Genomic DNA, 82989 nt, shown 5'->3' with positions numbered 1-82989 from the left:
GCCGACATTGCCGACATTGCCGACATTGCCGACATTGCCGACATTGCCGACATTGCCGATTTTACCGATTTTACCGATTTTGAACTAGCGAACTTCGGTAGCGCAAGGAGCATAATCGCCAAACACCGCGAAAGCGCAGGTCGGTCCCTAAGGCGGACGCGGTGCCCGTAGCCCTCAATGCAGTTAGGCCTGACGCCAATGCCGCTTCACTCCTGTTTACCGCGGAGTCCGACGCTGCGGAACATGGATTCGCATAGCTCCAAAAACGATTAAGTGGAGCGAGCTTCTTTCGGCTGTCGCCTCCCGCAGCCGGGCACCAACTGCATGAGGCCGTCGATGTATCGGGCAACCGCTTCGGGATCTGAGAGAGTTTCAGCAGCTCGATCATCCTTGGAATGTCGACGGGACCTTGGGCGTTCTGCCCTAGTGCATCTCCTACGACGTGGGCCTACATTCGCCGCCATAGTCTGGAACTTCAGGTGACGCATATGTTCGAAGCAGTCGACCCGGTCCTCCTGGCGAGAATTCAGTTCGGCTTCACCATCTCGTTCCACATCATCTTCCCGGCCTTCTCGATCGGGCTCGCGTCCTACCTCGCGGTTCTGGAGGGGCTGTGGCTGGCGACGGGGAAGTCGGTCTACCACGACATCTTCAACTACTGGCTCAAGATCTTCGCCATCGTCTTCGGGATGGGCGTCGTCTCCGGTGTGGTCATGAGCTACCAGTTCGGAACCAACTGGTCGGTCTTCTCCGACAAGACGGGTCCGGTGCTGGGTCCGCTGATGGCCTACGAGGTGCTGTCGGCGTTCTTCCTCGAGGCGGGCTTCCTCGGCGTGATGCTGTTCGGCCAGAAGCGCGTCGGCAAGGGACTGCACTTCATGGCGACGGCGATCGTCGCGCTCGGCACCTTCTTCTCGGCCTTCTGGATCCTGTCGGTGAACTCGTGGATGCAGACGCCCGCCGGCTACGGGATCAACGAGGTCGGCCAGTTCATCCCCCTCGACTGGTGGGCGATCGTCTTCAACCCGTCGTTCCCCTACCGTCTCGTCCACATGGTGCTGGCGGCCTACCTCACGACCGCGTTCATCGTCGGCGGCGTCGGCGCCTTCCACCTGTTGCGCGACAAGCGCAACGCGAGTGCGAGGGTCATGTTCTCGATGGCGCTCTGGATGGCGACGGTCGTCGCCCCGATCCAGATCGTCGCCGGCGACTTCCACGGTATCAACACGCTCGAGCACCAGCCCGCCAAGGTCGCCGCCATGGAGGGGCACTTCGAGACCAACACCGACGGTCCGATGCCCCTGACGCTGTTCGGCATACCCAACATGGAGGAGGGCCGCGTCGACTACGCTGTCCAGATCCCATACCTCTCGTCGTTGATTTTGACGCACTCTCTGGACGGCGAGGTTAAGGGACTCAACGCCTTCCCCCGCGCCGACTGGCCGAACGTCGACATCGTGTTCTGGACCTTCAGGATCATGGTGGGCATTGGGTTCGCCATGCTCGGCATCGGCCTCTGGTCGCTCTTCGTCCGCTGGCGGTCTTCCCTCACCGAGGCCCGGTGGCTGCAACGGGCGGCCGTCGCGATGGGGCCCGCCGGCTTCGTCGCCGTCCTCTGCGGCTGGATCACGACCGAGGTCGGGCGGCAGCCCTTCACCGTCTACGGACTCTTGCGAACCGCAGACAGCCATTCGCCGATCGCGGCCGCGGCGGTCGGCACGTCGCTCGTTGCCTTCGTCGTCGTCTACTTCCTGCTGTTCGGCGCGGGGACCTTCTACATCCTGCGCTTGATGAACAAGGATCCGCATCCCGGCGAGGAAGAGCCGTCGCGCGACGAGCCGACGCGGACCGCCGGCCTGACGCCCGCGGCGATGGCGATGGATCCGACGCACCGTCTTGCCGGACAGGCGGAATAGGAGAGCGGCATGGACCTCACCGTCGTCTGGGCCTTCATCATCGCCTTTGCCGTGCTCGCCTATGTCGTCCTCGACGGGTTCGACCTCGGCACGGGAATACTCTTCCCGTTCCTCGGCCGGCACGAGAACCGCGACACGGCGATGAACACCGTCGCGCCGATCTGGGACGGCAACGAGACCTGGCTCATCCTTGGTGGCGGCGGGCTGTTCGCCGTGTTCCCGCTGGCCTACGCCATCATCATGCCGGCCCTCTACGCGCCGATCATCGCCATGCTGCTCGGCCTTATCTTCCGGGGCGTCGCCTTCGAGTTCCGCTTCCGGGCGACCCGCGCGCGGTTCCTCTGGGACATCTCCTTCTTCGTCGGCTCGCTGGTCGCCGCATTATCGCAGGGCATCGCGCTCGGAACGCTGGTCCAGGGAATCGAGATCGAGGGCCGGGCCTATGCCGGCGGCTGGTTCGACTGGCTGACGCCGTTCTCGCTTGCGACAGGTGTCGCCGTCGTCGTGGGCTACTCGCTGCTCGGCGCGACCTGGCTGATGATGAAGACGGAGGGCGAGCTACACCGCATCGCCGCGCGTTACGCCTTCATCACCGCCATCGGCACCCTCGTCCTCATCGGCGGCGTCAGCCTTTGGATGCCGTTCCTCGACCCGAGCTTCTACAGCCGCTGGTTCGGCTTTCCCGAGATCCTCTTCGTGGCCCCGGTCCCGATCCTGCTGGTCTTTGCCGCTTACAGCCTGTTCAGGAGCCTAGCCGAAGAGCGGCACTATCGACCGTTCCTGTCGTCGCTTGCCCTGTTCCTTCTCGCCTTCGTGGGGCTCGGCATCAACTTCTACCCCAACATCATCCCGCCGGGCGTGACGATCTGGGAGGCAGCGGCACCTGAGTCGAGCCAGAAGTTCCTGCTGGTTGGGGCGTCTGTGCTGATCCCGTTGATCCTCGTCTACACCGCCTACGCCTACTGGGTTTTCCGCGGCAAGGTAGCTGAAGGCGAGGGCTACCATTGACCCGGACAGTTCCACCCCCGCCATCGAAGCAACACGTCGGCATTCCGATCTGGGTTCGTCAGATCGCTTGGTTCGTCGCGCTGTGGTGCCTCGGCATTTCGGCCTTGGGGTTCTGCGCGTTCGTCATCCGTGCCGCGCTGCCGTACTGATCTCTGCCCCATGTCTTGGCTGGCGTAGCTCCCGTTGCTACTCCTTGGGCTGCTCTCGCGCGAAACCATGGGGAAATGGCGGGACCGCATCATCGCAACCGTCTCAAGGGGTAAAGCGATGCTCGGGGGTATCTTCCTGGTAATCGGGCTTCTCACCGTGACTGCGTTCGACAAGGATGCTGAGGCCTTTTTCGGGGACAGCTCGCCGACTTGGCTGACCGAGCTCACCACCGCTTATTGACCGAGCGAACGGGTGCCACAGACAAGCTTCATGCAACGGTTGCGCGTCCCCGCAGTTCGACATCGACGAAACGACAGTCCGCGGATGAGCCGACGGCCTGCACGATGGAAGCAACGACTTCCCGGGAGAGAACATGCAAGACCGATCCAGGCTGACCGTTGTCGCAACGCTCGCCGTCACCATCCTCTGTCATGGACCGAGCGCGGGAATGGCCCAGATTGCCGGACTGGACATGAAGTCCGCAAAGATGACGCAGGCCACCATGACCCGGGCAGATGTCGAAGAAGTGCTAGCACGGGCAACCCCCTTAGCTCCCGCCGACTTCACCTTGAAATCCCTCAACGGGCTCGACCTGTCCGGTCTCGACTTCAGCGGCGCGACGTTGAGGTCCGCGTACTTGAACGGCACGAAGTTTGTCGGCGCGAAGCTCGATGGGGCCATCCTGGACCAAGCTTGGGCGCTCAAGGCGGACTTCACCAACGCGAGCTTGAAGAAGGCCAGCCTCTTCCAGGCACAGATGATGGATGCCGATTTCGACGATGCCGACCTGTCGGGCGGACGTTTGACGGCGGACTTCTCACGGGCATCGATGGTGAAGGCGAACATGGAGGGGGCCGACCTATCGGCCGACATGAAGAACCAGTCGATGGGCATGATGCGGGGAATCCTGAACTCCGCGAAGCTGCGGGGCGCGAACCTGAAGGCGGCGAACATGTCTCGCACACAGGCGAAGTTCGCCGACTTCACCGACGCCTCCTTCGAGGGAGCGGACATGAGCAGCGTGGAGGCGCAGGGGGCGAAGTTCACGGGAGCCAACGTGGCAGGGGCCGACTTCTCCGGCATGCGGATCCAGTCGGCCGACATGAGCGGGACGAAGGGTACGCCCGTCCACGCAGACAAGGTCCTGCGCAGGTGAAAGCTCAAGCTCTGGGTTTTCGACTACTGCGTCTGGCAGTAAGGCCTGTTTGGCTTTCGTTTCCTGCGAGCTGCCTGCTTCAAAAGTCGTTGGTCAGCCCCCGTCCAGGATGCCGGCGGTAAGTCCTATCGCCCCGCGAGGACGATCTGGACGGCGGTTCGCTCGATCGATGTCTCCATGAAACGAAACGGTTCTGGTAATGATGGCCCTCGTGGACGCGTCCGTGCGCTCCGTTCAGCGGGTTGTCGGCGCGCCAGCCTCCTTCAGCGCGGAAAATCCACCCTCGACCGAGACGACGTCGGTGAAGCCCATGGATTGAAGCGTGGCGGCGGCTAGGGCCGACCGTCCGCCCGAGGCGCAGAAGAGGACGAGGCGCTTGGCCGGATCGAGATCGGCCTTGTGACTGGGGCTGGAGGGATCGGCCTGGAACTCGAGAAGGCCGCGCGGCACATGGACGGCGCCCTCCAGGGTTCCGGTCTTGTCCAGTTCGTTCGCCTCGCGCACGTCGACGAAGACCGTACTGGGCATTCCGATGAGCTTGGCAGCGTCGCCGGGCGCGATCGTCTTGACGCCGGCGGTGGCCTGCAAGACGAGGTCCTTGGCGCTTCGAATGGTCATGGTAATCTCCTTCGGTTGTCGGTGTTCACCACGCCGCGCCTTCAAGGGCTTCGAGCGGGATCTCGAGATAGCGTCGGCCGTCGTCCCCGGGTTCCGGCAGGCGGCCGCCGCGGATGTTCACCTGGAGCGCGTGCAGGATAAGGTTCGCATGGCGAGGTCGTGGTCGCGTGCCTCCCGAAGCGCCACGAAGGCTTCCTTCGTCGGAGCCTTCACGAGATGGACGTTCATGCGCCGCTGTTCGTCCACCGTCGATTCCCATCGTGGCTCGCGTCCGCCCGGCTGGTAGTCATGCCCGGTAAAGACGCGTGTCTCTCCGGGTAGGGCAAGGATCCGCTGGATGCTGTTCCACAGCGCTTCGGCGCTGCCGCCGGGAAGTCCGCCCGTGACGAAGAAGGCGGCGAGGGTCCAGTCGACGAGCCCGGAGAGGGCGTAGCTCACCGCCGTCGCTGCGCCGAAGGAAGCGACGCCAACGAGCGAGACGAGAATCGCGCCGCCCATAACGAAGGCGAGCCTCGGGTCCCAGTTGCCGAAGACATCGAGAAATCCAAGGACCTTGGCGGGAACGGCCATCTGCGAGACGACGAGGCCGATTTCGAAGATGAGGCCGGCGAGAGTTCGGGCCATCGGTCAAGCTTCCAGGACATGGCGGACGACGAAGACGGTGGCGGTCGCCGTCGCCATGAAGGACAGCGTCGCCACGTTATCGCGGGCCCGCGTAGGTGGCCGCACGTTCTGACCGCCGACCTTGCTGTCCGACCGGAAAGGTCTGGCAAACCCAGGCGAAGAGACCGTCGACTGCTCTCTGTACGACGGCGTACCAACTGCCTCTTCAGCCCAGGAACGTTGGTTTCCTCCCTGTCTTTCTATCTCGGAAGACGAACGCCGACGCTGATAGCCCCGAGCGGGCTGCACGGATCCAAGCGTTCGTTTGTTTCGCAAACGAGGACAGGACAACACCATGCATTTTCGACGCTCGGCCATCTTGGCCGCCACCTCACTGGCAGCCCTCGCATCCGCGGCACCCCTGGCTCTGGCGGCGCAGACCGCGGTCCCCAGCGTAACGACGGTCGCCGTGGTCGCCCTGCCGGACTGGCATCCCGACATCACCCGCGACAACGCCATGAGCGCTGAGACGATGATCGGCATGGACGTCTACGGTGCCGGCGGTGAGGACCTCGGCGAGGTCGAGAACATCATCGTCGGATCAGACGGTCGCGTCCTCTCTCTCGTGGCCGAGGTCGGCGGCCTCTGGGACATCGGCGACACCCACACCAACATTCCCTGGAACCTGGTCAAGATCGACCCGGCCACCAAGCGCATCACGCTGCCCATCACCGAGGACACGATCGGCGACTACTCCTTCTTCAAGGACGACGTCGTGACCTCCCTGTCCGCCGCGGTCAATGTCGGCGAGGTGTCGGGTGATGGGGCAGGCGTCGTGCAGACAGGTCCGGCTGCTTGGCGGGTCACGGACCTCATCGGCGACACAGTGCGCCTGAAGGACGGCAACGGCTTTGCCAACTACGGCTCGGTCGACGACGTCGTCCTGAAGGACGGGAAGGTCTCGGCCGTCGTCGTGCGCCCGGGCTACGGCATGGGCACCAACGGCCTCTACGCCGTGCCGTTCACGGGATACAGCACGTCCTGGAACCCGACCCTGACGACCTACGACTTGCCCTACGCCAAGAACGACGTCGCCGTCCTGAAGCCGATGGACGACGACCTGTTCGATCTCGACGACTGACAAGGCCGCTGGGCGGCCGGGCGAGGATCGCCCGGCCGCCCAGCTTGGGCACAAGCCTGTTCCGTCAAGTGCCGTTTTCGCCGCACAGGACCCGTTGGTAGGCCGACAGGATGACCCGGTGGCATTTGCAGCTCTGCCGGACGAGGCCGTCCTGATCGAGGATCGTGACGGATCCCCTGTCCACGGCGACGAGCCCCATGCGCTCGAGCGTCCCGAGGGCGGTTGAGACGCTGGCGCGCCGGACACCCATGAGCCGCGACAACATCGCGTGCGTCAGCGGCAGGAGTGCCGTGCCCAGGCTGTGCCGCGCCGTCAGGAGCCATCTCGACAACCGCATCGGGATCGAATGCAGGCGCGAGCAGAGGCTTACCTGCGCGACCTCGGTCATGACCGCGTAGGCGTAGCGGTGGAGAAGCGCGGTCAGGGCCGGAGACTGCGCCATCGTCGCTCTCAGGGCGTCGACCCGGATGCGGTGCGCACTTCCACCAACGTGGACGACGCGCTTGAACGGGGACGTCGTCGTCCCGAGCACGGCGGGAACGCCGACCATGCCCTCGCGACCGATGAACCAGACCTCCACCGACTCGTTGCCCTCCAGTTCGGCGACGACGGAAACGAGGCCGGACTCGAGGAAGTACGCGTTCTCGAACGGAAGCGAGCGGAGATGCAGCACTTGACGAGGGCGAAGCTCAACAAACTCCAGTCGAGTTTCCAGAAGTTCGCGATCCGGCCGGGGCAGGGCGGATATGAGATGGTTCATGTAGGACAATAGAACGGGTGAGCCTTGTCGTGCTTGAGCGGCTTCACTACGAAAAGCATCGAAGGATGCACAGTTAATCTTGCGTAATACGATGCTGCCATGCAGCCGCCGACGTTTCCGTTCTGAAAGACACGCCGCATGACGCGATCGAAGCCATCCCTCTTCGCCCGGCTTGGGCGGTTCGTGATCGCAGGGCTTCTCGTGCTCCTGGTGATCGCAGCGTTCCTGCCGGAGATCCGGTCGGACCGTTGGTGGATACGCTACGCCGAGTTTCCCCGGCTTCAGTTCCTGATGGCAACGGTGGTCCTGCTCGCGCTGTGGGTATCCGTCGGCGGTTTACGCGGAAGATTTGGAAGGCTCGTCGCGCTCGGGGCATTGGCCGCAGCGGTGTTCCAGGGCCTCCAACTCCTGCCGTTCACATCGCTCATGGCGGTCGAAGCACGATCGGCGGTGACCTGTTCTCCGGAGCGGACCCTGCGCGTGCTGTCCGCCAACGTGCAGGCCGGCAACAGAAACAGTGAAGCGGTGCTGGAGGCCGTGCGCACGGCGGACGCCGACGTCGTCCTGCTTCTCGAGACCGATGCTTGGTGGGACGAGCAGATCGCCGGGCTCTACGACGGCTATCCCTACCATGCGTCGAGCCAGCCTCGTGCCGCGCACTATTACGGGATGCAGGTCCTGTCGCGGCTGCCGTTGCGGGACCCGGACATGCTCTACCTGTTCGGCGAGGCGACACCGACGTTGGAGACGCTCGTCACCCTTCGGGATGGCACGCCCGTCCGGTTCCTCGGCCTCCATCCCCGTCCGCCGCTGTCCGAGCCCCAGCCTACGACCTTGCGGGATGGCAGCATCGCCGCGATGGCGAAGAGGGCGGCCGCGTCCAACGAACCCGTGGTGATGGCCGGCGACTTCAACGCCGTGCCCTGGTCGCCAATCGTCCGCCTCGCCAAGCGGGTCGCCGGGGTCGAGGACCCGCGGGTCGGACGCGGTTTCATCGCCAGCTTCGACGCCGAGAGCATCTGGATGCGCTGGCCGCTGGACCACATCCTCGCGCAGGACGCCTTCTCCTTCCTGTCGTTCGATCGCCTCGGCTATACCGGATCGGACCACTATCCGATGGTCGCGACGCTGTGCCTGGAGGATGCGGCGAGAACGCCAGACGCATCGACGGTCTCCGCTGCCGACAACGCGGCGATCAAGGAGGCCATCGAAGCGGCACGATCCTCGAACTGAAGGCACATGACGGGCGGGATATGCCGGGAATGTCGGCAGCAAGTGCCTACGGCCGCACTAGCGTCGGAATGTCCGTTGACGGTCAGTGTTGGACTTTGCGCCTACGGCATCGTTGGGTCGGAGCCGGAAGGCGGTTCATCTGCGACAGCGTCCCGCACCAGGACAGTCCGTTTCCGGCCGAAATAATTAAAAAGCGTTTCCGACCTTATGGCGTCGCGCAGTGCGTCTCGAACGTGGACGCCAGGAGACACGTTGACCCGCAGGCAAAAAAGAGGTGGAGTGAAACTCCAATAATTCTTCAGCGGTGAAATAAAGTTTTGGAGGGCTGAATGCTGGAAGCTGCGGACATGCGGGACATGGATCAGCTTGGGGAGCTGCTTGCCCTGGCCTTCGGCTTCACCCGTGGTCGTGCATCAGAGTACCTGGCGAACGTCGGTTTGCCGTCAGTCTTCGTTGTTCGTGAGGGTTCGAAGCTGGCGGCATGCGCGGCGCTGCTCGAGACCCGGCAGCGTTTTGGTAGCGCCTGGATCCCTTCGGCCGCGATCGCACATGTCGCCGTCGCGCCCGAGGCCCGGGGGCGAGGCCTTGCGATCCCGCTCGTCGATAGCCTCTGCTCCAAGGCCGTGTCGCGGGGCGCCGCGATGGTCACCCTCTTCGCCTCGGCGCGCCCCGTTTATCGGAAGGCGGGATTTGAACTTGCGGGCAGCGAGATGGTGTATGAGGCGCAGACATCCGCTCTGCCGCTGAGGACCGACCTTCACTTCGGTCGGATCGCCTTGGACGATCACCGCATCCGTGAAGCCTATGATGCCAAAACCCTGGTCGAGGCCGGTCTCCTCGACCGTTCAGACGGATTGTGGCGGGAGCTCCTCCGCGGTCCACGGCATGGACTTGCGGCCTATGGCGTTGGTGACGGCAAACTCGCGGCCTACGTCGTCGTCGACACCTCGGACGAGACCTGCCTTGTCGTTCGTGACTGGTTTGCGCCGACCGCCATGGCGGCCCAAGGTGTCCTTGCGTTTCTGGGGCGCTTCCGGAGCGTCTTTCCGGTTGTCCGTTGGCATGGCGGGCCGCACGACGAACTCGTCTCTGCCATGCCAGACAAGGGCTGGCGGCTCTTCCACCAAGAGGAGTGGCTGGCGCGGATCGTCGCTCCGGCAAAGGCGCTCGCCGCGCGGGGCTATCCAAAAGCGGACGCGTCGCTTGGCCTGTCGATCGCCGATCCAGACGGGCAGGTGTCGGACTTCGTTCTCGATGTCGCCGCGGGTGTGCCAACGGTCCGGGCCGGGGTGGTGGGTGGCCTGCCGACGCTCCGCCTCGACCGATCGACGTTCGCGACCGCCTTCACAGGGTTCCGCAGTATCTCGCGCCTTTCCCGGCAGGGACTAGTTGAAGGCGATACCGAAGCCGTCCGTCGGGGCGATCTCCTCTTCTGCGGACCTCCCCCCTGGCTCGCGGAACACGTATGAGCACCGCGAAGATGGTGCAGGGAGACAGGACGGCCTTGAAACAGAACCTCATCGCGAACCTTCGTTCGCTTGCCAGCGACATGACGCCGGCTCTTGCCAAAGTCGCCGAGACAGTTCTCGCGCAGCCGGACGCGACGATCTATCAAAGCGTGACCGAGCTGGCGGAGGTTTCCGGCTCCTCCGAAGCGAGCGTCATGCGGTTTTGCAGGGATCTGGGTTTTACCGGTTTCCAGGACTTCAAGCTTTCGCTGGCGAAGGAATTGGCCACGGACGAGCGCGGTGCGGGGTCGGGGTTGCCGACCGACGAGATCCAGCGGCTCGTGGAGACGGCCGTCATCGCGCTTCGCGAAACCGAGCAACTGATCGTCCGGAAGGACGTCGAAACGGTGGCCCGACGCCTGCTGGCATCCGGTATGGTGGATTGCTTCGGCGTCGCTGCCTCCTTCGTCACAGCAGAGTACCTCGCCTACAAACTGACCCGGATCGGGCAGACGTCCCGCGCCTTTAGCGACGCCCATCTTGCAGCGATGGCGGCAGGGACCGCCCGTCCTGGCTCGGCCCTTGTCGTCATCTCAAGCTCGGGATCGACGATAGATGCCGTGCGCGTGGCGGCGCTTGCGAAATCGCGCGGCAGTTTCGTGATCGGCATCAGCAACCGCGCGAAGAGCCCGCTCGTGGCCGCCTGCGACATCACGCTGATTGCTTCCTGGCCCGAAACCCCGCTGACCGGAGGTGCCTTCCCCTCAAAGATCAGCCAGCTGTTGATCGTCGACGCGTTGGTCGGGGAGATGGGACGCCAGGACCCGGCTTGTCTCGAGATGGCCGCGCAAACGGCGGAGGTGGTGAGTGACCGAAGTTTCTGAGGGCTCTGTGCTCGCAGTCGACATCGGCGGCACGAAGGTTTCGCTCGGGATTGTCGAACGGGGTATCCTGAGAGATCGGCGCCAGTTTGCAACACCGCGAACGGGGAGGGGCGACGATCTCGTCCTGGCGATTGCCCAGGCGGCGAGTGGACTCCCGGGCACCCCGCGTGTCGCCGTGGCCACCACCGGCATCGTGCTCGACGGATGCCTGACGGCACTCAATCCGCAAACCCTGCCGATCGAAGACCGGTTTCCCCTTTCGCTCGCCATCGAGAACGCGATCGGCAGGCGGCCCCTCGTGATCAACGACGCGCAAGCCGCCGCCTGGGGCGAGTACCGTCTCGGCTCCGGTCGAGGATCCCGGAATTTCGCCTTCGTCACCATCTCCACCGGTGTCGGGGCGGGAATCGTCGCCGACGGCACGCTCCTGGTCGGCGGGCAGGGTCTTGCAGGCCATTTGGGTCATGCCGTCACCGATCCATCCGGTCCCTCCTGCGGCTGCGGTCGGCGTGGGTGCCTCGAGGCGGTCGCCTCGGGGAGCGCGATTGCCCGGATGGGCTCGGCCCTTTTTGGGCGGCCGGTGTCGTCCCAGGACGTTTTCGCGATGGCTGCCGCCGGTGTCCCGCAGGCCGAACGGCTCATCGGCGACAGTGCGCGACACCTCGCGCTTTCCCTCGGAAACCTGAAGGCCATCATGGACGTCGACACCGTGACGATTGGTGGTGGCGTCGGCTTGGCGGTCGGCTTCATCGAGCGGGTTCGCTTGGCGATGGAAGCGCTGCCGGCGAAGTTTCGATGCGGTCTGGTCACGGCGTCGGCGGGTCCGGACGCCGGACTGCTCGGGGTCGCGGACTTTGCCTCACTGCAGCGATGAAGGATTATTTCTTCGCCCAAAAATAATTGACAGATTATTTCTCCACGTCTAGTCTTGATTTGTGCGCGGCCCATGGCCGCTTTAAGATCGAAGGCCGACGTGACCTCCTCCATCATTTCTCTCCTCGCCGGCTCCGTGGTGGTGTCTTGTCAGGCCGAAAGCGGCCTGCCACTCGACCATCCCTTGCATATCGAGGCCTTGGCGAAGTCTGTTCTGCTTGGCGGCGCCGCCGGCCTTCGCATCGAAGGCGCGGCAAATCTTCAGGCAGTTCGTCCGATTACCGACCGTCCTGTGATCGGCCTCATCAAGAAGGCCGTGCCCGGAAGCGACGTCTACATCACCGCGACCTTGGCTGACGTCGAGGCGGTTATCGCTTCCGGCGCCGACATCGTGGCCTTCGACGGGACCGACCGGCCACGACCCGACGGGGTCGCGACACTGGCTGCGGCGGTGGGGCGGGCCGGACGGCTTTCCATGGCCGATGTCAGCACGGCGAGGGAGGGCGAGGCGGCCATCGGGGCTGGTGCCGACATCGTCAGCACGACCATGTCCGGCTACACCCCTTATTCCCGGCAGCTCGAAGGACCCGATTTCGAGATGATGTCCGAGCTGGCGAAGGCCGGCGTCCCCTTCGTCGCAGAGGGGCGTGTGTGGACAGCCGACGATGCACGCCGATGCCTGGATCTCGGCGCCACCTTCGTCGTGGTCGGCAGCGCCATTACGCGGCCCGATGCGATCACCCGGCGCTTCCTTCGGGCAATGGCCGAGACCGCATCCCCAGAAATCGACCAGAGGAGCTTCCGATGACCGCCAATCCCCGCATTGCCGTGATCGGCGCCGGCTTCATGGGCTCGATGCACGCTTCGATCTTCGCCAGGCTGAAAGGATGCGAGCTCGCAGCCATCGTTGATCCCAACACCGGTCTCGCCGAAAGGCTGGCAGCCGATCTCGGCGGCTGTGCGGTCTATGCCAGCCACGAGGAACTCCTGGCACGCGAGAAGCTCGACCTCGTCAGCATCTGCACGCCAGACAACCTTCACCGCGCGCCGGCGCTAGCTGCGGCACAGAAGGGGGTCAACCTGTTCATCGAGAAGCCGATCGCCTCCACCATCGAGGATGCCCGCGCCATCGTCGCAGCATGCGAGGCTGCAGGAACGAAGCTGGGTGTCGGCTATCTCCTGCGGTTCGACCCGCGCTACAGCCATGCCAAGGAAATGATCGAATCTGGGCAGACGGGTACGCCGACCTACCTCTACGCCCGCCGCAACAGCGCCCGCACCGAAGGGCCGAAACGCTACGGAGGCAAGCTGCCGCTGGCGCTTCACGTAACGGTCCACGATGTCGACCTCGTGCTCTGGATGCTCGAGGGACAGGTACCGGTCTCGGTCTATGCGCAGCAGTCCGATCTCCTGCTCGGTGCCTCGGGCACGCAGGACAGCATTGCCGCCATCGTGCGGTTCTCCGGGGGTACAGTCGTCAATTTCGAAAGCGCCTGGTCGCTGCCTTCGGGTGCCCGGCACATGATCGATGCACGGCTGGAGCTGATCGGCACGGAAGGATCCTTCGAGATCCAGTGCGGCGACAGCGGCCTTTATTTCGCCGACGCTAAATCCTCCCGCGAGATCGATACGCAGCATTGGCCGACCATTGGCGGCCGGGTCGAAGGCGACCTCAAGCGGGAGCTCGAGGGGGTGCTCGACTGGCTGGACGGGGGCTCGTCTCCGATCGCCAGCGGGCAGGAGGCGATATCCTCGCTCGAGTTGACCTTGGCGATGATCCGATCGGCCGAGACGGGAGACGTCGTCCGGCTCGCATGACCTTCAACCGCGGCGATGCCGCCTTATTCCGGAGCGTGACCATGATCAGCAGACGCAGCCTTCTCGCGGCCACGGCATTGGCCGGAATTGCAGCAACGTTCGCAACGCCGTCCGCGGCGCAGGAAAAGCCTTTTGACGGCGTTCAGCTCTCCGTGCTGATGGAGGGCCATCCGACCACGGACGCCATCCAGAAGATGCTCCCCGACTTCACCGCAGCGACCGGCATCGACGTCGCGCTGGAAGTTGTGCCGGAGCAGGACATTACCGCAAAGATTCTCTTGGAGTTTTCGTCCAAGTCCGGGCGCTACGACATCGTCGAGAACAACATCATCTACGTACCGGGCTTCGTCTCGTCCGGCTTTATCGTGCCGCTGGACGAGGGCCTCGCTAAACACGCGCAATACTACGACAAGGCCGACTTCGTCCCCGGATATTTCAACACGAACGTCCTCGACGGGAAGACATACGGTCTGCCAGTTTACGGTGAGAGCACGTTCCTGATGTACCGCAAGGATCTCTTCGAGCAGTACGGCCTGCCGGAGCCGAAGAGTTTCGACGACATCGAGACTGCAGCCAGAACGGTCTCGGAAAAATCCGACAAGCAGGTGGCGGGCATCACGATGCGGGGCCGGCAGGGGATCGAAGGCGTCTATGTCTGGGCCGCATACCTCTGGGGCTTCGGCGGCTCCTTCCTCGACGCCGCGGGCAAGTCCGCCCTGGCGACGCCCGAGGGCATCGCCTCGCTCGAATCCTTTGCCAAGATTTTGAAGGACTATGGTCCGGTTGGCGTCGCCAATTTCGGCTGGGAGGAGAATCGTCTTCTCTTCCAGCAGGGGAAGGCGGCGATGACGCTCGATGCCACGGTGAACGGCGCCTACAACGAGGATCCCGCGGTCTCGTCGGTCGTCGGCAAGGTTGGCTACGTCCCGGTGCCGATGAAATCCTCGTCGCCAAAGGGTGGCTCGTCATCGCTTGCCGTACACAGCCTGTATGTCTCGGCGGACTCGCAGAACCAGGAAGCGTCGGCCCTTTTCGTCGCCTGGGCGACGGCCAAGGAGCAGCAGTTGAAGTCGATGGACAGCGATCCGAATTCGGGCGTGACGTCGCTGGCCGCCCTCAACGGCAAAAGCTTCGTCTCCCGGTACGGCGCCTTCAAGGACGCCATGCTTGCGGCGATCGAGGCCGGAAACCCGCAGTACCTTCCCACCATCGAGAAGGCGAACGAGGTCATCAACAATACCGGTATTGCGGTCTCGAAGGCTCTCGCCGGCGCCGCGAGCGCGGAAGAGGCGCTGAAGGAGGCGGACACGGCCAACAACGCGGCCTTGGCACGCTAGGCTTCTTGTCACCCTGCGGCGAGCATCGCCCGCCGCAGGGCTCCACCCTCCCACCGGAGCCGAAACCGTGACATCGCTTGCCGACCCGACCCGCCTGTTCCACCGACCGATCGTCGCCGCCCTTGGCGCGACCTCGGTAATCCTGACGGCCTATGTCGTTTGGCTGTCGTTTCGCGACCTTTCGCTGATGCGCGCCGGTCGCGACGTCTTCGTCGGCACCGACAACTACATTCGTTTCTTTTCAGATCCCCGGGCGATGGCCGCGCTCTGGCGCACGATAGCCTTCACCTGTCTCGCCACCGCCATCGAAGTTGGCCTCGGCCTGGCGATCGTTCTCTTCCTCGACCGTAGTTTCGTGCTGAAGCGTCTGGTGCGCACGCTGCTGCTCGTGCCTATCATCATGACACCGGTGGTGGTGGGGCTGACATGGCGCTTCATCTTCGATCCGGCGTCCGGCATGGCGAACTACCTGATGACACTTCTCGGATTGCCGCAGGTCGACTGGCTCGGCAGTACGCAGGTTGCGTTCTTTTCGGTGCTGATCGCCGACGTCTGGCAGTGGACGCCCTTCGTCATCCTGCTCGTGATGGCGGCACTGGAATCGGCGCCGACCGATCCGATGGATGCCGCCCGCATCGACGGGGCCCGAGAGTGGCAGGTGACCTGGTACGTGCTGCTGCCGATGCTCCGGCGGGCACTCGCGGTGGTCGCGCTGATCCGCGCCATCGACAGCATCAAGGCCTTCGACCTCTTCTACATCATGACGCGCGGCGGTCCGGCCCTGTCGACCGAGACGTTGAATTTCTACGGCTATGTCGCGGCCTTTACCAACTTCGACATCTCCTACGCCCTCACGATCGCGATTCTCCTGACGGTCTTCACAAACGTCGCGCTACTGGCCATGTACGGCGTCCTGTTTCCCAAGTCGGGAGACCGGTGATGATACGGCGCATCCTGTTCTACACCGCGCTCATTGCCTTGATGCTCGCGGTGCTCTTTCCGCTCTATTGGGTGGTGGTGACGTCGTTCAAGACGACCCGCGACGCCTTTGCGATCCCGCCCGTCTGGTTCTTCGAGCCCACGCTCGACAACTACCGGAAGGTCCTGGCGAACCGCACCTTCCTCAGCGCGTTCGCCAACAGCTTCATCGTCTCCATCCTCTCCAGTGCGATCGCCGTCGCGATCGGTGCGGTCGCAGCCTACGGCTTGGCGGCCCAGGAGGCGCCTTATCGCCGCTCGCAGGAGAAGTTCATCCTCTCCCTTCGCATCGCGCCGGCGCTGCTCTTCGTCATTCCGGTCTATTTCTTGGCGACGCGGATCGGCGCTTTGAACCAGCACTGGCTGCTGATCGTCGTCTACGCCTTCATCAACATTCCCTTCGCGATCTCCCTGCTGATCACCTTCTTCGGCGATATCCCCCGCGAGCTGCGCGATGCGGCGCGTGTCGACGGGGCACGCGAGTTCCAGGTATTTGCCCGGATTTTCCTTCCGGCGGCCAAGGGCGGCATCGTTGCCACGATGATCCTCTGCGTCCTCTTCACCTGGAACGAGTTCTTTGTCGCCTTGGTGCTGACGGGCAGGAACACGCAGACGCTTCCGGTCAGCATCACGTCCTTCCTGACCTTTCAGGGCATTCAATGGGGGGCGCTGACGGCGGCGGCCAGTCTCATCATGCTTCCGATGATCGTGCTCGGCCTCATGGTCCAGGGTCAGATCGTCCGCGGCATGACACTCGGCAGCGTGAAGGGATAACGGACATGGCACAGCTCTCGATCAGGTCGGTATCAAAGTCCTATGGGGCGATCCGTGTCCTCGACGATATCTCCATCGAGGTAGAGGAGGGCGCGTTCGTCGTCCTCCTGGGACCGTCCGGCTGCGGAAAGTCGACCCTCCTGCATGCCGTGGCGGGCCTGCACCCGATCGATACGGGCAGCATCGTGATCGGCGGGCGCGACGTGTCGACGCTCCCGGCCCGCGAGCGCGACGTTTCCATGGTGTTCCAGTCCTACGCCCTCTACCCGACGATGACCGTCGCGGAGAACATCGCCTTCCCGCTGAAGATGCGGGGACTGGGCAAGGCCGAAGCGGGACGTCAGGTCGAGGACGTCGCCAAACTGCTGCAGATCGAGCCGCTGCTGGCGCGCCGTCCGCGCGAGCTATCTGGCGGGCAGCGGCAGCGGGTTGCGATCGGCAGAGCCCTTGTACGCGACCCGAAGCTGTTCCTCTTCGACGAACCGCTCTCCAATCTCGACGCCGCGCTTCGGACCGACCTGCGCACCGAGATCAAACGTCTGCACCAGACGATCCGCCGGACGATGCTCTATGTCACGCACGACCAGATCGAGGCCATGACGCTGGCGACGAAGATCGTCATCATGAGCCGGGGCGTCGTTCAGCAGGTCGGAACGCCCTCCGAAATCTATCACGATCCGATCAATCTCTTCGTCGCGAAATTCATAGGCTCGCCCGCGATGTCGCTGCTCCGCGGACGGATCGTCTTGAGCGGGTCGTCGCAGCGCTTCGTCATCGACGGCGGCGACGCCGGCCCGCCCGGCGAAATCGGGCTCTCGGGTAAGGGTAAAGCAGGGTCCGCCAACTCCGACGAACTCCTTCTCGCCGTTCGACCCGAAAATTGGCGGATCGTCCCCGTGTCGGAGGCGTCGGTCGTCGCCGAGGTCGATCTCGTCGAACCGACGGGACCTGAGGATATCGTCACGCTGAAGATCGGCGGCCAGCCGGTGATCGTCCGGCGCCCAGCCGGAGAGGTGACGGAGGGTGGTCGGCTGGGTCTTTCGCTCGATGCCGGCAAGGCGATGCTCTTCGAGCCGGGCACGGGTACCAGGCTGCTCTGACCAGCCCTCTCGCTTTTTTCGCCGCCCCGCGCGCGGCATCCTTTTCCACCGACACGAGGTATGCGATGCGGTCCGACAGCCAAATGCGCCGGGAAATCGACGAAATTCCCGAAGCCGCGGCGCGCTTTCTCGACGCTTCCTTTGATGCGGCGGCGTCCGTCGGAGCCCGATTGCGCCAGTTGGATCCGAAGGTCGTGACGACGGTTGCCCGAGGGTCGTCCGATCACGTCGCGACCTACTTCAAGTACGCGACGGAACTCACCACGGGGCTTCCGGTCGCCTCGATCGGACCTTCTGTCGTTTCGGTCTACGGCACGAGCCTGCGGTTGGCCGGTCAGGCGACTTTGGCCATCTCGCAGTCCGGGCAAAGCCCTGACATCGTCGCCTTGCTGACCGCTGCGCGGGCCGGCGGGGCGGAAACGATAGCCGTCGGGAATGTCGAGGGATCGCCGTTGCTGGCGGCCGCGCAGTGGCCGATCACCTTGTCGGCCGGGCCGGAACTCAGCGTCGCGGCGACGAAGAGCTTCGTCTGCTCGGTGCTGGCTGCCCTGTCCGTCCTTGCTGGCTGGACGGAAGACCGGGAACTCCGGCAGGCACTCGCGGCCTTTCCCGAACATGCGCGTGGTGCGCTCGAACACGACTGGTCGTCGGCTCTGGCCACCTGCGAAGGGGCCACCTCGCTTTTTACCCTCGGCCGCGGTCCGTCGTTCGCGGTGGCATCCGAGGCTGCCCTGAAGTTGAAGGAGACTTCGGTCCTGCATGCCGAAGCCTATTCCGGCGCCGAGGTCCTGCATGGGCCGGTCTCGCTCGTCGAGAAGGGGTTTCCGGTGCTGGCCTTCGCGCCGGCGGACGCCGCTCTCCCGGGCCTCTCCGCCATCTGCAGCAGGTTGGTCGAGTCGGGCGCGGTGCTTTTCAGTGTGGGCAGAACCGGACACGGGATCGAACTGCCGCACACCGCGACAGGCCATCCGCTGACGGAACCTCTGTCGATGCTGGTGTCATTCTACCGCTTCGTCGAATCCGTTTCCATTGCCCGGGGCCATGATCCGGATCGCCCGCGCGGACTGCTGAAGGTGACGGAGACGACCTGATGGCTCGCTTCGCCTTGACAGGGGCCGACGTCTTCGATGGCACGCTGCGTCGGTCCGGGATGGCGGTGATCGTCGAGGACGCGCTCGTGGCGGACGTCCGTCCGGTTGGTGACCTGCCCAACGGACTGGAAACGATCGTGCTGGACGGCGGTCTGCTCGCTCCGGGATTTGTCGACATTCAGGTCAATGGTGGCGGGGGAAGACTGTTCAACGACGATCCGACAGTCGACGGAATACGCCGCATCTGCGCCGCGCATTCCCATTTCGGATCTACCGCACTTCTACCGACGGTAATCACCGATCGCCCCGAGGTCACATGGGCCGCCATTCGCGCTGCCGAGCAGGCACTGGCTGCCAGCGTGCCGGGATGTCTCGGCATCCATGTCGAAGGCCCGTTCATCGCGCCCGCTCGCAAAGGCGCGCATGATCCGGCTCTCATCCGCCGGATGGAAGGCGACGATCTTCGGCTGATCTGCGGATCGACCGTAAGACCCTTTCTTCTAACCGTCGCACCGGAGAGCGTTGACGTAGCTCAGGTCGCGGCCCTCGTCGAGGCGGGCATCATCGTGTCGATCGGGCACAGCAATGCTTCCTTCGAAGCCGCCGACGCCCTGTTTGAAGCGGGGGCTCGGGGCGCCACGCATCTCTTCAACGCAATGAGCCAGATCGGTCCTCGCGATCCGGGCGTCGTCGGGGCCGCTCTTTTCCGCCGCGACATCTGGTGCGGCATCATACCGGATGGCCACCATGTCCACCCGGCGTTGATCAATACCGCACACCGTTCGAAGGACGGGACAGGCAAGCTGATCGCCGTGACCGATGCCATGCCAACCGTCGGCAGTCCCGAAGACACCTTCGAACTGAACGGACGTACCGCGACGCGGCGTGATGGTCTTCTCACTTTGTCCGACGGAACGCTCGCGGGCTCCGACTTGAACATGATGAGTGCCCTTCGTTTTCTCGTGCGCACAGTAGGCTTCGATCTAGAGGAAGCCTTGCGAACGTGCTCACTCTATCCCGCGGCTTTTCTGGGGGCTTCGGGAACCCACGGTATCATCTGTGCCGGAAGCCGAGCCGAAATGGTCTGGATCGATCCGGAAAATCTGCTGCTTCACGATGTCTGGGTTGCCGGGCGGTCAATCTCAAGATTTTCAAAAGAAGACTCTAGCAAGCAAAAGTTATGAGGGGGGTGCCCGCGCACGGCGCTAAATCCAGGGTGCGCTCGCCCCTGCGAGCAGTATTTTTTAAGCGATAAGCAAGCCAAGAAATGTTCAATTCAAGCACATTCAACAACGGCTTGCCGTCGCCCTAGATCGCTGAAGAAGCGAAGGAGGTAGCCGTCAGGATCGGCGACGACAAATTGCCGGTTGCCAGCTTCCTCGTTCCCCTGTCGATACCAACGTTCTTCCAATGGGAGATAGACGCTGCTTCCGGCACGTATGATTTGATCGTGCAGGAAATCGACGTCGGGAATTTCGATCTGGAGATTGATCCCACGTCCGAAGGGATACTCCAAAGGCGCGGTTCGAAACCTGCGCCCAGGGCCATCCGCCTGTTGAAGCATCAAGTGGACGGGACCACGCGTCAGGTAGGCAAAGCGCTCTTCGGGGCGGTCGACCAGACATTCGAATCCAAGTATCTGAAGGTAGAAGCTCAAGGCGATGCCGAGGTCGGCGACGTCGAGTTCCGGTATGATGGGAGGAGCCTTGCCGAGCATTTCGCTTCATACCTAATTTGGGCGCGAGCCCATCAGCGGGACGTTTTGGCTCACTACTTTTCAATCGTTGATGCAGACCGCCTAACCCTTCGCCCCTCGCATCACCGCCACGGCAGCACCCCCGCCGGCAGGCGCTTTGCCAGACGGTCGAGCACGGCCAGCAGCACTACCACGGCGCCGACGGTGAGGACCGCGATCGCCGCGGCATGGGTCGCGAGACCTGCTTCCTCAAGGCTGAACAGGACGACGCCGAGCGTCTCGTTGCCGCCGGACCAGAGCAGAGCCGAGACCGTCAGCTCGTTGAAGGCGCTCATGAAGACGAGGAGCGCGCCGGCGACGGCGGCGGGGAGGGCGAGCGGCGCGGTGATCGTCAAAGCCCGGCGGAGCGGCCCGGCACCGGCGACGGCGGCGGCTTCGGACAGATCGCCGGAGATCTGACCGATCGAGGCGGTCACCGGCTGCAGCGCGAGCGTCGCGAACCGCATGAGATAGGCGACGAGGATGATCGCCGCCGTTCCGTAGAGGCTGCCGACCAGCGGCAGCGGGCGCAGGAACAGGAGGATGCAGGCGATGGCGAGGACGATGCCGGGCACGGCGTAGGCGAGTTCCAGCGAGCCGAGCAGCAGCCGGCGGGCGCGCGGGCCGAAGCGGGCGGTGATGATGACGACCGGGATCGCGAGGGCGGCGAGGATCACCGCGGCAAGTCCGGCCAGCAGCAGCGAGTTGCGGAAGGCGCGAAGGGTCGACGCCTGCTGGAACAGCACCTCGCGGAAATTTCCGAGCGTCGCGGTGTCCGGCGTCAGCGGCACGCCGACGGTCGGCACCAGGGCGGTCGCCAGCAGCGCCAGCGCCGGCAGGATCAGGATGGCGCCGACCGTGCCCCAGGCGAGGGCCGCCACCGGCCAGCGCCAGCGCCCCAGCGCGAACCGCGCCGGCGTACCGATGCCGAGGCGGTGCCGCGCCTGGCGCAGCGCGAGGCCTTGCAGGCCGACGCCGGCGAGCGCCAAAAGGCCGATCGCCACCGAGAGCGCGGCGACCTCCGGCAGGACGCTTGGGCCGAAGCTCGACAGCTTCTGATAGATCAGCGTCGCCAGCGTCAGATAGTTGACCGGCAGGCCGAGGAGGGCGGGGATCCCGAAATTGCCGACGCCGGAGACGAAGGCGAGCGCCGCGGCGGCCGCCAGATAGGGCCGGGCGGCCGGCAGGACGATGGTGAGAAGCACGCGCACCGGGCTGGCGCCGGAGATCCGCGCCGCCTCCGTCAGGTCGCGCGGCACGCGGGCAAGGCCTGCCCGCAGCGTCACGAAGACGATCGGCGCGTGCTGGACGCCGTAGAGGATGATGATGCCGGTTCTCCCCAGCAGCGGGTTCGGCGTACCCGGCGGCGGTGCCAGGCCGAGCGCGCCGAGAAGGGCACTGGAGGGGCCGAGGAGGTGCAGGAAGGCGAGCGCCGTCACCTGCGGCGCGATCATCAGCGGCAGCAGCACGAGGAAGCTGAAGGGCTTGCGGCCCGGCAGGTCGGTCATCGCCACCAGCACCGCGAAGCTCGCGCCGAGCACCAGCGCGATCGCCGCGCCGAAAGTCGCGGTATCCAGTGTGTGCCAGGCGGCGCGCAGGGCCGACGCCTTCCCGAGCCGTGCGAGGAGGCCCGCTGGGTCGAACGCGCCGGCGGGGGCGAGGGCGGCGTAGACAATCCGGCCCATCGGCACCGCGCCGAGGGCAAGGATCAGCGCGACCACCAAGAGCGGCGCCAGAACACCGCCGGGGATCGCCGCGGCTGGAAGCTTCGTCATACGCTTCGGTCCCGGCGTGCCGGCGGAACTGAACGTCATCAGCTGTGGATCGTTCTCATGCGGATGCGGCCGAACCTACTGCGCCAACCTACTGCGCCATTGCCTCGGAGAACTTCTCCTTGTTGGCGGTCTCGTTGGCGACCGCCGTCGCGGCATCGAACGGCAGGACCTTGATCGCCGAGCGGTCGGGATAGCCGGCCGGCAAGGCGACGCCGCTGCGGGCGGGGATGTAGCCTTGGCTGGCCGCGAGCGCCTGGCCCTTTTCCGACAGCAGGAAGTCGACGAAGGCTTCGGCGGCTTCCGGGTTCTTCGCGGTCGAGAGGATCGCCACCGGCTCGGTGACGGCGGAGACGCCTTCGCTCGGGAAGACGAACTCGACCGGCGCGCCCTTGGCCTTCTCGCGGATCGGCATGTAGTCGACGATCATGCCGAAAAGCTTGTCGCCGCCGCTGACCGCCTTCAGCACGTCGCCATTGCCGCCGGCCGCCTGCGCGCCGTTGGCGCCGAGCTTCTCGTAATAGCCCCAGCCGTCGGCAAGGTTTTCGGTGAGGGTGACGGTGTGGATCAGCGCGGCGCCCGAGGTCAGCGGGCTTGGCAGGGCGACGAGGCCCTTGGCTTCCGGCTTCTCGAGGTCGGCCCAGCTCGTGGGAACGAACGGCGCCTTGGTGTTGTAGACGATGCCGGTGGTGATCAGCTTGGTCGAGAAATAGGTCTTGTCCGGATCCGACTGCGCGCCTTCGAAGGCGGAGAGGTCGGCGCCGGGATAGGCCATTAGCCGGCCTTCCTTCTTCAATCCTTCCATGGTGACGACGTCGGCGATCAGCAGGAGGTCCGGCTGCGGCGATCCCGCCTCGATCTCGGCGCGGAGCTTGGCCATGATCTTCGGCGTGCCGTCGCGCACCCACTCGACCTTGACGCCGGGGTTGTCGGCCATGAAGGCATCCGCCGTCTGCTGCGCGTCGGTGTTGGGCTGGCTGGTGTAGAGCACCAGCGTGCCGTCGGCGGCGAAGGCCGGGGCGACGAAGGCCGGAGCGGCGGCGATGAGCAGGCAAGCGGCGATGATGGAGCGCATGGGAACCTCGGCGATCGGTGACGGCGAACGTGTCGCATAGCGACGCGGTGTAACGGTTGGATGACGGGAAGGAGAGTGCCGGCGCCCCTGCAGGAGGCGTTCACAGGTGCAAATAGGCGCGGTGGGGAGACGGCAATGTCGGCGCGGTGATTGCTGCGGGCCTACCGATTTTCTTGCTCATCCGGCCGGCATGGCTTAGGTGTGGCGCAAATTTCCGACGCTTCGAATTTGGAGACGCGCCCGTCATGGCACGCCAGTTCATCTATCACATGTCCGGCCTGAAGAAGTCCTACGGCACCAAGAAGGTGCTCGAGGACATCCACCTGTCCTTCTACCCCGATGCCAAGATCGGCATTCTCGGCCCCAACGGCTCGGGCAAGTCGACGCTCCTGAAGATCATGGCCGGCACCGACACCGACTATACCGGCGAGGCCTGGGCGGCCGAGGGCGCCAAGGTCGGCTATCTGCCGCAGGAGCCGAAGCTCGACGAGACCAAGACGGTGTTCGAGAACGTCATGCTCGGCGTTGCCGACAAGCAGGCGATCCTCGACCGCTACAACGAACTGATGATGAACTACTCCGACGAGACCGCCGACGAGGGCGCCCGTCTGCAGGACGAGATCGACGCGCAGAACCTCTGGGATCTCGAGCCGCAGGTCGAGATGGCGATGGAGGCGCTGCGCTGCCCACCGAAGGACGCGTCCGTCACCGACCTCTCCGGCGGCGAGAAGCGCCGCGTCGCGCTCTGCCAGTTGCTGCTGTCGAAGCCGGATATCCTGCTGCTCGACGAGCCGACCAACCATCTCGACGCCGAGACCATCGCCTGGCTGGAGAAGCACCTGCGCGAATACACCGGCTCCGTGCTGATGGTGACGCATGATCGCTACTTCCTCGACAACGTCACCGGCTGGATCCTCGAGCTCGACCGCGGCCGCGGCGTTCCCTACGAGGGCAACTACTCGGTCTATCTCGAGAAGAAGCAGAAGCGGATGCTGCAGGAAGGCCGCGAGGACGACGCCCGTTCGCGCGCCATCACCCGCGAGCGCGAGTGGATCCAGCAAGGCGCGAAGGCCCGGCAGACCAAGTCGAAGGCCCGTATCCAGGCCTATTCCGACCTCGTCGAGGCCTCGGAGAACCGCAAGCCGGCCGACGGCAAGATCGTCATCCCGGCCGGCGAGCGCCTCGGCAACCGCGTCATCGAGATCGAGAACGTTACCAAGAGCTACGGCGACCGGGTGTTGATCGAGAACCTGTCGTTCCGGCTTCCGGCCGGCGGCATCGTCGGCATCATCGGCCCGAACGGCGCCGGCAAGACCACGCTGTTCCGCATGATCACCGGCCAGGAGCAGCCGGATTCCGGCAAGATCGCGATCGGCGACACGGTGAAGCTCGGCTATGTCGACCAGAGCCGCGACAGCCTGTCGCCGGACAAGAACGTCTGGGAGGAAATCTCGGGCGGCAGCGACATCCTGAAGCTCGGCAAGTTCGAGATGAACTCACGCGCCTACGTCGGCAACTTCAACTTCAAGGGCACCGACCAGCAGCAGAAGGTCGGCACCCTGTCGGGCGGCCAGCGCAACCGCGTGCACCTCGCCAAGATGCTGAAGTCGAGCTCGAACGTCATCCTCCTCGACGAGCCGACCAATGATCTCGACACCGAGACGCTGACGGCGCTGGAGGACGCGCTGGAAGAATACGCGGGCTGCGCCGTGGTGATCAGCCATGATCGCATGTTCCTCGACCGGCTGGCGACGCACATCCTTGCCTTCGAGGGCGACAGCCACGTCGAATGGTTCGAGGGCAACTTCCAGGACTACGAGCAGGACAAGATCCGCCGCCTCGGCCCGGACGCCGCCAACCCCAAGCGCCCGACCTACAAGCGCCTGACGCGCTGATTTCGGCCGGCCCGCTCCCGAAAGGAAGCGGGCCGGGACTGCGACCGGCCGCGCTGCCGGGCCGCCAGAGGCCCGCGCCGGCGAGCGTCGAGACTCCCCGCTGGCCGAGAAGCGTCATCACTTTTCCGACCGGCCACCTGAAAATGCGCTGTTTGTTGAGGCTTCTCCCCTATAACGGGGCGTATCAGAGCAATTGCGCGCGCCCACTCGTGCCATGGCAAAGCATCCGCCCTTGTTGAACTCCGTCGACTTCGAGAACCTTTTCAGGGCGATTCCGAGCCCGCACATGGTGGTGGACCGCGATCTCATCTTCGTCGCGGTCAATGCTGCCTACGAGCGGGTGACCAAGCGCTCCCGTGCCGAACTGATCGGGGGCAAGCTGTTCGAGATGTTTCCGAACGACGGCCAGAGCGGCGATCTCCTGCGAGAATCACTGGCGCGGGTGATCCGCACCGGCGAGAGCGACACCATCGCCTACATTCCCTATGAGATCCCGCGCCCGGAATCCGAGGGCGGCGGCTTCGACCTGCGGTACTGGACGGCGATCCACACGCCCTTGATGGACGAGCGCGGAGAGGTCGCCTACGTGCTGCAGAACACCGCCGACGTCACCGATATCGTGGCGCTGCAGGCGGCGGCGACCTTGCCGTTCCGGCCGCGATCGGGGGCGGTCGAGCTGCTGCAGCGCGCGCAGGAGGCCGAGGTCGCCTACCGCGCCAGCCTTTCCGACAGCGCCGACTTCCAGCGGATGTTCCAGAGTTCGCCTTCCCTGATCGCCGTGATGCGCGGTCCCGACCACATCTTCACCTTCGCCAACGAGGCCTATCAGCGCTATGTCGGCGACCGCCCGCTGATCGGGCTGCCGATCCGCGATGTGTTCCCCGAGATCGGCGAACAGGGCTTCTTCGATATCCTCCAGGGCGTCTTCGGCGGCGGCGATCCGCATATGGCCGAAGGCCAGCGCATCCTGCTGCGGCAGGGGGGGCAGGAGCGGCTGCAGGAGGTCTTCCTCGACTTCTCCTTCCATCCGATTCACGACATGACGGGCGCGGTGACCGGCATCTTCTTCCAGGGCATGGACCGGACCGAGCACTTCCGCTCGCTTCACCGCCAGCGCCTGATGGTCGACGAGCTGAACCACCGGGTGAAGAACACGCTCTCCACCGTCCAGTCGATCGCCCGGCAGAGCTTTCGAGGCACCGAGGCGGAGGCCTCGCGGCAAGCGTTCGAGGCGCGGATCATCGCCCTGTCACGCGCCCATGACGTGCTGAGCGAGCGGCTGTGGCACACGGTGGCGCTGTCGGCATTGCTCAACCAGGAACTGGCGGCCTTCGACACCAGCCGGGTGCGCCTGGCGGGCCCCGACGTCGATCTGAACCCCAAGGCCGCCATCGCGCTGGCCATGGTGTTCCACGAGCTGGCGACCAATGCCGCCCGTTTCGGCGCCCTGTCGGGCGAAACCGGGGGGTTGCGGGTCGATTGGCAAGGCACCACGTCCAGCGACGAGCGCACGTTGAAGGTGGAGTGGCGGGAAACCGGCCTCGTTGCTCCCGGCGCGCCGCTGCGCAGCGGCTTCGGCACACGGATGCTGCGCCGGATTATCGAGGGCGAGCTCGACGGCAGGCTGGTGCACGACCTCCGGCCGGACGGTCTGTTCTGCAGTTTCGAGGTCGGCATGAAGGAGGTCGAGGGCTTTGCAGGTACCCCGCACTAACCCGCCGGCGCTTCGGGGGCTGAAAGTCTTCGTCGTCGAGGACGAGAGCCTCGTCGCCATGCAGCTCGAGGACATGTTGCTCGACGTCGGCTGCGAGCTCGTCGGCCTCGCAATGCGCGTCAAGCGGGCCCTCGAGATGCTGGAGGGCGATCCCGACGTCGATGTCGCCATCCTCGACGTCAACATCGGTGGCGACAAGGTCTATCCGGTCGCCGAGCGGCTTCGGGAGCGGGGTGTTCCGATGATCTTCGCCACCGGCTATGGCCGCGCCGGCGTCGAGGCAGAATGGCAGGCCTGCCAGATCCTGCAGAAGCCCTATACCTGGGCCGAGGTCGAGAAGACCGTTCTTGTCGCCGTCTCCGCTGCCTGAGATCCAGCGCCTCTGTCCGGCCCCGCGTTTACTCGTCGGTACTGCCGGTGATGAACAGCACGAGATCGCGATCGCCCATCCCGTGGCCGGCGATCCGGGCCGACGGGAAAGCAGTGTGCAAAGCTGCGTGGCGGCCGGGCTCGGCGAGAAAGACGAGCGCGCCGCCAAGGCTCGAAAGAACCGCCGCGATCTTGTCGCCAACCACCTCGTCGCCGTCGAGCGCCAGGACGACGAGCCGGTAGCCGCCGTCCCGCAGCCGGTCCATGCCGACCGCTTGGCCCGGCGCGAAGGTCGCTAGCGCGCCGGCCTCCTCGAGCGCTGCCGCATTGCCCCGGCCGCGCTCGCTCCGCCGGTCGATCACCAGAGTCGGCCAGCCCGCGAGGAGGCTTGCCCAGGAAAACGCGTCGAAGGTGGTAAGTCCGGTCGCCATTGCGGTGACGATCGCACCTTGCGCCGGGGCGGGCAAGGTTTGTAGAGAAACGGGCGAAGAGGCCCGAGGGCCACGACCCCGGCCGCGGGAACGTCCCCGGCTACCGCTACCGAACGGACCGATCGCATGGACGTCTTCATCCAGGACCTGATGAACAGTTTCGGGCCCTTCGGCATCGCCCTCCTGATGTTCCTCGAAAACGTCTTCCCGCCGATCCCCTCCGAGATCATCATGTCGCTGGCCGGCTACAAGGCGGCGACCGGCGAGATGTCGATCATCACCGTCATCGTCGCCGGCTCGATCGGCTCGCTCCTCGGCATCATCCCCTGGTACTACATCGGCTACGCTTTCGGCGAGGAGCGGATCATCCGGCTCGCCGACCGCTATGGCCGCTGGATGACGATGACCGCCGAGGACGTCGAGGCGGCCGACCGCTGGTTCCGGAAATACGGCTATTGGGCGGTGTCTTTCGGCCGCCTGGTGCCGACGGTGCGGACCCTGATCTCGGTGCCGGCCGGCCTGTCACGCATGCCGTTCGCGCTGTTCATGGCGGTGTCGTCGGTCGGCACCGTGGTCTGGACGGCGTTCCTGGCGCTGGCCGGCTACTATCTCGGCCAGAACTTCCACGACATCGAGGCCTATGTCGGGCCGGTCTCCAACGCCGTGGTGATCGCCGTGGTGCTGCTCTACCTCTACCGCCTCGTCACCTTCAAGCCGAGCAACCGCCGGGTCGACCTGCGCTCGGACGAACATCCCCACCGGCACGATTGAGGCCCATCATGAGCATCGAGCGCATCAAGGGCCGCAGGATCGGCGGCCGCATCGCCGGCCTCTACCGGGCGGGTCTGGACGACTTCGTCACCACCGCCGTGACGGCGCTGGATCTCGGTTTTGCGGGGATCGAGGGCGACGCGCATGGCGGCCTGACCCGGCGGACCGGCGGCCGCGAGCCCTGGTACAAGCGCGGCACCGAAATCCGCAACGAGCGCCAGCTCTCGCTGCTGGCGGTGGACGAGCTTCAGGCCACGGCCGACGCGCTCGATCTGCCCGAGCTGAAGCCGGAATGGATCGGCGGCAACATGCTGATCGAGGGCATTGCGAACCTCACGCACCTGCCGCCGCGCACCCTCCTGTTCTTCGCCAGCGGGCTGACGCTGAAGGTCGACGGCGACAACCATCCCTGCAAGCTCGCCGGCCGCGGCATCGCCCGTCACGTCGAGGGGCATCCGGGCATCGAGGCCGGCTTCGTCAAGGCGGCAAGGAACCGGCGTGGTCTCGTCGCTTGGGTCGAGAAGCCCGGCCGGGTGGCGCAAGGCGATGCGTTCGAGGCCGTCATCCCGGACCAGTGGATCTACCCCGAGGCCTGATCCGGCAGCGTTCCAGCAACGTAAAGCCGTGTCGCCGCGTCAGGCCACCGCGGCAACGGCCGGACGTTGCGAATCCCTTGCCGCACCGGCTGTCCTGGTCCCAACCCGGACGGCGGGACGCAGTGCGATCCACCGCATGACCGCAAAGCCCGCGGCGATGCCGATGGCCTCGACGAGCACCGAGGACGGCGAGTGCTGGGTGATGCGGCCGGTGGCGATCAGGAGCCGCAGTGCCTGGTCGATCAGGAGCGAGCCAACGGCGCCACAGCAGAAGACCGGCAGCGGACGGCGGCCGAGACGGCTGAGCAGGGCGTTGGGTCCGGCCTCGTGCAACAGCCTGAGGACGGGCGCTCGCGGGAAGCGCAGGAACACCCAGACCAGCGCGAAGAGCGAGAGGACGCGGAGCGGCGATTGCAGCGTCTTGCTGCCGCCTGTCCAGAAGACGTCGTTGCGGCTGCGGTACCAGTCCTGAAGGTCCGGAAGGACGTGCACGACCACGGTGATCGACAGCACCGAACCCACCAGCAGGGCGAGCGCGAGACCGTCGACCAGCGGTAGCTTCGGCATCGGGACCTTTCCGACGATGGCGGCCCCGAGCGCGGTTCCTGCGGCGAAGACGAAGGTCCAGGGCAGCATCGTCATCGATAGCGGCTCGCCGGACAGGCTGTTGGGCAAGACCAGCGCGGAGTGTCCGGCGACGGCCCAGACCAGGGCTGCCGGCAGCAGCGGCAGCCACCAGCGCCGCAGGCTGCACCAGAGCAGGAGCGGCGCCACCACCGACAGGAACACGTAGAGCCGCAGCACCATGGAAAAGCCGATGGATTGCTGCAGGGATACCAGGTGCCAGAGGTAGCGGGGGACGCCGGACGCCTGTGCGATGGCCTGGGGCCAGTCGGCCAGCATGTCCGGGGGGGCGATCTCCGCCGAGACCGCGAGGATCACCGCCGAGAGCGCGATCACGACGAGGTTGGCGCAGTAGAGGCTCGCCGCCCGTGCCCAGCCGGAAAACATCATCTGCCGCAAGGACATGCTGGGACGACCGAAATAGCTGAGCGAAGCGCAGACGCCGGCGTTGAAGACGAAGATATCGGAACAATCGACGAGCAGGATTCCGGATGGCGACATCAAATGGAAGACACCCAGTCCGATATGGCCGACGAAGATGTTGACCAGGCACAATCCGCGTATCGTGTCGATTACATGAAGCCGTAGCACCGCAGTCTCTCCACCCAGGATTGCAGACTGCAGCTAATCGCCTCATCTATAAAAATTGAATACTGTTTGCTGGCTATATTGCGGGGTATGACGCCTATATATTTGACTGGCTAAAGATGGGCTGTTTGGCTGTGTGTTGGATGACGACGAGGATGCTGCCGAAGAGGTCACTATAGTCGCGAAATCAGCCTTCGGAGTTGCCGTCGCGGCGGTGTCTACCCGGTGGAAGCGCGCGGTTGCCACGGGCGACATCCGGCCGCCGGGAGCGGTTTGGCGGCGGGTTGCACTCCACGAAGGCCAGGAGTATTCAACGGGCGAATTGCCCAGTTCGTCCTTGCTTGATTGCTGTCGAAGCGTCGGTGTGACCACATCCCCGTAAGGCCCCAGCGCGTGGGGCGAGCGCACGGCGCCAGGAAGACTTCCTCGATGACGGCAACAGAGATGTCGAAGGGCGGTCCCGTTCACGGTGACACGGGGACGCACGGCGCCAGTTTCAGGACCCTCCTGATCGGTTCGATCGGCGTCGTCTACGGCGATATCGGCACCAGCCCGCTCTACGCGCTGCGCGAAGCGCTGACGCATGCCTCCGCCGGCGGCTTCAGCGAGCGCGAGGTGTTCGGCGTCGTGTCGCTGCTGTTGTGGACGCTGACGCTGATCGTCACGCTGAAATACGTCGTGCTGATCCTCCGGGCCGACAACCAGGGCGAGGGCGGCACGCTGTCGCTGCTGGCGCTGGCGATCCGGGCGATGGGGCGAAAACCGTTCCTGCTGGCGATCGGCGTCTGCGGCGCCTCGCTGTTCTACGGCGATGCGGTGATCACGCCGGCGATCTCGGTTCTGTCGGCCGTGGAAGGCCTGAAGCTCGTGGCGCCCGGCTTCGAGGACTATGTCCTGCCGATCACCATGGCGATCCTCATCGGCCTCTTCGCGATCCAGAGCCGCGGCACCGGCAGCGTCGCCCGCTGGTTCGGGCCGATCACGCTGGTCTGGTTCGCGGTCATGGCGGGGCTCGGGCTGTCGCATATCGGCGACCGGCCGGACATCGTCTACGCCCTCAACCCGGTCTACGCCGTCAGCTTCATCCTCGATCACGGCTTCATCGCCCTCGCGGTGCTCGGATCGGTGTTTCTCGCCGTCACGGGCGCAGAGGCGCTCTATGCCGACATGGGCCATTTCGGCCGCTTCCCGATCCGCGTGGCCTGGTCCTTCGTGGTGTTCCCGGCGCTGGCGCTGAACTATCTCGGGCAAGGCGCGCTGATCCTCAGTCAGCCCGGGGCGATCGAGAACCCGTTCTTTCTGCTCGCGCCCGACTGGGGGGTGCTGCCGCTGGTGTGCCTCGCCACCGTCGCCACCGTCATCGCCAGCCAGGCGGTGATCACCGGCGCCTTCTCGGTGACGCAGCAGGCCATGCTGCTCGGCCTTCTGCCGCGGCTGAAGATCACCCATACGTCCGAGACCCAGTTCGGCCAGATCTATATCTCGCGGGTCAACTGGTACCTCCTGATCGTCGTCCTCCTGCTGGTGGTCGCCTTCAAGTCCTCCAGCGGCCTCGCCAGCGCCTACGGCATCGCGGTGACCGGCGACATGGTGATCACCTCGACGCTGGCCTTCGTTGTGTTCTGGAAGGTCTGGAAATGGCCGCTGGCGCTGGTCGTCGCCGTGCTGGTGCCGTTGATGCTGCTCGAATGCGTCTTCCTCGGCTCGAACCTTCTGAAGGTGCTCGACGGGGGCTACGTGCCGCTCGGCTTCGCCGCGCTGCTCGCCTTCCTGATGTGGACATGGATCCGCGGCACGCGCATCGTCTACGACAAGGCGCACCGCGAGAGCGTGCCGCTCGACGACCTCCTGTCCATGCTCGAGAAGTCGCAGCCGCATGTCGCCCGCGGCACGGCGATCTACCTGACGTCCGATCCGGAGATGGCGCCCTCGGCGCTTCTGCATAATCTCAAGCACAATGCCGTGCTGCACGAGAAGAACGTCGTGGTGACCGTCCGCACCGCCAACGTGCCGCGGGTCAGCGACGAGGACCGGCTGGTGATCGTCGAGATGCGCGACAGCTTCACCCGGATCATCCTCACCTTCGGCTATTCGGAAGAGCCGAACGTGCCGAAGGCGCTGGCGCTGGCCAAGAAGAAGGGGCTGAAGTTCGAGATCATGTCGACCTCGTTCTTCCTGTCGCGGCGCTCGTTCAAGGCGAAGGCGAGCTACGGCATGCCAGTCTGGCAGGACCGCATCTACATCGCCATGGCGCGCTCGGCCGCCGATGCCACCGGCTTCTACCGGCTGCCGGCGAACCGCGTCGTCGAACTCGGTCAGCAGTTCGCGATCTAGCGCGCCGTGCGTCCGGAAGGGCGCACGAAGGTCGCTCTATCTCTTCGAATAAAGCGCGCCAGCGTCTCCTCTCCTCGCCTTCAGGCGACGCGCTGATCGGCGCGCCTGAAGTCGATGGTCCGGACCGCGCCGCGTCTCGCTCTGTCCGGAAGAGCGCCGTCGTATGCGCAAGGGATCGACCATCGCCTGTCGTCGTTAGGCGGTATGTCACATCTGCTCGCCTTGTCGCCGGATCCCTACATCCTCTTTCTCACCGGGTTCGGCGTTCTGATCGCGCTGGTCGCCTGGCTGCCCTTGGCGCTGAAGCGGCTGCCGCTGTCGCTGCCGATCGTCTGCATTGCGCTCGGCGCGGGCCTGTTCTCGCTGCCGCAGATTCGCTTTGATCCGATGCCGATGGCCTATCCCGAGATCAGCGAGCGGTTCACCGAATTCGTGGTGATCATCGCGCTGATGGGCGCGGGGCTGAAGCTCGACCGGGTGTTCAGCTGGCGACGCTGGGCGGTGACGTGGCGGCTCCTCGCCATCACCATGCCGCTCGGCATCGCCGCGATCACCGGGATCGCCGTCTGGCTGATGGGCTTGCCGCTGGCGATCGCGCTGCTGCTCGGGGCCGCGCTGGCGCCGACCGATCCGGTACTGGCTGCGGACGTGCAGGTGGGCCCGCCGAAATCCGGCGAGGAGGACGAGGTGCGCTTTGGCCTCACCTCCGAAGCCGGGCTGAACGACGGGCTGGCGTTTCCCTTTGTCCACCTTGCCATCGCGCTCGGCCTTGCCGCCTCGACGGGCGAACCCTGGGCGCTGAAGTGGTTCACCGAAAACGTCGTCTGGGAGATCGTGGCGGGGGTCGGGGGCGGTTGGCTGGTCGGTCGGGTCTTCGGCTGGCTCACCTTCCGCATTCCCGCCGAGACGAAGCTTGCCAAGACGGGTGACGGCCTGATCGCCATCGCGGCGACCTTCGTCTCCTACGGCCTCACCGAGATCGTGCACGCCTACGGCTTCATCGCCGTCTTCGTCACGGCGCTGACCATTCGCCACGCGCACCGGAACCACGACTTCCAGCGCGACATGCACGATCTGACCGAACAGATCGAGCGGATCGCGATGATGGTGCTGCTGCTGCTGTTCGGCGGCGCGCTGGTCAGCGGCCTCCTCCTGCCGCTGCGCGGCGCCGACATCCTTGCCGCCGTGCTGATCCTCCTCGTCGTGCGGCCGGTGGCCGGGCTCGTCGGCTTGATCGGGCTGAAGGCGGCGTGGAGCGAGAAGCTGACGCTCTCCTTCTTCGGCATCCGCGGCGTCGGCTCGTTCTACTATCTCGCCTATGGGCTGAACGCGATGCCGGTGGAGGGCGGCGAGCGGCTCTGGGCGATCGTCGGTCTCGTCGTTTTCCTGTCGATCCTGCTGCACGGGCTCAGCGTGACGCCGGTCATGCGCCGGCTCGACCGGCTGCATGGCCGCGATCCCGATGCGGGGGAGGCAGGGCCGCCGGGCCTGCAGGGACCGGGCGCCGGCATCTGATCGCCTCCCAGCTGCATCTCCAGGCGAGGGAGGACTGGGCTCAGGCCGCCTGGCGCGAGGGCGCCGAGAGCAGGATCGCTGCACCGAAAAGCCCGGAAAGCAGCGAGCCGAGGATCACGCCGAGCTTCACCTCGCCCTGCAGCAGCCCATCGGTCGGGAAGGCGAGCAGGCCGATGAACAGGCTCATGGTGAAGCCGATGCCGCAGAGCACGGCGACGCCGTAGAACTGTCGCCAGCTGGCGCCTTCCGGCAGCCGGGCGATGCCCAGCTTAACGGCGGCGAAGGCGACGCCGACGATCCCGATCTGCTTGCCGATGAAGAGGCCGCCGGCGACGCCGAGCGGCACCGGATCGAGGAGGGCGGAAGGGGTGAAGCCAGCGAAGGAGACGCCGGCATTGGCGAAGCCGAAGATCGGGACGATCAGGAAGGCGACATAGGGGTGGATCGCGTGCTCGAGCCGCACCAGCGTGGAATCGCCGGTGCGCTTGTCGACGGCGAGCGGGATGGTGAGCGCCAGCACGACGCCGGCGAGCGTCGCATGGATGCCCGACAGGAAGACCAGCACCCACAGCGCCACGCCGAGGACGAGATAGGGCAGCAGGCTGTGGACGCCCCGGCGGTTGAGAACGGCGAGCACCACGGTGACGGCGGCAGCCCCGCCGAGCGCCATCAGGTTGAGCTCGGCGGTGTAGAACAGCGCGATGATCACCACCGCGCCGAGGTCGTCGATGATCGCCAGCGCCGCCAGGAACACCTTCAGCGAAAGCGGGACGCGCGGGCCGAGAAGGGAGAGGACGCCGAGCGCGAAGGCGATGTCGGTGGCGGCCGGGATCGCCCAGCCGCGGGTCGTCTCGGGCGATCCGGCGTTGAAGGCGAGGTAGACCAGCGCCGGGGCGGCCATGCCGCCGACCGCCGCAAGGCCCGGCAGCACGCGCTGCGGCCAGCTGGCGAGCTGGCCGGTCAGCACCTCCCGCTTGATCTCGAGGCCAACCATCAGGAAGAACACCGCCATCAGCGCGTCGTTGATCCAGTGCAGCACCGACAGCCCGCCGACATAGCTCTCGAGGACGCCGAAATAGAGCGAGGCCGCCGGCGTGTTGGCGATGACGAGGGCGAGCACCGCCACCGCCATCAGCACGATGCCGCCGGCGGCCTCGCTGCCGAGGAAGCGGCGGATGAAGGAAGGGTTGGCAGAGGCGGGATGGGACATGGGATCCTGTTCGGCAGCGGGGCAAGGTGGTGCGGGGATTGGATGGTCGGGGCTAGTCCGGTTCCCCGTCGTCGTCATCGTCTTCCGGATCGTCCTCTCGGCTGAAGCGATGCTCCTCGACGTCCTCTTGGGCCGCGTCGCCCCCGGGGCTGTCGTCCACCGCCTCCGGATCGAGGCGCCGCGTCGCCCCCCAGCGGTCGAGGACGTCGTTGATGTCGCCGAGTACGAAGTAGCGGGCTGCGTCGCGGTCGTAGCCGTCGCCGAGCAGCGTATCGTAGTCGGTATGGGCGTGGCGGATATGGGCGACGGCGGAAAGCCAGAGCGCGACGGCGGGCGACAGGGTTCGCAGATGGCGGGCACGGGCAGCGCTGCGGATCGCCTCGGCGTCGAGATAGGGCGCCTGCGGGATGGTGAGCGTCAGCGCCCGGGCGATCGCCTTCTGCCGTTCCGTCGCCATCAGGGGCTCCTGGCCTCGTCGAGCGCGGTCAGCATGTCCGCCGCCCCGCCATCTCCCTCGGGCGCCGGCGGCGGAGGTTCGGCGGGGAGAACGTCGACGCTCGCAAAGTAGGGTTTGATATCGAGCACGGCGGTGCCGTCGAGGGTGTCGATGGCATCGATGTCGATGCGGCCCGCCGCCACGTCGATGGCGACGATCCGCACGAGATGCATCCCGATCGGGTTGGGGCGGACGGGCGAGCGCAACGCGAAGGTGCCGCGCGGTGCATCGGCATGCCGCGGCGTCTGCAGCGCCAGATCGCGCCGAGCCTCGCCAAGCCAGGACAGGACATGCAGCCCCTGGCCGGGCTCGAGCCCGGTCAGCGCAAGTCGGAACGGCGCGTCGATCTCGATGACGGCGGGTTCGCCGCGTTCCCGGGCGATGCCGACATTCTTCGGGCAGTCCGCCCGGTTCTTCCACGCCGAGCGGATGCGGCCGATGAAGCAGAGCCGGGCGTCCTCGGCGTCGGCCGGGTCGACAGCAAAGCGGACTTCGCCGGGACGGATATCGGTGTCGGTGTCCATACCAGGGGTCTACGGCGTGGCGGGCCACGCGCGCAAGCATTTGCGGCCGGTGGAAGGAAGACGGGTTGAAGAAACCGGATGCGTGATATAAAGATATCTTTATGTCATTCTCCGAGGCCCGCATGCTCGATGCGCCTAAACTTTCCTTCGATCTCTCCGTCGACGTCCTCCGGGCGCTGGCCGAGCCGACCCGGCTGCGCCTCGCGCGCCTGCTGTCGCGCAACGACCTGACGGTCACCGACCTCACCGCGATCCTCGGCCAGTCGCAGCCGCGGGTCTCGCGGCATCTGAAGCTTCTCGTCGAGTCGCGGATCCTGACCCGCTACCAGGAGGGCGCCTGGGCCTATTTCCGGCTGGCCGACGAGGTTGCCGTCTCCGGCCTGGTGCGTTCGCTGCTGGCTCGCCTCGACGAGACCGATCCGGCGCTGGAGCGCGACGCCGAGCGTCTGGAGGCGGTCCGCCGCGAGCGGGCGGAGCGCGCGGCCGGCTATTTCGCCGAGAATGCCGGGCATTGGGACCGCATCCGCCTGCTGCACGCGCCGGATGCCGACGTCGAGAGCCGGCTGCTGGGGCTCGTCGGCGACGGGCGGATCGACCGTTTCCTCGATGTCGGCACCGGCACCGGGCGGATGATCGAGCTGTTCGCCGGGCGGGTGGAGCAGGCGGTCGGCGTCGACGCCTCGCGCGAGATGCTGCAGCTCGCCCGCGCGAAACTCGAGGCCGCCGGCATCGGTAACGCGCTGGTGCGGCAAGGCGACTGCTACCACCTGCCGGTGCCGCGCGACGACTTCGACCTCGTGACGCTGCACCAGGTGCTGCATTTCCTCGACGATCCGCAGGCCGCAGTGCGCGAAGCCGCCTCGCGGCTGCGGCCGGGCGGCCGGCTGGCGATCGTCGACTTCGCCCCACACCAGCTGGAGTTCCTGCGCGAGGAACACGCGCACCTGCGGCTCGGCTTTGCCCGGGAGACAATGTCGGCCTATCTCGAGGAGGCCGGGCTCGACGTCGTCGAGGTCGAGACGCTGGCGCCGGACGGCTCGCAGCCGAAGCAGCTGACCGTCACGATCTGGCTCGCCCGCGACCGTCGCCGACTGATGGCGGACCCGCCGCGCCGCGCCACCCCGTCGATCACGGTGCTCTGAGCAGCCTCGCCTTTCCCGGCTGCGGCCGACTTCATCAACCTTCTCCGGACTGCGGAACGCCGCGTCCGACGCTTTGGGAGTTTGCCATGGCCTATCCAGCCTCTACCGTTCGCGGCGGCCTCAACGTCTCATTCGAGTTCTTCCCGCCGAAGTCCGACAAGATGGAGGAGAGCCTCTGGGCGGCGGTCGAGCGGCTGGCGCCGCTGTCGCCGAGCTTCGTCTCGGTCACCTACGGCGCCGGCGGCTCGACCCGCGAGCGGACGCATCACACCGTCAAGCGGCTGATCGAGGAAACCAGCCTGAAGCCGGCGGCGCACCTCACCTGCGTCGACGCCACCCGGGAAGAAGTGGACGACGTCGTGCGCCAGTACCGCGACACCGGCGTCCGGCACTTCGTGGCGCTGCGCGGCGACAGCCAGGCCGGCGTCGGCGGCAGCTACACCGCCCATCCCGGTGGCTACCGCAATGCCGTCGAGCTGGTGGAGGGGCTGAAGAAGATCGACGACTTCGAGATCTCGGTCTCGGCCTATCCGGAGAAGCACCCGGAGAGCCCGGATTTCGCGACCGACATCGATCTCCTGAAGCGCAAGGTCGACAATGGCGCGACCCGTGCGATCACCCAGTTCTTCTTCGATAACGACGTCTACGAGCGCTACGTCGAGCGAGTGCGCAAGGCCGGCCTCTACATCCCGATCGTGCCGGGCATCGTGCCGATCCACGATTTCACCAAGGTCGCCCGTTTCTCGGCCGCCACCGGTGCCAGCATTCCGGCTTGGCTCGCCGAGCGCTTCGACGGGCTAGAGAACGACCCGCAGACGCGCAGCCATGTCGCCGCGGCGGTGGCGGCCGAGCAGGTGCTGGACCTTGTCGGCCGCGGCATCGTCGACTTCCACTTCTACACCATGAACCGGGCGGACCTCGTCTATTCCATCTGCCACATTCTCGGGCTGCGCGGGACGGCGGCGGGCGTCAAGGCCGAGAGCGCCGTCGCCGCCTGAGTGGCTAGCCATGCATCCCGTTGTTGACCGCGCTGGCGCAGAATGGTCTGCGAAGAGGCACCTGGGGCGACCAGGATAGGACGGAGGTCGACGACCCTGCCTTACTCTCTTTGATATGGGATCTGCCCGTGGAACATTTCGAGGCGGTCCGGGGAGACAGCTCAACCGGACAAGCAGGCGCGTGCGCCAGCTACCGCGGGGTCTCTCAGCAAACGTCTGAACACTTTACGGTGCCCGCGTGAGCACGCTTGACCAGAACGCGCTGCCACCCGGAGCAAGCGATTTCGACTTTCTCCATGGCGCTTGGAATGTCCACCACCGTCGCCTGCGTGAGCGCCTTGTCGGAAGCGAGGACTGGCAGGAGTTCAGCGGCAGCATGGTCGCCGAAGCCATCCTCGGCGGCCTCGGCAACTTCGACCGCAACGTCATCGAGCTGCCTTCCGATCGCTATGAAGCCTGTACGCTGAGGCTGTTCGATCCCCTGACATCGCTCTGGTCCCTGCGCTGGATCGACGGTCGCAACCCGCGGGTCGACCCGCCGGTCGTCGGCGGTTTCGCGGACGGCATCGGCCTGTTCTTCGGTGAGGACAGTCTCGACGGTCGGCCCATCCGCGTGCGGTTCAACTGGTCCGACATCACCGACAGCAGCGCGCGCTGGCAGCAGGCCTTTTCGGGCGACGGCGGCCATCATTGGGAGACGAATTGGGAGATGGTCTTCCAGCGCGTCATCCCAGCAAGCTAGAGAACACGCGCAGACCCGCACAGCAAAAAGCCGGGGCTCTCACCCCGGCTTCGCACTTGTCTTCCGGCTGAACCGGTACTCGATGGACTAGGGCAGGACCCCGACGACCATGGCGCCAACGAATGCGAAGGCGGCAGAAATCATCAGGAGGTTGAGCGATTGTGTCAGACTCATAGCGATCCTCCTTCTGTCACGAAGCTCAATATTAAGCGTTTGTTCATAGGGGTAAAGAGGCCGGACGTGCTGCAGCGCACGCGGTTTAACGCTGCGTATCAAAAAGTGTCGACGTTTCAGGGCCTAGCCACGGTGCCGCCACAATAAATAAATTTGCGGATTGTCGTGGCGGTGTCACGAATCGCCGGATTTTCTCGCTCGTGCGCATCGCAGGGCAGATTATCGGATGCTTTTGTAATCACTGAGCTTTTGAGGCGAGCGCTTCGAGATGCGCGGCGATGGCGAGAGCCTCCCGGTCGCGGCCGAAACGGGCGAGCACGGTGAGGCCGAGCGGCATGCCGTCGGCATCGGCAAAGCCCGGCACGTTGACGCAAGGGTTGCCGGTCAGCGTCCAGAGCTTGTTCATCACGGGATCGCCGGTGGAGGTAAGCGACGCCGGTGCGGCGCCGAGCGTCGAGGGCACCAGCAGCGCATCGACGCCGTCGAACAGGGCGGTGGCGGCACGGCGCCCCTGGCGCGCGGTTCGGCGGGCGGCGTCGTAGCTGTCGGGCGTCGTCGCCGCGCCCGCCTCGAGCGCGGTGCGCAGGCTGAGGCTCAGGCGGTCGGCGGCGGTGCGCAACTCGTGCCCGAGGGCGAGCGCTGCCTCGAAATCCTGGATCCGGCCCTGAACCGCCCGCGCCTCGGCAAGCGCTGCCGGCTCGGCCATTTCGACCAGCGTCGCCCCGTCCTCTTCCAACAGCCGCGCGGCGCGCTTCCAGGCGGCCAGCATGGCGGGCGAGAGACGGTGATCCTCGCCGGAGCGGTAGAGGCCGATGCGGAGCGGGGCAGGTGGGGGGCCGCCGACGGCGAGATCGCGGCCGGTGAGAAGGGCCGCGAGCAGCGCGACGTCGGCGACCCCCGCCGCGAACAGGCCGGCGGTGTCCAGCGACCAGGCATAGGTCTTCATCCCGACGGTCGGCAGCAAGCGGAAGCTTGGCTTGTAGCCAGCAACGCCGCAGAAGGCCGCGGGCCGGATGACCGAGCCGCCGGTCTGCGAGCCGAACGCGCCCGCCACCATGCCCGCGGCGACGGCGACCGCCGATCCCGACGACGAGCCGCCCGGCGTATGGCCGAGACCGCGGGGATTGCGGGTGCCGGCGGGCTGCATGTGGGCGTATTCGGTCGACACCGTCTTGCCGGCGATGAAGGCTCCCTGGCGGCGGGCCATGGCGACGAGGGCGGCATCGGCGACAGGGCGGTTGCCGGCCGAGATCGGCGAGCCGTGCTCGGTTGCCAGGTCGAACGTGTCGAAATTGTCCTTCACCCCGAGCGGCACGCCGCGCAGCGGACCGGTCGCCGTCCGGGCGGCGTCGATCGTCTCTGCCGGGGCGAGGCGCACGAACGCGCCGATCCGTCCATCGAGAGCGGCGATCCGCTCCCGTGTCTCGTCGATCGACCGCTCGGGCGTCGTGTCGCCAGCGGCGATGGCGTGGACGAGGGCAGCGAGGCTGAAGGGCTTCATCGGGGGACTCATGCGGTTGCGCGGGCCCGCCACCATCGCCCATCGACGGCGGTAAGTCCGAGGAGAATGAGCGCGAAGCCGAGAATTTCCCGGACATCCAGCGCTTCGCCGAGGAACAGGATGCCAAGGAGGATCGCGCTCGCGGGCACGAGGAAGGTCACGAGCGAGGCGTTGGTTGCCCCGGCGCCGGCCACCACCTCGAAATAGAGGATGTAGGCAAAGGCGGTGGAGACCAGAGCGAGGGCCAGCATGGCGAGGACGACGCCGGGCGAGAGGCCTTCTAGGGCGGCAAGGCTCAAGCCGCCGGTGGAGATCAGCGCCAGCGGGATCATCGCAAGGCTCGAGCCGCAAAGCTGGCCCGTCGCCACCACCACCGGCGGCACGCCGCGGAACCGCTTGGCGAAGACGCCGGCCGCGGCATAGGAGAGCGTCGCCCCGAGGATGGCGAGGAAAGCGACGAGCGGGGCGCCGCTGCCCCGGCCGATCGCCTCCGGGCCGACCAGCGTTGCGACGCCGGCAATGCCCAGCCCGACGCCGACGAGCTTGCCGGCGCTCAGCCGCTCGTCGGCGGTGAAGAGGGCGGCGACGATGATCGTCCAGAGCGGCGTGGTGGCATTGAGGATCGAGGCGAGGCCGCCGCCGATCGTCTTCTGGCCAATGGCGAGGAGCAGGAAAGGGATGGCATTGTTGAGAAGGCCGAGCCCGAGGAAGGCGAGGCCGCGCTCGCGCAGCGGTGCCAGAGGCTGCCGGGTGAGGACGAGAAAGCCGAGGAGCGCCGTGGCGGCGAGCCCGACGCGAAGCGCCACCAGCGGCAGCGGCGCGATCTCGCGGATGATGATCTGCGTGAAGAAGAACGAGCCGCCCCAGAGCAGCCCGAGAAGACCGAGGAGCGTCCAGAGACGCGGGCTCAGCGCCAAGGGCGCGGCGGGGCGAGCGGCGGTTGGCGTCTGCGCGTCCGCTCCCGCTGCCGCGCTGTCATCACCTGGCCTTCTCGGCATGCTCAACCTCCCGCTTCCCGGCCTTCGTGTTGCAGATCGGGTCGCCGCGTGCCACCCGTTTCCCGAAACGGAGAAGGAGCGCCGCGCCGAATCGTGCGAGGCCTTGCCTGCCGCCCCAGGAGATGTGCGATGCAGAAATTCGAGACCGCCAAGGACGCCGCTTTGGCGATGCGGCCAGACGTCCCGGTCTACTGCTTCCGTCCCGACGTGCTGGCCGAGGATGCGCGCGCCTTCATCGACGCCTTTCCGGGCGACACCGCCTATGCCGTGAAGACCAATGGCGAGCCGATGGTGCTGGAGACGCTGGCGAAAGCCGGCGTGACGATCTTCGACGTCGCCTCGCCCGGCGAGTTCGCCGCGGTGCGAGCCGTCTCGGAGAAGGCCGAGATGCTCTACATGCACCCGGTGAAGGCGCAGTCCGACATCAGGCTGGCGCTTGAGACCTACGGCATCCGCACCATGTCGCTCGACCACGAGGACGAGGTGGCGAAGATCCTGCGGATCGTGCGGGCGCTCGACCTCGATCCTGCGACGATCACCCTCTTCGTCCGCATCCAGACCAAGGGCAGCGCCGCCTACGAGCTGTCCAAGAAGTTCGGCGCGGCGCCGGCGCATGCGGTGGAACTGCTGCAGCGCTGCCACCGCATCGGCTTCAAGGTCGGCATCTGTTTCCATGTCGGCTCGCAGATCGAGGACCCCGAGACCTACGAGCGGGCGCTCGGCTCGGCAGCCTGGGTGCGCAGCCGCGCCGGCGTTCCGATCGCCGGGCTCGACGTTGGCGGCGGCTTTCCCGCCGAATACGGCCATGACCCGAAGTCGAAGAAGCCCGACATGCCCGGCATGGGCCAGATCATGTCGCGCCTGCGAGGAGACATCACCGAATGGGGTTTCGGCGACATCCCGATGGTGGCCGAGCCCGGCCGCGTCGTGGTGGCCCGGTGCTTCTCGCTGATCGTCCGCGTGCTGCTGCGCAAGGGCCGACGGCTCTACATCAACGACGGCATCTGGGCGTCTCTATCGGACTCGTGGACCGGCAAGATCACCTTGCCGGCACGCTTCATCCCCGATCCCGCCCGCACCCAGCGCAATGGCGATCCGAAGACCATCGCGCCATTCCGCGTCTGCGGCGCCACCTGCGACAGCGTCGACATCCTGTCGCGGCCGTTCTGGCTGCCGGAGACGGTGGACACCGGCGACTGGATCGAGATCGGCCACATCGGCGCCTACTCGCTGTCGCTGCGCACCCGCTTCAACGGTTTCTACCCCGACACCTTCGTCGAGGTGACGACGCCGTTCGACGCCGGGACCAAGCCGGATAGTTTTGCCAGCCTCGAGACGATGGGGGAGTGAGGGTTTCGGCGGAAGGAGCACTGGTCTAGGTTTGTGCCTTGATGCTGCAGGTGCCGTGGAGCGTGTCATGAAGCCAGCTGAAGCCGTGGCCATCGCCAAAGCCTATCTCGTCGAGACGTTCGAGGCTGAGGGGATCAGTCGGCTAGCCCTGGAAGAGATAGACTTCGATCCCGAAGAGGGTACATGGAACATCACCCTAGGCTTCCTTCGCGAGGCCGAGCAGGGGCTCAACGTCCCGCCATTCTTGCGCTCTCTATCGGTTCACGCTGCAGCCGCGCCGCGAATTTACCGTGTGGTCAAGGTCCGCGATGCCGACGGGTCGATGGCGTCAATCAAAATACGCGAACTGGCTGCGTGAGGTGCCACGCGCCATCCTTCTCGACGCGAACCTCCTTGTCCTTTTGGTGGTCGGCAGTGTTGATCGGCGGCTGATCGCTGGTCACAAACGGCTGCGCGCCTACGAGGTCCGCGACTACCTTCTCTTGCTTGAAGCTCTCGCCGGTTACGGGGGCATAGCCACCACACCGAATCTTTTGACGGAAGCATCCAACCTCCTTCGGCAGAGCCCAGAGCCTCAGCGGGGACAGTTCGCCAATTCCCTCGCCATGCTCATCGAGGGGACCGACGAAATCTTCGTCGAGAGCCGTTCCGTATGCCGCCATAACACTTACCGCCGTCTCGGCCTCGCCGATGCCGGAGTCGCCGAGATCGGACGGCGAGGATGCGACGTGCTGACGGCGGACTTTGGCCTCTACGATGTCCTTGCGCGGGCGGGCAGCAGCGTCCGCAACTTCAATCATCTTCGCGCTAGCGCTTTCGATCTGTAACGCTTTCTCCGGTGGCCGGACTGATCGCTCTCGCCTCACCGTTTCGGCGTGATGTCCTTCATGCCGGCGGTGTCGAGGTCGACCGGATAGGCTTCGAAGTGGTCGAGGATCATCTTGGCATTGCGGCGGTGGGACTTGAAGTAGACGTCGAAGATGTCGCCGAAAAGCGGCACTGCACCCACCAGCGAGTCGACGCCGATGTTGCCGAGCATCTTCGCCAGCTTATGCTTGGGCAAGCCGAGCTTGCGGGCCTCGTTGACCATGTAGAGGCCGATCAGGCCACCAGCGGCGTCGCCGATGCCGGGGACGATGCCGATGACGCTGTCGGCGCCGAACCGGATGCCCGTGCCGGGAATGGCGATCGCGGTGTCCATCAGGCGGGCCAGCCGGCTGATCCGCTTGAGGCGGCGCAGGCGCTCGGCGTAAGCGAAGTCACCGGGACGGTCGTAGGTGGCATCGGACATATCTGGTCTTTCCAATCAGCGTGGGCAGCCGGCGCGGGGAGAGGCAACGGCGGCAACGGGAGCCTGTTCCGTTCCCGACAGGCTGCAAGATGGGGATCCGTTCCTCGGTGTGCAAAGGGCGGCATAAGCCGGGGCGAGCGCGGCGTCCGGTTTATCGCCGCGCGGCGGTTTTTGCGCAGCGCACCATGAAGCGGCCGCAAACATCCGTCCAAAGGGCCGGAGCAGCCATGCCCGACGGAGGATGATGATTTGCCGGAAGCGGGTGGACACGCGACGGGGCTGGTCGAGATCGCCTTCGTCATCGTCATGGCGATGACCTCGGGCCTCCTGATGATGCGCCTGCGGCAGCCGCCCATGGTCGGCTTCATCCTCGCCGGCGTCGTGCTCGGACCGACAGGGCTCGGCGTCATCGGCGATACGGCCAACGTCTCGGCGCTCGCCGAGATGGGCGTCCTGATGCTGCTGTTCTTCATCGGCATGGAGCTGTCGCTCAAGGCCTTCGTGCAGACGCTGAAACCGGCGCTGAAGATCGCGCTCGGGCAGCTGATGGCGGCGATGGCGATCTCCTTCGGGCTGAAGGCGGTGTCGTCGGCGACCGTGTCGGAGGCGATCATCCTCGGCTTCATCATCGCGGTCTCCTCGACGGTGGTGGCGATGAAGATGCTGGAGGACATCGGCGAGCTGCGAACCGATGTCGGGCGGATCACCGTCGGCGTGCTGATCGCCCAGGACATCGCCGTGGTGCCGATGCTGATCCTCGCCACCGCGCTCGGCGGCGAGGGCGAGATCGCCTGGTTCGGCATCCTCGTGAAGATTGCGCTCGCCGTCGCGGTGCTCGCGGGCCTCCTCTGGTATCTCGGGCGGAGGCCGAAACTGCGGTGGACGTTCGCGCCGGCGGTCGAGAACAATGTCGAAATCCTGGCGCTCGGCTCGATCGCCTTCTGCTTCGGCGCCGCTTCGCTCTCCGGCATTGCCGGGCTGTCGCCGGCCTATGGCGCCTTCATCGCCGGGCTGATCGTTGGCGCCTCGACGCTGCGCAGCCGCGTGATCCCGGTGATCCAGCCGATCCAGAGCGTGCTGCTGGTGGTGTTCTTCCTGTCGATCGGCCTCCTGATCGATCTCACCTTCATCACCGAGAACTGGGGCCTCGTGCTCATCGCCTCGCTGTTCGTGATCGTCGCCAAGACGCTTCTGAACGTCGTCCTGATGCGCTTTGCCGGCCTGTCGCACCGGGTGTCCGTCGAGGCCGGGTTGTCGATGGCGCAGATCGGCGAGTTCTCCTTCATCATCGCCGCCGCCGCCTTCGCCTCCGGGGCGATCGGTTCGGACGTTTACCGCCTCGCCATCGCCGTCACGGCGGTGACGCTGCTGGTGTCTCCGGCCTGGATGATCGTCATGCGGCGGATCGAGGGCGAGGCGCGCTTCGGCATCGCCGAGTTCCGCGCAGCGCTCGCCGAGATCTATGCCGACCAGCGCGACAATGTCGGCCGTGGCTACCACGCGGCAGAGGATGTCTGGTTCCGGCTGCGGCTCAGCGCCCGGGCCATGCGGCGCGCGGTCCGCCGCCGGCGTCGGGCCGGGCAAGCGCTGATGGCGAGCGGACAAAGCGAGACACCAAGCGGATCGGGCGAAGACCTTCGCGATGTCAGCAGTGCCCGGGACGCCGCTTACCCGCCGGCCTCGCCACCGCCCGCACATGCGCCGGATCTGGTTTCCTGAACGGACGCCACCTTCGCAGAGCACCGCATGCCGCGCTAAAGGGTTCTTGACATGATCGGTCTAAGATATATCTTTATGCTACAAGATGTAGATGTATATGGAGATGAAGATGTTCGGACATGATCACGACTGCAATGACGATCGCGGCGGCCGCCACGGCCACCACGGCTCTCGCGGGCACAGCGCGAACCGGCACGGTGGAGGCGGGCATGGCGGAGCTGGTGGGAACGGCCATCGCGGTTCTGGCGCTCTGCACCATGCGGGCCCTCGCGGCCGGGATGGCGAGGAGGGCGGTTTTGGCCCGGGACGCGACGGGCGGCGCCGGCGGATATTCGACGGCGGGGAGTTGCGGCTGGTGCTGCTGAAACTCATCGAGGAGCAGCCGCGGCACGGCTACGACCTGATCCGCGAGATCGAGGCCCGTAGCGGCAATGCTTATGCGCCGAGCCCGGGCGTGGTCTACCCGACCTTGACGCTGCTCGGCGACATGGGGCTCGTCGAGGAGGTGAAGTCGGAGGGGGCGCGCAAGCAACTGGCGATCACCGAGGAGGGCCGGCAGCATCTTGCCGAGCGGCACGACGAGGTGGCGGCGGCGATGGCCCGGCTGGCGGCGCTCGCGGCCTTCACCGAGAAGACCGACGCGGCCCCGGTCCGACGAGCGATGCAGAACCTGAAGATGGCGCTGCAGCAGCGCCTCGGCGCCACGGGAGCGGATAAGGAGACCGCTTTCGACATCGCCGAGATGATCGACGAGGTCGCCCGCAAGATCGAGCGGCTTTGACCATGGCCGAGACCATCGCCCGTGTCGCCACCCCGAATGCCAGCCGCTACCTTCAGCAGCTCTGCAAGCACTGGGCGCACAAGCTCGACGTGACCTTCACGCCGGAGGAGGGAACCGTGCGCTTTCCCGAGGCGGTGGCAGTGATGCGGGCAGAGACGGAGACGCTCACCGTCTCTGTCTCTGCAGAGGACCCCGCTGTTCTGGAGCGGATGAAAGGCGTTGTCGCCGAGCATCTCGATCGCTTCGCCTTCAAGGAGGCGCCGCTCGGCTTCCACTGGTCTTGAGCGATTGCCGCCGCTTCAGCGGTAGACCATCTTGATCCGGCGGCTATCATTGGCGCGGAGGTCGAAGGACGTATCGGCAAAGCGCGGTGCCGTGAACTTCGGCATGGCATCATTGGAGACGGCGATGCCTTCCTTGGGGATGCCGATCAGGTTGGTGTCGAGCTTGCCGTTGTCGTTCTCATCGTGCAGCGCCGAAATGGCGAAGGTGCCGGATTTGAGGCCCTTGAACACGATCGGCTTGCCGAGCGCTGCGGCAGCCACCGTGCGGCGCTCGGCGGTGCGCGACTTGCCGCAGTCGGGAAAGTGCTGGCCGTCTGACCACAGGCAGATGGCAACAACGCCCTTGCTGCTGCGGGCGCCGTCGATCGTGAGCGTCAGGTCGGCGGCTGTCGCCGTGGTAACCGAGGCGGCAAGGCAGAGCGCCGCAAGGTGGGTCATGCGCATCGTCAGGTCTCCTGAGGCTAGAGGGGGCGGGGTAGGCCGGGATAGGCGGTGGCCGGTTGGCATTCAATCCCCGGCGCCTCACGCTTGCGTCGCCCGGGGTCTCGGTTCAAGCCGCGAAGGGCGAGGCGCTGAGGGTCGTCAACAGGCGGTGCAAGGTCGATATCGTCGACATGTCGGCCACGCCATCGACCTTGGCGGGACGGAAGTGGCGCTGGAAGGCGACGGTGGCAAGCTGAGTTGCGAGGTCGAAGGCGCCGGTGGCTTCCACCGGATAGCCGTAGGCGGCGAGCAGCGACTGGTAGGCCGTGACCGGCTCGCCCGTGTCGCCGAGCCCGAAATAGCGACCGCCGGTGATCGGGGCGGGGGCGACGTAATGGCCGACGCCCTCTGCCGCGAGCCGGGCCCAGGGAAACAGCTCGCCCGGATCCTGCTTGCGGGCGGGTGCGACGTCCGCATGGCCCAGCACGCGTTCCGGCGGGATCGACCAGCGATCGACGATCTCCCTCGACAGCGCGATGACGGCGTCGATCTGGACGTCGGGGAAAGCGCGGTAGCCATGCTCATGGCCGGGATTGACGATCTCGATGCCGATCGAGCGGGAGTTGATGTCCTCCTTGCCCTTCCAGGCGCCGGCTCCGGCGTGCCAGGCGCGGTCGACCTCGCGCACCATCTGCACGATCCGCCCGTCTTCGTGCACGAGATAGTGGCAGGAAACCTGGCTCCTCTCCATGCAGAGCCAGCGGGCGGCGGCCTCGCCGTCGGCCATGCCGGTATAGTGCAGCAGCAGGATGTCGGGGCCGGCGACGTCGCGGCGGGCATTGATGTTGGGCGAGGGCAGGACCTCGCCGACCAGCGGGCTGTCGGCGGCTATCAAAGGTCGAGATCCATCACGCGGTGCGCAGCCGCGAGACGCTGGCATAGGCGGCGTTGATCGCCTTCATGCGCTCGAGCCCGATGGCCATGAACTCGTCCGGCACGCCGCGGGCAGCAAGGCGGTCGGGGTGGTTTTCCTTGACGAGATCGAGATAGCGGCTGCGGATAGCGCTGGGGGACTCGTTCGGCGAAATCCCGAGAACGGCATAGGGACCGTCGTCGCCGGTGGCGACATGGCGGTAGCGGATCACCGCGAACTCGTCTTCCGTCAGGCCGAAGATCTCGGCGATCCGCGCCAGGAAATCCAGCTCGCGGCCATGGATGACGCCGTCCGCCTTGGCGATATGGAACAGGCCATCGAGAATGTCGGACAGCACCTCGCATTGCCCGCCATCGCCGCAGAGTACGGTCATTCGCGTCGCGTAGGCTTCGAAGCCTGCGGTATCCTGCTTGGCGAGATCGTAGAGGCGGAAAACATTGCGCATCTCTTCCGGCGGGATCGAGAAAATCTGCTGGAAGGCGGCGATCTCGGCTTGGCTGACGACACCGTCGGCTTTCGCCATCTTCGCCGACAGCGCGATCATCGCCACCGAGAACGCCACCTCGCGCCGCATCTGCCGGTCGGCGCCGAACAGCGAGCGGATGGTCTCGAACAGCGCTTCCAGCGTCTGCATGCCCTGGGCGGGGAGGGCCCGCAGCAGCACGCCAAGGCTCGACAGAATCTGCATGGCTCCGCTTTCGCGGGACGATCCCTCCCGCCGCTGTGGTGTGGCACCGATCGTCATGGATGCGCCTTTCGCCGAACCCGAATGGCCCCAGACCGCAATTTTTGCAATGCCAAAGATGCCGTATCCGGTCGCGGTTCGCAAAACAGGCATCCTCTCCGGTCGGCGACGTCAACGTTTTCCGCGATCAACCTCCAAGATAGCGCAACCGCTTCGGCTGCCGCTTGGACAAAAAGCCCCAGGCCCTCTCATGGTCTTAGCCGGAGGCGAGCCTCCGGCTAAGTTTTTGTCTCCCGCCGACGGCCGCTTGCCCGGAAACCTAGCTGTGTCCCATCACCGACCGCGGGAGGTAGGGTGCCTCGAGGCGTTCGATTTCGGCCGGCGAGAGAGTGATGTCGGTCGCGGCGATGGCGTCGTCGAGGTGCTGCATCTTGGTCGCGCCGATGATGGGCGCGGTGACGGCGGATTGCGCGAGCACCCAGGCGAGGGCGATCTGCGCCGGCTTGACGCGGCGCTCGCCGGCGACCTCGGCGACGAGCGCGGTGATGGCATAGTCCGCCTCGCTGCCGAAATATTCCTGCGAGCGGGGATCGCTGCCGCCGCGGCGTGTCGCGTCGCCCTCTTTCGGCGTGTTGCCGGCGAGAAAGCCCCGGGCGAGCGGCGACCACGGCACGACAGCGACGCCCTCGCTCTTGCAGTAGGGGATCATCTCCCGCTCTTCCTCGCGGTAGAGGAGGTTGTAGAAGTTCTGCATCACCGAAAAGGGCGGGCAGCCGATGGCGCGCTGCATTTCCCGCAGCTTGGCGAACTGCCAGGCATACATCGAGGAAGCCCCGAGATAACGCACCAGGCCCTGCCCGACGACGTGGGCGAGACCCTCGGCGATCTCCTCCATCGGCGTCTCGTGGTCGAGGCGGTGGATATAGAGGATGTCGATGTAATCGGTGCCGAGCCGCTCCAGCGAGTCTTCGACGCAGTCGACGATACGCTTGCGCGACAGGCCGCGCGAATTCGGCCCCTTGCCCATCGGCAGGCCGAGCTTGGTCGCAATGACTGCCTCGCGCCGCGGCATTAGCCGGGCCACGGCCTCGCCGGTGATCTGCTCGCTGACACCATTGGAATACATGTCGGCGGTGTCGAAGAAGTTGATCCCGGCTTCCACCGCCCGCTCGAAGAACGGCAGGGAGGCAGCGCGGTCGAGCACCCAGGGATGCACGGTCCAGGCTGGGTCGCCAAAGCTCATGCAGCCAAGACAGAGGCGGGAGACGTCGACGCCGGTGTTTCCAAGCTTTACGTAGTCCACGGCACATCCTTTGCGGTCGCGGCCCGAAGGTGGCCGCCTCGGCGGTTAAAGGGGCAGAAGGCGGAAAAGGCCAGTCGCCGGCCCGCAAACCTCCTGCCCGCAAACGAAAACGACCCTGCCATGGGGCAGGGCCGTCTTCAGCGAGGCCTCTCGGCCGCCGCATGCCAGTGGCCCGAGGTTCGGACCAGCTTGGCAGTATTAGTTCGCCGGAGCGGTCGTGGTGGTCGAGCTCGCGGGCGGCGTGGTGGTGGTGGTCGAAGGCGCCATGGTATCGGTGGTGGCCGGGGCCGGCGTCGTGGTGGTCGTGGTGGTGGTCTTGTCGTCCGAACCCGAGCAGGCGGTCAGGGTGAAAAGAGCGGCGGCGCAAAGTGCGAGGGAAATCTTCTTCATGACAAACATCCATCTGTTCGAGTTACACGGACCATCAATGCGGTAGGTCCGCTTCCGTTCAATCCCGTGTGATCACGCCGCATGTCGCGGTGTCACACCAGGCCGAAGGCGCATGCCGGTTAGGCAACGTCTGCCACAAAATAGAGCGTTCTCTCGAGAATACGAGGGCGTCCGGACCCGAGAAGGCCTTGCAGGCCGGGGATACGGGCTTCCAGCGTAGAACGAACCATTGTTAATCAAGTCGATAAGGCGGGCCTATCCGGATGAAAAAAATGCAGCAGCGTGCTTCCAACGCAGCGCAGGCCTTGCTTCGATCCGTTCGCCACCTCGGCCGGCCAGCGATTCCGCTCGCGATGGCGGCGGCGCTCGCCGCCGGATGCACGTCTGCAACGCTGGATACGCGTGAACTCGGGCTCAGCGGAATGGCCGTCGAGAAGGCCCATCAGTATCCGATCCACGGCATCGACGTCTCCAAGTACCAAGGCGATATCGATTGGGATACGGCCCGCAAGGGCGGCGTGTCCTTCGCCTGGCTGAAGGCGACGGAGGGCGGCGACCGCGTCGACCAGCGCTTCGCCGAGAACTGGCGCGCCGCCAAGGCCGCCGGCATGCCGCGCGGCGCCTACCACTTCTTCTACCATTGCCGCAGCGGCGCCGAGCAGGCGCGCTGGTTCATCGCCAATGTGCCGCGCGACCCGGAAGCGCTGCCGCCGGTGCTCGACGTCGAATGGACGCCGGACTCGCCGACCTGCACCAAGCGCCCGCCGCGCGAGGACCTGATGAAGGAGATGCAGGACTTCCTCGACACCGTCGAGAAGCACTACGGCGTGCGGCCGGTGATCTACGCTCCGATCGACGTGCACCGCGATCGGCTGGTCGGCGCCTTCCCGCGCTATGACTTCTGGCTCCGGGCGGTGAAGGATCATCCGGACAACGTCTACACCAACCGCGCCTTCCGGTTCTGGCAGTATACCGCCACCGGCACGGTCCCGGGGGTCACCGGCGAGGTCGACCGCAATGCCTTCTCGGGCACCCGCGCCGACTGGGCGCTCTGGCTGAAGCGGCACCGGGCCGGGTAGAAGGATAGCCGCTCCGGGTAGAGCGACGGGCTCTTTCGGGGCGCATTTCTTCAATCCGCCATGATGTGGCAGATAGGGTCGATCAACCAACCGATCCCCGAAGGACTGCTGACCGATGCCTCGCCGCCTTGCTTTCGCCCTTGCCGCCCTTTTGGCGAGTTCCTCGCTTGCCGCTGCCCAGGCTGCGCCGTCGCCGACGGCCGCCGGCCAGGCCGACGCGCAGTGTGGCGGCAGCTTTGAAAGCTTTCTCGCCGGCGTCCGCGCGGAAGCGTCGGCGGCGGGCATCTCGGCCGGCGCGATCGACCGGTCGATGGCCCGCATCGGCACCAGCCCCGACCCGAAGGTGCTGGCGCGCGACGGCGCGCAAGGGGTGTTCAGCCAGACCTGGCAGCAGTTCGCGACGCGCATGGTCAACGGCTCGCGGCTGAAGCTCGGCAAGGCGAACCTCGAGAAATACGCCTCGACCTTCGCCGACATCGAGCAGGAGACCGGGGTGCCCGGCCCGGCGATCGCAGCCTTCTGGGGGCTCGAGACCGACTACGGCGCCGTCCTCGGTGACTTCAACACGCTTTCGGCGCTCGCGACGCTGGCGCACGACTGCCGCCGGCCGCAGCTCTTCCGCCCGCATTTGCTGGCGGCAATGAAGGTGGTGGACGCCGGCTACCTGACGCCGGAGGAGATGAAGGGCGCCTGGGCCGGCGAACTCGGCCAGACCCAGATCCTGCCGGAGGAGTATCTGAAGTTCGGCACCGACGCCGACGGCAATGGCAGCATCAACCTTTTGACCGACGCGCCGGACGTGCTGGCGACGACGGCGAAGTTCATGCAGTCGCTCGGCTGGCGGGCCGGCGAGCCCTGGCTCGAGGCGGTGAAGGTGCCGGAGAACTTCCCTTGGGAGCGGGCGGCGCTGGTGAACAAGGAGCCGCGCAGCGAGTTCGCCACGCTCGGCGTCACCAAGGCGGATGGCGGGGCGCTGGAGTCCGACGCGCTGCCGGCCTCGCTGGTGCTGCCGATGGGCCGCGGCGGGCCGGCCTTCCTCGCCTTCCCGAACTTCGACGTCTACCTCGCCTGGAACAACTCGCTGGTCTACTCGCTGACCGCCGGCTACTTCTCGACCCGCCTCGCCGGGGCGCCGCCGATCGACATGGGCACGCCGCAGCCGGGTCTCTCGGTCGAGGACATGAAGGCGCTGCAAACCAAGCTCGCCGGTCGCGGCTACGACGTCGGCAAGATCGACGGCATCCTCGGCGGGAACACGCGCGATGCGGTGCGGCGCGAGCAGATCCGGCTCGCCATGCCGGCCGACGGCTGGCCGACCGCGGAGCTCCTCGCGGCGGACTGACCCTCGGCCGAGGCCCTATCCGGCACGGTGGGGTCGCTTTCGCGCGCGGGCAGGGGGCTGGCCCTGGGCTGTGGGCCGTCCCGATCCCTGCTTGACATGCCGGCCCCCGGCGCACAGGTATCGCGCGCCAGTCGGCTGGGCGACCGCTGCCGTCACATGTCGAAAGACGACGGGGGAGGAAAGTCCGGGCTCCACGGAGAAACGGTGCCGGATAACGTCCGGCGGGGGCGACCCCAGGGAAAGTGCCACAGAAAATAAACCGCCCCGCCTGCGGTTCGGCCCAGAGCCCGTCGATGACCGCATGGGCGGACATGGGCGGCGGGCCGAAGCGCTGGCGGGGTAAGGGTGAAACGGTGGGGTAAGAGCCCACCGCGCTTCTGGCAACAGCGGCGGCAGGGCAAACCCCACCGGGAGCAAGACCGAATAGGGACGACGTGGCGGGAAACCGCCAGCCTTTCTCCGGGCCGGTCGTCCGGGTGGGTTGCTCGAGGCGGCGCGCAAGCGCCGTCCCAGAGGAATGGTCGCCCGGCAGTTCGCTGCCGACAGAACCCGGCTTACAGGCCGACTGGCATCTTCAACCTCCCGCCCGCGTGCCCCTGGGACACGCCGTCCGTGCCGCCCTCCACGGCGCCATGGGAGAGCATCAAAATTTTCCGGATTGCAACTATTGCGGGAATTTGACGGCGTCTAATTAAGGCGGCTCCGTGTTCCCAACTCTTTCGGAAGACTGGTTATTCTCCGCTGCGGACGGTTGCTTTGCCGGCATCGTATTACGTCGGGCTTATGATTTTATACTGCACCGCACCGAGGCTTCGGAGTCCGGCCAAAAGTCCTGCATTAGGAGGGTGTTAACACTAACGGAGTATCACCAAAGGGACCGTAGAGACCCCCTTGGTGTGGGCTGATCCCATTGACGCCCAATAGGCCCCATGTTATCCCTCGACCCATCAAAACAAGGCCTGTTTCGGCAGGAAATCCAGACAGATTCACGCAACTCCGAGGGGATCGGAGCAGGCGCATTCCGCTTCAAACCGGGACGCGTCGCGCGACTTCATTGCCGGTGTCATGCCGGCTTGGCGGGGGCCGGCATGACATGGACATCGGTCGCTGCGACGGGCTTGCCGCTTGATGGACCGGTTCCTCTCCAATGCGGTGAACAACATCGACGCCAAGGGGCGCGTGTCGGTTCCTGCAGCCTTCCGTCAGGTGCTCGCGCAACGCGGCTTCCAGGAGCTCTACGGCATGCAGTCGCTGGGCACGCCGGCAATCGACGTCGGCGGCATGGATCTCCTGCAGCGCTACGAGGACCGGATGGCGGTCGAGGACCCGTTCTCGGAAGCCTATGCGGACATGTCGCTCTTCACCTACGGGGATGGCGCCTTCCTGAAATTCGACCAGGAGGGGCGGATCACCGTGAACGACTTCATCCGCTCGCACACCGGCATCACCGACAAGGTAACCTTCGTCGGCCGCAACACGTTTTTCCAGCTGTGGGAGCCGCAGCGCTTCGAGGCGCACCGCGCCGAGGCCCGTGCACGGCTCCTGGCAATGCGCGCGGCCGGCTCCGGGAGCGCACCGTCGTGACCTCCGATCTCACGGCCGAAGGCGCCGTTCCGGCCGGCACACCGGCGCGACACATTCCTGTGCTGTTGCGCGAGGTGCTGACCGCGCTGGCGCCCGCACCGGGCGACTGGATCGTCGACGGCACGTTCGGCGCCGGCGGCTATACCGCGGCGATCCTCGGGGAGGGCGCTTCGGTGGTGGCGATCGACCGCGATCCGACCGCCATCGCCAAGGCACACGCCATGGCCGCGCTGATCGGGCCGAAGCTGGTGCCGGCAGAGGGGCGCTTCGGCGACCTCGAGGCGATTTCGCACGCGGCGGCGGGCGGCCTCGTCGACGGCATCGTCCTCGACATCGGCGTCTCCTCGATGCAGATCGACGAGGCCGAACGCGGCTTCTCGTTCCAGAAGGACGGCCCGCTCGACATGCGCATGAGCCGTTCCGGCCCGTCCGCCGCCGACGTCGTCAACACGCTGAAGGCGGGCGACCTCGCGCGCATCTTCAACTTCCTCGGCGAGGAGCGCCAGGCCGGCCGCATCGCCCGCGCCATCGAGGCGCGCCGCGCGGAGAAGCCGTTCGAGCGCACCCTCGAGCTGGCGCAGCTGATCCTGAAGACGATCGGCCGCGCGCCGAAGGACCGCATCGACCCCGCCACCCGCACCTTCCAGGCGCTGCGCATCTACGTCAACGACGAGCTCGGCGAGCTGACGCGCGCGCTGGTCGCGGCCGAACGGGTGCTGAAGCCCGGTGGGCGGCTGGTGGTGGTGACCTTCCATTCGCTCGAGGACCGCATCGTCAAGCGCTTCCTGCGCGACCGCGCCGAGCAGGATACGGGTTCTCGTCATCTGCCCGACATGGCGCCGAAGCCGCTGACCTTCGAGGCCCGCAACAAGCCCGTCGCCGGCAGCGACGCCGAACTTGCCGAGAACCCGCGCGCCCGCTCCGCCAAGCTGCGCTCCGGCGTTCGCACCGATGCTCCGCCGCGGACCGGCGCCGACGCCACCGCCTTCATCGACCTCCCGTCGCTTGCCGACCTTCCCCAGTCTGGAGCCTAAGTCATGCTGAAGACGATCGATATCGTTCTGATCGCGGTGATGATTTCCGCGGCTGCCTGGACCTTCAAGATCAAGTACGAGGCCGAGCTGATCGACGACCAGATCCAGGTCACCGAGCGCAAGGCCAGCCTGGAGCGCGAGACGATCTCGCTGCTCGAGGCCGACTGGAGCCTCCTGAACCAGCCCGACCGTCTGCAGCGCTTGGCCGAGGCCTTCAAGGCCGATCTCGCGCTCGAGCCGCTGAAGCCCGAGCAGATCATCGAGCCGGACGAGCTGCCGGCCCAGCCGATCAACCTCGTGCCGACCGGCAACGACGTCCTCGGCGGCTATGCCGACAACGCCCAAAGCGTGGTCAGATAATGCTGCGGCTGCCGAAACTCCCTGCGCTGCGCAATCCGCTTCGCCGCGCCGAGGCGCCGGCGAACATTGCCTCGCCGCGGCTTTCGGCCCGCCGCAAGCCGCTGGCGCCGCCGAAGAACCGCCAGCGCTTCGTCATCGCCACCGGCCTGTTCTGCTGCGTCTACGCGGTGATCGGCGGCCGGCTGGTGATGTGGGGCGTTTCACCGAACGGCGGCGGCGCCTACAGCCCGCAGGGCCAGATCGTCGCCGCGCGGCCCGACCTCGTCGACCGCAATGGCGAAGTCCTGGCGACCGACATCAAGACCGCCTCGCTGTTTGCCGAGCCGCGCCGCATTGTCGACGCCGACGAGGCGACCGAGCGGCTGCTGACGGTGCTGCCCGAGCTCAATGCCAAGTCCCTGCACACGCGCCTCGCCAGCGACGCCGGCTTCGTTTGGCTGAAGCGCGAGCTGACGCCGCGCCAGCAGCAGGACATCTTCGCCCTCGGCATTCCCGGCATCGGCTTCCGCACCGAGAAGCGCCGCTTCTACCCCGGCGGCAATACGGCCTCGCATGTCGTCGGCCTCGTCAATGTCGACAATCAGGGCATTGCCGGCATGGAGAAGTACGTCGACGATCAAGGCTATCGCGACATCCAGAACCTCGGCCTTGCCGGCGGCAATCTGGAGCCGGTGAAGCTGTCGATCGACCTTCGCGTCCAGCACGTCATGCGCGACGAGCTGGCGGCCGCCATCGTGCGCTACAAGGCGATCGCCGCGGCCGGCGTGATCATCGACGTCAGCACCGGCGAGATCATGGCCATGGCCTCGATGCCGGACTATGATCCGAACTCGGCCGGCGACGCCCTGAAGAAGGAAAACCTCAACCGCATGTCGGCGGGCACTTTCGAGATGGGCTCGACCTTCAAGAGCTTCACCACGGCGATGGCGCTGGATTCGGGCCTCGTGAAGATGACCGACGTGTTCTCGACCGAGCCGTTCCGCGTCTCCGGCTTTACGATCAAGGAATTCCACAGCAAGCACCGGCCGCTGAGCGTGCCCGAGATCTTCCAGTACTCGTCGAATGTCGGGTCTGCGCGCGAGGCCGACATCGTCGGTGTGGAGGGTCACAAGGCCTTCCTGACGAAGCTTGGCCTTCTCTCGCGGCTGCAGACCGAGCTGCCGGAGGTCGCCCAGCCGACCCAGCCGAAGACCTGGAAGAAGATCAACTCGATGACGATCTCCTACGGGCATGGCGTCTCGACGACGCCGCTGCAGACCGCGGTTGCGGCGGCCGCGCTGATGAACGGCGGCTACCTGATCCCGCCGACCTTCCTACCGCGCACGGCGGAAGAGGCCAAGAAGCTCGCCGTCCAGGTGATCTCGAAGAAGACCAGCGACGAGATGCGCTACATCTACGAGCTGAACGGCGAGCACGGCTCCGGCCGGCAGGCGCTGGTGCCAGGCTACCGCGTCGGCGGCAAGACCGGCACGGCCGAGAAGGTCGTCAACGGCCGCTATGTCGGCAACAAGCGCTTCAACGCCTATCTCGCGGCCTTCCCGATCGACGCGCCGCGCTATGTGACGCTCGTCGTCATCGACGAGCCGCAGCCGGTGCCGGGCTCCGGCCAGGGCGCGACCGCGGCCTCCAACGCCGCGCCGACGGCCGGCGCGATCATCCGCCGCTCGGCCGCGCTGCTGAAGGTCAAGCCGGATTTCGGCGACCACGGAAAATCCTTGCTCGTCTCCTATTGAAGCGTGGTTCGGTCGGGCGGCCGCGGCGAGTTCGACGTAAGTCTCTGATATTTATCGAAGAGATTTCAGCGAATCGTTTCCGATTTTCGGACCGCGGCTTTTGGGGCTAGAACGGGCGACGCAGTTCTGACAGCCGGCGGGTGACTGCCGGCTTTCTCGTAACAGACGAGTTATGGTGAATGAAAATTTCCGATCTTGCAGACGGCCTTGCCGCGGGCGGCGCAGGGGACGCAGAGATCACCGCGATCTCCGCCGACTCGCGGACGGTCCGGCCGGGAACGCTGTTCGCCGCGCTGTCGGGCAGCAAGGCTGACGGCGCGCGCTTCGTCTCCGACGCCGAGGCGAACGGAGCGGTGGCGGTGCTGGCGGGCGAGAGCGACGTGATCGAGACGACGCTGCCGGTGCTGCGGGTCGCCGATCCGCGGCGGGTGCTGGCGCTGATGGCGACGCGTCTCGCCGGCCGTCAGCCGGACACCATCGTCGCCGTCACCGGCACGTCGGGCAAGACGTCGATCGCAGCCTTCACCCGCCAGATCTGGGCGGCCGCCGGCCAGGCCGCAGCCTCGATCGGCACCACCGGCGTCGTATCTCCGACCCGCGACGAATACGGCTCGCTGACGACGCCCGACCCGGTGGAACTCGCCCGGCTGCTGGCGGAACTTGCCGCCGAGGGCGTCACCCACGTCTCGATGGAAGCGTCGAGCCATGGCCTCGACCAGCGACGGCTCGACGGCGTGACGCTGGCGGCCGCCGGCTTCATCAATCTCGGCCGCGACCATCTCGACTACCACCCGACCGTCGAGGACTATTTCGCCGCCAAGATGCGGCTGTTCGATACGCTGCTGCCGAAGGGCGCGCCGGCGCTCATCTATGCCGACGACGAGTGGTCCGACCGGGCGCTGGCGACGGCGCTGCATTCGGGCGCCGACGTCCTCACCGTCGGTCGCAAGGGCACCTTCCTGACGCTGAAGCGGCTGGAGCACGAGCGGCACCGCCAGATCGCCGAGATCGAGGCCGAGGGCCGGATCCACCGCATCGTGCTGCCGCTGGCCGGCGAGTTCCAGATGGCCAACGCGCTGGTCGCCGCCGGGCTGGCGATCGCCACCGGCGTCGAGCCGCGCGTTGCGCTGGAGGCGCTCGAGGACTTGAAGGGCGCGCCGGGCCGGCTGGAGCTCGCGGGCACGACGGCGCCGGGCGCCCCGGTCTTCGTCGACTACGCCCATAAGCCGGAGGCGATGGAGAACGTATTGTCGGCAGTGCGGCCCTTCACCACCGGCCGCGTCATCGTCGTGTTCGGCTGCGGCGGCGACCGCGATCGCGGCAAGCGGCCGATCATGGGCGAGATCGCCGCGCGCCTTGCCGACATCGTCATCGTCACCGACGACAATCCGCGCTCGGAAGAGCCTGGCTCGATCCGTGCCGCGATCCTCGAGGCGGCCAGCGGCGCGCGCGAGATCGGCGACCGCCGTCTCGCGATCCGCACCGCCATCGCCGAAGCCAGGGAAGGCGACACCGTCGTCGTCGCCGGCAAGGGCCATGAGCAAGGCCAGACCGTCGGCGCGACCGTCCACCCGTTCAGCGACCACGACGAAGTGCGAACCGCCATCGCGGAGGCGACCCGATGACCGACTGGCTCTGGGAAACCGATGCGCTGATCGAGGCCCTGGGCGGTCGGCCGATCGGCACCATGCCGGCGGGCGTCACCGGCCTGTCGATCGACACCCGTACGCTGCAGCCGGGCGAGGCGTATTTCGCCATCAAGGGTGACAAGTTCGATGGCCACTCGTTCCTGACGGCCGCCGCCGCCGGCGGCGCCGGCGTGATGGTCGTCGCCAAGAGCAAGCTGCCGGCGCTCGGCCGGGTGCAGGCGCAGCTGATCGTCGTCGAGGACGTGCTGGCCTCGCTGGGCTGGCTCGCGGCAGCCTCGCGCGTCCGCTCCAAGGCGCGGATCATCGCCGTCACCGGCAGCGTCGGCAAGACCACCACAAAGGACGCGCTGCGCCATGCGCTCGGCGCCTCCGGGCCGGTCCATGCCTCCGCCGCCTCGTTCAACAACCATTGGGGCGTGCCGCTGAGTCTCGCGCGCATGCCGCGCAACACGCGTTTCGGCGTGTTCGAGATCGGCATGAACCATCCCGGCGAGATCCGTCCGCTGGTGAAGCTCGTGCGGCCGCACGCGGCGATCGTCACGCTGATCGCGCCGGCCCATCTCGGCTTCTTCAAGGACCTCGGGGAGATCGCTGTCGCCAAGGGCGAGATCTTCGAGGGGCTGGAGCCGGGCGGCACGGCCATCGTCAATGCCGACGACCCCTTCGGCCCGGTGCTCGCCGACATGGCGCGGGCTGCCGGGGTGACCGAGATCAAGACCTTCGGCGAGGCAGCCTCGGCCGACTACCGGCTCGCCGCCTATACGCCGACAGCCGAGGGCGCGCGGCTGCGGGCGGTGATCGACGGCGAGAGCGTGGACATCGCGCTTGCGGCCGCCGGCCGTCACATTGCCGACAACCTGCTGACCGTCCTTGGCGCCGCCAAGCTCGCCGGCGCCGATCTCACGGTCACCGCGACGGCGCTCTCCTCCTGGCGCACCGGCAAGGGCCGGGGCGAACGTCACGTGCTGACGCTTCCCGAAGGCGGCACGCTGACCCTCGTCGACGAGAGCTACAACGCCAACCCGGTTTCGATGCGCGCGGCGATCGACGTGCTGGCCTCGAGCGTGCCGAGCGGCGAGGGACGCCGCATCGCCGTCCTCGGCGACATGCTGGAGCTCGGCGAGCAGTCGCCGGCTTTGCATGCGGGGCTTGCCGATGCGCTGATCGGTGCGGGCGCAGCAAAGGTCTATCTGCTCGGCGAGCAGATGAAGGCGCTCGACGACGCACTCGACGGCACGCTGCCGTGCGAATGGCACGAAACGCGAGACGAGCTTCGCGCAAGCCTCGTGAAGGACGGTCGCGCCGGCGACGTGATCATGGTCAAGGCGTCGAACGGCATCGGACTATCCAAACTGGTGGAGACCCTGATCGCGACTTTTTCTCCGGCACCGGCCGCGCCTGACCGCGCCCCGGACGCCGCGCCGCATCAGGAGAGCTGATCGATGCTCGAATATCTCGGTCATTTCTCAGAAGACATCGCTGCCTTCAACGTCTTCCGCTACATCACCTTCCGCACCGGCAGCGCGATGATCACCTCGTTCATCGTGGTCTTCCTGTTCGGCCCGGCGATCATCGCGAACCTCCGCATCCGCCAGGGCAAGGGCCAGCCGATCCGCGCCGATGGCCCGCAGACGCATTTCAAGAAGGCCGGCACCCCCACCATGGGCGGGCTGATGATCCTCACCGGCATCATCTCCTCGACGTTGCTTTGGGCCGACCTCACCAACATCTACGTCTGGACCGTGCTGCTCGTCACCGTCGGCTTCGGCGGGATCGGCTTCTACGACGACTATCTCAAGGTGACGAAGCAGTCGCACAAGGGCTTCTCCGGCAAAGCCCGTCTGGCGCTGGAATTCCTGATCGCCGGCATCGCCTGCACGCTGATCGTCTATGCCGGCACCGGCAGCTTCGCCTCCTCGCTGGCCTTCCCCTTCGTCAAGTCGCTGCTGATCGACCTCGGCTGGTTCTACGTCGTCTTCGCCGCCTTCGTCATCGTTGGTGCCGGCAATGCGGTGAACCTCACCGACGGCCTCGACGGCCTCGCGATCGTGCCGATCATGATCGCCTGCGCAGCTTTCGGCCTCATCGCCTATCTCGCCGGCAACGTGAACTTCTCCAACTACCTGCAGATCCACTACGTCTTCGGCACCGGCGAACTCGCCGTCGTCTGCGGCGCGGTGATCGGCGCGGGTCTCGGCTTCCTCTGGTTCAACGCCCCGCCGGCGGCGATCTTCATGGGCGATACCGGTTCGCTGGCGCTCGGCGGCATGGTCGGCACCATCGCGGTCGCCACCAAGCACGAGCTGGTGCTGGCGATCATCGGCGGCCTGTTCGTCATCGAGGCGATGAGCGTCATCATCCAGGTCGCCTCGTTCAAGCTGACCGGCAAGCGGGTGTTCCTGATGGCCCCGATCCACCACCATTTCGAGAAGCTCGGCTGGACAGAGAGCCAGGTGGTGGTGCGGTTCTGGATCATCGCCTTCATGCTGGCCTTCGTCGGCCTGTCGACCCTCAAGCTGCGGTGAGGGCGGCGCGATGATCCCGGTCACCTCCTTCAGCGGCCGGCGGGTCGCGCTCTTTGGCCTCGGCGGCTCCGGCAAGGCGACGGCGCTGGCGCTGATCGCCGGCGGCGCCGAGGTCGCCGCACACGACGACAACCCGGCGAGCGTCGCCTCCGCCGAGGCCGCCGGCATCACCTGCACCGACCTGCGGACCGCCGACTGGTCCGGCTTTGCCGCGCTCATCCTCTCGCCCGGCGTGCCGCTAACGCACCCGAAGCCGCACTGGACGGTTGATCTCGCGCGCGCCGCCGGGGCCGAGGTGATCGGCGACATCGAACTGTTCAGCCGCGAGCGCGCGGCACATGCGCCGGCCGCTCCGTTCGTCGCCATCACCGGCACCAATGGAAAGTCGACCACCACCGCGCTGATCGCCCATTGTCTCCGCCATGCCGGCCGCGACACCCAGCTCGGCGGCAATATCGGCGTCGCCGTGCTGACGCTCGACCCACCGGCGCCGGACCGCTTCTACGTCGTCGAGTGCTCGTCCTATCAGATCGACCTCGCGCCGACCGTCGCGCCCTCGGTGGCGCTGCTGCTGAACGTCACGCCCGACCATCTCGACCGGCACGGCACGCTGCAGCATTACGCCGCGGTGAAGGCGCGGCTGCTGCAGCAGGCCGGCGTCTGCGTCGTCGGCGTCGACGACGCGATCTCTCGCCGGATCGCCGACGAGCTCGAAGCGGTCGGCCGGACGGTCGTGCGGATCTCGCAGGCGACCGAACTCTCCACCGGCGTATTCTTCGACGGCACCGCGATTGTCCACCGGCGGCAAAGCGAGGTTATCGCCCGCTACGACCTCGCCGGCATCGGCTCGCTGCGCGGTCGCCATAACGGGCAGAACGCCGCCGCCGCCGTCGCGGCGCTCAGCGCCTGCGGGCTTTCGCCGGCCGAGATCGGGGCGGGGCTGAAGAGCTTTCCAGGTCTTGCGCACCGCATGGAAGAGATCGGCACGGTCGGCGAGGTGCTGTTCGTCAACGATTCCAAGGCGACCAATGCCGAGGCGGCCGCGCCGGCGCTCGCCGCCTTCCCGCGCATCCACTGGATCGCCGGCGGCTTGCCCAAGGAGGGCGGCATCGCGTCGCTGGCGCCGTTCTTTGCGCGCATCACCAAGGCCTATCTGATCGGTGAGGCGGCGCCCGCCTTCGCCGCGACTCTTGGTGAACGAATTCCTTACGAAATATCGGCTACTCTCGAGAATGCCGTCGCGCACGCCGCCCGGGATGCTGCCGAGACAGGCGGGCCGGAGGTGGTGCTTCTGTCGCCGGCCTGCGCCAGCTTCGACCAGTTCCGCAATTTCGAGGTGCGGGGCGACAGTTTCCGCGAGGCCGTGGGGCGCCTCGACGGTATCCAACTCTTCCGGAAGGGATGACCATGAACGCCCGTGCCAAGAGGGGAACACTGACCGACTGGTGGTGGAGCGTCGACCGCTGGTTCCTCGCCGCCTTCCTGGTGCTGATGATCGGCGGGCTCGTCCTGTCGTTCGCCGCGAGCCCGCCGGTGGCCGAGAAGATCGGCCTCGAGCCGTTCCACTTCGTCAAGCGGCACGCCGTGTTCCTGCTTCCCTCGATCGCGGTGATGATCCTCACCTCGATGCTGTCGCTGCGCGGCATCCGCCGGGCGTCGCTGCTGATCCTCGGCGGCGCGATCGTCCTGATGATCTTCGCGCTGTTCTTCGGCGTAGAGGTCAAGGGCGCACGGCGCTGGGTCGAGCTCGGCCCGCTCAGCATCCAGCCGTCCGAGTTCATGAAGCCGGCCTTCGTCGTGATCTGCGCCTGGCTGTTCGCTGAGAAGGCGCGCCGGCCGGACATTCCGGGCAACCTCTTCGCCATCATCCTCCTCTTCATCGTCTGCGCGTTGCTGGTGGCCCAGCCGGATCTCGGCCAGACCATCCTCACCGCCGGCGCCTGGGGCGGCCTGTTCTTCATGGCCGGCATGCCCTGGTTCTGGATCGCCGGGCTCGGCGGCATCGCTGCCGGCGGCTTCGTCGCCGCGTACTCGTTCTTCCCGCACGTGGCGAGCCGCATCGACCGCTTCCTCACCGGCGAGGGCGACACCTTCCAGATCGACACGGCGCGCGAGGCGATCATGCGCGGCGGCTGGCTCGGCCAGGGTCCGGGCGAGGGCACCGTCAAGCGGATGCTGCCGGACAGCCATACCGACTTCGCCTTCTCGGTGATCGCCGAGGAGTTCGGCATCATCACCTGCATGCTGCTCGCCTCGATCTTCTGCTTCATCGTGATCCGCGGCCTGTCCGTCGCCTTCGCCCAGCGCGATGTCTTCGCGCGGCTGGCAATCTCGGGCCTCGTCTTCCTGTTCGGCCTGCAGTCGATCATCAACATGGCGGTGAACCTGCAGCTGATGCCGGCCAAGGGCATGACCTTGCCGTTCATCTCCTACGGCGGCTCGTCGATGATGGCGGTGGCGATCGCCGCCGGCTTCATCCTGGCGCTCACCCGCCGCAAGCCCGAGAACAGCTCGCAGACCGACCGGCTGATGGACCGCACCATGGCGTTGCACGGGATCTGATCGAGGGCGAGGGGACTATATGGACCAGCCGGCCTTAGCCCTCAGCGAGGGCCAGCGGGAACAGATGAAGCTGACTGCGGCCTATCTCAACGGGCTCGCGATCGGCGTGGCACTTGTCGGCGGAATTTCTCTGCCGGCAACCGTCGCCGTGAATGCCCAGAGTGTGCTCGAGCTCATTCTTGCTCTGTCGCTTTCCCTTTTCAGTTTTGCGACAAGCCCCTATATTCATAGGATGGCCAGGAACAGCTTGAGGAGGCTAGACGCATGACGACCTTCCTTCTGTATGCTGCTGCTGCCCTCTCGCTACCCGTTGGCGCGGTGCTCATGGCACACATCGCCATCTGGCAATTGGACCGGGAACTCGCCCTTGGGAATAGTAAGACGCGGGTTCGCGATGACATGCCTCGCCGTTGAAGGCCTCGCCGTTAAGGGCCTTGGCTGAGACAACTGGCTGCAACGTCGCTTTGCAGCGATAAAGCCACCCATGCCGACCCGCTCATGCGTCGTCCGGTGATGCGCAACAATCACGGAACGGCGCCATGAACGCACCCATCCTTCTTTCCGCCGGCGGTACCGGCGGTCATCTGTTTCCGGCCGAGGCGCTGGCGCACGAGCTTGTCGCGCGCGGCTTCGAAGTGCACCTGGCGACCGACGAGCGGGCGGGAAAATACGCCGAGCGGTTTCCGGTGAAGACGATCCACGTCGTGCCATCCGCCACCTTTGGCTCGAAGAACCCGCTGAAGGTACTCGGCTCGCTGTCGAAGCTCTGGCGGGGCTTTCGCACGGCCGGCAAGGTGATCCGCGAGATCAGGCCCTCGGTGGTCGTAGGGTTCGGCGGCTATCCGACGATCCCGCCGATGATGGCGGCGGTGCGGGCAGGGCGGCCGACGCTGGTGCACGAGCAGAACGCGGTGATGGGCCGCGCCAACAAGTTCCTGGCGCCGCGCGTCACGCGCATTGCCGCCGGCATTCCGCAGGACGGCTCGGTGTTTCAGCCCAAGATCGTCGTCACCGGCAATCCCGTGCGACCGGCGGTGCTCGAATCGGCGGGCTTCCCCTACAAGCCGAGCGGACCGGACGACCGTTTCCGCCTCGTCGTCTTCGGCGGCAGCCAAGGCGCGCAGTTCTTCTCAGACGTGATGCCGGAGACGATCCCGCTCCTGTCGGAAGCCGTCCGCCGGCGCCTTCATGTGACGCAGCAGGCGCGGCCAGAGCAGGAAGAGCGGGTGCGGGCCTTCTATGCGGCCGCCGGCATCGAGGCCGACGTCTCGCCGTTCTTCACCGACATGGCCAAGCGCATCGGCCGTGCGCACCTCGTCGTCAGCCGTTCGGGCGCCTCGACGGTGTCGGAGATCGCCGTGATCGGTCGGCCGGCGATCCTGGTGCCGTATCCTTACGCGCTGGATCACGACCAGGCGGCGAATGCGGCGCGCATCGAGGCGGCGGGCGGGGCGATCGTCGTCAAGCAGGCCGAGCTGTCGCCGACCCGCCTGGCCGGGTTGATCGAAGGACTTGCCACCGACGCGGCGCGGGCCGCGGGCATGGCGGCTGCGGCGCGCGCGACCGGCATTCCCGATGCCGCACGGTTGCTTGCCGATCTCGTTGAGTCTATGTCCCGCCCGACCTCAACCCCCTGATGACCAGCGCCTTAATGACCGACGCCTTGATGACCAGCCCCTTGATGAACCGCACGGAGACCACCCTATGAAGATGCCGCCCAATATCGGCCCGGTGCACTTCATCGGCATCGGCGGCATCGGCATGTCGGGCATTGCCGAGGTGCTGGTGACGCTCGGCTACACCGTGCAAGGCTCCGACCAGAGCGAAAACGCCAACGTCCAGCGGCTGCGCGAGAAGGGCGTCACCGTTCACATCGGCCACCACGCCGACAATCTCGGCCTTGCCGAGGTGGTGGTCGTGTCGACCGCCATCCGCCGCGCCAATCCGGAACTGGCCGCGGCGCGCGAGCGCCTGCTACCGATCGTCCGCCGCGCGGAGATGCTGGCCGAGTTGATGCGCTTCCGCCAGGCGATCGCCATCGGCGGCACGCACGGCAAGACGACGACCACATCGATGGTCGCGACGCTGCTCGACGCCGGCGGGCTCGACCCGACTGTCGTCAACGGCGGCATCATCAACGCCTATGGCACCAATGCCCGGATGGGCGGCGGCGACTGGATGGTGGTCGAGGCCGACGAGTCCGACGGCACCTTCCTGCGCCTGCCGGCCGACGTCGTGATCGTCACCAACATCGATCCCGAGCACCTCGACCACTACGGCAGCTTCGACAAGGTCAAGGAGGCGTTCAAGGCCTTCGTCGAGAACGTGCCGTTCTACGGCTTTGCGGTGATGTGCCTCGACCATCCCGAGGTGCAGACGCTGATCGGCGAGATCGAGGACCGCCGCGTCATCACCTATGGCGAGAACCCGCAATCCGACGTGCGCTTCTCCAACCTCCGCGTCGACGGACCGCGCTCGGTGTTCGACGTTACCCTGCGCGACCGCGTCACCGGCACGACGTCGGAAATCCGCGATGTCGTTCTGCCGATGCCGGGCCGCCACAACGTGTCGAACGCCACCGCGGCGATCGCCGTCGCCGCCCGCATCGGCATCTCGGCGGAGGCGATCAAGACGGGCCTTGGCGCCTTCGGCGGCGTCAAGCGGCGCTTCACCCATACCGGGACGGTGAACGGCGTCGAGATCTACGATGATTACGGCCACCACCCCGTCGAAATCCGCGCCGTGCTCGCCGCCGCGCGCTCCTCGGCCAAGGGCCGGGTGATCGCCGTGGTGCAGCCGCACCGCTTCAGCCGGCTGCAGAGCCTGTTCGCCGATTTCGCCGCTTGCTTCAACGATGCCGACACGGTCATCCACGCCCCGGTCTATGCCGCGGGCGAGGAGCCGATCGAGTTCGTGAATTCGGAAATGCTGGTCGAGCGGATGAAGCTCGGCGGCCACCGCGATGCGCGTCTGGTCGATGGCCCGGAGGAACTGGCACCGCTGATCGACCGGCTGGCGCAGCCGGGTGACATGGTCGTCTTCCTCGGCGCCGGCTCGATCACGCAATGGGCCTATGCCCTGCCGAAGGAACTGACGGCCCTCGCGGCGAAGCGCGGCTGATGTCCGCGACGGCCGCCGGGCGCCCGATCGATGGCGCGGCCTTGCTCGCGCGCATCAGTGACAGCCTGGCGGGTATCCGCGGAAGGCTGACGCCGAATGCCGGCATGGACAAGGTGACGTGGTTCCGTGCCGGCGGGCCTGCGGAACTGATGTTCCAGCCTGCCGACGAGGACGATCTGGCCGCCTTCCTCGCCGCGCTTCCCGCCGACGTCCCGGTGACGCCGGTCGGCATCGGCTCCAACCTTCTGGTCCGCGACGGCGGCATCGAGGGCGTGGTCATCCGGCTTTCCGCCAAAGGCTTCGGCACCGCCGAGGCGATCGACGCCACCACCATCCGCGCGGGGGCCGCGGCCTCCGACAAGCGGGTCGCCGCGGTGGCGCTCGAGGCCGGCATCGGCGGCTTCCACTTCTACCACGGCATTCCCGGCTCGATCGGCGGCGCGTTGCGGATGAACGCCGGCGCCAACGGCACCGAGACCCGCGAGCGGGTGCGCGAAGTGCGCGCCGTCGACCGGCAGGGGCGGGTGCACGTCCTCTCGAACGCCGACATGGGCTATGCCTACCGCCATTCCGGCGCAGCGGACGACCTGATCTTCACCTCCGTCCTGCTCGACGGCGAGCTGGCCGACCGCGACGTGATCCGGGCGCGGATGGACGAGGTGCAGCACCACCGCGAGACCGTCCAGCCGGTGCGCGAGAAGACCGGCGGCTCGACCTTCCGCAATCCGGAAGGCACTTCCGCCTGGAAGGAGATCGACCGCGCGGGCTGCCGTGGGCTCGCCATCGGCGGCGCCGAGATGTCGGCACTCCACTGCAACTTCATGATCAACACGGGCACCGCGACAGGCCATGACCTGGAACTGCTCGGCGAGACGGTGCGGGCGCGGGTGCTCGCCACCTCCGGCATCGAACTGCACTGGGAGATCAAGCGGCTCGGTCGTTTTCTCGATGGGCAGGCGGTGGCGCCGTTGGCGGCAGGCGCCTGAGGCACAGCGGAGTTGTTGCTTTTGGTGGCGCTGGAATACCCCGTCGGATGTCCTCGTTCGATCTGCTAAGATCTCATTGGGCACGTCGCATTGAACGTCGGGGCCCGAGCGAGCGGGAGTTTCCGATGGGTAGCCCTGACATTGAGCTGATGTCCGCTGATGCTTTCCTCGAATGGGTCGACAGCCAGAACGAGCGACATGAGCTGGTGAATGGCGTCTGCATCAGGATGATGGCGGGTGCCAACCAGAGCCACGCACTCGTCACAAGCAATGTTCTGGTCTCGCTGGCACCGCAGGCTCGGAGGCAGGGGTGCCGGACGACGTCGGCCGACACTGCCATCCGGACGAGGCCCAATGGTATTCGATATCCGGATTTGGTTGTCGATTGCGGTCCTTATGACCCGACGTCGCGAGAGGCAACGCGGCCTCTTCTGGTTGTCGAGGTCTTATCGCCCAGCACGTCGAGCTTTGACATCACCGATAAGCTCGATGAGTACCGAGGGCTGGAAAGCCTTCGAGTCATCGTTTTTGTTGATCCGGATGTGGTTGCCGTCAAGGTCTACCGCCGATCAGCAGGCTCGGATTGGCAGGTCGAGCGATATGACGACCTTGCGCAGTCGATCAATCTAGATGAGGTCGCCGCGCAACTGGCATTGGCGGACATCTATGCTGAAGTTTCGCCGAGGCCACGACCGCCGCTGCGAGTGGTCTGAAGCGCGGCACGGAGCGTTAACCCCCGTTAACCATGGCCTTCCGACATGACCGCTCCGCGCCCGCCGGCGTGGCCCAAAAGCCGCGGTCCAGAGGGGTTTCCGCAATCCTTCCAACGCCGTTACGATTTTGTTTCGATCGTCCACCGGCCTTAACTTTCGCTTAACCATCGTCAGCCATGAATAGCAAACACGCCATTTTGGGCTTGGGGACGGCGGTTGATGACGAAGCATGTGGCGGTGTTGATGGGTGGGTTGTCGAGTGAGAGGCCAGTCAGCCTTTCCTCGGGCAATGCCTGCGCCGACGCGCTGGAGGCCGAGGGCTTCCGCGTCACGCGCGTCGACGTCGGCCGCGATATCATGACGGTGCTGGCCGAGCTGAAACCCGACGTCGCCTTCAACGCGCTGCACGGCCCGTTCGGCGAGGACGGCACTATCCAGGGCGTGCTCGAATATCTCGGCATTCCCTACACCCATTCCGGCGTTCTCGCTTCGGCGCTCGCCATGAACAAGGTCAAGGCGAAGACCATCGCCAAGGCTGCCGGCATCCCGCTGGCCGAGGCCAAGGTGCTCGACCGCCGCATCGTCGCCGAGAAGCACGTCATGCCGACGCCCTATGTGGTCAAGCCGATCGCGGAAGGCTCGAGCTTCGGCGTCCTCATCGTCCGCGAGGACCAGGCACATCCGCCGCAGCAGCTGCACGGATCCGACTGGGCCTTCGGCGACACCGTGATGGTCGAGCGTTTCGTGCACGGCCGCGAACTGACCTGTGCGGTGCTGGGCGACGTCGCGCTCGGCGTCTGCGAGATCACCACCGAGGGTCACGCCTTCTACGACTATGATTCCAAGTACCTGCCGGGCGGCTCGACCCATGTCATCCCGGCGAAGATCCCGGCGAGCGTCACCCGCCGCGTGCAGGAATATTCGCTGGCCGCGCATGCCGCGATGGGCTGCCGCGGCGTCAGCCGTTCGGACTTTCGCTACGACGACCGTTTTGGCGAGGGCGGCGAACTGGTCTGGCTGGAGATCAACACCCAGCCCGGCATGACCCCGACCTCTCTGGTACCCGACATCGGCCGCGAGGCCGGACATTCCTTCGGCGAATTGCTGGCCTGGCTGGTGGGAGACGCGTCATGTCATCGCTGAATGCCGATCGCCCGGAGCGCGGCCCGCGCAACCGTCTTGCCCTCAAGCTGTCGATGCTCGGCCGCCGGCTCGCCGCGACCGGCGAAAGCCTGGCGCGCATGCCGCAACTGACCTTCGGCAAGCTGACCGTGATCCTCCTCGCCTCGACCGGGCTCTACGGCATGTCGCTCGGCGGCCATACGACGGCGGTGATCGATTCGGTCGCCGAGCCGCTCGGCTTCTCGATCGAGACGATCGACGTGTCCGGCAATACCGAGACCTCGGAGATCGACGTCCTGCAGGCGCTTTGGCAGACAGGGGCTGAAAGCCTGCCGTCGCTGAACCCCGATGCCGCCCGGCAGACGCTGGAAGCCATGCCGTGGATCGAGAAGGCGGCGGTCGCCAAGACCTATCCCGATCGCGTCGCCATCAAGCTGACCGAGCGCAAGCCGTTCGCGCTCTGGCAGAAGGGCCGCGAGCTCTTCGTCATCGACCGCGACGGGCGCGAGATCGTGCCTTACGCCGCCAACCGCTTTTCCAACCTGCCGTTCGTGGTCGGCGTCGGCGCGGCCAAGCATGCCGCCGAATTTCTCGACAAGATGGATGCGGTACCTGAGCTTCGCGCAAGGGTGAAGGCCTACATCCGCGTCGGGGACCGGCGTTGGGACCTGCGTCTCGACAACGGCAAGACCTTGCGTCTGCCCGAGGAAGGGGCGGTGGAAGCCGCTGCGGAAGTCGCGCGGATGGATAGGGATATCGGCTTGTTGTCGCGTGACATTCTGGTGGTGGATATGCGGATCGAGGACCGGATGGTCATTCGGTTGACGCCCGATGCCCTGGTGCGGCGCGATGCCGCCCTGAAGGAGCGCGCCAAGGTGATCAAGCGCAGTCAGAAGGCGAACCCGGCATGACGTTCTTTTCCGGATCCGCCGGCGGCTTGCCCCGCATGCGCGCCTTGCCGGGCCGCAAGACCCGCATCATCTCGATCCTCGACGTCGGCACGACCAAGGTCACCTGCCTGATCGCGCGGCTGAAGCCGCGCGCCGAGAGCGAGATCCTGCCGGGCCGCACCCACGAGATCGAGGTCATCGGCATCGGCCACCAGCGCTCGCGCGGCATCAAGTCGGGCGTCGTCGTCGACCTCGACGCGGCCGAGAAGTCGATCCGCTTCTGCGTCGACGCGGCCGAGCGCATGGCCGGCCTCACCATCGAATCGCTGATCGTCTCGCTCACCGCGGGCCGGCTGAAGAGCGTGCGTGGCAAGGCCGAGTTGCCGATGCACGGCGCCGAGGTTTCGAGCGCCGATCTGAAGCGCGTGCTCGGCATGGCGGCACGGGCGCCGCTCGATCAGGGCCGCATCATCCTGCATTCCGTCCCCTTCGACGTGTCGCTCGACGGCGAGACGGGCCTTGAGAACCCGCAGGGCATGATCGGCCAGAAGCTCGGCGCCGACATGCATATCCTCACCGCCGAGGAGACGCCGCTGCGCAACCTCGAGGCCGCGATCAACCGCGCCCACCTGGTGGTCGAGGCCTTCGTCGCGACACCCTTCGCCTCCGGCCTGTCGACGCTCGTCGACGACGAGGCGGAAATGGGCTCGGCCTGCATCGACATGGGCGGCGGCGCGACCACCATCGCGATCTTCCAGAACGGCCGCTTCGTCTATGCCGACAGCGTCGCGATGGGCGGCCACCACATCACCATGGATCTCGCCCGCGGCCTGTCGATCCGGCCTGAAGATGCCGAGCGCCTGAAGGTCATGCATGGCTCGGCGATGAGCGAGCTGATGGAAGACTCAGACACCGTCGAAGTCGCGCCGCTCGGCGAGAACGGCTTCGAGGCGCCGATCTCGGTCGCCCGTTCGCTGGTCGCCCGCATCATCCGGCCGCGCGTCGAGGAGACGCTCGAGCTGATCCGCGACCGGCTCGCCGCCTCGGGTCTCGGCCACGTCATTGGCAAGCGCGTCGTCCTCACGGGCGGTGCCAGCCAGCTCGCCGGTCTCAGCGACACGGCCCGCACCATCATGCAGCGCAATGTCCGGCTCGGACGCCCCGTGGGCGTCGCCGGGCTCAGCGCCGCCAACAAGAGCCCTGCTTTCGCCACGTCCGTGGGGCTCCTGATCTATCCGCAGGTCGCGGTGATGGAGCACTTCGCCGACAACTCGGCGTCAAGCTTCGCCTTCGACGAAACCACCAAGGTCGGCCGTCTCGGCTCCTGGCTGCGGAAGAGTTTCTAGCCATACCGGCGGGGTACGCCCCGCCGGACCGAAAAGTCGCGCGCCGCGCGCCTTAGTGCCCCACAGACGTCAGGCCGACGCGGCGAGACGGCCACCACAGCGAAGAGGAAACAGGACCATGCCCATCAACCTCGCAAAGCCGGACATCACGGAACTCAAGCCCCGCATCACCGTCTTCGGCGTCGGCGGCGGTGGCTGCAATGCCGTCAACAACATGATCAATGCCGGCCTCGAGGGCGTCGAGTTCGTGATCGCGAACACCGATGCGCAGGCCCTGCGGTCCTCCCGCGCCGAGCGCGTCATCCAGATGGGCGTTGCCGTCACCGAGGGTCTCGGCGCCGGTTCGCAGCCGGAAGTCGGCCGCGCTGCCGCCGAAGAGTCGCTCGACGAGATCTGCGATCACCTGATGGGCTCGCACATGTGCTTCGTCACCGCCGGCATGGGCGGCGGCACCGGCACTGGTGCAGCACCGGTCGTCGCCCGCGCTGCCCGCGAGAAGGGCATCCTGACCGTCGGCGTCGTCACCAAGCCGTTCCACTTCGAGGGCCAGCGACGCCTGCGCATCGCCGAGCAGGGCATCGAGGACCTGCAGAAGAACGTCGACACGCTGATCGTCATTCCGAACCAGAACCTCTTCCGGATCGCCAACGACAAGACCACCTTCGCCGACGCCTTCGGCATGGCCGACCAGGTGCTCTACTCCGGCGTTGCCTGCATCACCGACCTGATGGTCAAGGAAGGCCTGATCAACCTCGACTTCGCCGACGTCCGTTCGGTGATGCGCGAGATGGGCAAGGCGATGATGGGCACGGGCGAAGCCTCGGGCGAGGGCCGTGCGATGGCCGCCGCCGAAGCCGCGATCGCCAACCCGCTGCTCGACGAGATCTCGATGAAGGGCGCCAAGGGCCTGCTCATCTCGATCACCGGTGGCCGTGACCTGACCCTCTTCGAGGTCGACGAAGCCGCGACCCGCATCCGCGAGGAAGTCGATTCGGACGCCAACATCATTCTCGGCGCCACCTTCGATGAGAGCCTCGAGGGCGTCATCCGCGTCTCCGTCGTCGCCACCGGCATCGATAAGACCGCGCAGGAAGCCTACGATCGTCCGATCGAGATCCGCCATGCGCCGATGATGCAGCGCCCGGTCGCCGCACAGGCCCCGGTCCAGCAGGTGCAGCAGCCGATGGCGCCGCAGCCGATGCCGATGGTCGCCGAGGCGCCGCGCGCCGCGCCGGTCTACCAGGAAATGCCGATGGACGACGTGGAGGACGACTTCACCACCGCCCTGCAGGCCGAGATCACCGAGGTCTCGACCCGTCCGCAGGCGCCGCAGGCTCCGGCCCACTCGCTGCGCCGCGAGGCACCCGTCGCTGCCCGCATGCCCCGCGTCGAGGATTTCCCGCCGATGGTGCAGGCCGAGTACGGTGCCAAGGGTGCCGTCGACCCGGTCTCGGGTGAGGACAAGGGCCCGATGGGCCTGCTGCGTCGCCTGACCACCGGCCTGTCGCGCCACAGCGAGGAAGAGCAGAACGAGATGGCCCGCCAGGCCCGCGTCGAGCCCCGCCGCGCTGCCGCCCCGGCCGAGCCGAACCCCTATGCGCCGCGTCGTCAGGCCGCCGAATCCGCGGCACGTCCGACGGCTGCCCCGCAGCGGGCGATCAGCGACGACGAGCAGCTGGAAATCCCGGCCTTCCTGCGCCGCCAGTCCAACTGATCCCAACCGTTGCAAGCTTGACACAAGGCCCGCCGTCACATGACGGCGGGCCTTTTTGTTAAGGTATTGTTTATGTTGATTTTTACTCAATCGAAATGGATCGAATGGTAATACGGGGTAAGAATCCGTGATTTGGCTCAGGTGGTCCCCCGGCCTATTTTAGCATCAAGAATTCGGGGCTTCGGCGCCATGGCCTTCCTGGGGAGGAGGCCAGGGACAGCGCGGAGGCTCTTCTCGCGAGAGATGGTGATGCCCGGTGCATCCCGCTTCGGCGAGGCAGGTGAAAGGGACTACCGCACGTGACAATGTATCAGCAGACACTCGGCGCACGCATCGATTTCGACGGCGTCGGTGTCCACAGCGGTAACCCCGTGCAACTGACCCTGCTGCCCGCGCCCGCCGATACCGGTGTCGTCTTCCGCGTTTGCGGTGGTCCCGGCCTGCCGAAGACGATCAAAGCGATTTCCTCGAACGTGCCGGCCACCGATCTCTCGACGATCATCGGCAACCCTCATGGCGTTCATGTGGCGACCATCGAACATTTGATGGCAGCGCTCTACGCGATGGGCGTCGACAACACCGTCATCGAGATCGACGGCAACGAGATCCCGATCATGGACGGCTGCTCGGCGGCCTTCGTCGCCGCAATCGAGACCGTCGGCCCGCGCAGCCAGGCGACGATGCGCCGCTACATCCGCGTGCTGAAGCCGGTGCGCGTCGAGATGAACGGCTGCTCGGCCGAGTACACGCCGCATGCCGGCACCCGCTTCGAGATCGAGATCGACTTCCCGACCGCCGCCATCGGCCGCCAGACGTTCAAGGCCGACCTCTCGGCGCGGATGTTCCGCGACGAACTCGCCCGCGCCCGCACCTTCGGCTTCATGAAGGACGTCGAGCGGCTCTGGGCCTCGGGCCACGCGCTCGGCTCCTCGCTGGAAAACTCCGTCGTCATCGGCGACGACGACCGGATCATCAACCAGGGCGGCCTTCGCTTCGTCGACGAGTTCGTTCGGCACAAGGCACTGGACGCGATCGGCGACCAGGCGCTGGCCGGCGGCCGCATCCTCGGCTGCTACAGCTCATATCGCGGCGGCCACAAGCTGAACGCGCTGGCGCTGCAGGCGCTGCTTGCCGACCGCACCGCCTACGAGATCGTCGAGATGCCGTCGCGTCGCCGCGAGATCGTTCGGCACTCGCCGCTGATCACCGCGGCCGTCGCCGCCCCGGCCTACGGCCCGCAGACTCTCTGAGGCTGCGCTCGGGCCTTTTGCCACAAAAGTCTTGCTGCTTGATCCGTCGCTAGACTGAGTTTTCGCTTTTCAATACTGTCTATGCTGATGCAGGGTATTGCGACATCTTGGGATGTGCGGCGCCTTTGCATGGGATAACGCTCTCCGGTGCCATAAAAAAGGCGCCTTGCGACCCCTTCAAACGTTGCCGGGGGCCGGTGTCTGTTCTAGACAGCGCTGCGGCCGCAGGAAACACGCAGGGGAATCCGATTGATGCTGATCTCGACGCCATTGCGAGCGACGTCACGCCTGGCGCGGCTCTCGGCTTGCCTCGTGCTCGTCGCCACGCCCCTTGTCCTCTCCGGCTGCATGTCCGGGAAGGATGACGACATTGACGTTCTGGCGCTGGCCGCCGAGACCGATCCGCCGGATGTGCTCTACAACCAGGGCCTCGCCAACCTCGAAGGCGGCCGCCTGAAGGAGGCCGCGGCGAAGTTCAAGGCGATCGACCGCCAGCATCCCTATTCCGAATGGGCCCGCAAGGCGCTGGTGATGAGCGCCTTCACCAGCTACCGCTCGGGCGACTACGAGGAGGCGGTCACTTCCTCGCGCCGCTACCTCAACACCTATCCGGGCACCAGCGAAGCCGCGTACGCGCAGTACATCATCGGCCTCGCCTACTACCGGCAGATCCCCGACGTGACGCGCGACCAGAAGGCGACGGCGCGCGCCGCTGCGGCCATGCAGGAAGTCGTCGACCGCTATCCCGACTCGGAATATGCCGAGGACGCCCGCACCAAGATCCGCGTCTCGCGCGATCAGCTGGCCGGCAAGGAGATGCAGGTCGGCCGCTACTATCTCGAGCGCCGCGAGTACATCGCCGCCATCAACCGCTTTAAGCGCGTCGTCGAGGCCTTCCCGCAGACCCGCCATGTCGAGGAAGCCCTGGCCCGCCTGACCGAGGCCTACTACGCCATGGGTCTCGTCCAGGAAGCTCAGGCCTCGGCTTCGGTGCTCGGCCAGAACTTCCCGGAGTCGCAGTGGTACAAGGACAGCTACTCGTTGCTGCAGTCCAAGGGCCTGGAGCCACGGGCCAGCACCGGCAGCAATTCCTGGTTCGTCAAGGCGACCAACGCCATCACCGGCGGCGGCGACCCGTCCTGAGGGCGCGCGCCTTCGGGCGCGGCGGAACGAACGAGAACGGAAGCAAGCCGGGGCAACCCGGCTTTTTTCATGGCCGGGCCTTCCGCCGCTGTTTTTTCGTCGGTCGGGGCGTTTACGGCACAGCTCGCCCATTGGCGTTTCGCGTTCGACCGCACATATCTTGCATCCCGCCGGTTGCCTTTCGACCGGACAGCGATTAGCCATCGGCGCGCATGCTTGTTCACCTTTCGATCCGCGATATCGTCCTGATCGAACGCCTCGATCTCCAGCTGAGCGACGGCCTGTCCGTGCTCACCGGCGAGACGGGTGCGGGCAAGTCTATCCTTCTCGATGCGCTGGCGCTGGCCCTCGGCGGTCGCGGCGACGGCAGCCTCGTGCGGCATGGCGCCAAGCAAGGCGAGGTGGTGGCGGTGTTCGATCCGCCAGCCGCCCATCCCTCGCGCAAGCTCCTGACCGAGAACGGCTTCGACGACGACGGCGACGTGATCCTGCGCCGCATCCAGAGCGCCGACGGTCGAACCCGCGTCTTCATCAACGACCGCCCGTCCAGCGTCGGCCTGATGCGCGACATCGGCATCAGCCTCGTCGAGATCCACGGGCAGCACGACGACCGCGCGCTTGTCGACCCCGAGGCGCACCGGCGGCTGCTCGACGAATACGGGGCGCTGCGGCCCGAGGCCGAGGCGGTGGCCCGCACGCATGCCGACTGGAAGCGCGCCGAGGCCGAGCTCGTGCGCCACCGCGCCAAGGTGGAGGCCGCCGCCCGCGAGGCCGACTACATCCGCGCCTCGGTCGATGAACTGTCGGAACTTGCCCCCGTCGTCGGCGAGGAAGAGGAGCTTGCCGCCAGCCGCCAGATCATGATGCGCTCTGAGAAGATCGCGACCGATGTCGGGGACGCGCACGAGGAGCTGTCGGGCCATTCCTCCCCGATCCCCGGCCTTGCCGGCCTCCTGAAGCGCCTCGACCGCAAGAAGGACGAGCTGCCGGGCCTGCTCGATGAGGCGATCGAGCGGCTGGACACGGCACTCGACGCGCTGTCGGACGCGCAGATGAGCCTGCAGACGGCGCTGCGCAACCTCGAATTCGATCCGCGGGCTCTGGAGCAGACCGAGGAGCGCCTCTTCGCCCTGCGCGCCGCCGGCCGAAAATTCTCGCGGCCCGTCGATGCCTTGCCGGCCTTGATGGCGGGGATGATCGAGGACCTCGCCGATCTCGACGCGGGCGAGGAGAAGCTGACCGCGCTGGAGGCGGAGGTGCACGTCCACCGCGAGACGCTCGACCGGCTCGCCCTCGACCTGTCCGACAAGCGCGTGGCCACCGCCGCGCTGCTCGAGGCTGCCGTGATGGCCGAGCTGCCGGACATGAAGCTCGAGCGTGCGGCCTTCATCGCCGACATGAAGCGAGATCCGGAGAGCCCGACGGCCGCCGGCATCGACACCGTCGAGTTCTGGGTCCGCACCAATCCCGGCACCCGCGCCGGCCCGATGATGAAGGTTGCCTCCGGCGGCGAGCTGTCGCGCTTCCTGCTCGCGCTGAAAGTGGCGCTCGCCGACAAGGGCTCGGCGCCGACCTTGGTTTTCGACGAGATCGACACCGGCGTCGGTGGCGCGGTCGCTGATGCCATCGGCCGCCGGCTGGCGCGGCTCGCCGCCCGCGTCCAGGTGCTCTCGGTCACCCACGCGCCCCAGGTGGCGGCACGCGCCTCGACGCATCTCCTGATCTCCAAGGCGCAGACCCGCGCCGACGACGAGCGGCTGGCGACGCGGGTCGAGCCGATTGCCGGGGTCTCGCGCACCGAGGAGATCGCCCGCATGCTGGCCGGCGAGCACGTCACGGCAGAGGCGAGGGCGGCGGCGGCGCAGCTGATCGGGGCGACGTAGGGCTGGCTCCACTCTCCTCGACCGGCCGCACCCTTTCAGGTTCGTCATCCCGGGCTTGACCCGGGATCCATGCCGCAACAGTTGTCGCGACAAATTCGGTGGAGGAAGGGCGCGCTTTCCCGTGTTCCCTTGACCCTTCCGGCGATTTGGAATGGATCCCGGGTCAAGCCCGGGATGACGAAACGGAAAAGGCGACGGCTAGGCAGTGCAGGCGTGTCAGCCTTGCGGCATGTTGGGCCAGAACGTTTCACCCTCGACCCCCTTTGCAACGGCGTATCCCATGACCGAGATCGACAACCTCACCGCCGAAGAGGCCGCCGCCGAGCTGGAGCGGATCGCGCTGGAGATGGCGGGACACGATCGGCGCTACTACGAGGACGACGCGCCGACGATCTCCGATGCGGACTACGACGCGCTGCGCCGGCGCAACTCGGCGATCGAGCGGCGGTTTCCGGGTCTCATCCGCGCCGACTCGCCCTCGGCCCGAATCGGCGCCGCGCCCTCGTCGAAGTTCGCGAAGGTGACGCACGCGCTGCCGATGCTGTCGCTCGACAACGCGTTCGATGATCAGGACGTCGCCGAGTTCGGCCGCCGCGTCCGCCGCTTCCTGCAGCTCGCGGACGACGCGCCACTGGCGATCACCGCCGAGCCGAAGATCGATGGCCTGGCGCTGTCGCTGCGCTACGAGAAGGGCCGTCTCGTCTCGGCGGCGACGCGGGGCGATGGCGCCGTCGGCGAGGACGTCACCGCCAACGCCCTGACCGTCGACGACATCCCGCACCGGCTCAGCGGCTGGAAGCCGGACGTGTTCGAAGTGCGGGGCGAGGTCTACATGTCGCATGCCGACTTCGCCGCGCTGAATGCGCGGCTGGCGGGCGAGGGCGGCGATACGGCCGCCGCGGACGGTGACGAGCCGGGCGATGACGAGGCGGATGCGGCGGGGACGACGGCGAAGGTTCGCCAGTTCGCCAACCCGCGCAATGCCGCCGCCGGCTCGCTGCGCCAAAAGAACCCCGAGATCACCCGCGCGCGCCCTTTGCGCTTCTTCGCCTATGCCTGGGGCGAGGCGAGCGCGCTGCCGCTCGCCGAGACCGGCAAGGCCGCGGCGACGCAGACCGAGGTGGTCGCCGCCATGGGCCGCCTCGGCTTTGCGGTCAATCCGCTGATGCGCCGCCTCGACACCATCGACGGGCTGATCGCGCACTACAACGCGATCGAGGAACAGCGGGCGAGCCTCGGCTACGACATCGACGGCGTCGTCTACAAGGTCGACGATCTCGCCCTCCAGAAGCGGCTCGGCTTCGTCTCACGCAGCCCCCGCTGGGCGATCGCCCACAAGTTCGCGGCCGAGCAGGCGACGACGGTGCTGCGCGACATCGAGATCCAGGTCGGCCGCACCGGCGCACTGACGCCGGTCGCCAAACTGCAGCCGGTGACCGTCGGCGGCGTCGTCGTCTCCAACGCCACGCTGCACAACGAGGACTACATCAAGGGCATCGGCCCGGATGGCGCCCCTCTCCGGGAAGGCCGCGATATCCGTATCGGCGACACGGTGATCGTCCAGCGGGCCGGCGACGTGATCCCGCAGATCGTCGACATCCTGCCGGAGAAGCGTCCGGACGACAGCACCCCGTTCCGCTTCCCGACCCGGTGCCCGAGCTGCGGCAGCCACGCGGTGCGGGCCTTCAACCCGCGCATCGGCCGGCATGATGCGAAGACGCACTGCACCGCCGGCCTGACCTGCCCGGCGCAAGGGCGCGAGCGGCTGAAGCATTTCGTCTCGCGCAATGCCTTCGACATCGAGGGATTCGGCGACATCTACGTCGAGGCGCTGTTTGACGCCGGGCTGGTCAAGGGACCCGCCGACATCTTCAGGCTCGAATTCGAGCCGCTGAAGAAGGTGATCGGCGACCGGCGGGCGGAGCTGGCGCAAGCCAAGCGCCTCGCCAGCGGCAAGGCCGAACCGGTGAAGAAGGCGGCGAAGAAAAAGGGCGACGACGAGGATCGCTCGATCAAGAACCTTCTCGCCGCCGTCGAGGGTCGCCGCGAGATCGCGCTCGACCGCTTCTTCTTCGCGCTGGGCATCGAGGATGTCGGCGAGACGACGTCGAAGGCCCTCGCCAAGCTCTACGGCACGGTCGAGAAGGTCGTCGAGGCCGTGCAGATCGCCGCCACCGAGCGTCCTGGCGACGACTGGCTGGAACTCGGCTCGGTGAACTCGGTCGGCACGATCACCCTCGACCGGATGATCGAGGCCGCGCGCACGCATGAAGGCGACGCGGCCTGGGACCCGATCAGCGACAAGACCGCCAAGCTCAACACCCGGCAGCGGCTGGCGCTGAAGGAGCACTACGGCGAAGGCGACCAGCTGCGGACGGCGCTGCAGAAAGCGGTCGAGCAGCAGCCCGGGCCGGTCTTCCGGACGCTTGCGGAGGGCGCGGATATCGGCGAGGTGGCCGCGCTCTCGCTGATCGATTTCTTCGGCGAGCCGCACAACAGCACGGCGGTCGCAGAGCTGCTGGAGCAGGTCACCGTCACCTGGAAGACCGCCGATGCGTCGCAGCTGATCTTCGACGGCCAGACGATCGTCTTCACCGGTTCGCTGGAAACGATGACGCGGCCGGAGGCGCAGGCGCAGGCCGAAGCGCTCGGCGCCAAGGTGTCGGGCTCGGTGTCGGCCAAGACGCATCTCGTCGTCGCCGGTCCCGGGGCCGGGTCGAAGCTGGCCGATGCCAAGAAGCACGGCGTCAAGGTGATCTCCGAGGACGAGTGGCGCCAGCTGGCGGGGCAAGCGTGACGGCGCTCGTCGCACCCGGATGCCGCGGCGTGCGGGGCCGGACGGTATGACCATCATCGCGATCGATTTCGAGACCGCCACCAATCGGCGCGACAGCGCCTGCGCGATCGGCCTTGCCTGGATCGAGGGCGGCACTGTCACGCGGCGGGAATACCGGCTGATCCGTCCGCGCGAGCTGCGCTTCGAGGCGATCAACACCTCGATCCATGGCATCACCGCTCACGACGTGCGCAACGCGCCGCAGTTTCCCGACGTCTATCGCGAGTTCGCCGGGGCCTTCGACGGCGCTTTGCTGCTCGCGCACAATGCGAGCTTCGACATCTCGGTGCTGAACGCCTGCCTGCAGTCCTACGGCCTCGGTCGCCCGGCGCTGTCGTCGGGCTGCACGCTTGGCATGGCCCGCCAGCTCTGGCCTTCCGAGCCAAGCCACCGGCTGAACGCGCTCGCCGATCGCTTCGGGGTTCGCTTCAAGCACCACCATGCCGGCGAGGATGCGTTCGCCTGCGCGGCGATCGCACTGGCGGGCGTCAAGGCGAGGAAGGCCAAGGGCGTCGCCGAACTGGCACTCGCCATGGGCCTGCGCAAAAACCATCCGGCGCTGCCGTCGCTCGCCAAGGGCGGCATCGCGGCAAGGGCGCTGGAGGCGCTGAACGCGGTGCGCACGCCGCAGCCGCCGGAGGCCGGACTGTTCGTGGTGAAAGGCTCCAGCGGCACGCCCTACGAGATCCGCCTGAAACTGAAGCCGGGCGCCGCACCGCAGCTTCTTTGCGGCTGCATCGGCGCCCGCTTCCGGTCGGAGTGCCGGCACGTGAAACTTCTGAAGGCCGGTGATCTGAAGGACCTCCTCTCCGACAACCGGAAGGAAGCCCGCAAGCTCGTGGAGCTGTTCCGCGGGTAGGGCGCCG

Annotated in this window: 76 protein-coding genes, 1 other RNA gene and 1 pseudogene; 59 read left to right on the top strand and 19 right to left on the bottom strand. The window is 66.5% G+C overall.

Annotation, left to right across the window (positions count from 1 at the left end; translation table 11 throughout):
• Positions 1 to 488 precede the first annotated feature (488 nt).
• The 3 genes from ACZL02_RS10830 to ACZL02_RS10820 all read left to right on the top strand — a co-directional run bounded on the left by ACZL02_RS10830 (position 489) and on the right by ACZL02_RS10820 (position 4230).
• Positions 489 to 1916 carry a cytochrome ubiquinol oxidase subunit I gene (locus ACZL02_RS10830; protein ID WP_472937027.1) on the top strand — a complete coding sequence of 476 codons (1428 nt, stop codon included), beginning with the start codon at positions 489 to 491 and terminating at the stop codon, positions 1914 to 1916.
• A 9-nt stretch (positions 1917 to 1925) separates the two neighbouring features.
• Positions 1926 to 2924: a cytochrome d ubiquinol oxidase subunit II gene (gene cydB / locus ACZL02_RS10825; RefSeq protein ID WP_472937028.1), complete on the top strand. Its 999-nt coding sequence runs from the start codon at positions 1926 to 1928 to the stop codon at positions 2922 to 2924.
• Positions 2925 to 3447: 523 nt separating this feature from the next.
• Positions 3448 to 4230, top strand: a complete 783-nt coding sequence (locus tag ACZL02_RS10820) for a pentapeptide repeat-containing protein (RefSeq protein WP_472937029.1) — start codon at positions 3448 to 3450, stop codon at positions 4228 to 4230.
• A gap of 234 nt (positions 4231 to 4464) precedes the next feature.
• Here ACZL02_RS10820 and ACZL02_RS10815 read toward each other — a convergent pair whose 3' ends face one another.
• Entirely contained in the window at positions 4465 to 4848 is a 384-nt protein-coding gene (locus ACZL02_RS10815; RefSeq protein ID WP_472937030.1) for a rhodanese-like domain-containing protein, read from the bottom strand.
• 25 nt (positions 4849 to 4873) lie between these two features.
• A pseudogene (locus ACZL02_RS10810) lies at positions 4874 to 5472 on the bottom strand (DUF6691 family protein).
• Positions 5473 to 5806: 334 nt separating this feature from the next.
• Between ACZL02_RS10810 and ACZL02_RS10805 the strand changes: the two are divergent.
• Complete coding sequence (locus tag ACZL02_RS10805) at positions 5807 to 6592, top strand: PRC-barrel domain-containing protein (RefSeq protein ID WP_472937031.1); 786 nt, start codon at positions 5807 to 5809, stop codon at positions 6590 to 6592.
• A 64-nt stretch (positions 6593 to 6656) separates the two neighbouring features.
• Here the strand turns inward: ACZL02_RS10805 and ACZL02_RS10800 are convergent, their stop codons facing one another.
• A complete protein-coding gene (locus tag ACZL02_RS10800) occupies positions 6657 to 7352 on the bottom strand; it encodes a Crp/Fnr family transcriptional regulator (protein WP_472938103.1) in 696 nt (231 codons plus the stop codon).
• A gap of 138 nt (positions 7353 to 7490) precedes the next feature.
• On the opposite strand from ACZL02_RS10800, the gene ACZL02_RS10795 reads away from it, so the two are divergent.
• From ACZL02_RS10795 to nagA, 12 genes are all read left to right on the top strand, one after another.
• Positions 7491 to 8585 carry an endonuclease/exonuclease/phosphatase family protein gene (locus ACZL02_RS10795; RefSeq protein ID WP_472937032.1) on the top strand — a complete coding sequence of 365 codons (1095 nt, stop codon included), beginning with the start codon at positions 7491 to 7493 and terminating at the stop codon, positions 8583 to 8585.
• Positions 8586 to 8914: 329 nt separating this feature from the next.
• Complete coding sequence (locus ACZL02_RS10790; protein ID WP_472937033.1) at positions 8915 to 10054, top strand: GNAT family N-acetyltransferase; 1140 nt, start codon at positions 8915 to 8917, stop codon at positions 10052 to 10054.
• The gene (locus ACZL02_RS10785) at positions 10051 to 10917 is read left to right on the top strand and encodes a MurR/RpiR family transcriptional regulator (protein WP_472937034.1); all 867 of its coding nucleotides are present in this window, start codon (positions 10051 to 10053) and stop codon (positions 10915 to 10917) included. The genes ACZL02_RS10790 and ACZL02_RS10785 overlap by 4 nt, the downstream gene beginning before the upstream one ends.
• Positions 10901 to 11791 (top strand): N-acetylmannosamine kinase, encoded by an 891-nt coding sequence (locus tag ACZL02_RS10780; protein WP_472937035.1) that lies wholly within the window; start codon positions 10901 to 10903, stop codon positions 11789 to 11791. Before ACZL02_RS10785 ends, ACZL02_RS10780 begins: the two co-directional genes overlap by 17 nt.
• Positions 11792 to 11890: 99 nt before the next feature.
• On the top strand, positions 11891 to 12598 hold the full coding sequence (locus tag ACZL02_RS10775; protein WP_472937036.1) for an N-acetylmannosamine-6-phosphate 2-epimerase: 708 nt from the start codon (positions 11891 to 11893) through the stop codon (positions 12596 to 12598).
• On the top strand, positions 12595 to 13608 hold the full coding sequence (locus ACZL02_RS10770; protein WP_472937037.1) for a Gfo/Idh/MocA family protein: 1014 nt from the start codon (positions 12595 to 12597) through the stop codon (positions 13606 to 13608). Before ACZL02_RS10775 ends, ACZL02_RS10770 begins: the two co-directional genes overlap by 4 nt.
• Before the next feature lie 41 nt (positions 13609 to 13649).
• Positions 13650 to 14945, top strand: coding sequence for an ABC transporter substrate-binding protein (locus ACZL02_RS10765; protein ID WP_472937038.1), 1296 nt, complete (start codon positions 13650 to 13652; stop codon positions 14943 to 14945).
• A gap of 67 nt (positions 14946 to 15012) precedes the next feature.
• A complete protein-coding gene (locus ACZL02_RS10760; protein ID WP_472937039.1) occupies positions 15013 to 15885 on the top strand; it encodes a carbohydrate ABC transporter permease in 873 nt (290 codons plus the stop codon).
• Positions 15885 to 16697 carry a carbohydrate ABC transporter permease gene (locus tag ACZL02_RS10755; RefSeq protein ID WP_472937040.1) on the top strand — a complete coding sequence of 271 codons (813 nt, stop codon included), beginning with the start codon at positions 15885 to 15887 and terminating at the stop codon, positions 16695 to 16697. The genes ACZL02_RS10760 and ACZL02_RS10755 overlap by 1 nt, the downstream gene beginning before the upstream one ends.
• Positions 16698 to 16702: 5 nt before the next feature.
• Entirely contained in the window at positions 16703 to 17797 is a 1095-nt protein-coding gene (locus ACZL02_RS10750) for an ABC transporter ATP-binding protein (RefSeq protein ID WP_472937041.1), read from the top strand.
• A gap of 65 nt (positions 17798 to 17862) precedes the next feature.
• Entirely contained in the window at positions 17863 to 18888 is a 1026-nt protein-coding gene (locus ACZL02_RS10745; RefSeq protein WP_472937042.1) for an SIS domain-containing protein, read from the top strand.
• Complete coding sequence (nagA, locus tag ACZL02_RS10740; protein WP_472937043.1) at positions 18888 to 20072, top strand: N-acetylglucosamine-6-phosphate deacetylase; 1185 nt, start codon at positions 18888 to 18890, stop codon at positions 20070 to 20072. The genes ACZL02_RS10745 and nagA overlap by 1 nt, the downstream gene beginning before the upstream one ends.
• A 92-nt stretch (positions 20073 to 20164) precedes the next feature.
• Here nagA and ACZL02_RS10735 read toward each other — a convergent pair whose 3' ends face one another.
• The 3 genes from ACZL02_RS10735 to ACZL02_RS10725 all read right to left on the bottom strand — a co-directional run bounded on the left by ACZL02_RS10735 (position 20165) and on the right by ACZL02_RS10725 (position 23470).
• Positions 20165 to 20605, bottom strand: coding sequence for a bleomycin resistance protein (locus ACZL02_RS10735; RefSeq protein ID WP_472937044.1), 441 nt, complete (start codon positions 20603 to 20605; stop codon positions 20165 to 20167).
• Between the two features lie 101 nt (positions 20606 to 20706).
• Positions 20707 to 22398 (bottom strand): ABC transporter permease, encoded by a 1692-nt coding sequence (locus ACZL02_RS10730; protein ID WP_472937045.1) that lies wholly within the window; start codon positions 22396 to 22398, stop codon positions 20707 to 20709.
• Between the two features lie 88 nt (positions 22399 to 22486).
• On the bottom strand, positions 22487 to 23470 hold the full coding sequence (locus ACZL02_RS10725; RefSeq protein ID WP_472937046.1) for an ABC transporter substrate-binding protein: 984 nt from the start codon (positions 23468 to 23470) through the stop codon (positions 22487 to 22489).
• Positions 23471 to 23715: 245 nt separating this feature from the next.
• On the opposite strand from ACZL02_RS10725, the gene ettA reads away from it, so the two are divergent.
• The 3 genes from ettA (at position 23716) to ACZL02_RS10710 (ending at position 27449) form a co-directional block, all read left to right on the top strand.
• Positions 23716 to 25365, top strand: a complete 1650-nt coding sequence (gene ettA, locus ACZL02_RS10720; RefSeq protein WP_472937047.1) for an energy-dependent translational throttle protein EttA — start codon at positions 23716 to 23718, stop codon at positions 25363 to 25365.
• Between the two features lie 232 nt (positions 25366 to 25597).
• Positions 25598 to 27079 (top strand): sensor histidine kinase, encoded by a 1482-nt coding sequence (locus ACZL02_RS10715; RefSeq protein ID WP_472937048.1) that lies wholly within the window; start codon positions 25598 to 25600, stop codon positions 27077 to 27079.
• Positions 27060 to 27449 carry a response regulator gene (locus ACZL02_RS10710; protein ID WP_472937049.1) on the top strand — a complete coding sequence of 130 codons (390 nt, stop codon included), beginning with the start codon at positions 27060 to 27062 and terminating at the stop codon, positions 27447 to 27449. The genes ACZL02_RS10715 and ACZL02_RS10710 overlap by 20 nt, the downstream gene beginning before the upstream one ends.
• A gap of 28 nt (positions 27450 to 27477) precedes the next feature.
• Here ACZL02_RS10710 and ACZL02_RS10705 read toward each other — a convergent pair whose 3' ends face one another.
• A complete protein-coding gene (locus ACZL02_RS10705) occupies positions 27478 to 27879 on the bottom strand; it encodes a hypothetical protein (protein ID WP_472937050.1) in 402 nt (133 codons plus the stop codon).
• A 126-nt stretch (positions 27880 to 28005) separates the two neighbouring features.
• On the opposite strand from ACZL02_RS10705, the gene ACZL02_RS10700 reads away from it, so the two are divergent.
• The gene (locus tag ACZL02_RS10700; protein ID WP_472937051.1) at positions 28006 to 28650 is read left to right on the top strand and encodes a DedA family protein; all 645 of its coding nucleotides are present in this window, start codon (positions 28006 to 28008) and stop codon (positions 28648 to 28650) included.
• An 8-nt stretch (positions 28651 to 28658) separates the two neighbouring features.
• Positions 28659 to 29246, top strand: coding sequence for an MOSC domain-containing protein (locus ACZL02_RS10695; RefSeq protein ID WP_472937052.1), 588 nt, complete (start codon positions 28659 to 28661; stop codon positions 29244 to 29246).
• Between the two features lie 39 nt (positions 29247 to 29285).
• Here ACZL02_RS10695 and opgC read toward each other — a convergent pair whose 3' ends face one another.
• Positions 29286 to 30461, bottom strand: coding sequence for an OpgC domain-containing protein (opgC, locus tag ACZL02_RS10690; RefSeq protein WP_472937053.1), 1176 nt, complete (start codon positions 30459 to 30461; stop codon positions 29286 to 29288).
• Positions 30462 to 30887: 426 nt separating this feature from the next.
• Between opgC and ACZL02_RS10685 the strand changes: the two genes are divergently transcribed.
• Together ACZL02_RS10685 and ACZL02_RS10680 are read left to right on the top strand one after the other, a co-directional pair.
• Positions 30888 to 32792 (top strand): potassium transporter Kup, encoded by a 1905-nt coding sequence (locus ACZL02_RS10685; protein WP_472937054.1) that lies wholly within the window; start codon positions 30888 to 30890, stop codon positions 32790 to 32792.
• A gap of 204 nt (positions 32793 to 32996) precedes the next feature.
• A complete protein-coding gene (locus ACZL02_RS10680) occupies positions 32997 to 34307 on the top strand; it encodes a cation:proton antiporter (protein ID WP_472937055.1) in 1311 nt (436 codons plus the stop codon).
• A gap of 40 nt (positions 34308 to 34347) precedes the next feature.
• Here ACZL02_RS10680 and nhaA read toward each other — a convergent pair whose 3' ends face one another.
• The 3 genes from nhaA to tsaA are packed head-to-tail and all read right to left on the bottom strand — an operon-like array spanning position 34348 to position 36537.
• Positions 34348 to 35517 carry a Na+/H+ antiporter NhaA gene (gene nhaA / locus ACZL02_RS10675; protein ID WP_472937056.1) on the bottom strand — a complete coding sequence of 390 codons (1170 nt, stop codon included), beginning with the start codon at positions 35515 to 35517 and terminating at the stop codon, positions 34348 to 34350.
• A gap of 52 nt (positions 35518 to 35569) precedes the next feature.
• Positions 35570 to 35974: a DUF2293 domain-containing protein gene (locus ACZL02_RS10670; protein ID WP_472937057.1), complete on the bottom strand. Its 405-nt coding sequence runs from the start codon at positions 35972 to 35974 to the stop codon at positions 35570 to 35572.
• Positions 35974 to 36537 carry a tRNA (N6-threonylcarbamoyladenosine(37)-N6)-methyltransferase TrmO gene (tsaA, locus tag ACZL02_RS10665; protein ID WP_472937058.1) on the bottom strand — a complete coding sequence of 188 codons (564 nt, stop codon included), beginning with the start codon at positions 36535 to 36537 and terminating at the stop codon, positions 35974 to 35976. Before tsaA ends, ACZL02_RS10670 begins: the two co-directional genes overlap by 1 nt.
• A 101-nt stretch (positions 36538 to 36638) precedes the next feature.
• Between tsaA and ACZL02_RS10660 the strand changes: the two genes are divergently transcribed.
• From ACZL02_RS10660 to ACZL02_RS10650, 3 genes are all read left to right on the top strand, one after another.
• Entirely contained in the window at positions 36639 to 37679 is a 1041-nt protein-coding gene (locus ACZL02_RS10660) for an ArsR/SmtB family transcription factor (RefSeq protein ID WP_472937059.1), read from the top strand.
• An 86-nt stretch (positions 37680 to 37765) separates the two neighbouring features.
• Positions 37766 to 38677 carry a methylenetetrahydrofolate reductase [NAD(P)H] gene (metF, locus tag ACZL02_RS10655; RefSeq protein ID WP_472937060.1) on the top strand — a complete coding sequence of 304 codons (912 nt, stop codon included), beginning with the start codon at positions 37766 to 37768 and terminating at the stop codon, positions 38675 to 38677.
• 238 nt (positions 38678 to 38915) lie between these two features.
• Positions 38916 to 39419 (top strand): DUF1579 domain-containing protein, encoded by a 504-nt coding sequence (locus tag ACZL02_RS10650; protein WP_472937061.1) that lies wholly within the window; start codon positions 38916 to 38918, stop codon positions 39417 to 39419.
• 412 nt (positions 39420 to 39831) lie between these two features.
• Here the strand turns inward: ACZL02_RS10650 and ACZL02_RS10645 are convergent, their stop codons facing one another.
• Both ACZL02_RS10645 and ACZL02_RS10640 read right to left on the bottom strand, forming a co-directional pair.
• A complete protein-coding gene (locus ACZL02_RS10645) occupies positions 39832 to 41094 on the bottom strand; it encodes an amidase (RefSeq protein ID WP_472937062.1) in 1263 nt (420 codons plus the stop codon).
• 8 nt (positions 41095 to 41102) lie between these two features.
• Positions 41103 to 42092: a DMT family transporter gene (locus tag ACZL02_RS10640; protein ID WP_472937063.1), complete on the bottom strand. Its 990-nt coding sequence runs from the start codon at positions 42090 to 42092 to the stop codon at positions 41103 to 41105.
• 129 nt (positions 42093 to 42221) lie between these two features.
• Here ACZL02_RS10640 and ACZL02_RS10635 point away from each other — a divergent pair, with 129 nt between their 5' ends.
• From ACZL02_RS10635 to ACZL02_RS10625, 3 genes are all read left to right on the top strand, one after another.
• Positions 42222 to 43442 carry a type III PLP-dependent enzyme domain-containing protein gene (locus ACZL02_RS10635; protein ID WP_472937064.1) on the top strand — a complete coding sequence of 407 codons (1221 nt, stop codon included), beginning with the start codon at positions 42222 to 42224 and terminating at the stop codon, positions 43440 to 43442.
• 67 nt (positions 43443 to 43509) lie between these two features.
• Positions 43510 to 43800 carry a hypothetical protein gene (locus ACZL02_RS10630; protein ID WP_472937065.1) on the top strand — a complete coding sequence of 97 codons (291 nt, stop codon included), beginning with the start codon at positions 43510 to 43512 and terminating at the stop codon, positions 43798 to 43800.
• Position 43801: 1 nt separating this feature from the next.
• Positions 43802 to 44269, top strand: a complete 468-nt coding sequence (locus ACZL02_RS10625) for a PIN domain-containing protein (protein WP_472937066.1) — start codon at positions 43802 to 43804, stop codon at positions 44267 to 44269.
• 35 nt (positions 44270 to 44304) lie between these two features.
• On the opposite strand, the gene ACZL02_RS10620 is transcribed toward ACZL02_RS10625, so the two are convergent.
• Entirely contained in the window at positions 44305 to 44733 is a 429-nt protein-coding gene (locus tag ACZL02_RS10620; protein ID WP_472937067.1) for a DUF4112 domain-containing protein, read from the bottom strand.
• Between the two features lie 249 nt (positions 44734 to 44982).
• Here ACZL02_RS10620 and ACZL02_RS10615 point away from each other — a divergent pair, with 249 nt between their 5' ends.
• The 4 genes from ACZL02_RS10615 to ACZL02_RS10600 all read left to right on the top strand — a co-directional run bounded on the left by ACZL02_RS10615 (position 44983) and on the right by ACZL02_RS10600 (position 47517).
• Positions 44983 to 46452: a cation:proton antiporter domain-containing protein gene (locus tag ACZL02_RS10615; RefSeq protein ID WP_472937068.1), complete on the top strand. Its 1470-nt coding sequence runs from the start codon at positions 44983 to 44985 to the stop codon at positions 46450 to 46452.
• 119 nt (positions 46453 to 46571) lie between these two features.
• On the top strand, positions 46572 to 46817 hold the full coding sequence (locus ACZL02_RS10610; RefSeq protein WP_472937069.1) for a hypothetical protein: 246 nt from the start codon (positions 46572 to 46574) through the stop codon (positions 46815 to 46817).
• Positions 46808 to 47233 (top strand): PadR family transcriptional regulator, encoded by a 426-nt coding sequence (locus ACZL02_RS10605; protein ID WP_472937070.1) that lies wholly within the window; start codon positions 46808 to 46810, stop codon positions 47231 to 47233. The genes ACZL02_RS10610 and ACZL02_RS10605 overlap by 10 nt, the downstream gene beginning before the upstream one ends.
• 2 nt (positions 47234 to 47235) lie before the next feature.
• Positions 47236 to 47517, top strand: a complete 282-nt coding sequence (locus ACZL02_RS10600; RefSeq protein WP_472937071.1) for a DUF2218 domain-containing protein — start codon at positions 47236 to 47238, stop codon at positions 47515 to 47517.
• 15 nt (positions 47518 to 47532) lie between these two features.
• Here ACZL02_RS10600 and ACZL02_RS10595 read toward each other — a convergent pair whose 3' ends face one another.
• The 5 genes from ACZL02_RS10595 to ACZL02_RS10575 all read right to left on the bottom strand — a co-directional run bounded on the left by ACZL02_RS10595 (position 47533) and on the right by ACZL02_RS10575 (position 51252).
• Positions 47533 to 47961: a DUF2141 domain-containing protein gene (locus ACZL02_RS10595; RefSeq protein WP_472937072.1), complete on the bottom strand. Its 429-nt coding sequence runs from the start codon at positions 47959 to 47961 to the stop codon at positions 47533 to 47535.
• Between the two features lie 106 nt (positions 47962 to 48067).
• Positions 48068 to 48835, bottom strand: coding sequence for an N-acetylmuramoyl-L-alanine amidase (locus tag ACZL02_RS10590; RefSeq protein WP_472937073.1), 768 nt, complete (start codon positions 48833 to 48835; stop codon positions 48068 to 48070).
• Positions 48836 to 48848: 13 nt separating this feature from the next.
• Entirely contained in the window at positions 48849 to 49562 is a 714-nt protein-coding gene (locus ACZL02_RS10585; RefSeq protein WP_472937074.1) for a TerB family tellurite resistance protein, read from the bottom strand.
• 316 nt (positions 49563 to 49878) lie between these two features.
• Positions 49879 to 50862, bottom strand: coding sequence for an aldo/keto reductase (locus ACZL02_RS10580; protein WP_472937075.1), 984 nt, complete (start codon positions 50860 to 50862; stop codon positions 49879 to 49881).
• Between the two features lie 198 nt (positions 50863 to 51060).
• On the bottom strand, positions 51061 to 51252 hold the full coding sequence (locus ACZL02_RS10575) for a hypothetical protein (RefSeq protein ID WP_472937076.1): 192 nt from the start codon (positions 51250 to 51252) through the stop codon (positions 51061 to 51063).
• Positions 51253 to 51605: 353 nt separating this feature from the next.
• Here ACZL02_RS10575 and ACZL02_RS10570 point away from each other — a divergent pair, with 353 nt between their 5' ends.
• The 26 genes from ACZL02_RS10570 to ACZL02_RS10445 all read left to right on the top strand — a co-directional run bounded on the left by ACZL02_RS10570 (position 51606) and on the right by ACZL02_RS10445 (position 82982).
• Entirely contained in the window at positions 51606 to 52331 is a 726-nt protein-coding gene (locus tag ACZL02_RS10570) for a glycoside hydrolase family 25 protein (RefSeq protein WP_472938104.1), read from the top strand.
• A gap of 115 nt (positions 52332 to 52446) precedes the next feature.
• Positions 52447 to 53673: a lytic murein transglycosylase gene (locus tag ACZL02_RS10565; RefSeq protein WP_472937077.1), complete on the top strand. Its 1227-nt coding sequence runs from the start codon at positions 52447 to 52449 to the stop codon at positions 53671 to 53673.
• A 127-nt stretch (positions 53674 to 53800) separates the two neighbouring features.
• An RNA gene (gene rnpB, locus ACZL02_RS10560) (RNase P RNA component class A) lies at positions 53801 to 54246 on the top strand.
• Between the two features lie 555 nt (positions 54247 to 54801).
• The gene (gene mraZ, locus ACZL02_RS10555) at positions 54802 to 55257 is read left to right on the top strand and encodes a division/cell wall cluster transcriptional repressor MraZ (protein WP_472937078.1); all 456 of its coding nucleotides are present in this window, start codon (positions 54802 to 54804) and stop codon (positions 55255 to 55257) included.
• Positions 55254 to 56291, top strand: coding sequence for a 16S rRNA (cytosine(1402)-N(4))-methyltransferase RsmH (gene rsmH / locus ACZL02_RS10550; protein WP_472937079.1), 1038 nt, complete (start codon positions 55254 to 55256; stop codon positions 56289 to 56291). Before mraZ ends, rsmH begins: the two co-directional genes overlap by 4 nt.
• A gap of 3 nt (positions 56292 to 56294) precedes the next feature.
• Positions 56295 to 56651 (top strand): cell division protein FtsL, encoded by a 357-nt coding sequence (ftsL, locus tag ACZL02_RS10545; RefSeq protein ID WP_472937080.1) that lies wholly within the window; start codon positions 56295 to 56297, stop codon positions 56649 to 56651.
• Positions 56651 to 58384: a peptidoglycan D,D-transpeptidase FtsI family protein gene (locus ACZL02_RS10540; protein WP_472937081.1), complete on the top strand. Its 1734-nt coding sequence runs from the start codon at positions 56651 to 56653 to the stop codon at positions 58382 to 58384. The genes ftsL and ACZL02_RS10540 overlap by 1 nt, the downstream gene beginning before the upstream one ends.
• A gap of 179 nt (positions 58385 to 58563) precedes the next feature.
• Positions 58564 to 60009 carry a UDP-N-acetylmuramoyl-L-alanyl-D-glutamate--2,6-diaminopimelate ligase gene (locus ACZL02_RS10535; protein WP_472937082.1) on the top strand — a complete coding sequence of 482 codons (1446 nt, stop codon included), beginning with the start codon at positions 58564 to 58566 and terminating at the stop codon, positions 60007 to 60009.
• On the top strand, positions 60006 to 61472 hold the full coding sequence (locus tag ACZL02_RS10530) for a UDP-N-acetylmuramoylalanyl-D-glutamyl-2,6-diaminopimelate--D-alanyl-D-alanine ligase (protein WP_472937083.1): 1467 nt from the start codon (positions 60006 to 60008) through the stop codon (positions 61470 to 61472). The genes ACZL02_RS10535 and ACZL02_RS10530 overlap by 4 nt, the downstream gene beginning before the upstream one ends.
• A gap of 3 nt (positions 61473 to 61475) precedes the next feature.
• Positions 61476 to 62558, top strand: a complete 1083-nt coding sequence (gene mraY / locus ACZL02_RS10525; protein ID WP_472932666.1) for a phospho-N-acetylmuramoyl-pentapeptide-transferase — start codon at positions 61476 to 61478, stop codon at positions 62556 to 62558.
• Between the two features lie 10 nt (positions 62559 to 62568).
• Entirely contained in the window at positions 62569 to 63963 is a 1395-nt protein-coding gene (gene murD, locus ACZL02_RS10520; protein ID WP_472937084.1) for a UDP-N-acetylmuramoyl-L-alanine--D-glutamate ligase, read from the top strand.
• A gap of 2 nt (positions 63964 to 63965) precedes the next feature.
• The gene (gene ftsW, locus ACZL02_RS10515) at positions 63966 to 65120 is read left to right on the top strand and encodes a putative lipid II flippase FtsW (protein WP_472932662.1); all 1155 of its coding nucleotides are present in this window, start codon (positions 63966 to 63968) and stop codon (positions 65118 to 65120) included.
• Positions 65121 to 65139: 19 nt separating this feature from the next.
• Positions 65140 to 65388, top strand: a complete 249-nt coding sequence (locus tag ACZL02_RS10510) for a hypothetical protein (protein WP_472937085.1) — start codon at positions 65140 to 65142, stop codon at positions 65386 to 65388.
• 271 nt (positions 65389 to 65659) lie between these two features.
• On the top strand, positions 65660 to 66757 hold the full coding sequence (gene murG, locus ACZL02_RS10505) for an undecaprenyldiphospho-muramoylpentapeptide beta-N-acetylglucosaminyltransferase (protein ID WP_472937086.1): 1098 nt from the start codon (positions 65660 to 65662) through the stop codon (positions 66755 to 66757).
• A 67-nt stretch (positions 66758 to 66824) separates the two neighbouring features.
• Positions 66825 to 68240 (top strand): UDP-N-acetylmuramate--L-alanine ligase, encoded by a 1416-nt coding sequence (gene murC / locus ACZL02_RS10500; RefSeq protein ID WP_472937087.1) that lies wholly within the window; start codon positions 66825 to 66827, stop codon positions 68238 to 68240.
• Positions 68240 to 69226 (top strand): UDP-N-acetylmuramate dehydrogenase, encoded by a 987-nt coding sequence (murB, locus tag ACZL02_RS10495; protein ID WP_472937088.1) that lies wholly within the window; start codon positions 68240 to 68242, stop codon positions 69224 to 69226. Before murC ends, murB begins: the two co-directional genes overlap by 1 nt.
• Before the next feature lie 125 nt (positions 69227 to 69351).
• Complete coding sequence (locus tag ACZL02_RS10490; RefSeq protein WP_472937089.1) at positions 69352 to 69939, top strand: Uma2 family endonuclease; 588 nt, start codon at positions 69352 to 69354, stop codon at positions 69937 to 69939.
• Positions 69940 to 70155: 216 nt separating this feature from the next.
• Entirely contained in the window at positions 70156 to 71082 is a 927-nt protein-coding gene (locus ACZL02_RS10485) for a D-alanine--D-alanine ligase (RefSeq protein ID WP_472937090.1), read from the top strand.
• Entirely contained in the window at positions 71070 to 71972 is a 903-nt protein-coding gene (locus tag ACZL02_RS10480) for a cell division protein FtsQ/DivIB (RefSeq protein WP_472937091.1), read from the top strand. The genes ACZL02_RS10485 and ACZL02_RS10480 overlap by 13 nt, the downstream gene beginning before the upstream one ends.
• Positions 71969 to 73297 carry a cell division protein FtsA gene (gene ftsA / locus ACZL02_RS10475; protein WP_472937092.1) on the top strand — a complete coding sequence of 443 codons (1329 nt, stop codon included), beginning with the start codon at positions 71969 to 71971 and terminating at the stop codon, positions 73295 to 73297. The genes ACZL02_RS10480 and ftsA overlap by 4 nt, the downstream gene beginning before the upstream one ends.
• Positions 73298 to 73415: 118 nt before the next feature.
• Complete coding sequence (gene ftsZ, locus ACZL02_RS10470) at positions 73416 to 75011, top strand: cell division protein FtsZ (RefSeq protein WP_472937093.1); 1596 nt, start codon at positions 73416 to 73418, stop codon at positions 75009 to 75011.
• Positions 75012 to 75316: 305 nt separating this feature from the next.
• Positions 75317 to 76261, top strand: a complete 945-nt coding sequence (gene lpxC / locus ACZL02_RS10465) for a UDP-3-O-acyl-N-acetylglucosamine deacetylase (protein WP_472938105.1) — start codon at positions 75317 to 75319, stop codon at positions 76259 to 76261.
• 255 nt (positions 76262 to 76516) lie between these two features.
• The gene (locus tag ACZL02_RS10460; protein ID WP_472938106.1) at positions 76517 to 77404 is read left to right on the top strand and encodes an outer membrane protein assembly factor BamD; all 888 of its coding nucleotides are present in this window, start codon (positions 76517 to 76519) and stop codon (positions 77402 to 77404) included.
• A 212-nt stretch (positions 77405 to 77616) separates the two neighbouring features.
• Positions 77617 to 79287: a DNA repair protein RecN gene (gene recN / locus ACZL02_RS10455; RefSeq protein ID WP_472937094.1), complete on the top strand. Its 1671-nt coding sequence runs from the start codon at positions 77617 to 77619 to the stop codon at positions 79285 to 79287.
• Positions 79288 to 79567: 280 nt separating this feature from the next.
• Entirely contained in the window at positions 79568 to 82084 is a 2517-nt protein-coding gene (gene ligA, locus ACZL02_RS10450; protein ID WP_472937095.1) for an NAD-dependent DNA ligase LigA, read from the top strand.
• 46 nt (positions 82085 to 82130) lie between these two features.
• Positions 82131 to 82982, top strand: coding sequence for a 3'-5' exonuclease (locus tag ACZL02_RS10445; RefSeq protein WP_472937096.1), 852 nt, complete (start codon positions 82131 to 82133; stop codon positions 82980 to 82982).
• Positions 82983 to 82989 lie beyond the last annotated feature (7 nt).

This window comes from Mesocryomonas fontinalis, from assembly GCF_055730125.2.
This window is presented reverse-complemented; position numbering and strand designations above follow the sequence as displayed.

Excerpts from the sequence above, each read along its gene's own strand:
- cydB (WP_472937028.1), top strand. The coding sequence starts at position 1,926 with ATGGACCTCACCGTCGTCTGGGCCTTCATCATCGCCTTTGCCGTGCTC.
- tsaA (WP_472937058.1), bottom strand. The coding sequence starts at position 36,537 with ATGGACACCGACACCGATATCCGTCCCGGCGAAGTCCGCTTTGCTGTC.
- ACZL02_RS10820 (WP_472937029.1), top strand. The coding sequence starts at position 3,448 with ATGCAAGACCGATCCAGGCTGACCGTTGTCGCAACGCTCGCCGTCACC.
- ACZL02_RS10565 (WP_472937077.1), top strand. The coding sequence starts at position 52,447 with ATGCCTCGCCGCCTTGCTTTCGCCCTTGCCGCCCTTTTGGCGAGTTCC.
- lpxC (WP_472938105.1), top strand. The coding sequence starts at position 75,317 with ATGTATCAGCAGACACTCGGCGCACGCATCGATTTCGACGGCGTCGGT.
- ACZL02_RS10805 (WP_472937031.1), top strand. The coding sequence starts at position 5,807 with ATGCATTTTCGACGCTCGGCCATCTTGGCCGCCACCTCACTGGCAGCC.
- ACZL02_RS10645 (WP_472937062.1), bottom strand. The coding sequence starts at position 41,094 with ATGAAGCCCTTCAGCCTCGCTGCCCTCGTCCACGCCATCGCCGCTGGC.
- ACZL02_RS10445 (WP_472937096.1), top strand. The coding sequence starts at position 82,131 with ATGACCATCATCGCGATCGATTTCGAGACCGCCACCAATCGGCGCGAC.
- ACZL02_RS10765 (WP_472937038.1), top strand. The coding sequence starts at position 13,650 with ATGATCAGCAGACGCAGCCTTCTCGCGGCCACGGCATTGGCCGGAATT.
- ACZL02_RS10745 (WP_472937042.1), top strand. The coding sequence starts at position 17,863 with ATGCGGTCCGACAGCCAAATGCGCCGGGAAATCGACGAAATTCCCGAA.
- ACZL02_RS10635 (WP_472937064.1), top strand. The coding sequence starts at position 42,222 with ATGCAGAAATTCGAGACCGCCAAGGACGCCGCTTTGGCGATGCGGCCA.
- nhaA (WP_472937056.1), bottom strand. The coding sequence starts at position 35,517 with ATGTCCCATCCCGCCTCTGCCAACCCTTCCTTCATCCGCCGCTTCCTC.
- ftsL (WP_472937080.1), top strand. The coding sequence starts at position 56,295 with ATGCTGAAGACGATCGATATCGTTCTGATCGCGGTGATGATTTCCGCG.
- mraY (WP_472932666.1), top strand. The coding sequence starts at position 61,476 with ATGCTCGAATATCTCGGTCATTTCTCAGAAGACATCGCTGCCTTCAAC.
- ACZL02_RS10795 (WP_472937032.1), top strand. The coding sequence starts at position 7,491 with ATGACGCGATCGAAGCCATCCCTCTTCGCCCGGCTTGGGCGGTTCGTG.
- murC (WP_472937087.1), top strand. The coding sequence starts at position 66,825 with ATGAAGATGCCGCCCAATATCGGCCCGGTGCACTTCATCGGCATCGGC.
- ACZL02_RS10610 (WP_472937069.1), top strand. The coding sequence starts at position 46,572 with ATGATCACGACTGCAATGACGATCGCGGCGGCCGCCACGGCCACCACG.
- ACZL02_RS10620 (WP_472937067.1), bottom strand. The coding sequence starts at position 44,733 with ATGTCCGATGCCACCTACGACCGTCCCGGTGACTTCGCTTACGCCGAG.
- nagA (WP_472937043.1), top strand. The coding sequence starts at position 18,888 with ATGGCTCGCTTCGCCTTGACAGGGGCCGACGTCTTCGATGGCACGCTG.
- ACZL02_RS10685 (WP_472937054.1), top strand. The coding sequence starts at position 30,888 with ATGACGGCAACAGAGATGTCGAAGGGCGGTCCCGTTCACGGTGACACG.
- ACZL02_RS10700 (WP_472937051.1), top strand. The coding sequence starts at position 28,006 with ATGGACGTCTTCATCCAGGACCTGATGAACAGTTTCGGGCCCTTCGGC.
- ACZL02_RS10535 (WP_472937082.1), top strand. The coding sequence starts at position 58,564 with ATGAAAATTTCCGATCTTGCAGACGGCCTTGCCGCGGGCGGCGCAGGG.
- ACZL02_RS10680 (WP_472937055.1), top strand. The coding sequence starts at position 32,997 with ATGTCACATCTGCTCGCCTTGTCGCCGGATCCCTACATCCTCTTTCTC.
- ACZL02_RS10800 (WP_472938103.1), bottom strand. The coding sequence starts at position 7,352 with ATGAACCATCTCATATCCGCCCTGCCCCGGCCGGATCGCGAACTTCTG.
- ftsW (WP_472932662.1), top strand. The coding sequence starts at position 63,966 with ATGAACGCCCGTGCCAAGAGGGGAACACTGACCGACTGGTGGTGGAGC.
- ACZL02_RS10490 (WP_472937089.1), top strand. The coding sequence starts at position 69,352 with ATGGGTAGCCCTGACATTGAGCTGATGTCCGCTGATGCTTTCCTCGAA.
- ACZL02_RS10570 (WP_472938104.1), top strand. The coding sequence starts at position 51,606 with ATGGCGGCGGCGCTCGCCGCCGGATGCACGTCTGCAACGCTGGATACG.
- ACZL02_RS10540 (WP_472937081.1), top strand. The coding sequence starts at position 56,651 with ATGCTGCGGCTGCCGAAACTCCCTGCGCTGCGCAATCCGCTTCGCCGC.
- metF (WP_472937060.1), top strand. The coding sequence starts at position 37,766 with ATGGCCTATCCAGCCTCTACCGTTCGCGGCGGCCTCAACGTCTCATTC.
- ACZL02_RS10725 (WP_472937046.1), bottom strand. The coding sequence starts at position 23,470 with ATGCGCTCCATCATCGCCGCTTGCCTGCTCATCGCCGCCGCTCCGGCC.
- ACZL02_RS10815 (WP_472937030.1), bottom strand. The coding sequence starts at position 4,848 with ATGACCATTCGAAGCGCCAAGGACCTCGTCTTGCAGGCCACCGCCGGC.
- ACZL02_RS10660 (WP_472937059.1), top strand. The coding sequence starts at position 36,639 with ATGTCATTCTCCGAGGCCCGCATGCTCGATGCGCCTAAACTTTCCTTC.
- ACZL02_RS10630 (WP_472937065.1), top strand. The coding sequence starts at position 43,510 with ATGAAGCCAGCTGAAGCCGTGGCCATCGCCAAAGCCTATCTCGTCGAG.
- ACZL02_RS10670 (WP_472937057.1), bottom strand. The coding sequence starts at position 35,974 with ATGGCGACGGAACGGCAGAAGGCGATCGCCCGGGCGCTGACGCTCACC.
- ACZL02_RS10600 (WP_472937071.1), top strand. The coding sequence starts at position 47,236 with ATGGCCGAGACCATCGCCCGTGTCGCCACCCCGAATGCCAGCCGCTAC.
- ACZL02_RS10735 (WP_472937044.1), bottom strand. The coding sequence starts at position 20,605 with ATGCTCGGCAAGGCTCCTCCCATCATACCGGAACTCGACGTCGCCGAC.
- ACZL02_RS10695 (WP_472937052.1), top strand. The coding sequence starts at position 28,659 with ATGAGCATCGAGCGCATCAAGGGCCGCAGGATCGGCGGCCGCATCGCC.
- ligA (WP_472937095.1), top strand. The coding sequence starts at position 79,568 with ATGACCGAGATCGACAACCTCACCGCCGAAGAGGCCGCCGCCGAGCTG.
- recN (WP_472937094.1), top strand. The coding sequence starts at position 77,617 with ATGCTTGTTCACCTTTCGATCCGCGATATCGTCCTGATCGAACGCCTC.
- ettA (WP_472937047.1), top strand. The coding sequence starts at position 23,716 with ATGGCACGCCAGTTCATCTATCACATGTCCGGCCTGAAGAAGTCCTAC.
- murB (WP_472937088.1), top strand. The coding sequence starts at position 68,240 with ATGTCCGCGACGGCCGCCGGGCGCCCGATCGATGGCGCGGCCTTGCTC.
- ACZL02_RS10575 (WP_472937076.1), bottom strand. The coding sequence starts at position 51,252 with ATGAAGAAGATTTCCCTCGCACTTTGCGCCGCCGCTCTTTTCACCCTG.
- murD (WP_472937084.1), top strand. The coding sequence starts at position 62,569 with ATGATCCCGGTCACCTCCTTCAGCGGCCGGCGGGTCGCGCTCTTTGGC.
- ACZL02_RS10755 (WP_472937040.1), top strand. The coding sequence starts at position 15,885 with ATGATACGGCGCATCCTGTTCTACACCGCGCTCATTGCCTTGATGCTC.
- ACZL02_RS10530 (WP_472937083.1), top strand. The coding sequence starts at position 60,006 with ATGACCGACTGGCTCTGGGAAACCGATGCGCTGATCGAGGCCCTGGGC.
- ACZL02_RS10730 (WP_472937045.1), bottom strand. The coding sequence starts at position 22,398 with ATGACGAAGCTTCCAGCCGCGGCGATCCCCGGCGGTGTTCTGGCGCCG.
- ACZL02_RS10770 (WP_472937037.1), top strand. The coding sequence starts at position 12,595 with ATGACCGCCAATCCCCGCATTGCCGTGATCGGCGCCGGCTTCATGGGC.
- ACZL02_RS10750 (WP_472937041.1), top strand. The coding sequence starts at position 16,703 with ATGGCACAGCTCTCGATCAGGTCGGTATCAAAGTCCTATGGGGCGATC.
- ftsA (WP_472937092.1), top strand. The coding sequence starts at position 71,969 with ATGACGTTCTTTTCCGGATCCGCCGGCGGCTTGCCCCGCATGCGCGCC.
- ACZL02_RS10510 (WP_472937085.1), top strand. The coding sequence starts at position 65,140 with ATGGACCAGCCGGCCTTAGCCCTCAGCGAGGGCCAGCGGGAACAGATG.
- ACZL02_RS10785 (WP_472937034.1), top strand. The coding sequence starts at position 10,051 with ATGAGCACCGCGAAGATGGTGCAGGGAGACAGGACGGCCTTGAAACAG.
- ftsZ (WP_472937093.1), top strand. The coding sequence starts at position 73,416 with ATGCCCATCAACCTCGCAAAGCCGGACATCACGGAACTCAAGCCCCGC.
- ACZL02_RS10790 (WP_472937033.1), top strand. The coding sequence starts at position 8,915 with ATGCTGGAAGCTGCGGACATGCGGGACATGGATCAGCTTGGGGAGCTG.
- mraZ (WP_472937078.1), top strand. The coding sequence starts at position 54,802 with ATGGACCGGTTCCTCTCCAATGCGGTGAACAACATCGACGCCAAGGGG.
- ACZL02_RS10480 (WP_472937091.1), top strand. The coding sequence starts at position 71,070 with ATGTCATCGCTGAATGCCGATCGCCCGGAGCGCGGCCCGCGCAACCGT.
- ACZL02_RS10830 (WP_472937027.1), top strand. The coding sequence starts at position 489 with ATGTTCGAAGCAGTCGACCCGGTCCTCCTGGCGAGAATTCAGTTCGGC.
- ACZL02_RS10595 (WP_472937072.1), bottom strand. The coding sequence starts at position 47,961 with ATGCGCATGACCCACCTTGCGGCGCTCTGCCTTGCCGCCTCGGTTACC.
- murG (WP_472937086.1), top strand. The coding sequence starts at position 65,660 with ATGAACGCACCCATCCTTCTTTCCGCCGGCGGTACCGGCGGTCATCTG.
- ACZL02_RS10705 (WP_472937050.1), bottom strand. The coding sequence starts at position 27,879 with ATGGCGACCGGACTTACCACCTTCGACGCGTTTTCCTGGGCAAGCCTC.
- ACZL02_RS10640 (WP_472937063.1), bottom strand. The coding sequence starts at position 42,092 with ATGCCGAGAAGGCCAGGTGATGACAGCGCGGCAGCGGGAGCGGACGCG.
- ACZL02_RS10585 (WP_472937074.1), bottom strand. The coding sequence starts at position 49,562 with ATGCAGATTCTGTCGAGCCTTGGCGTGCTGCTGCGGGCCCTCCCCGCC.